The sequence below is a fragment of the Amycolatopsis heterodermiae genome, assembly GCF_034929455.1.
Taxonomy (GTDB): Bacteria; Actinomycetota; Actinomycetes; order Mycobacteriales; family Pseudonocardiaceae; genus Amycolatopsis; species Amycolatopsis heterodermiae.
This window is the reverse complement of sequence record NZ_JAYFSI010000006.1, coordinates 1-115,343: the sequence shown is the minus strand read 5'-3', so window position 1 is coordinate 115,343 and position 115,343 is coordinate 1. Positions and strand designations below refer to the sequence as shown.

Sequence of the window (115,343 nt, the reverse complement as noted above, 5' to 3'; positions counted from 1 at the left end):
GGTCGACGACCTTCCCGCCCTGCTTCACCTGCAGCTCGACGAAGTACACCTTCGCGGGAGCCGGCGCCTTCGTCTCGGCGGGCACCTTCGGCTTGAGGACACCGGTCTTGACACCCTGCGAGCCCAGCGCAATCCCGGACGCCGTCTGGTCGTCCAGCACCTTGCCCGCGGTGTCGAGCACGCGCGCCTGCACCGAAAGGCCGTTCTGGGTACCGGCGCCGAGGTTGTCGACGGTCACGGAACCGTTGTCGTAGCCGTAGATCGCGTGCAGCGGCTTGTTCGCCTTCTTGGCGCCGAAGAACGCGCCGGCCTGGTCGCCGTCGTCGTTGTAGAGCGACCACAGCAGGGTCGGCCAGCCCTTGTTCAGCTGCCAGTAGACGACGCCCGTCGCCGGGTTGGCCTTGTCCGTCGAGTGGTGCAGGAACGCCTCGAACTGCGAGCGGGTGTTCTCGTAGTTCGCGATGTTCGCGAGGTCCACATAGGACTTGAGCGAGTCCCACTTGCCGTAGCGCTGGGTGATGGACTGGTCCAGCGTGTAGAGCGTGCCGAACGCGTAACCGCCGTGGTCGGGCTCGAAGTTGGCGTGGTACTGGTTGTACGCCGGGTCCTGCCACAGCTTCGCCTGCTCGGTGGGCGAGAGGAACCGCTTGATCGAGTCGAGCGTCGGCACGGTGTGCCCGGCGCTCTGCTCGCTGGCGAAGCCCCACGAGCCGCCCGCATTGGTCCGCGAGGAGTCCTCGGCGTCGAAGTGCGAGGTGTCGTACCAGTAGGACGGCGGGACCCAGTCGTACGGGCCCTCCTTCTCCCCCGAGTTGCCCAGGGTCGGCGTGCTCTTGTACTCCGCCGAGGCGATCACCGGCACCTGGAAGTCGGCGTCCTTGAACGCCTTCAGCGTCTCGCTCTCCTGGCGCGGCACCGGCTCGTTGTCGCTCCAGCCGTAGTTGAAGACGCTCGGGTGGCTCCGCTCCATCTGCGCGATGGTGTAGGCCGAGTCGTGCAGGATCCGGTAGTCGCGCTCGGTCAGCGTCGAGGCGTCCTCGGGCTGCCAGGCGTCACAGCAGATGAACCCGCCGATCACGAGCAGCCCGGCGCGGTCGGCCTGGTCGTAGAAGTCCTGCGGCATGTCGTGACCCTCGAGCCGGACGCCGGACAGGCCCATGTTCTTGATCAGCGCGATCTGGTGCGCGGTGTCGGCCTTGTCGTAGCGCAGGAAGAGGTCCGGCGCGAAGCCGCCGCCGCGGAAGACGAAGTCCTTGCCGTTGATCGTGAACTGCCGCGCGCCGTCGGGCAGCGGCGCCGACTTCCCGACCAGGCGCGAGGTCACCGTGCGGATGCCGAAGGTGCTCTTCGACGACGTCGACAGCGTCCCGTTCTGCGAGACCGCCGTGGTCAGCGTGTACAGCGGCTGGTCGCCCATCGAATACGGCCACCAGACCTTCGGCTTGCTGATCTTGACCGGCGCGAACGTCACGGTCTGCTTGGTGTTCGCGGGGATCGTCGCGCGCTGCTTGACGACGATCGGCGCACCCGAGGGCGGGGTGATCGTCGCGGCGACGTCCCCGGTCTGGGCGGCGGCCGCGTTGTTGGTGACGTCGACCTTCACCGTCAGCGAGGAGCTGGACAGGTCGGGGGCGTTGTCCTGCACGACGTGCGCGTTGTCGCCGGTGAGCGCGTCGGAGACCTGCAGGGTCGGCGGGAACTGGATGCCGGTGTTGTTGTCCGGCGGGATCTGGCCCCAGTCGACCTGGTCGAGCGTGTACATCTTCGACGGGTCGTTCGGGTAGACCTTGATCGCCAGGGTGTTCTTGCCCGGCTTCACCAGCTTCGAGACGTCGAACGTGTGCCCGGCGTACGCGCCGCTGACGATGTCCTTCGACGCCACCAGCTTGCCGTTCACCCAGACGTCGCCCTCACCGACGATGCCGGGGATGGTCAGCTTCGCGCTCTGGCCGGCGTGGAAGTCCGGGGTGAAGTCGGTGCGGTACCACCACGGGTCGGAGAACGGCTTCGTGACGACCGGGCCCACCGAGGTGACGTACCCGAAGCACTTGCGCATGTTGTCCGAGACGAAGACGCCCGGGCACTTCCCGTTCTGCACCAGCGCGTTGATCTCGGTGCCGGGCGCGCCGGCGTCGTCCGGCTTCACCGGCAGCCAGCCGCGGGTGGTGTAGCCGGGCGTGGAGACCTTGTCCCCGCCGTCCTTGACGCTCGCGGTGGTCAGCACCTGCCAGCCCTGCGCGCCGATCGTGCTCAAGCCGTGCGGCCTGGCCGTTTCCTGCTGGGCGGGTTCTTGAGCCGAGGCCGGCGCGGCCACGCTCAGCACCCCGGGCACCAGGATCAGCGCCGCGACGGCGGCGATCCTGGCCTTGGGCGACTTCGTCATGCGTGAGCCCCTTCGGTGTCGGCGAACGCTTCCTTGATCTCCTTCGGCCCGAACGGCCAGGTGTGCTCGGCCCCGGCGTAGATCAGGTACGCGATGCCGCCGAGCACGAGCCAGCCCAGCGACAGCCCGATCGACAGCCAGGTCGCGGAGACGTAGATGTAGACCCAGCCGACGAGCGCGAGCAGCGTCGGGAACGGGTAGAGCCACTGCCGGTACGGGCGCTTCAGGTTCGGCTGACGCCGCCGCAGCACGACGATCGCGGCGACCTGGGCCAGCGACTGGATGATCACCAGGGTGGCGACCGCCGCGTTGATCACGTCGGTCAGGGTGAACAGCGAGCCGATGATCGTGATGGCGCCCATGGTGAGCACGCCCGCGGTCGGCAGGTTGAGCTTCGGGTGCAGCTTGGCGAACACCGAGAGGAACACCTTGTCGCGCGCGGCTTCGAACGGCACGCGCGAGCCGCCGAGCAGGCCGGCGAACACCGACCCGATGGCCGCGATGACGATGAAGACGGTGACGATCTTCGCCGTCACGCTGCCCCAAGCCTGCTCGAGGACGGTCGAGGCGACCGAGGTGGCCGTCTTCAGCTCCTCCAGCGGCACCGAGCCGAGCACGCCGACCTGCAGCAGGAAGTACAGGCTCATGATGCCGACGATCGAGAAGAGGATCGAGCGCGGCAGGGTGCGGCCCGGCGAGCGGACCTCGCCGCCGAGGTAGGCGGTGGTGTTGTAGCCCAGGTAGTCGTAGATGGCGATGATCAGGCCGGCGCCGAGACCGCCCCAGAACGTGCCCTCGCCGGCCGAGCTGAACGCGCCGGGCGTGAACGCGAACGCCTGCGAGGCGCTGAAGTGCGTCGCGGCCGCGACGATCGTGGCGAGCACCGCGACCAGCATGACCACGAACAGCCCCGTGGTGAGCTTGCCGATCTGGCCGATCTTGCGGAACAGCGCCAGCACGATGAGCAGCGTGACGCCGATGCCGATGATCTTGCCCAGTGCGGTCACGCCGGCGTCGTCGGTGACGCCCGGGATCAGGTAGCCGAGGTACTGGACGAGGCCGATGATGCCGGTCGACATGATCAGCGGGATGAACAGCACCGCACTCCAGACGAACAGGAACGGCATCAGCCGCCCGGTGCGGTACTGGAACGCTTCACGCAGGTAGATGTAGGTGCCGCCGGCGCCCGGCATGGCCGCGCCGAGTTCGGCCCAGATGAGCCCGTCGGCCAGTGCGACGATCGCCCCGATGATCCAGCCGAACATCGCCTGCGGGCCGCCCATGGTCGCGACCATGGCGGGAATCGTGACGAACGGGCCGATTCCGCACATCTGGGTCATGTTGATCGCGGTGGCCTGCAGCGGGCCGATCTTGCGCTCAAGGGCGGGCTGCGGGGAAACCGCGGCCCCGGAGTCCCCTGAACGAGTGGGTGAACTCACGACGTGCCTCCGTCCGATAGTTAGTAAAGTTTCTTAACATAAAACGTGCGGGGTCGAAAGGGTTCCGTAGGTAAACTTGCGGCAACGCGGACAGGAGATGGGGACGTCGTGGGCCAAAACGGGCCGCAGGTGGGGACTCCGGCCAGCATGCGGGCGCTGAACCAGCGCCTCGTGCTGGAAAGGCTTCGCGCGCACGGCGAAGCGACGCGGCCGCAGATCGCGGCCGACACCGGGTTGTCGAAACCCACGGTCGGGCAGGCTTTGCTCGACCTCGAACAGCACGGCCTGGTGCGGGCGACCGGGCGCAGCCTGGCCGGCCCCGGGCGCGCGGCCGTCGTGTACCAGGCCGCGCCGGACGCGGGGCACGTCGTCGGCGTCGACATCGGGCGGCGCGCGATCCGCATCGCCGTCGCCGACCTCGACGGCAGCATCGTCGCGCGGCTCGACGAGCCCAACCGGTGCCGCTCGGCGAGCGCGCTGGTGCGCACGGTGAGCGAATCCGTCGAACGCGCCGTCGCGTCGGCCGGGCTGAGCCCGCACGAGGTCGTCTCGACCGTCGTCGGCACCCCCGGCGTCCCGGACCCGGCCACCGGGACGGTGCACCGCGCGCCCAACCTGCCGGGCTGGGAACGGCGCGGGCTGCTGCACGAGCTCGTCGCCGCGCTGGCCGGCGCCGGGTCGGACGTCGTGGTCGAGAACGACGCGAACCTGTGCGCGGTCGGCGAGCACGCGCTCGGGGCCGCGCTCGGTGTCGACGTGCTGGTGTGCCTGACCGTCGGCACCGGCATCGGGATGGGGCTGCTGGTCAACGGCAGGCTGTTCCGCGGCGCGCACGGCGCGGCGGGCGAGATCGCCGACCTGCCGTTCGGGCCCCTGCCCACGGGGGCGGACGCCCACCGGCCCGGCCCGGTGGAGACGGCGGCCGCGGGTCAGGCCGTGGTCGCCGCGGCCCACGAGCACGGGCTCACCAAGGCGCGCTCGGCGAAGGACGTCTTCCGGCTGGCCCGCCAGGGTGACGAGCGGGCCATGCGGGTGGTCGAGGACGAGGCGGAGAAGCTGGCGTACGTCGTCTCGGCGGTGACGGCGGTCCTGGACCCCCGGCTGATCGTGCTGGGCGGCGGGATCGGCGGCAACGCGGACCTGCTGGCCGACCCGATGCGGCGGGCACTGGCCGCGACGGTGCCGGTGGTCCCGGAGATAGTGGCCGGCCAGCTGGGCGTGGACGCAGTCTTGGCGGGCGCGATCGCAACGGCATTGGGCACGGCCCGCGACCTGGTGTTCGACCGACGCGGCCTACGCCGCGCGGCGGGCGAGGCCTAGGGGCCCCACACGTCGGCGCGGCTTGCGCGGTGCGAGGCCTAGCGACCCCGCACGCCGGCGCCACCGGGCCTTCGACCTGCACGGCTGGCGAGGCCCAGGGTCCGCGGCGAGTGGTTGCGGGAGTTACCGGGTTACGCTTCCGGCCGCGGCTCGGGCATCCCCACCTCAACGCCACCTTCGACCTACACGGCTGGCGAGGCCCAGGGTCCGCGGCGAGCGGTTGCGGAAGTCACCGGGTTACGCTTCCGGCCGCGGCTCGGGCATCCCCACCTCAACGCCACCTTCGACCTACACGGCTGGCGAGGCCCAGGGTCCGCGGCGAGCGGTTGCGGAAGTCACCGGGTTACGCTTCCGGCCGCGGCTCGGGCATCCCCACCTCAACGCCACCTTCGACCTGCGCGGCCCGCGCCGCGCAGCAGGCGAGGCCTAGCGTCCACACCTCGGCGCCGCTGGGCTCCGCCTTCAACCGGCGCGGCCTGCGCCGCGCGACGGGAGAGATGCCTAGCGTCCCCACGCGTCGGCGCCACTGGGCCCTCGACCTGCGCGGCGAGCGAAGCCCGGACTCCACGGCACGCGGCCGCGGGAGTCACCAGGTCGCCGCTCCCGGTCGCGGCTCGGGCGTCACCACCTCAACGCCACATTCGACCCGCCCAGTGGGCAAGACCCTGGCTCCACGGCAAGCGGCCGCGGGAGTCACCAGGTCACCACGTTCCCGGCCGCGGCACGGGCATCCCCACGTCGACACAACCTTCGACCTGCGCAGGGAGCGAGACCCGGGTCGAGCGTCCACTTCGGACCCAAGCGTCAGTCCGAGCGCCCACGCAACGTCAGCACCACCCGCAGCACGTGCTCGACCGCAGCCGGGAACGCCGCCCCGCGCAGTTCGCCGCGGTCGGCCAGGTTGCGGGATGCGAACTCCAGCTCGCGCTCCGGGCCGCCCCGGCGCACCACGAGCGCGGCCAGCTCCTCGAGGTCGAGGTCCGGGTGGTCGAGGCGCGTCAGGGCGAACTCGACGATCAGTTCCTCCTGCGTCAACGTCCGCCTCCTTCCGGCTCTTTCCAGCCTACCCGCGCCGCGCGTGGCGGGACCCGATCACCGGCCCGGCGCGGTGTGACCGGTCTGACCTGGCTTACTGTACCGTCCAGACGGTACAGTAAAACGCATGACCACGTACGCACCCGCACCGTTGAGCCACCGCCGCCGCTGGGCCGCGCTGGGCGTGCTGGTCGGCGCCGTGCTGCTGCTCGCCGTCGACGGCACCGTCCTCTACCTCGCGGTGCCCTCCCTGACCCGCGAGCTCTCCCCCAGCGCCACCGAGATCCTCTGGATCGGGGACGTCTACTCGCTCGCCCTGGCCGGCCTGCTGGTCACGGCGGGCAACCTCGCCGACCGGTTCGGCCGCAAGAAGGTGCTGCTCATCGGCACCGCGGCGTTCGGGGTGGCCTCCACGCTGGCCGCCTTCTCCCCCACCGCGGGCGTTCTCGTCGCGGCGCGGCTGCTGCTCGGGATCGCCGCGGCGACGATCATGCCCTCGACGCTGTCGATCATCCGCACGCTGTTCACCGACCCCCGCGAGCGCACCCGCGCCATCGCGATCTGGTCGGCGGGCTCCGGTGGCGGCATCGCGCTGGGCCCGCTCGTCGGCGGCGCGCTGCTGGAGCACTACTGGTGGGGTTCGGTGTTCCTGATCAACGTGCCGATCGTCGTCGTCTTCCTCGTCGCCGGCGCGTGGCTGCTGCCGGAGTCGCGGGACCCGAACCCGGGCCGGTTCGACCTGCTCTCGGCCGCCCTGTCGATGGCGGCGATCGTGCCGCTGGTCTACGCGGTCAAGCACGCCATCGGCTCCGGCGTCGACACGCAGGTGGTGCTGACGGCGGCCGTCGGGCTGGTGTCGGGTTTCCTGTTCGTGCGCCGGCAGCGCCGGGCGGCCGACCCGCTGATCGACGTGACGCTGTTCCGCAACGGCGCGTTCAGCGGGGCCGTGGTGGCCAACTTCGTCGCCGTCTTCGCGTTGATGGGCCTGCTGTTCTTCTTCTCGCAGTACCTGCAGCTGGTCCGCGGCTTCAGCCCGCTGCAGGCCGGGCTGGCCGAGATGCCGGCGACGCTGGCCTCGATCGCGGTCGTGGCCGCGGTCGGCGTGGTCGTCACACGGCTCGGCCGGGGACGCGCGGTGGCCGTGAGCCTCGCCGTCTCGGCGGTGGGGCTGCTACTGGTCGCGGTCACCGAGCAGGCGCCTCAGTACATCTGGCTGGGCCTGACGCTGGTGCCGGTCGGGCTCGGTGTCGGCCTGGCGCTGACGCTGACGGTGGACTCGGTCCTGTCCGCCGTCCCGCGGGACAAGGCGGGCTCGGCGTCGGCGATCTCCGAAACCGCGTACGAACTGGGTGCCGCGCTCGGCATCGCGCTGCTCGGCTCGGTCGTCACGCTCGTCTACCGCGGCTTGCTGCCGTCCGACGCGGCGCCCGGGGTCCGGGAGTCGCTGGCGACGGCGGTGACCGTGCTCGACCCGGCGTCGCCGCAGGCCGAGACGGCCCGGCAGGCGTTCACCGGCGCCATGCAGGTCACGTCGGTCGCGGCGGCGGTCGTCACCGCCGCCGCCGCGGTGATCGCCTGGCGTACGATCCCGTCCGGAAAGGACTGAGCATGCCTCGCAAAGCCGGGCGCAGCCCGGAGGACACGCGCCGGGCCCTGCTCGACGCCGCCGGGACCACGATCCGGGCCCGCGGGGTGTCCGCGTCGCTGGACGACATCGCCCGGCAGGCCGGCGTCTCGAAGGGCGGGCTGCTCTACCACTTCCCAGCGAAGGACGCCCTGGTGCGCGCGCTCGCCCAGGACATCCTGGACGCCTTCCGGGCCGAGGTGTCCGCCGCGCTCGACCCGGCGGACACCGGGCCGGGGCGGCTGACCCGCGCGTACGTCCGGGCGTCGCTGGACACGTCGCAGGACGAGGTCGCGGTCCGCGAGAACATCGCGCTGATCGCCCAGCTGATCTCGATCCCGGAGATCGCCGAGCTGGCCCGCGCGGACGCGGAGCGCTGGGATAGCGAGCTCCATGCGGACGGCCTGCCCGCCGACGTGGTGACCCTGGTCGTCGCGGCGGCCGACGGCGCCAGCACGGCGCCGCTGTGGGGCGTCGGCATCAACGTCGGCGCGGCCCGGCGGCTGGAACGGCAATTGCTGGATCTGACCCGCGAAGCGTGACATTCGCCCATACTGGACACGTGAGCGAACTCGTGCCCGTCCCCGCCGCCTGGGAGCACCGGCGTCGCGGGCTGACCACCCGGGTCGCCGCGTGGATCCTCGCCGCCGGGCTCGTGCTCGCCCTCGCCGTCGCGCTCCAGGCCGTCGCGGTGCAGCGGACCGGGAGCCGGCTGAGCACGTCGGGGCAGGAAGCGCCGGCCACGGTCACGGAGGTCCTGCCGCACAAGTCCGGCTACAACGTGCGGATCCGGTTCACCACCGCGGACGGCCGGGAGGTTTCCGCCCGGCTCGTGGACTTCCCGCGTGACCCCGGTCTGGAGGTCGGCGACCGGCTCCGCGTCGGGTACGACCCCGAACGCCCGGACACCACCCTCTGGGACGTCCGGGATCCCTTGGACTTCACGGGCTCGGCGATCTTCCTCGCCGCGCTCTCCGCGGTGCTGGCCGCCGCGTCGTTCCTGTTCTTCTGGGTCGTCCGGCGGCGGCGCGGCTAGCGCACCGCGAACACCATCCCGATGTCCGCCGCTTCCTGGATCGGGTCCTGCTCCGCGGTGACCGTGAAACCCTTCGCCTCGAAGACTTCCCGGATCGAGTCCCGGTGGCGCCGCCAGCCTTCGACCTCGACGACCGCCTGCCGGACGAGCGGCCAGTGGCGGTCTTCGATGCCGTGCAGGACGTCGAGTTCCGCGCCCTCGACGTCGACCTTGAGCAGGTCGATGCGGTCGATGCCGTGCTCGTCGAGCACCGCCGACAGCGGCCGGACGCGGACGCGGTGGGTCTCCAGCTCCCGCATGACCCGCAGCTTGCGGCCGACGAGCCCCCGCAGGACCGGCGCGGGCACGCGGCGCGCGGCCGAGCCGAGGCCGCCCCGGCGGATCATCTCGACGATGCTCGCCGTGACGCGCTTGCGTTCGGCCTCGACGTTTCCCGCGTCCCGCAAGGAAGACGAGAAGATCGTGGCCGCCGGGAAGTAGCTGAAGTCGAGCTCGTCCTCAGCCGACGACAAGCCAAACGGCAGTGCGGTCAGGGCGCCGCCGAAGAACTCGCGGGCGTTGCGCTCCAGCGTCTCGTACAGCGGCGGCATCGGCTCGAACGCGAAGATCCGGACGTCCCCGTCCAGCCGTTCGTAGACGGCCGCCGAGAAGACGCCGACGTTGGCCCCGACGTCGAGGACGGTGGCGCCGGGCGCGAACTCGATGCCGTGGGCGAAGTAGCCACCCACCTCCTCGCGCAGGAACGACACTTCCCACGGGTTGATGCTGTGCAGGTCGATCGCGTCCATCGTCACGCGCAGAGGCTTATCAGCATCGGGTACCGGTGGTCCAGACCCGAACGTCGGGACCGCCCGGGGAATAGCCTTCGGCAGCTGGACCATCCAGCGGAGCTAGTCCTGCGCCCGAGTAGCCCACCCCCGTCCCCGGCGGGAGAGAAGTTGACCCTTCGACGGTCCAGTGCGAGCAGCCATGACGTGCCTCGTGATCAGCTGCGACAGCACATGGAGCACTGCCACGATCGACATGGCGACGGCCTCCATTCAGCGAAGGGGCGCGGTCAACGAGCTCACCGGCCGTGGCGTCCCATCGCCGACGCCGTATCTCCCAGACGGCGGTGTGGGCGCCGCGCAACTCGCCAACAACGCGACGATCGCCTCGGGTCTCGTCGACGGCGAGCGCTGGTCACTAGCGGGACGCCGAGTTCAAAGCATGGACCTTCTGCGCCAGCCGACGGACACGCATCCGACAGGTTCGACCATATTCCGAGATTTGAGCCGTCAGGAATCCACATTTCGCCCCTGTCGCCCGCTACCCATCGGAAAGCTCGTAAGCAGGCAACCAACCCGACGCTTCGCCGATAACAAACAGTCCCAACTCGCCGTCTCCCAGATGCTGCGGCACCGAGCCTGATCGATGATCAAACAGTGGGTCAGGACCTGTCCGGCAAGGATCGTCCACTCCGACAATGACCAAGGTGGCAACCTGCGCACCGGACGCCTGGCAGATCTGCACGCACAGCACTCCACGGTCAATCATCAGCGCACAGTCGAGCCTGCGCTAGTATGCACCAATGACCGGCCGCCGCGTTTCACCCCGACGAGTGTTTCTCAGTCACACGTCAGAACTCCGCAGACTGCCTGCAGAGAGATCATTTGTCGCGGCGGCAGAGTCAGCAGTGGCACGCGCCGAGGATGCGGTTGCAGACATGAAATATTTTCCGGCGATAGACCAGACCCCGGCGACAGTCTGCCGCACCGCGGTACAGAAAGCGGATGTCTATGTCCTGATTGCAGGATTTGTCTACGGATCACTGGTTCCCGGCTACCCAGATAAGTCCTACATCGAACTTGAGTTTGAGGCCGCCACGGAGAAGCGAATACCGCGTTTGATCTTCGTGATTGACAAAGACACGCAGGGTCCAGCCGAACTTTTCATAGACGCGATACACGGTCAACGTCAAGCCAACTTCCGGAAGCGCCTCAGTGACGCCGGCTTGGTCTCGGCGAACGTCAGGACGCCAGACAATCTTGAAGCCCTACTTCTGCATTCTTTGACCAGCTCACGAAGCGGCTCCGAAATGATCGGATCACGAAACTCCCCCAAAGCATCAAGACACACTTCAACTCTACCGAATACGACTCGAAAGCGAGATCCAGATACCTCAAAAACACCCAGGGAAGTACCCATAAACCGGCCCGTTGTCAACGTCGGTGCGACATCTAGCCTACTAGAGGGAAGACTTCGCAGCTTCTACGGCGAAGGCGCATGCGTGGTAGACGGCCAGAGCACCACGGACACCGAATGGGTCGCACTTGACCAGGACACCGGAAATATACGATTTGACAATCTTGTCCCACTTGGACGCAAGCACAGGCTCCGCCCAGCAGGGCACCGTTCGTGGCAGTGGAGCGGAAACCTTCGCTACAAGTTCAGTATCGATCTGACTGCCGAAAACTTGCTGCATCAGGCTCGAAAACATTTTCACCAAGGAACTCCGGCACTCGCTTTCGGATGTGCCCGTCTGGGCGAGACACTCTCCATGCGAGCTCCCAACGAGTTTGAGGCACAAGAGGACGACGGTTGGGCCTTCCTCTCTCAGGCAATGTTTTATCTCCCATACCGCATGGATCTCGAGCTTTTGGAGGGAATAATAGGAAGAATTTGCCAATGGATCGAAGCATCCCCCTTCTGCCCGCGTGCGCGACGATCTGACCTGCTTCTATCCATCGCCAACATATACCAGGATCTCGGCGAATGGAAGCGCGCCAACGATCTGTATGAAATCGTACTGCGAGACAACCTGCAAACCATGTCCGAAGCAGCCACTCTTCGCCGGAAGGTTATAGGCAGCTTCTTTGAGCGGACCGACTCGCAAGCAGTAAAGGGATCCTTTGAAATCATTGATGATCTTGCGACACCTGTAGATTTCCGACTGTCAGTCGCAATTGCAAGAAGCTGGTGGGATATCGAGAGAGGTGACTTTGGCCAAGCCTTACGACACTTGAATTCTTTTGATTTCGACGAAGATTCCCTCGAGATCGCCTCCGACTACAGTCCACACAACAGCCTGGAACTAAAGTTGACCCAGGCGGCAGCGCTATCGAATCTACAATTTGACTGCACACCGCAGGTGGACCTTGTTGGACGAATTGTTGAAGCAATGAGCGACATCAGACTGCGTCCTATATTTACCGACATGATAGCACCCGTAATCCTTACCCCCAGCCTAAATAGACTGATATCACCACTACGTTCACCTATGGGAACGTCGACTTCATTACTGAACTCACTTGACGCTGCTGCAAAGAAACTGATTAACTCACCAACCGGTAATCTTTCAGGTCGCCCCACCTGGGTCGATTGACAACGTGCAGCAAGTCGTGCGCGTCAGCGCCGCTGCACAACCTCGTAGATCCGGGTCGGCCTCGGCCTTCAACCACCAACCCATATGGGCCACGTCCCGCCGACGCGTTCACGCCCGGCACCTCCATCGCCAGCGAACGGTAACGCACGCATGTCCGGAACCGACTACCACAAGTGCCCGACAACTACCCCATGATGTCGCCTAGGCGCACCGCAGGAACGATCGAACACCTGAGACGGGGCGTCCGCGATGGCCTTGTCCTGCACAGCCCCGCGTTTCCCGGCCATCTCCCAGCGGCGCTTCAGCGTGATGCGTCGTGCCACGTGGCGCCGGAGTCAAGAGATCGTTTGATTCGATCATCTCGTGACGATGCCTACCCGAACTCGAATCCAAGGCTTGGGACCGTCGCGAACAGGCGCCTAAACGTCCGCCCGGCCAAGCGCCATGACCTTGATCGAAGCGCACAGCTATACTCGGTCGACTGCATGGCGATGGTTCCACATTGGTTCGACATGCCCACCAGAGAACCGACCGAATCGCATCATTCCAGTCCTGCATATTATTTCCGCGCTCGTGATCATGATCAACCACCCACGCCTGCCACCGAGGATGTCAGCATGAGTTCATCCGATAGCACGCCGCCTGGTTCGAATCGCGCGATCCCGGTACTCCGCGCCGCACGATCCTCGCCACCTTCGCTTCGGGTATATGTCTCCTCGACCTATCAGGACCTCAAGGATTGCCGTCACGCCATCCGGTTCGCCCTTCAACGGATGGGGCTGGACGACATCGCCATGGAGACGTACGTTGCCGACGAGGATCGGCCGGTCGACCGATGTTTGGATGATGTACGGTCGGCCGACCTCTACATTGGTGTTCTGGCTTGGCGGTACGGCTTCGTACCGAACGGTGAGGACCGCTCGATCACCGAACTCGAGTACCGCACTGCAGGAGAGGCAGGTATCCCGCGGCTCATCTTTGTGCTGGAACCTGATGCGCCGTGGCCACGCTCAGCCATGGACAAAGACTCCTCCCGGGTCGATGCATTCCGCGATCACGTCCTCGAAGCGCATGTGTGTGACACCTTTCTGTCCGCAGAGGATCTCCGGGCCAAGGTCGCCGAGGCGGTGAGTTTGCACTTGCAGGATCAGCATGGAATCACTGTGGGCGCGGACGCCGCCTGGGACGCGTATTGCGAGCGCTTGATACAGGAATATCGTCGCCTGGATCTCGAGGCCTTGACCCCACCCGACCGCGACGAGCATCTGCAGATCGCACTCCGGGACGTCTTCGTCGAACCGCTTGTCCGGGAAGACATGCCGGACACCGAGCTGCCCAAGGAATTGCTGCGCAAGCTCGCTGAAACGGCTGACTCGACCAGTTCGAAAGTGCCACGAGGGCTCGACCGCTACCTGGTGGAACAAACACGCGACTCGTACCGGCGCCAACCCGCCCGAGGCGCCTTCGATGCGCTGATTGCGCCGTTGGCCCGTACATGTGTACTGCTCGGTGACCCCGGTGCCGGAAAGTCGACGCTCGCCCGGTATCTGGCGCTGGCTTTGGCGGAGAAGCGCCCCGCGCCGGCTCTCGCCATACTGGATAATTGGCGGCCAATCCTCATCGAGCTGCGAGACTATGCGTTGAACTGCGAGGAGTACGAAACTTTCGGCGAGTATCTCAACTACCGCCAGCGCACCGACGGCATGGGAATAGAGCAGGACACGGTTGAATCCTATCTTCGCCAAGACGGGCGCGTGTTGGTGGTCTTCGACGGACTGGATGAGATCTTCGAGCCACGGTTGCGTGAGACCGTGTCTCGCCGTATCGCCGGATTCGCCGCCCAGTTCCCAGCCAGCAGGGTAGTGGTGACCTCACGGGTCGTCGGCTATCGACCGAGGGTCCTCCGGGATGCAGGCTTCGTGCAGTACACCGTCCAGGACCTCGACCCCGAAAAAATAGATACCTTTCTCCGCGGCTGGTATGAGCTGGCTCTGCACGATCGTCCGGCAGCAGTCGAAATACGCCGGGAGCGGCTCACCCGCGCGATCAAGGACTCCTCGCCGATCCGGGAGCTGGCCGGCAACCCTCTGCTGCTCACCATCCTCGCGATCATCGGCAAGCACCAGGAGTTGCCGCGGGAGCGCTGGAAGGTCTACGACCACGCGGCCAGTGTCCTCGTACAGCACTGGGATGTCAACAAGCACCTGGTCGACGAGAACATCGACGCGGACGTCATCCGGGAGGACGACAAGAAGGAGCTCCTGCGCAAGCTCGCCATCCGGATGCAGGAGGGAAGTCATGGATTCGCCGGCAACAGTTTAGCCGAGACCGATCTGTTCGAGGACATCGAGAACTACTTGATCGAACGTTTTCGGTACGAGCCACCGAAAGCAGCTGCGATCAGCACGGTCATGGTTAAACAGCTGCGCGAACGCAATTTTATCTTCGCCCGGTACGGTTCTGGGGTATATGGCTTCGTCCACCGGGCCCTGTTGGAGTTCTTCAGTGCCGGCGACATAGTCAACCGATTCGAGAAGACCCGTACCTTGTCCGAAAACGACTTGGTCGAAAAGGTCTTCCTAACACGCAGTGAAGACCCCGCCTGGGCGGAAGTACTTCGACTGATCGTCGGCATGGTGGATGCGGTAGTCGCCACCAGGCTGGTCGAGCATCTCCTCACCAGCACTGGCACCCATCGTTCCTCGGCCCTAGACCAGCGACCTCTTGCAGCGGTGGCACTAGCGGCACAATGCATCGCCGAGATCCGCAACGTGCATGCGGCGGCCACTGCGGCCGAACGCACTCTTGGCGCGGTCATCGAACTGATCGAGTCACCTGTCCGATCGTTCGGCGATGACAGGCGCGAGACGCACCTCCACGAGACCGTCCTTCCCGCTATGAACGCCGTCTCCGCGTGGCCGGGACGCTCCGCGTTTCGGGACTGGTTTGCCCGAAGCGGGCGATACGCCACCACTGCACCTGCGGCAAAACTCGGTGCGCAGTTCCTCGCCGCACTTTTCCCGAACGACGACCAAGTTCGGGAACAACTGCACCAGAACGCTCGAAGCGGTATTCCGCACCAGCGTGAAGCGGCACTGTTGGGGCTTGCGCAGTCCTGGAAAAGTGATTCGCAAACCATGCAACTCGTCGAGAAAGGCCTGTACGACGAGAAAGCCTTCGTCCGTCGTACCAGCCTCGACTTGTTGGTAACCCACTGGCCGGGCAACGACCGCGTGCGCGAGGTGATGATCCGTGCCTCCGAGGACCCTGACGCGAGCGTACGTCGCCGGGCGATCGAAGCTCTGGCACAGCACGCGACCCAAGTCCGAGATGCCTGGCCGACCGTAATCCGGGCACTGCGTGAAGACGGGGCTCACACTGTACGCGACGCTGCTGTAACGGCCCTGGCCTCCGACTCAGCAAACCCACAGGACACGTTAGCGCTCCTCCTCCAAGCGTGTTGCGACCCGGCGTGGCAAGTTCGTCGATCAGCCTTGCGCCTCGTGGTCGCCCGCTTCGCCACTGAGCCACCGGTACTTGAGCGAGTGCTCGCCGCTACCCGGGACGCCGATGAGGACGTCCGGCAGACTGCGGTCGAATCACTGGCCAGCCGATGGCCCGAAGCCCCCGAATCCGCAAGCACCGTCTGCAGGGCCGTCCGCGATGTCGACTCCAAAGTGCGGCGTGCCGCGGTCCGCGCGATCGCCCGACATTGGCGTGAAATTCCCGAGGCTGCCTCAGCTTTGAAACTCGCGCAGACCGATTATGACGGCGATATCAGGGTAACGGCGCTTACTGTATGGACCGATCCGATAAGCCAAGAAATGGAGTACATTGGCATCCTGAACTCGATCGTTACCGACGATCCGGTCGCCGACGCCCGACGAGCCGCACTTGAGGTACTTGTGTCGGAGGCCGCCGAATTCAGTGGCCCGGCGCTGGCCAATGGAATGGTCGACCCTGACTCGGAAGTCAGATCGGTCGCTTTGCGCAGACTGTCGGGCATAACCCCAGACCTGTCTCATTTTCGGCCTGCTGTGGTACGTCTGTGTGAGGACGCCATCGACAATGTCAGGCAGAAGGCCATCGAAGTCGCGGCACGGTTCTGGGGAGACAGGCCCGAAGTGGTAAGAATTCTGCTCCGGGCCACCCGGGCCGAGTCCTGGCAGTTGCGCCGGGTGGCGTTGGAATCGCTGGCCGCACGCTGGCCCGACACCATCGAAACCCGGCAGGCGTTGCGGAGGGGCCGGCGAGATCCGTCCGGTTCGGTGCGCCACACGGCGACGACTGTGATGGTGAGCCTCGGGCGAGACACCAGGGAGCGTGCCGCCATGGTCGAGGCAGCTACCACCGATCCGTACGTCTGGACGCGGCGGTGGGCTGCGTCGTTACTCTGCGCTCTGACGATGGACACGAACGGGCAACCCGGAGCAGACAAGGAAAGCAGCGAGCACCCGCCGATGAGCGAAGCGGCACTGGACGCCATTGCCAGGTCCGAATTCGACGAAACGGCGATATCGAACGTTTGTGCAGCCACGGACCATGCCGATGCCGACGTGCGCCTGACGGCCTACGAAATCATCAATGCCCGGCGCGGCACATTTCCCGGCGCGCTAAACCTGATTACCAGAGCGTCTCGCGACTTCGACCCGTCAATCCGCCTACTCGGACTGTCCGCGCTACTGGCGGCTTGGCCGGAACACAATCAGACAAGCGTTGCGCGTCGCCGCGGCCTCACTGACCCTTCGGACGAGATCCACCGGCTTGCGCTCGAGTCATCGATCCTTCGGGAACCGAACGCGCCCGCGACGCGCCTTGCCATGACCACGGCGATCACCGCCAATGACTGGGCTACCCGGCGGCTCGCTTTGGACACCCTCTGCCTTCGGTGGCGCGACCAGCCCCAGACTCTCTCCACCCTGCAGGCAGCGATGCACCATCCCGACGAGAGTATCCGCCAGGTGGTCATGGATGTCCTGCGAGGAGTCTGGCCGAACGACGAGTCGACGTTCGACACGGTGGCCAGTTGCGTGGGCGATCCGGCCCCCGGTCGCCGCACCCAGGCGTTGCGCAGCCTCGCCACTGGTTGGCCGCGTGACAACCGGGTCCGCGCCTTTCTGGAGACCTCCCGTCGCGACCACATTTCGGACGTGGCCACCGCGGCCTGGGAACTGCAACGTGGCGCGGACGACGACCAAGCCTTCGACGACACTTGTCGCACGGCTGATCTGCGGCACCCTGACGTCGTCTGCCGCTGGCTGGCCGCGGACAAGCTGGCGCGCAGATCGCCCGTCACGACCGATTCAACAGACTTGCTGCGTCTCGGCATTCGGGACACCAGTGAAGCCGTCTGGTCATCCATCCGATTCGCCTTACTGACGACGACCGATGATCAGCAGGTCCGTTCGGTCCTTCGGACTGCCCGCGTTCATCCGAGCTATCGGGCACGCATCATCAACCTTCAGGTTCAAGCAGGGAGGTGGCCGGCATCGACCGAATCGTGTGCTGTCCTGCGGGACGCCATGGACGACGTCGATTTTCTGGTTCGAATGACTGCGCTCAACCTACTCATCGAAGCCGACCCCGAAGCCGCGTCCTCCCTCGATATCGCCGTCCGGTCGTCGACTGATCCCGACTGGGAGATACGGGCTTCCGCTCTCCGGCTGCTTACGACGTGCTGGTCGGACGAGTCACTGACTCTTGATCGACTCGCCATGGCCAGCCGTGACTACATCCCGAACAACCGGAAGTCCGCGCTGGAAGCTCTGCTGGTGGGATGGCCCCGACACCCGAAGACACTGGCCGCTCTGACCGAGGCGAAGACCGATGTCTCCGTGTTCGTGCGGGATTTCGCCCGCCTTACGTCTACTCAGCTACATCCCGAGCCCCTGCCCTCGACGGAGTCCGTCGCAGACCCGCGGTCCGGGGCGCTCGAACAACTCAGGCAAGCGGACCTTCAACTGCCGGATGATTCTGCATCACCGCAGATCGTTCTGAACCTCACAAGATCGACGGACCGGCTGATCCGCGGAGAAGCATTGCAGGTCCTCACCCGGCGATGGCCGGACTGGACAGAAACACATCTGGCATTGTCTCGAGCATTGGACGATGACAACGTCCAAATTCGACAGAATGTGGCACGAGAACTGACATGCAGGCTGCCTGACTCGTCTTTCGCTGTCCCGATGCTTCGCCGTGCGACGAGGGACTCCAATTGGTTTGTCCGGTACAGCGCCGTTCAACTGCTGGTACTATGGCGCATCCCGGAGGCTCAAGCCGCGCTGTTCGAGGCCGCGAAAGATCAGGATCTCAGCGTCAATCTCGAAGCTGTCAAGGGACTTGTCGCCGGATGGCCCGCCGACGACAATACCTACGAGGCGCTCGGGTGGGCAGTCTGTTCCAGCTTCGACTGGCAGCACTACCTGGCCTGCGAGCGCTTGAGTGGACGCGATTCCAACGAGGTGCCGAATCGCTCGACTCTCCTTGCTTCGCGGCGTGTGCCCGAGCTTCTCCTCCTCGCGGCCCGATGGGGCGAGGACCCGGACGTGGCGGTAGTTCTCCGCGAACATCTTCCACACCACGACATCCTCCGGGCGATGACGCTCACAGCTATCCTGGCCCGATCAGGCGACGATCCCGGCAATCGGGATCTGCTTCTGTCGGTCATGCGAGACGAGTGTCCCGCCGTCCGGCGAATCGCGCTTGAGGGTCTCATCCGAATGAAAGACTCTGCTTGGACCTCTGCCGCTGTCAACGATCCAGATCCTGATCTCCGCTACCTGCTGACCACTTTCCGCAGCCTCAACGACAAGTCACCGATGTTCTCGACAGAGATCGTCGAAATATTGCGCGGTAACGCCGACAGCACCTTCTCCAGTTTGCTGTTCCAGCTTGCCAACACGCGGGCATCCACCGGGTTGCTCGACCCGGCGGCATTGGCGGAAGCAACGCGCGGCGCGCCCTACCTCACCGAGGTCGACGTAGAGTGGCTTCAGTGGCTAGTGGGAGCCGTCGCAGACTCACCGAGGCCCTAGATCCACTGCAGGGAAATTGCAGCCAAGCGACGGGAGAATCCGCACAAATGCCGTCAGGATGAGGTGGATCGGGTTGGTCCTGACGGCAATCGGGCCGACACTGCGACCCACAATTTGCACAAATCCACCGTAGCGATGCCGTGCATTGTCAGCTGTGCGACAGCAAGGCTCGATCTCGCTGTCCTGATACTTGGAGCTGAGCACTCCTCGAAGGTGCCTGCGACAGGGGGGCTCGACCGCTCCGAACGCGCCTCCGCCTCAATGGCGTGGATGTAGCATGACATGTCCGATGGTCGATTGCCGAACACACATCGCGCTGCGCGCCCGTGTCGCCTGCGCAGGTAGACCATCGGCATGTGCCCGAAGAGTCGTTGGAGGATGATGTCGATCATCGGAGTGACCGGGCATCGGGAGCTGACAGCCGCGATCACGACACATGTGCGGGCCCAGATCGTCGCGATGCTGCGCGAACAACCGAATCCACTGCTTGGCCTGGGCAGTCTGGCCGACGGTGCCGACCAGTTGTTCGCCGAGACGGTCCTACAGGAGGGTGGACGGCTGCATGTGGTCTTGCCGGCCGCCGGGTATGAGAACACCCTGCACGACGGCAAGACGTATCAGCGACTGCTGGCCGCCGCAGCCGAAGTCACCACGCTGGACTTCACCGAGCCCGGTCCGCCGGCGTATGAGGCCGCCGGCCGATACGTAGCCGAGCGCTGCGACCTCCTTGTCGCTGTGTGGGACGGTGATACACCTCGGGGGCCGGGTGGGACCTTCGCCGCGGTGAGCTATGCGAGGAGTATTGGCAAGCCCGTGCGGATCTGCTGGCCGGACGGAGCTGTCAGGCCCTGAGTCACGGCGGGGAAATGGCGAGCCGGAGGATCTGGAACCCGGCACCGACCAGAACCCTCGGCAAAGCGCGGACGAACATCCGGTTCTTCTCTCGAGCCGACTCCGGGAGTTCGTCCCAGTCCACGAGGTTCGGATGTCTTTGTTCTCCGCGATTTGGACCGTAAATGTATCCTCGTGCTCGGCGCTCCTCGGCCCACCGTTGATGCTCCATCCTGGCGAGCTGCGCCACCTCGTCGGGCGCGCTCCGGAAGGCGAAGGACATCGTGCTATCGAAAACGGGAACCGCTATACACCCGATCGCGCTCAGCTTCTCTCCGAGGTGCCTGGCCTGTGCGCGGTTGGCGTTCTTGAGATCCTCCGCAAGGGCTTCCCACGGGGCCATTGACGGGTTGGCCGACGGAGTATCGCCGTTCGCCGCACACTGCGCGACGTACTCGTCATGCAGTGAACGAGCGATCTCCTCGACGGCAGCTCCCGCTTGGATCGCGTCAGGGCGACACGCTTCGTCCAGCGCGCCGAAGATCCGCAGGGACCCCGAGACGTCGTCGAACAACCTGCCACTCGCGCCATGAAACGCTTCATTGAGTTCGGCGCCGCGCTCCCTCACGCGCACGGTGACCTGGACCTCGTGGTCACGCAGCGCGCGCAGAATCGACAATCCGATCTTGACGGCTACGACGTCGTCGTCGGCACACACGAATACCCGGTCCGCAGATTCCAGCAGGCCGGCGTGTTCGTTGGCCAGAGACGTGAGCTGCGCCGGCACGAACCTGACCTCGCAGACTGTGTCCAGCGCCGGAAACCGCTGGCGCAGTCGATCGCCGAAGGCCGCCGCGTACGGGCCCGCCACCGTGAGAATCAATCTGGCACGTCCGAGGTTGACATGTACTCGCCAGCGGCGGGCGAGTTCGAGCGCAAGCGTCTGCCCGAAGTCATCCAGCCCTGCGACGAGGATGTGCGGCGCAGCACCAGTCGATCTCGTCGTCAGGGGACTGTTCTGTGCGAGTACTCGTGCCGCGATCTCGTCTGTGCTGAACAGCACCAGCCGGAACTCATGGTTACCGGTGCGGCCCAGCCCGCGGGCCAACAGCGCTGCCCGCAGGTCTCGGTCAGGTACCGATGCGAAGCAGGTCAGTGGAATCTGCCTGCCAGCGTCGACCGCTCTGGCCGCCACCGCGATCGACGTGTTCGCCACGCTGCCGGATGACATCGCATACACGCTCTCGGCGTTTGCAGTACCCGCACTGCGCAGCACCGTCTCGTCCGTCGGATCCCCCACGACAACCGGAACCCTCACCCGCCGGCACGCATTCACCGCGTCATCCGACGGCCGCTGATCGACCAGCACGACACTCGATCCTTTCGCGCGCAACCGGCTGACGAGCAGCAGCGCGTCCCCGCCACTCCCACACACCACCACGTGGCGCCTGGACGACCTTGCCCGCCATTGCTGACGCTGGGCAGCGAAAACGGTGGCAAACACCTCTATCACAGCAGATGCCGTCACCATCGGTCCGAGGAACCGCGCGAGGTTCAGCACCGCCGGCATCGGTCCGCCGTTCTTGACCGGCTCCGCCGCGACGAAAAACAGCTGGATACTGTAAAACAACCGATCGAGGAAACCACGACCGAACTCCGGGCGCGACGGCAGGTATGCCGCGAAGCCGATGAGGCCGAGACTTGCTGTGACCACGGCAAGGATGCCGAACACTAGCAAGCGGACACTCATGGCGGATATCCGGCGGTCAGTGGACCTGCCCCTGATGCCGACCATGTCCCTCGTCTCTTCCCAGTCGGATGATTTATCTCATATCGAAATCCGGTGATTTACGTTACCCGGGAATGCTCCCAGCTACTCCGTTCAGGTGATGCTCGACCGTTGTGACGGCGTCTGCGGCCCGACCGATCTGGTATGTGGCCTCGGGCAACGAGGAATGACCGCTGCCGGACCGTGAGAGGAAGCACGCGTCACCCATAGCCACGGCAGGGACAGGATGCCCACTCCCGTGTCAAACATATGAAGCAAGGTGACAGCCTCACCCCGACGCGGAAACCTGTAGGCACGTTTCCCGGCAAAGACCACTCCGGCCGCAGCGGCCGGTTGCGCTGGGCAAAGTGCAGTGGCATCGTCGGAGCCTCCCGGGCAGTTTGAACAGTCCCAGCCACGGCAGGCCGACACACCGTCGGCGGGCTCTTGGGCACGCAAGGAGTCCGATAGTTGAGCAGCGCGGTCCCTGTAACTTGGGCGATCGCGCCCGGTCGGCCAACAGCAGGTCGCAAACAGGCGACCAACCGGCAAGCTTCACGAGCTCGAGTAGAGAGGCCGGAACATCGGCAACCGCGCCCCGCAGCATACACCAGACGCCGCGTTGCCCCGTTCCGAATTCGTCAGAGTGCCGGCAGACTAACGAGTCACATCACGGCGACGCCCAGGTCGGCTTCGAAACCCGGCGGAACCAGTACGTCCGAACGGCTCAGCTCGCCCACACTCTGCTTCCCCAACGCCAGCAACGTCGAGTCGATGCCGCCCCGCAGCACGTCCAGGACGTTCTCCACGCCCGCCTGCCCGTCCGCGGCCAGGCCCCACAGGTACGCGCGGCCGATCAGCACGGCGCGCGCGCCCAGCGCGAGTGCCTTGACGACGTCGCTGCCGCGGCGGATCCCGCCGTCCAGCAGGATCTCCACCCGGTCGCCGACGGCCTCGGCGATGGCCGGGAGGGCGCGGATCGTCGCCGGGGTGCCGTCGAGGTTGTTGCCGCCGTGGTTGGACACCGAGATCGCGCTGACGCCCGCGTCCACCGCGCGGCGGGCCTCGTCGACCCGGATGACGCCCTTGAGCAGGAACGGGCCGTCCCACTGCGCCCGCAGCCAGGCCACGTCCTCCCACGACGGCGGCGGCGTCTGCATCCACTGGCCGTAGGCCCCGAAGAACGTCGGTGCCGGTTCGCCGGGCGAGGCCATGTTCGGCACGCCGAGGTCCGGCAGCGCGCGCGTGCGCACGTAGTCCAGCAGCCACCGCGGGTGCGTCAGGCCCTCCGGCGCGAACCGCAGCAGCTCGCGGAAGGTCAGCCGTTCCGGGATGTGCGGGCTGCCCCAGTCGCGGCTGTGCGAGAACGACCAGTCCAGCGTCAGGATGATGCCGACGGCCCCGGCGGCGCGGGCGCGCTCGAGACGGCGCTGGATGTCCTCGCGGCTGCCCGTCCAGTAGACCTGGAAGTACGTGTTCGGGTTGGCCGCGACGACCTCCTCGATCGGCTTGCTGCCGAACGAGCTCAGCCCCATCGACGTCCCGCGCGCGGCCGCGGCCCGGGCCACGGCGACCTCGCCGTCCGGGTGCACCGCCTGCACCCCGGTCGGCGAAATCAGCACCGGCAGCGCGACGTCGCGGCCGAGCACGTGCGTGCTCAGGTCGCGCTCGCCGAAGTGCCCGGCCGTGCGCGGGGCGAAGCGCAGTTCGTCGAACGCGCCGACGTTGTCGGCCAGCGTCAGGCCCTTTTCGGAGCCGGCGATCAGGGCGGAGTAGACGGAGCCGGGGAGACGCTTCTTCGCTCGTCGCTGCGCTTCGGCGACCGATTCGAACCAGGTCATCGTTTTCCCTTCGGGTCGATCTCGAGCGGGCGCCGGACGAGCACCGGGCGCACCGGCACCGTGGTGCGGTGCGCCAGGCACCCGGCCCAGACGCCGGCGCCGTAGGCGATGTCGTCGGCGATCGCGGCCGCGGTGTAACGGACGGGACCCAGCTCCGGCCGCCGCCCCGCCCACGCGGTCAGCGGCGGGCCCAGCAGCAGCGAAGCGACGGCGGCGCGGCGGCCCCAGCGCCGCCGTCCGCCGGGGACCAGCAGCGCGGCCAGGAGCGGGGCCGCGAACTGCGTGCCGTAGCGGCCGCAGCCGAGCCAGGTCTGCCGGACGGCGGTGGCCATCGCGCGCACGACCCCGGCGTCCGGGACGTCGTGGGCGTGCAGGAGCTTGCGCATGCTGCCCACCGAGCCGCCGAACGCCAGCGCGGCGAGCACCGGACGGCGGGCCAGCAGCGCGCCGACGGTCACCGCGGGCCAGAGGTGCAAAGCCAAGGGCGCCAACGCTTTCGGGTGCCGCAACGCCAGTGGTGCGGCGGACGTGCCGTAGCGGGCCCGGCGCCCGAGCAGGGCGCGCCAGGTCTCCGGCTCGTGGTGGCCGACGGCGACGTCCGGGGCGTAGCGGACCCGGAACCCGGCCTCGTGCAGCCGCCAGACGAGGTCGACGTCCTCGCCGACGCGCAGCCGCGGGTCGAAGACCGCGCCGTCGGCCGCGACCGACGTCAAAGCGCTGCGGCGGGCGACGAGCGCGGCGGTCGGCACGTACGACGTCCGCGTGCCGGGCGCGACGCGCGCAGGCCGGTCGCCGAGGTCGAGGCTGCCCGCGGCGCGGGTGTAGCGGCCGGCCCAGTTGTCCGGCGCCAGCGCGCGCACGCGGGGCGCGACGGCGGCGAGCAGCGGGTCGGCGAAGTGCTTCGCGAGACCGTCGACCCAGCCGCTCGCCGCGACGCAGTCGCTGTCCAGGAAGGCGACCAGCTCGGTGCCGACGTGGTCCAGCGCGGTGTTGCGCGCGGCGCCGGGGCCGCCGTTGACGTCCCGTCGCACGAGCTTCGCGCCGTGCGCGGCGGCCACGGCCGCGATCGCGGCGGCGTCGTCGGAACCGTCGTCGACGACCAGGACGGGGTACGCCTTGCCGAGCCCGGCCAGGCACCGATCCAGCAGCTCCGCGCGGTCGCGGACCGGGACGGCGACGGTGACGTCCGCAGGCGCCTCGGGCTCCGGGGGCACGGGGTGCGCGAGACCGGCGTCGGTGAGCCGGCGGGCGAGCGTGCCCGTGACGGCCGAGGTGACCGGGCCGTCGCCGAGGTCCTGCCAGGCCTGGCGCCCCGCCCCGGTCAGCCGCAGCACGCGGGCCGGGGAGCCGCCGAACCAGAGGCCGTCGGCGAGTTCGCGGGTGTCCTGGTCCAGCGCGATGCGGAACCCGGGCGGCAACGGCGTCACAGGGCCAGTCCTCCGTCCACCGGCACGACCGCGCCGGTCATCCCGCCGCTTTCGGGACTGGCGAGGAACGCCAGCACAGCGGCGACTTCCGCCGGGTCGAGGAGCCGGCCAGCGGGCTGCTGATCGGCGAACGCGGCCGCCTCGGGCAGGTCGTAGAGCCGGGCGCTCTCGGCGAGGATCGGGGTGTCGGTCGAGCCGGGGCTGACGGCGTTGGCCGTGACGCCGGTGCGGCCCAGCTCGGCGCCGAGCGCGCGGACCAGCCCGGCGACCCCGGCCTTCGCGGCGCAGTAGGCGGCGAGCATCGGCAGGCCCCGGGTCGCGGCGGCCGAGGCGACGGCGAGAAACCGCCCGTCGCGTGGTTCGGTCCGACGAAGCAGCGCGGGAACGGCGGCCCGGGCGAGGTGGATGACACCGTTCAGATTCACTTCGAGGACGGCTTTTTCCTGTTCGGCCGGGACTTCCCAGAGCGGCACTCCCCCGGCGATCACGCCCGCGGCGGCGATCGCGACGTCGAGCCCGCCCCAGCGGCGCTCGGCCTCGGCGACCGCGGCGGCCATCGCGGCGGGATCCCGGACGTCGGCGACGAAGGCCGCGGTGTTCCCGCCCGCCTTCTCGACCACAGTGGACAGTTCGGCGGCGGTGCCCATGGGGTACGGGAGGGCCGGGTCGTCGGCGGTGACGTCAACGGCGAGAACGGCGTAACCCTGTTCGGCGAGCCGGAGAACGGTCGCGGCACCGATCCCGCGGGCCGCGCCGGTGACGAGAGCGGTGCGGATGCTCATCCGACTACCGCCAATGTGTCCACACGGGACAGACGGACCGCGGACCGCGGCGCCGATGCACCCACGGAATGCCGGTCGGCACCCTGCCATTCGGGCCCGGCGATCGCGGTCATCGCGCCACGACCGGGCGCCAGGAAGCCAGCGTTTCCAACGAAGGCAAGAACAGTCGCCGCCGTCGCGCCACCACCAGGCGCATGTCCACCGTGGACACAAGCAGTCGCGGTCACGCGACCACCACCGGTTGCCAAGCGTCCACATGGGACACCAGCGCCTCGACCAAGCGCGCCAGCAACTCCCGGCCCTCCTCCGCCGTCGCCGCTGTCGGGTCGCCCAGGACTCCGGTGACCGTCACCGCGCGGACGCCGCCCTCGCGCAGCAGCGGCAGCAGCTCCCCCAGCGGCCGGCGGTCACCTGGCTCCGCGCGGTCCATCCGCACCGCGCCCGGCCGCAACGCCAGCTGCAGCGCCGTTTCCGGCCGCCCGGCGTGCGGATCTCCCGGCCAGCGCGGCTGGAACACCTCGACCTCACGCGATTCGGCCCGCAGCCGGGCGACCGCTCGCGCGACCGGGCCCGCGTTGCCACCGTGGGCCGAGACGAACACCAGGCGGCCGAACGTCTCCGCGGCCGAGCGGCCCAGCTCCACCAGCAGCAGCTCGGTTGCCTCCTGGCCGATCGACAGCGTCCCGGCGAAGCCCGCGTGCTCGCCGCTGGAGCCGTACGCCACCGGGGGCGCCACCAGCACGTCCGGGCGGGCCGCGGCGAGGCCGAGGCACAGGGCCGCAGCGATGTCCGTGTCGGTCGTCAGCGGCAGGTGCGGGCCGTGCTGCTCGGTCGCGCCGACCGGGATCGCGAGGATCGCCCCGGCCGCCGCGCGCTCGGCGACGTCCGGCGAGGACAATTCCGCGAGTCGCATCACCAGCTCCTTTTCGGCACCCTGTGACGAATGTCAGGCAGAGTAATGTCACGCGGTGTCAGAAACAAGCCTCACGAAGGAACCGCACTCGGATGACCGAACCGTCCCCCGTCGCCCGCCGCGGCCGTCCACCGGGCACCAGCGCCCGTGAGCTGGAGGTCATCGCCCTGCGCCTGTTCACCGAACGGGGCTTCCACGAGACGACCGTCGACGAGATCGCGGCGACCGCCGGGGTCAGCCGCCGCACGTTCTTCCGCTACTACGACGCCAAGTCCGACGTGCTGTGGAACGAGTTCGACAACGAGGTCGGGACGATCCGCAAGCTGCTCGCCGACGCGCCCGCCGGCCTGCCGGTGATGGACGCCGTCCGCGAGGCGGTGCTGGCCGCGAACCACTACCACGCCGAGGACGTCCCCGAGCTGCGGATGCGGATGAGCCTGCTCAGCTCGGTGCCCGAGCTGGCCGCGAGCGCGACGATCCACTACGACGCCTGGGAACGCGCGGTCAGCGCCTACGTCGGCGCGCGCACCGGTCAGCCCGCGGACTCGCTGTACCCGCTGGCCGTGGGCCGGGCGGTGCTGGCGGCGTGCCGCGCGGCCTACGAACGCTGGTCGGCCCGGGCCGACGCGGACCTGACCGTCTACCTGGACGCGGCCCTGCGGGCGTTGACCGCGGGATTCGCCGACGCCGCGCTCACGGCCGAGCCGTCGCCATCCGAAAGTTGAGGCGTCACTTACCGGTCAGGATGTCGAACGCGTGCCGGCGGTGGGTGGCGAACAGCTCCAGCGCCGCCTCGCGGTCACCGGCGCGCAGCGCGGCGGCCAGCTGCCGGTGTTCCTCCGGGATCGCGGCGAGGTAGCCGTCGGCCTCGACCCCGACGCGGGTCAGCAGGAAGAGGTGCACCTGGGAGCGGATGGCCTGCCACGCCTCCAGGAGCCGCCGGTGGCCTGCGGCGGCGTACACGGCGTCGTGGAAGTCGATGTCGCAGCGGACCATCTCGTGCTCGTCCGCCGCACGCGCCATCCGGGCGACGGCCGCGTCGACGTCCGCGAGCCCCTCGGCCGGGGCCCGGTCGATCACCAGCGCGACGGCGAGCTGTTCGAGGGCCGCGCGCAGCGTGTCCAGCTCGGCGACGTCCTGCTCGGACAGGCTCGTCACGGTGGCGCCGCGGTGCCATTCACTGCGCGCCAGGCCTTCCCGCTCGAGCCGCAGCAGGGCCTCCCGCACCGGCCCGCGGCTGACGCCCAGCGCGGCGGACAGCTCCACCTCCCGCAGCTGGCTGCCGGGCGGATAGGCCCCGTCGAAGATGGCGTCCCGGATCCGGTCGGCGACCTCGTCGGCCAGCCCCCGGCGCCGCGCGGGCACCACCCGGCCGGGTTCGCTCATCGCTGTCCCTCCTCCGCGGTTTGTCGCGATGTTAACAACCACGGTGGCCGAGCCGTCACAGGTCCGAAGCGCGCCGGAACGCGCGGTCCAGCATCACGACGACGGTCAGGCCCAGCAGCCAGCCCAGGACGAAGCCGACGGCCACCGGCCACGGCGCCGGCGTCCGTGACCAGCGGTATCCCGCGGCCAGCGCCGCGGCGGCGAGGCCGAGGAAGCCGACCCCCTCGAACGCCAGCCGGGTCGGGTGCGCGAAGTTCCAGCCGGTGACGCTGAACCAGCCGCGCGTCGCGGGTGCCGCCAGCGCCGAGGTGCGCCACGACTCCCACCGGACGTGGCCGTCAAGCCGTTCGGCCAGCGACTCGCGCAGGTAACGGCGGATCAGCTTGATGTGGAAGTCGTGCAGCAGGTACCGGCTGCCGAGCAGGTACGAGGCGAACGGGATGAGCAGCACCAGCGCGAAGTTCGCCGTGGAGATCGCGACGCTGGCGATCGCGCCCGCGGAAGCCAGCTGCAGCGCGAACACGTTCCACTGGACGGTCGCGCGCCGCTCGACCTCCGTCCGGAGGGCGCCGTACTCGGCGAGCAGGATCTGCGTGCGGAGCGCCGGATCGTCGTCGCCGGGCTGGGCCATGCCACCAGGATCCCACGTGGGCCAGGATGAGCGGGTGTCCTCCGAAGACGATCGCGAAACGCGCTCACAGCTGCAGGTCCTGGCCACGTTCGTCCGGGCCGAGCTGGCCGCCGCCGGGCTGCCCGTCACCCCCGAAGACCACCCGCCCGGCACCGCGGGCGCCGTGGTCGGCATCGACCCGACGGAGCTGGACGGAGTGGAGGTGGGCTGGCGGACCCACGCCATCCTGCTGGACGCCGCGCAGGACGCCTGGGCCGACGACCCGCTCGCCGAGGGGGCCGAATACGCCGCCTTCTCCCGGCAGGGCACCGCGATCGCCGAGGCGATGAAGGACGCGCTCCGCCGGATCCTCACGGCTGCCGGCTTCGCGGTGGCCGACAGCGGCAACGACTACGCACCGCACGGCCTCCTGGTCACCGGCCGCCCGGAGGTCTCCCCGTGGGAGGCCCGGCGCAGCGCCGCTCTGCACCGTCGTCAGGAGAAGATGATCGCCGTCTGGAACAACCGGGGCTAGCGGCCGCGCGGCCCGGTCACGAGACGTGCCCGCAGCCGTCCCCCAGCCGGCTGCGGGCCGTCCCGCCCAGCAGAACGTGCCAGCGGCGCGCGAGCGGGGTCAACCGGCCCGAAAACGTTTCGCACCTGGCCGAAACGTCGTGTGACGCTCACCTCCGCCTCCCCCGCGGAAACCCGCTCCGACCAGCGCTAGTCTGCCTTCGAAAGGGGTGCGCCCGGCATGTTGGAAATTCACTTCACGGACGCGGACCTGGCGAAGCTGACCATCGCCGAGGACGCCGACCCGATGTGGGAGCTGCTGATGAGCAGCTACCGGATCCGGCGACCCGAGGGCGAGCCCTTCTTCGGCCGGTGGCGGCGGGGGTCACGCTCCGCGGTCCCCGAGTCGGGGCGCCTGCTCATGACCGCCGTCCCGCCGTACGGCTACTGCCCGGACTTCCTCACCCCGCCCGGCACCGCCACGGTCGGCGACGGGATCGCGGCCGTGCTCGAAACCCCGCAGCGGATCCTGGCCGCCGACGTCTCCGAGCTCGCCGCGCAGGGCACCCGCGTCCCGCCGTGGCTGCGCCGCGTCGGCGACGGCGACACGCGCGACCTGCGCCGGCTCGGCACGGCCCTGCACGACTACTACCGGCAGTGCCTCGCCCCCGACTGGCCGGTGATCCGCCGCACCGTGGCCCGCGACCGGCGGCGGCTGCAGTCGAGCCTCGAGCGCGGCGGCCCGCAGCTGCTGCTCTCGACGTTGCACCCGGACATCACGTGGAGCCCGCCGGTGCTGCGGGTGCGGTTCCCGGTCGAGCAGACGCTCCACCTCGGCGGCCGCGGGCTGCGGCTGCTCCCGACGTTCTTCGCCCACGGCATGCCGACGACGTACAAGAACCCCGGGCTGCCGCCGGTGCTCGTCTACTCGATCGGCCACACGAGCCTGGACAGCGACGCCGAACCCGGCCCGTCACTGGCCGCCCTGCTCGGCCAGACCCGCGCCCGCGTCCTCATGACGGTGGCGATCACCCCGTGCAACACGAGCGAGCTCGCGGAGCTGACGGACATCTCCCTGGCCACGGCGAGCCAGCACGCGTCGATCCTGCGCGCCAGCGGCCTGATCACCAGCGCGCGGGTCGGCAAGTCGCAGATCCACCGGATCACGCCGCTGGGGCTGGGCGTGATCCGCGCGAGCTGAGCCCTTACGCGTACCGCGGCGGGGGGAAGACGCGGGTGAAAGGTGTCCAGCAGCTCGTGGTGCTGCTCCGGCAGGTGGCGCGCGGCGCGGGCGCGCTCACCCGCGACGTCGCTTGAAGCTTTCTTGCATCCAGACCCCTTGACTTGACGTTTTCCTGCACGCAGGATGCGTTTTGTGCAGAACGAAGTCAAGACGACCGAGCTGGACCGGCGCATCGCCGGTGCCCTGCAGCTGAACGGGCGGGCCTCCTGGGGGGCCGTCGCGCGGCACGTGGGCGCCAGCGAATCCACCGTGCTGCGGCGCGCCGCGCAGCTCACCGAGACCCGGCAGCTGCGGGTCATCGCCGTGCTGGACGTGCTCCGGTGCGGCCTCGGCGTGCCCGTGCTCGCCCGGCTGCGGTGCCGGCCCGGCACGGCAGCCGGGGTCGCCGAAGCGCTCGCCGCGCGGCCCGAGGTGCGGTACGCGACCGTGCTGGCCGGCAGCGCCGACTGCTCCGCCGAGTTCGTGCTGCCCTCCTACCGCGACATCGCGCGGCTGCAGCGTGACGGGTTCCCGGCGGCCGGCGACGTCCACGACGTCGAGACGTTCGCCGTCATGCGCACCTTCACCTCCAACCACGACTGGGACTCCGGCGAGCTGAGCCCGGAGGCCGTCACCGACCTGCGCGGCGGTGACGTCCGGCCGTTCGAGGAGCAGCACTGGGAGCGCCCGCCCGAGCAGCTCGACGAGCTGGACCTGGCGATCTGCGCGGCGCTCGGCGAGGACGGCAGGCTGCCGTTCAAGGAGGTCTCCCGCCAGGTCGGCACCAGCGAGTCCACTGTGGCCCGCCGGGTCGACTCCCTCGTGCGCCGCGGCTGCCTGCGTTTCCGCACCCTGGCCGAGCCCGCGATGTTCGGGTACGCGCTGGAGTTCATGCTCTGGCTTTCGGTCGTCCCCGGCGAGCTGGACCGCGCCGGGCAGCAGCTCGCCGCGCACCCGGGCACCAAGTACCTCTCGGCCACCACCGGCCGGTTCAACCTGGTGGGCCAGATCGTGCTGCGCCACTACGGCGAGCTGTACCGCCACACCACCGACGTCGTCGGCGCGCTGCCCGGGCTCCGGGAGGCCGACGTGACCCTGCAGGTTTCGACGCTCAAGCGCGCGTGGGCCCCGACGCCCGCCGCCAGCTTGGAGGACGCATGACCGAACAACCCTGGCTGTGGGACGAAAAGACGTGGCGCGGGCACGTCGAGCACGTCCGGGCGGGCCGCCCGCTGCGCCCGGAATCGTGGCCCGGCGGCGCGAAGGTCGCCGTGGCGCTGTCGTTCGACTCCGACCACGAGACGCCCGCGCTGCGCGACGGCGACGTCCTGGCCGGCAAGATGGCGCAGGGCGAGTACGGCGCCCGCGTCGGCGTGCCGCGATTGCTGCGGCTGCTCGAACGGTACTCCGCGCCGTCGTCCTTCTTCGTGCCCGCCGTTTCGGCGTTGCTGCACGAGGGCGAGGTCAAGTCCTATGTGGACAACGGGCACGAAGTCGCGCTGCACGGCTGGATCCACGAACGCAACACCGCGCTGTCCGAGGCCGAAGAGCGTGACCTGGCCTTCCGCGCGGCCGACGTCCTGGAGCGGCTCGCGGGCACCCGGCCGGTCGGCATCCGGACGCCGTCGTGGGACTTCTCCGCGCACACGCTGGTCATCACCCGCGAACTCGGCCTGAGGTACGACTCGTCGCTGATGGCCGACGACGACTGCTACGAACTGCTCGAACACGGCGAGCCCACCGGCGTCGTCGAACTGCCCGTGGAGTGGATCCGAGACGACGCGCCGTACTTCATGATGGACCGCTTCGCGTCGCTGCGGCCGTACACGCCACCGCGCGGGGTGCTCTCGATCTGGCGTGACGAGTTCGACGCGGCCTACGCCGACGGCGGCCTGTTCCAGCTCACCATGCACCCGCACATCATCGGGCACCGCTCGCGGATCGCGATCCTCACCGAGCTGCTCGACCACATCAGCGGCCACGACGGCGTCTGGTTCGCCACGCACGCCCAAGTCGTCGACCACGTTCTCGGGGAGCGGCCATGACCACCGTCTCTTCCACTTCGGACGTTTCCCACCGGTTGACGGCCCAGCAGCGCAAGGCGATCGTCGCCGGTGCCGTCGGCAACACCGTGGAGTGGGTCGACTGGGCCGTCTATGCGACGTTCGCCCCGGTGTTCGCCGGCCAGTTCTTCGCCGGGGGCAACGACACCGCGGCGCTGCTGTCCACTTTGGCCGTGTTCGCCGTCGGGTTCGTCATGCGGCCGGTCGGCGGCGCGGTGCTCGGCGCGTACGCCGACCGGCGCGGCCGCAAGAAGGGCCTCACGCTCACCATCTCGCTGATGGCCGGGGCGTCGATCGTGATCGCGCTGTGCCCGACGTACACGCAGATCGGCGTGCTGGCACCGATCGTGCTGCTGCTGGCCCGGCTGGTGCAAGGCTTCTCCGCGGGCGGCGAGTTCGGCTCGTCGTCGGCGTTCCTCATCGAGTCGGCCGCGGCCGGGCGGCGCGCGTTCGCCGGGTCCTGGCAGCAGGTCTCGGTGGGCCTCGGCTCGCTGCTCGCGGCGTTGATGGGCACGATCCTCAATTCGACGCTGTCCGACGCCGACCTGCACGGCTGGGGCTGGCGGCTGGCGTTCGGCATCGCCGGGCTGCTCGGTCTCGTCGGCCTGTGGCTGCGGCAGTCGGTGCACGAGACGGAGGCGTTCACCAAGGTCGCCGCGCAGCCGCGGCGGCGCAACCCGGTGGTCGCGATGGTCCGCGACCATCCGGGTGCCGCGCTGCGCGTCGCCGGCGTGACCATCGCGGGCACGCTGATCTACTACGTGTGGGTCACGTACATGCCGACGTACGCGCACCTGTCGACCGGCATTCCGCTCAAGACGGCCTTGCTGGCCAACACGCTCGCGATGGTCGTGTTCATCGTGCTGCTGCCGTTCGGCGGCCTGCTGTCGGACCGGCTCGGGCGCAAGCCGACGATGACGGCGTTCGCCGCCGGGTTCGTGGTGTTCGCCTGGCCCGCGTTCCACTTCCTGGCCAACGGGTTCTGGAGCGTGTTCGTCATCGAGCTGATCGGGCTCGTGCTGATCGTCGGGTACTCCGCCAACTGCGCGGTGATCATGGCCGAGCAGTTCCCGGCCGAGGTGCGCACCACCGGGATCGGGCTGCCGTACGCGCTGGCCGTGGCGATCTTCGGCGGGACCGCGCCGTACGTGACGACCTGGCTCAACGCGAACCACCTCGGCAACCTGGTGTGGGTCTACGTCGCGGCGGCCGCCGTGGTCGGCGTCGCGGTGTACCTCACGATGCCCGAGACGAAGGGAAAGGAGCTGTAGTGCGCACCGTGCTCGTCACCGGCGCCGGCGGGGGCATCGGCGCCGCGATCGCCGACCGGTTCGCCGCCGCCGGTGATCGCTTGGTCCTGGCCGACCTGCGTCTGGTCGAACTGTCCACAGTGGCCGGACGGCTGCGGGCCGACCACGGCGCCGAGGTCGTCGAGCTGCCAGGGGACCTCGCGGACGCGGACCACGCGTCCGGGCTCGTGGCGCAGGCGGGCGCGATCGACGTCCTGGTCAACGCCGCGGGCATCTACCCCGCCACGCCGCTGCTGGAGATGACCGCGGCGACGTGGGACCGGGTCCAGGACGTGAACGTGCGCGCCGCCATGCTGACGACCGTCGCGTTCGGACGCGCCGGGCGGCCCGGCGCGGTGGTCAACATCTCCTCCGGGGCCGCCACCCGCGCCCGGCCGGGTGCGGCGCACTACGCGACGTCGAAGGCCGCGCTGGAGATGCTGACCAAGGCCTGCGCGGTCGAACTGGGCGGGCTCGGCATCCGCGTGAACGCCGTCAGCCCCGGCTTCGTCACCGTGGACAGCGACGCCAACCCGGTCACCGAGGAGTACGCGGCGGCGGTGTCGGTGAACCCGCTCGGGCGCCGCGGGGAACCGCGGGAGATCGCCGACGCGGTGTTCTGGCTCGCCGGGCCCGAGGCGGGCTGGATCACCGGCGCGATCCTGCGCGTCGACGGCGGTTCCACCGCGGGCGCGGCGGGGCTGCCCCTGCACTGGTCCGGCGGCACCACCGTCCAAAAAGGAGAGGAAGCACATGCCTGACCGGCGTTCGTACACCGTGGTCGGCGGCGGCGCGATCGGCGGGACGCTCGCCTTCCACCTCGCGCGGGCGGGTCACGCCGTGTCCGTTGTGGACGCGGATGCCGCGCACGTGGCCGCCATCGCGGACCGCGGCCTCACCCTGCGCCGTCCCGGCGGTGACGAGACGGTGGACCTGCCCGCCTTCGTGCCGGACGCCGCTCCCCCGGTGCTGGGCCGCGTGCTGCTCGCCGTCAAGGCGCAGGCGACCGAGACCGTTGTGCAGTGGCTGGAACCGCGGCTCGCGCGCGACGGGTTCGTCGTCTCCCTGCAGAACGGGCTGAACGAGGCGCTGATCGCGTCGTACGTCGGCGCCGAGCGGACGGTCGGCGCGTTCGTGAACCTGTTCGCCGACGTCGCCGAACCCGGCGTCGTGCGGGACGGCGGCCTGGGCGCGCTGGTCGTCGGCGAGCCGGACGGGCGGATCAGCGACCGCGTCGAGGAGGTCGTCGCCGACCTGCAGGCCTGGGGCCCGGCCAAGGCGACGGCGAACGTCGAGGGTTATCTGTGGGCGAAGCTCGGCTTCGGCGCGATGCTGACGACGACGGCCCTGGCCGACGCGCCGATGGCCGACCTGATCGACCGGCACCGCCCGCTGATGCACGCGCTCACCGCCGAGGTGCTCACGGCGGCGGGCGACCGGACGCTGGAGGCGTTCGACCAGTTCGACCCGGCCGCGTACCTGCCGGGCGCGTCCGGGCGCGAGGAGGCGACCGACCGGCTGGTCGCGTGGCTGCGCACCCAGCCGAAGGACCGCAGCGGCATCTGGCGCGACATCGCCGTCCGGCACCGGCCGGTCGAGGTGCACCACCACTACGCGCCCGTGCTGGCGGAAGCGGACGTACCGTTGCTGCGGGCGATGCTGGCGCGGCTGCGGGACGTCGAGGCCGGCGCCGCGGCGATGTCCGAAGACCACCTGAGCGAACTGGAGCGAAGCCTGTGATCCGGGAGTTGCACGAGTGGGTGCGGGCGCACCGCGACGAGCTGCTGGCCGACGTCAACGCGTACGTCAGCATCGAAACCCCCAGCGACGACAAGGAAAGCCTCGCGAGCGGACTGTCCTGGGTGGACGGCTGGCTGCACGAACGCCTGGGCGCGCCTGCGTCGGTCCGTGACGTCGACGGCGGCGTCCACGGCGACATCAAGGTCTACGACTTCGCCGGTGCCGGCACCCCGGTCCTGATCCTGGCCCACTACGACACGGTGTGGCCGCTCGGCACCCTCTCCGACTGGCCGTTCACGGTGGACGGCGACCGCGCGACCGGGCCGGGGATCTTCGACATGAAGTCGGGCCTGGTCCACGCGGTGTGGGCGCTGCGCGCGCTGGACGCGGCCGGCCTCCCCTGCCCGGCCGTCCGGCTGGTCCTCAACGGCGACGAGGAGATCGGCAGCCCGGCGTCCCGCCCGGTGATCGAGGAGGCGGCGGCGGGCACGAGCGCGACCCTGGTGTTCGAAGCCAGCGCCGACGGCGCGGTGAAGACCGCCCGCAAGGGCGTGGGCCTGTTCCGCGTGCGCGCCACCGGCGTCGAGTCCCACGCCGGCCTGGACCCGGCCAAGGGCGCGAGCGCGATCGACGAGCTGGCGCGGGCGATCCTGACCCTGCACGGCCTGTCCGACCCGGCCGCCGGCACGACGGTCAACGTCGGCGTGATCACGGGCGGGACCAGGCAGAACGTGATCGCGGGAGCGGCCTCGGGCGAGATCGACGTCCGCGTGTCGAGCGCGGCCGAGGCGTCCCGCATCGACGCGGGCCTGGCCGCGCTGACGGCCCACGACCCGCGGGCGACGGTCACCGTGGAAGGCGGCTGGAACCGCCCGGTGATGGAACGTTCGGACGCCATCGCCGAGCTGTACGGCTTGGCCCGGTCCTCGGCGGCGGAGCTGGGGGTGGCGCTGGAGGAGTGCTCGGTGGGCGGAGCGAGCGACGGCAACTTCGTGGCAGCACTGGGCCACCCGGTCCTGGACGGCTTCGGCGCCGTCGGCGACGGCGCACACGCGCGGCACGAGCACATCAGCGTGGCGGGCATGCTGGAACGCACGGCCCTGGCGGCCGCGGTGCTGCACAAGCTCGGGAGCGCTTGAAACCCGGTGGCCCCAGGCGGTCCGGCCGCCTAGGCTTCCCCCTGCGGGAACGGCATGGAGGAGATCGGCGGAAGATCGCCCGGCTCCGGAACGGGATGGCGCGGGTTCGAATCCCGCCTCCATGTCAAGTCCCGCACCTTGGAGTAGTTCAGCAGGCAGAACACCCGGCTGTCTCCGGGAGGGCGCAGGTTCGAACCCTGCCTCCAAGTCTTGGCTTCACAGGGGGACGACACATGGCGATGGGGTACGCCTACGGGCAGCTCGAGCGGGCGATGCGCAGCGCGGCGTCCACAACGGACGGTGCGGCGCGCGCCCGGGCGCAGGCGAAGGCCGGGCGGTGGCGGGAGGTCCTGTCCGGGATGGCCGACGGCACGCTGCGCATCGGCTCGCGGACGCCGGTCGCCGGTACCCCGGCGTGGGTGACCCTCGAGGTCGCGCACGGCGGGTTCGCCACCGGCCGCTACCTCGCCGAAGTTCCGCTGGACCCGGCCGAAGCGGCCCTGCCCGCCGACGGGCCGGGCACCACGGACCGCGAGCGGCTCAACCTCTGGTACCTCACCGACGACGGCCTCGCCACGCTGCGCGCGGCGCTGGCCACCGAGTCCTACCGGATCGAGGTCCCGGAGGACGCCGCACTGCCGGTCGTCGCGTGGCTGCTGGACCACGGCCACCCCGAGGCCGCGCTGGACCTGGTCGCCGAGCTGCGCCCGCTGCTGCACCGCCTGCGCCTGGCGCCCCTGCCCGGCGCGACGCCGCGGCCGGCGGGGTCGCTGGTGCGGCTGAGCACGGTCGGCGAGGTCCAGGCGTCCCTGCGCGCGACCGGCACGAAGCCCGCGATGGCGGCGATGCTCGAGACGTTGCGGGTGTGGCACCCGCTGTTCGACCGCCTGGTCGCGCTGTGGTGCGACACCGTCGACGGTGACCTGCCGCGGTTGACCGAGGGCGGCCCGGTGAGCGGCGGCTGGCCGTGCCGTGAGTGGCCGGCCGACTGGGCCGGCCGGCGTGCGCGGTGGCTGGCCGACTACGCGACCGCGAGCGCGCGACACACCGCGTCCACCGCCCACACGCACCCGAAGAGCAACTTCGCGCGGCTGCACCACGCGCTGCTGGCGTGCGAACACGACAGCACGGCGCTGACCGGCCGCGACGTCGGCTGGATCCGGCGCGCCCTGGCGAACACCGTCACCAAGCACGGTGCGCCGGGGTCGGAGGCGCGCGCGGCGTTGCGTGCGGTGCAGGCCTCGGTCGCAGCGCGGCCGACGTACCCCGAACTGGCGGCCGTGCTGGCCGAGCGGCTGGACCGCTATCCGGCCGAGGGCGGGCTCCCGCAGCTCGAACCGGTCGTCGAAGACGCGCCGCCGCACCTGGTCGCGAAGGTCACCCGGGCGTTGGAGGCGCCGATCGAGGAGCTGGTCGCGCGCGAGGTCATCACCTCGGGCGACGTGCTCGCGACGGTCCTGCCGCAGATCACCGCGCAGCTGCTGGCGGCGAACCTCGAAGACGACCGGCTCGCGGCGCTGTACGCGCAGGCGTACGCGGCGTTCCGGCGTCGCCGCGGGTTGCTGCTGCTCGACCTGGAGCACCAGGTCCGCATCGAGGAGCTGCCGTGGATCGGCGCGCTCGAACCGCTGCGTGAGCACCGCCCGGACACGAACCGCGCGGCGCGCCACACGCTGACGCAGACGGTGCTGCTGGCGCTCGGCTCGTTCCCGCAGGCGATCCTGCCGAACACCCTGGTCCGCGAGCTGGGCGCACTCGCGAAGCAGGCCGGGCTGCCGATGCCGCTGGTCGAGGAGGTCGCGGCCGACATCTTCACGGGCACGTTCACGGCGAAGTGGCACACGGCGGCGGAACTCACGAGCCGCGTCATGGCGGGAACGCTGTACGCGCGCTACTACGACCTGCCGTCGTGGACCGAGCCGGCACGCCGCCCGCGCTGGGCCCGAGGCCGGCGGACCGCGGACGACTTCGCGGCGGTGTGCCGGGCGCGCGCGGTCGCGGAACGGCCGCGCGGCGGGCTCGGCTGGGTGGCGGAGAACGGCACGGTCCTGGAGCAGAGCCAGATCCTCACGACGCAGAACCTCGCGGTCCTGGTGGAGACGCTGGGGCTGCACGCCCGGCTCCGGGAGCTGGCCCCCGAACTGGCCGGTGAGGCGTTCGCCTGGGTGATCCGCCGCCTGTCCCAGCGAACCGACAACCGCCACGCAGCCTTCCAGACGGTGAAGAACGCGGCCTACGCCTGGCGGCAGGCAGTGTTCTTCCTGAGCTTCTGCGACGTGCCAGCCCAGCGCGCGGCGGTGGACCGGCTCGGCGAGCAGGTGGCGCGAGCGGGCCTGGAGGACCGCTTCGGCCCGGCGGTGGCGGGTCTCGCGCAGGTCGTGGCGGATGGACGGTTCACCGGGTCCGGCACCACGGCCGACGGTGCGGGACGGCGGTTCCTCGGCTGGACGACCGGCACGCACTGGTGCCTGCCGACGCGCACCGCCGACGCCCCTCGGCGCTGAACCGCGCGTCCGCGGTCCGTGAAGGCCACATTGAGGGACTCTGAGTCCCTCAATGTGGCCTTCACGGCTTTCAGGTGCTCGCCAGCTCCCGGACCGTCTCCGCGGGCAGGCGGGTGCACCCCGCCGCGCCTGGGTTCAGCAGCAGGTCCGTGCCCGGGTTGGCCGCCAGCAGCGCCGCCAGCTCCCCGGCTCCGACTGCTCGCCAGCCCGCCGTGCGGACCCGGCCGCGGTGGGCCGGGGCCGTTGCCACCAGCAGGCACAGGACCCCGTCCGGGGATGGTGCCGTCAAGGGGGAGCCCGTCGCGTCCAGGGCCACCGCTGTGGTGGCCTGGCGGAACACCGCTGCCACCTGGTCGAACTCCGCGTCGCCCGTGGCCAGCAGCCGCAGGACCGCGTCCAGGGGGTCCGCCGGGCTGTCCGGGCTCGATGGCTCGTACTCCGGGTTCGGCTCGAACGCGCCGATCGAGCCGTCCTCCAGGGCGAGCCAGCCGCCGACCACGTGGGTCCGGTCGGGCGCCGACGGCCCCGGCTGCCGGGCCGGGTCCACCAGCAACACCCACTTCTCAGCCGTCATCACGCACCCCTCCCACCGCGGCCGTCAGCCGGGCCGATCGTTCCGACGCGGCCTTCTCCTGCTCCTGATAGCGTCGCACGCCCTCCGCGATCCGCCACCGGTAGAGCCACGCCAGGTTCGTGACGCGGAACCGCCGCATCAGCCACAGCGCCCGTCGCGTGGGCTCGGGATCGCCTGCCGCGCCACGCACCGCCTCGCGCATGACCGCCGGCGGCAGGTCCACATCGGACAGCTCCCGGAGCACCGCGGCGACCTCGCCGGCCCGCGCCTCGACGTCCGGACCGGCCAGCACCGCGTCCATCGCGACCGCGACCAGACCCGGTCGCAGCGCATCGTGCCTGGTCAGGGCGTCGATGGCGTCGGCAGCCGCGCCGACGTCCTGTCCGTCGGCCACCCGGGCCGCGATCTCCAGGACGTCGTCCCGGCCGGCGACGGTGTCCGTGACGCCGTGCAGCTGCAGCAGAGCGAACTCCTCCGCCAGCCCAACCGCGGCCGCGGCGTCGGCCGGACTCGACGACCCGTCGACCACAAAAGGAGCCGCACCCGGCGGAGTCAACGCAAGGAGTTCGGCTTGGACCTCACCCGCAAGAGCCTCGGGCACGACCGGCACCGGCAACCCGTCGCCAAGACGCTCCACAATGGACTCCGCGAGCGAACGGGCCGTGTCGCCAGAAGGAACGGCCACCAACGGCCGATAGACCAGACCGTCCCGCCAGTCACCCTTGCCCGCGCTCGGGAAGAAGTCCCGAATGGACGGACCGACCGGCCGCCACTTGCCCGTCACCGCATCGAACCGCCGGTCGACGACGTGCGTGACCCCGGTGAACGTCGCGACCTGCGCCAACACCGAGGTCCACAGTAGACCGGGGTTCTCGTGCGACTCCACGGAGTCCGCAACACTGTCCAAACGCACCACCGGCAGCCCCGTACGAAGCCGTCCGACGATCTCGGCGACCGCGGGGTCGATCCGCAGCCGCGTCGAGGCGAACGAGATCTCGACGTGCCCGCTGTCGCCGCCCCGGATCTTCACCGGGACACGCGCCAGGACGTCGTGCGCGAGCGCCGCACCCAGATGCCCGGCCAGCGCCTTCGCGACGGCACCGGCCCCGGACCCCGAAAGGCTGATGGCCGGCAGCGGACCGTCGCCGGTGTCGGCGACGAGCACCGCCTCCGCGAGTTCACGGGCCCCGGCGGCCAGATCCGCGTCCCGGTGCCCAAGATGCCGGTCGACGACCGCACGGACGAGATCCGGGTGCTCGTGCTGCGCCAGCACCGGAGCAGGATCACGCAGAGCCAGCCTCGTCGCGACAGCCTCGCGCACCACCTCGAGCGTCCGGGCACGATCGGCCAGCGGCACCAGCCCCGTGGCGGCCTCCGGCCGCGCGTACTGCCAGTCCTTGGCCAGGGCCTCGGCCAGTTCCGCGACGACCGCGCCGGTGTCGGCGGGCTTCCCGAACGTCGTCCAGTGCCCGCCGCGGACGACGGCCGTGAACGCGTCGTCGGTCGCGCCGAACAGCGGCGCCGACGGCTCGTCGTCGTCCCGGTGGTTGGCGAGCACCGAGTCGGTCGCCGCGTGCACCGGCAGACCGGAAGCCGCGTGGAAGTCGAACGCGACCCCGCCCGACCCCGGACGGCGGCCCGCCGCGCACGGGAACAGCGTCACCGATTCCGGTTGCGTGGCAACAAAAGACGACGTGACCAGACGCGCGAGCGTGGCACCGTCGACGAACACCGCGCGCGAGACACCGTCCACCTGGGCCAAGACCTTCACCCGGGTCTCCTCGCCGTGCCCGGTGACGAGGAACGTCTTGCCCTGCGCCAGTTCCTCCGCCCACGGTGCGCGCACCAGCACGCCGCCCTCCCCCGGCCCGCGGCCGCGCAACGACGGCTGCGCGCCGGACGCGAAGTCGCGCATCTCGTCCGGCGCGGCCTCGACGATGAGGTTCTCGCCCGTGGTCTGCGACAGCCAGGCCTGCACCTTCGCCGCCTCGTCCGGCTCGAGGAAGCTCACGCCGCGCACCTCACCGGACGCGTCCCGCAGCGGGGTCGCCGTGAGCGCGTCGAATTCGACGATCGTGCCCGGTTGGTCGGCCGGCTCCCCGGCGAACCGCTCTCCGAAGGTCGCGAAGTGCCCGCCGTCGGTCACCGTGGTGAAGCCGCGCGTGGCACCGGTCGCCCGCCCCAAGGCCGCCGACGGACGGCCGAACAGCGCGGGCTCGGTCGGCGCGTGCACTCGCAGCGGCCCGCCCAGCTCGGACAACGCGCGCTGGAAGTCGTGGGCGACACCCCCCGGCCCGTCGAGCTTGCCGGTGCTGCACGCGATGAGCGTGATCGACGGCCGCGCCGACCCGGCCGCCTGCGCGAACGGCTTCGACGCCGCGAGGATCTTCGCGAACGACGCGCCGTCGACCCGCACCGTGCGCCCGCCCAGCAGCGTGAGCTTCACCGACTGCGGCCGGCCGTGGGCCATGACGAACAGCGTCCCCGGGTCCCACGGCGCCGGGCTATTCGAAGCCCACTCGCCGAACGCGCGGCCGTCCAAGTCCGGTTTCGCGCCGTCCCGCAGCAGCGCCGTGGTCCGTTCCGGCGTCGCGCCTTCGGGCAGGGACCCGACGGTATCGGAGTGGTCGTCCGCCCAGTCGCGCTCGATGTCGGCGGTGTGCTCGGCGGCGGGCAGGAACGACACCGCGACGACCCGGCCGGACCGGTCGGTGACCGGGCGGGCCTCGATCTGGGAGACGTCGAAGTCGTACGGCAGGCCGGTCCCGGTGTCGACGCCGGTGACCGTGTCCTGCGCCAGCACGGCGTCCACAGTGGACGGATCGAACGCGTCGACCCGACGGTCCAGCTCCGCCTTGGCGTCCCACCACGCTTGCCGGGCATCATCGGCCTGGCGGCGAGCGACAGCGACCTCGTCAAGAGCGGCTTTACGACGGGAGATCTGATCGGCGCGGTTGTTGCGGTGGTCGTCGAGCACCGCGGCGAGACGCTCGGCGCGGTCCTGCGCGGCGCCACGTGCCCGGGTCAGCTCCGGCTGCGCCGCGCGGATCGCGGCGGCCTGCTCCAGCGCCGAACCCCGCGTCGCGAGGAACCCCTGCTGCTCGGCCGAGCCGGGTTCGGCGGCCGCGGCCAGGGTGAGGGCCTGGTCGGCGACGTCGTTCAGGCGCGAGATCTCGGCGTTGCCCGCACGCAGCCGCGCCCCGGCGTCGCGGGCGTCGGCCTCCGCCGAGGCCAGCGCGTCCCGCAGCGCCTGCACGGCGTCGCCCGACGTGTCGACGCCGAGCGCCGGACCGCCTTCGGTCAGCTGATGCGAGCCTTCGCGCTGGTCCAGCCACCGATCGTCGGCATCACGTTGCGCCTGGTCGACGGCCTCCTCGGCGGTGCGCCACGCCTCGGCGGCGTCCTTCACCGCGTCCTGGGCCTGGGTCAGCGTGTCCGGCAGCTTCGTCTTCAGGAACGCCTCGACGTCGGCGTCGGTCATCCGCACCAGCGCCGACGACGGCACCTTCACCTCGACCGCCGCGGTCCGCCCGCCGCCGAGGTCGGCGACCACGCGGTACTCGACGTCGAAGCCGACCAGCCCGGTGCGGCCCTTCGGCTTGCCGGTCACCGACCGGTCGCCGGCCGACGTCGACGACGTCGGGTCGGTGCTCGGGTCGGGCGAGCGGGTGTCGAGGCCGCCCCACGAGTGCGCGTTCTGCCCGGGGTCGGTCACCCCGCCACCGCCGAGGTTGTGCTGCTGCTCGGAACTCGACGTGGCCTTGGCCTCGCCGGTGAAGGTCGCCGTCTCGGTCGCCGAGTGCTCCAGTTTGACGCTGTCGCTCAGCCCGGCGAGCTTCGGGTTGACGACCCGCGCGTACACCTTGACCGTGCCGTGGCCGTTGCGCAGCACCGCGGCTTCGTGCAGGTCAGGGACGTTCAGTGGCCCCTTGACCAGGTCTGGCAGGCTCGCCTGGAGCAGCTCGTTGGTGACCGCCGACGCCAGCGTCGTGTTGCTGATCAGGCCGTCGCGCGCCCCGGCGGTCCGCAGCGCCTGCCGGGCCGCCGCGCGCACCTCGGCCGCGCCGCGCAGGCCCTCGGTGGTCGCCGACGGCGGGAGCGCGCCGTGCCCGCCGTCCTGCCAGGTCTTCAGGTCGGCGTCGGTGAATGCCTTGACGTTCGTCGCCGCCGCGTTGTGGTCCTTCAGCGCGGACCCCGTGGTGATCTTCTGATCGTCGGCGGCGGTGCGCACGACCAGGTCGGCCTCCTGCGACGTGACCGGGAACGTCTTGTCCCCGCGGGTGACGACCAGTTCGAACTCCACCTTCGCGCGGTACCGCGCCGAGGGGCCGCTCGAGGACGCCGTCTTCGAGGTGGTCTTGGTGCCGGCGGCCGTGGTCTGGTCGGTCTTCGTGCGGGTCCCGGACACTCCCTTGTAGACACCGTCGTAACCACTGACCTTGGCGTGGCTGTCGCTGAAGAGACCACGCCCGGCGCCGCGGACCTGGCCGCCGTAGGACGAACCGTGGCCCGCGGTCTCCTTGGCCGTCGCGGTCGAGCTGGTGGCGTGGTCGATCTCGGAGCCGTCGTGCGCGACGTCCAGGAACTCGGTCTCGGTGATCTTCGCCTTGAGCTGCACCTGATACGTGTCGGTGGTGACGACACCCGGGTCGTGCAGGACCAAGGGCACGCCGCCGTCGAGCGCACCATCCACAAGGGACGTGACGCTCTCCGGTGACGCCGTGTCCAGCATCCGCTGCAGATTGTTCATCGAATCGTCCAAAACGGACTTCGGCAGCAGCCGGTCGCCGGTCTTGCCGAGCGTCGCGCGCGCGTTCCGGATGAGTCCGCTGAGGTCCGGAGCGTCCTCGACGACAGCCGCCCCCAGCGCGCTCGACGTGCCACCGACCAGCGCGGGCGCGGTGAGCGTGCCGGGCGCCGGAGTGCGCGGCTCGAGCGGCGGGAGCAGGCCCTGTTCGCGGGCCTGGTCCTCGGACATCCGGACGAACACCGCCCCCGGCAGCTTCACGTCGGCGCCGGCACGCGACTTGCCGCCGTTGACGACGCTCTCCTGGCGCGTCTCGGCGACGAGCCGCACGTCGGCGTCGTACTGCACCAGCACCGTCCGGCTGTCCGACGGCGCGCGGCGGACGTGGTCGACACTCGCGCTCAGCTCCGACGACGTGCCCTTCGTACGGCTCCACGGGCTCCACTTCGCCGAGGTGTACAGCTGGCCCTGGCCGTGCGGGTCACCCCCGTCGGGACGCACGGTCATGCCGAACTGGACGTTGCCCTCGACCGCCTGCTTGCGCGACTTCTCGTACCCCGCCTTGGTGCCGCCCGCGAACGTCGTGTCACTGCCGCCCGCCTCGGACGTCATGACGAGCTTCGGGTTGCTCAGCCCGACGTTCATGCCGAGACCGCCGACGCGGTCCGCGACACGGCGTTCGTAGCGGAACCCACCCGAGCGCGCGCCTTGCCGCAGGAAGCGCGGCAGCCCGGAGCGGAACGTCTGGGGCGAGAACATCCGGTCGATCCGCTTCCGCGCCTCGCCGCCGGGCAGGCCGAGCACGCCGTCCCCGCCCGCGGCGCGTTCGAGCTGCCGCAGCGCCTCGTCGCGCAGGGCTTCGGTGTTCGCGACGGCTTCGACGTGCAGGAACTTCGGCGCGGGCGGCCGGTCGGCCCCGAGCAGCGCGTCCAGTTTGGGCGCGGTGTCCAGGTCGACGGCGGAAGGCTTGCCGGGGGCGAACCGCGCCGGGTCGGTCTTCGGCGCCGAGCCGTCGCTGACCCAGAGGTCGACCTGACCGGAGATCGTGGGCAGGCCGTCGCCGGTCTTGGCCACTGTGGACACTCGCGGCGTCTGGCGGAACGGTGAGCCCGGCGTCAGCTTCTTCACCCACGAGCGGTGGCGGGTGTGGCTGGTGATCTCGACCTCGAACTCGACGTCGTGCTCGAACACCTGCGCGTCGGGGCTGCCGCCGATGCCGGTGGTCGTGGTGGTGGTCGGGCCGCCGGAGTTCTTCCAGGTCGTGGTGTCGGAGTACTGCACCGGCGTGACGGTCGGGCTGATGCCGAGCGACGTCAGCGACGTCGTCTTCGGGATCATCATCCGGCCCTCGAGGCCGACGCTCCAGCCCTTCTCCGTGGTCGTGCTGCTGGTCAGCGTGGGTGACGTCACGGTGCTGCCCTTGACCGAGCGGCCGGTGGCCTGGCCGAGGTGGCGGCCCGGGGACAGCTTCGCCTTGACCGTGACGCTCAGGTACTCGTCGGTGAACAGGCCGCGCCGCTTGAGCTGCGTCGAAACGCCCGGCCCGAGCAGATCGTCCATCTTGGACCGCAGGGCGGCCGGTGAGAAGGTGGCGGTGATCTTCCGGAGGTTGCTCAGCCGTTCGGCGGTGTCGGCGCCGGAGCCCTTCGAGACGTCACGCTGGAACTTGTCGAAGCGGGGCAGGAACTTCGCGAATCCGGGGCGTTCGCGCAGCGTGTTCTCGATCTGGGCCTGGACCTTCGCCGCGGGGGTGAAGGTGCCCGCGCGGACGTGCCCGGCCGCCGCGGCCGCGGCGAGGTACGGCGGCTCGAACCGCTTCTCCCCCGGCGTGACCTTGTCGCGGGTCCCGTCCGGCACCGGGAGACCCTGCGCCTTCGCCTCCGGCAGTCCCATGCGGACATACGCGGTGGCCGGCACGGTGACGGTCTCCCCGCTCGACGTCGTCACCGCGAGATCGACGGTCACCTTGTACAACCCGATGTCACCCTTGGCGTTCAGGTTGGTCTTGGTGGTGACGCTCGTGCCGCTCTGCGACGTCTGCGTGACCTTGGCCGACGCGCTCGCGCTGACGCCCGCGACCCCGCCGACGGCCCCGGGGACGTAGGCGCCACCGCCGAAGAGCCCGTTGATGTCGCCGCCGGACTTGGACGCGGCCGACGTGCTCCCACCGGCGACGGAGGAGTCCGTGAGCTTCACCTCGGAGTCGCCGGGCACGGTGCCGAGCAGCTCGACGTTGGTCGGCTTCGCCCGCAGCTCGACGGCCTCGCGGTAGCTGCCGTGCGGGCTGAACAGGTCGTTCGACACCACGGGCGTGCCGGAAAGCGCGGTGCCGATGACCTGCCGCAGCCCACCGCCGCTGACGAACTCGCGCAGCGCCGTGCGGCCCGGCGCGCCGAACTTCGTCACCGACGGGTGCAGCTTGCCGCTGACCTGGTCGAAGAACACTTGCTCGTCAAGAAGCACGGCCTCCGGCGCAAGGAACTCGACCCGCTCGGCCCAGTCGTCCCGCGGGGTCGCATCCTGGGTCTCGTGCGGTTCCAGCCCGGCGAGGTCGGTCGGCACGAGGAGCCGGACGCTGCCGTCCACTTCGGACCCGGTCTGCCCGCCGGTCTGGGTGGTGACGGTGATCCGGTACTTCACCGGGACGTCGGCGTTGCGCAGGTCACCGGCCGAACGGATCACGCGCTGCTCGGTGCCGGTGTTCGTCGAGGTGTGCTCGATCGCGGGCGACGCGAGCTGCGCCGACACGCCGACCGAGGCGTAGGGCCCGGCCGGGAACAGCCAGAACGCGGACGTCGCAATGCTGCCGGTCGTGGTGTCGGCGTTCGGGTCGCCGTGCGTGGTCTCGTTCTTGTTCGTGACGTCGCCGCTGGCCGGTGCGGCGTCGGTGATCTGGTCCGCGGCGACCGAGGCCAGGTTCGGTTCGGCCTGGACGCGGACCTCGAACCACTTCTCCCCCACCCGTACCATCGACGCCTTGCCCGAGCCGAGGAACGACTCGAAACCGCCGCCCTTCAGGGATGCGGTGATGGCGTCGACGCCCTCGGGACGACCGTCGGCCAGCGGGCGCAGCAGCTGCTCGATCCGCGTGCCGACCTCCTCGGCCCCCCGGACGTCGACCGGGGCCAGAGCGCCGAGCGCACGGCCGTCGCGGGCGTACTCCGGCAACCGGGCCCGCAGCGGCCGCGTGTCGGGAGCGTCGTCGACCAGGACGTCGTCGCGGTGGCCCGGGTTCCAGCCGGCGATGAGCCGGTCGAAGAACTCGGCGCGGTGCGGTGCGTGCTGACGCAGGTGGTCCGGGTCCATGAAGTAGTACTTGGCGGTCTCGGCCATGTCCTCGTGGACGTTGGTCGCGCCGTACTTGCTGATCGGGCGTTCACCGTCGAACGCCGGGTAGCCGTCGGCGTCCCAGTGTCCGGTGTGGACGTTGAACGCGGCCTGGTTGTCCTTCAGCGCCTTGAAGATCCGCTCGGCGGCCTTACCGGACAGTTCGTTCTCGAGCCGGGTGAAGACGTCCGGGTTGTCCTGGGCCAGCTGCGTCACGAACTCGGAACGGCGCGGCGAGCGCGTCGCGAATCCGTCCGGGTCCAGCAGGTGGGACTTGAGGGCGGCCTTGAAGTCGGCGACGTCGTCGCGGATCTTCGGGTCGGCCGGCGGTTCGCCGCCGGGCTTGCGGTGCGGCGAGCCGTCGGGGTTCCAGCTGCCGACGTGCTTTCCGTAGTCGTCAAGGGCGTAGGAGAGCAGGCCGTGGGCGAGTTCGTGGGTGACGGTGCCCTCGATGCCGCGGTGGCCGCCGCCGAACTCCTTGTTGATCACGCCCATCGCGTAGAGGTTCACGGTCTCGTGCGAGGCGAGGTACTCCGCGCGGGCGGTCGGCGCGATCTGGCCGCGTTCGACGCCGAACGACACCGCGGCGAAGTGCTTGACCTCCTGCTCGGCGTGCGCGCGGCTGGAGTTCGCGCGGCGCTCGCCGAGGATCGGGGCGTAGTGCTTCAGGGCGTCGTCGATTGCACGGGTCTCGTCGGCGGTGAACTCGCGGGGCTTGACCCGGGCCAGGACGGTCGGCTTGGCCTGCGGGTTCGTCTCGTGGACGGCGCGGACGCCGTGGGCCGAGTCCTGGTCGACGCCCGGATCGGGGTCGTTGTCCCCGACCAGCACGGTCCCGTCGTGCACGGCGTCGTCGAAGAGCTTCGCGAGTTCCTGGTACTTCTGCTCGTACGGCGTCTTCCCGCCGTCGCGGGGCTCGTTCGAGTAGGCGAACCGGTGCTCACCCGGCACCTTCACGTGGTCGCCGTTTTCGACGGCCAGACCGGTCAGCTTGTCGTAACCGTCCTGGACCTCGCCGGTGGTGTCGTTGACGAACTTCGCCTGCGGGCTGTAGGACGAGAAATCCGCTTGGTAGTACTGGTGGAACTCACGGAACAGGTCCCGCACGTCGGATGCGCTCGGCGTGCGGCCGTCCGGCGTCTTCGCCTTGTGGGCAAGGTCCTTCACAAACGCGTGAACGTCCTTTGCGGACACGCCCATGTCGCGGAAGTAGAAGCCGAACGGGTCCGAGTCGACGAACTGGCGGGCGATCTCGAAGTCGCGCTTGTTCGCCCAGAGTCCTTCGTGGCGGTTCATCTGCCGGACCGCGCCACGGTGCTCCGGCTCGCGGTCGTGGCTGACCTGCGCGTCGCCGTACTGGCCCTTGGAGTTGACCTTGTCGGCGTCGTGGAACAGGATCGCCTTCGCGATCGCGTCCCGCGAGACGAACCGGCCGGCGTCCTGGTGGCCCTGGGTGAGCTTGAGGTACTGGTTGAGCACCATCTGGGCGTGCTCGCCGAAGGTGTTCGGCTTGCTCTGACCCGGTGCGCGGTCCGGGCGTCCGTCGGCCTGCGGCTTGACGGTTTCGGCGAACTTGCGTGCCGTCTGCTCGTCCACACTGGACACCAGGCGGTCGAGGATCTTCTTGGCGGACTCCGGGTTCGGTGCGGCCAGCTCGTCGTGGATGGCCGAGGTGAGCTCGCGGCCCGCGGCCTGGTGCCGGGTGAACACCGCCGGGTCGTTCTTCTGGGTGTAGCCGAGGGTGTGCTCGGCCTGCCAGCGGCCGAACTCGTTCGCGAACGGCGTGCCCTCGATGCCGTCGTCGGTCAGGTCCGTTTCGCGGGTGTCGAAGTCGGCCTTGATCCGGCGTTCGTCGGTGGCGATGGCCGAGCCGATCTCCGCCTGGGTCGCGAAGTCGGGCAGCCGGTCCATGAACGCGTCGGCGTCTTCGTGGGTGACGGGGTCGAACCGGGCGTTCCGCAGCAGGTCCGGGTTGCGGACCTCCGGGCCGACCGCGTTCACGAGGGTCTTCCGGAAGCCGGTGTCGGCGAGCTTGCCCGCGTTCTTGCGGCCGAGCTCCTTGGTCAGGGCGTCGGCGACATCCTTCTGCTTGGCCTGGAAGTGGGCGCGCAGGGCGTCGGCGTCGAGGCCGACCAGGGACGTCTTGGTGACCGGGTGCATCGCCTTCGGGACGACCTGGGCCTTGAGCTGCGCGGCGAAGACGTCCGGGGCGATGGTGACACTCGGCCTGGTGAGCAGGTTCTTCAGGTTCTTGGCGAGGTCGTCGGCGATCCCCTTGGTGAAGGCCTCGGCGCGCCGGCCGCTCAGGTAGCCGCGTTTGCCCTGCGGAACCTGGTCGAGCTGAGTGCCTCGGTCGCCCTTGAGCGCGTCGAAGTGCTCGCGGACCGTCTGGTGGACGATCTTCGCGACGTCCGGCCCGAACGTCCCGGTGTCACCGAGTTCGCTGGTCAGGCGGTCGGTGACGGCCTTGGTGACGACGTCCGCGGCCTTTGCCGAGACCTTCGGGTCGGCGGTCATCGCGGCACGGATGTTGTCGAGGGTGTCGCGCCGGGCGTTCGGCGTGGCCTCGGCCAGGACCTGGTTCGGGAGCTTGAGGCTGTCCTTGACCTCGCCGAGGATCGTGTCCTTCAGTTCCTGCGGGCCCACCGGGACACCGTCCGGGGCGTGCTGCCGGACGGCGGTGTCGATCGCGGCGCCGATCCCGTCGGAGAGCTGCCCGACGGTCGCGCGGCCGGGGCCATGGGTGTTGAGGAAGACGTTCATGCCCTCGGTGCGGCGCGCCTTGCTGTCCGCGGCTTCCTTGGTGACGACGTCGGGAATGCTGTCGCCCGCCGGGCCGAAGAACAGGTCCGGCGAGTTCTTCCAGGTGTGGTAGTGGTTTCCGAGCGTCTTGGCCAGGCCGCGCAGCGCGGCGGGGTCGTTGCGGAAGTACTTGCGGCCGTCCGGCGTCCAGCTGAACCACGGGTCGTTTTCGCGCCCGAGCGCGGCGGAGTCGAAGTCCGGGCTGATGCCGAGCCGGTGGTAGAGGTCGGCGAGATCCTCCTGCCGGCCCGCAACGTCCGGCATCTGGTGGTCGTGCCCGCCCGGGGTGTACGTGACGAGCGAGCCCTTGAGCGCTTGCCGCTGGAGCGCGTCGAAATCCTTGCCCCGCAAGCCGAACTGGTTCGTGTCGCCGTTTTGATCGACGTTCATCGAAAGGCTGTTGCCCTGCGACTGCGCCTCGACGGTGGCTTGCTCGCTGACCTTCGTGAAGGTGTCGAGCGGCACGAGGAACGACCGCAGGACGGGCTGCATGCCGGGCTTGCGGTTGATGTCGTGCTCGTACTTCGCGGTCCACTGCAGGGCCCGCAGCGGACGTCCGCCGCCGACCCAGAAGATCTTCGAGCCCTCCTTGCCGTCACCGCTGAACGGGTGGACGGTGCCGTCGGCGTCCTGGTGGACGTCCTTGAACTCCGAGCCCCGCGCGGCCGGCGTCAGGATCGCGGTGTAGAGGCGGACGTGGTGCTGCCCCTTGACCGTCTCGATCTCGAACTCGCCGCGGTGGACAACCTTGCGCCCCTCTTCGGTGCGCAGGACCGTGGAGCCGGGGTAACTCACTTGTGGACGTCCGATGTGGACGTTCTCTTTTGTACCCAGGTAGGTCGGTTTACCGTCGACTTCGGTCTGGACGATGTGGACCGGACGGCCGGTCTCCGGGCCGTGGCTGGTCCAGTTTCCCCGGGTGTCCAGGACGTGCACGTGGACGTTGGCGGCCTCGGCGAGCGCGTCGAGGTTCGTCTCGTGCTGGTTCGCGTCGAGCGCGCCGGTGATGCGGGCGTGCTCCCGGGGCGCGTTGTCGTCGAGGCTGGCGGCGACGGCCTCACGGAAGTTGTCGTGCGGCGTGTCCCCGCCGACGAGCACCGGATCCAGGCCGTGCACACCGAGGAGGGTGTGCTGCGGCGGCGGCAGGACGCTGCGGTCGAGGACCTGGCCGGGGTGCGGGTCTTCGACGGTCACCGTGTTGACCGTGATGGGCGCCTTGGCCGGGCTTTGGTGGCTCGACGGCGGTTGTGTGTGTCCCGACGGGGGTTCGGGACGCGGCGTGGGCGCGACGCCGGGGTCGCCGAGGTGGTGGTCCCGGATCGGCGCGGTGTCCGAGATCTCCTGGATCTGGGCGAGGTTCTGGTCGGTGAGCGTCGAGTCGGTCCAGGCGTCCGGGCCCATCACGCCGGGCTGGTCGACGCGGTGGAAGAGCAGGTGGTCGTCGTGGTAGCCCTCGCCGAGGCCGAGGTAGTGCATGACCTCGTGGGTGAGGCCGGTCTTGGCGTCGTGGACGTCCCAGTGGGTCTGGTCGGTCGGCCGGATCCCGTCCACTGTGGAGTCGTGGACGTCGACCGGGACACCGCGGCTGTGGTCGGTCTGCCAGTCTTCGTCGACCGTCCCCTGTGGAGTCCTGACGTCGACCGTGACGTGCAGCTTGTCGCCGCCGGGCAGGTGGTTGTCCTGGTTGACCGTGGCGTCGAGGTGCTTCTGCAGGTCTTGCGCGAGCTGGGCACGGGCCTCGGGTGTCACCGAGCCGGAGTTCGACGTCAGGTCGAGCGGGACGGTGAAGTCCCTGACCCAGTCGCCACTCTCGGTCTGGTACCGGCGGACGTCGTAGCGGATCTGGGTGATGGCGCCGTCGAGTTCGCCGTCCTTGAGGCCGTCACCCTCGAACTGCTGCGCGATGGACTTGGCGGGGTCGAAGCGTTCGGAGACCAGCCGCGCGGGTGGCGCGGTGTCGCGGCGACTGGTGTCCGTGGTCTTTGTAGTTTCCGGTGTGGACTGTCCGTTGTGGACCTTCGGTGGTGCTTGCGCCGAGTTCTGGTGCCGGTGGTCGATCAGCGCGTCCCGGGTCTTGACGGCGAGGTTGGCGAGCGCGCGGGCGTCCGGGTCGGCCTTGGCCGCGGCAGTGAAGGCGGCGCGTTCGTCCTTGGGGAGCGTCTTGAGCAGGTCGGGGCCGGACAGTTTGGGCGGGTTGGGGCCGTTCGGGGTGATGCCGTGGAAGGCCATCTTCGCGGCGGTGCGCGCGAGGTTCGGGTCGACGGCGGTGTGCGTCGCGAGGTGGTGGGTGACCTGGTCGGTCCAGGTGGTCGGGTGGGCGTGGCTCTGGGTGAGCGTCGCGGGATCCGGCCCGGCCTTCGCGGCGATGCGGCTGCCGTCGGTGCGGATCGCGAGGCCGGTGTCGAACTTGACAATGGCGGCAGGGTGCTCGCCGTACTTCCAGCCGGCGTTGCGCTGCGCGATGACGGAGTCGAGGAGGCCCTGGCCTTCCTTGGCGCCGTAGTCGAAGCGGCCGGTGTGGGGGTTCTTGGTGCCGAAGGTGGCGTCGTTCTCGAGCTTGGGTCCGGTGAGCCGGACGAAGGTGTTGGGCTCGGGGAAGTAGACGCTGCGGGGGTCGACGCCGGCCATGGCGTCGCGGACGTCGAGGTCGAGCTGGGCGGCGGCGTTGGCGTGCGGCCCGTCCTGGTCGCGAACGCGGTAACCACCGCTGAGGATCTCGGGCGGCCCGTCGGGGTTGTCCTTGACGGAGGCATCGACGGCGTCGAAGAGCGGGCCGCGGTCGGTGGTGAAGCTGTCGACGTCGGCGTCACCGATGTGGAGGTAGACGTCCCCGGTGATCCGGCTGGTGAGTTCGGTGGTGACGGGATGCCGGACGATGCTTTCGCGGATGGCGCCGTACGGAATGGTCTTCTGGTCGTTGACGTCGGAGGCCGGATGCCGCCAGGTGAACCCGACGACGGCGACGGGATACCGCCCGTCCCAGCTGTTCTGGAAGTTCCGCACGGCTTGGTCGACCTGCGCGGCATCGCGGCCGTTGACCCCGATGACCAACCCGAAGCGTCCACGGTGGCTGTCACCGTCGAAACCCTGCCCGTACTTGGCGGCAAGGGCGGTGAGGTCGACATCCGGAGTGGCGGCCACGGTGGCGACAACGCCGATCGAGTCCTGGTTGTTGTCGTTCCGGTGGCCGACGTCGCCGAGAATGCCGGTCTCGCGGACGGAGGTGAAGGCGAAGTCCTGGCGGGCTTGGTGGAAGTCGGCCTTCCCACCGTCGGCTTTGGGTGCGGTGGTGGTCTTCGCTTTCGGAGCGGCGGCGGGCGTGTGATGGGAGGGCTTCTTCGGCCCCGGGGTTTCGGTCCGGACCGGCTTGGGTTTCGCGTGGCTGGTGTCGCTCTTTGGTTTCGCATCGGCCGACCCCTGCCCCTTCGGGGGTACAGAGTTCTTCTTCGAACTCGAGTCGTCCTGCCTCCCGGGGCCCGGCTTGGCGCCGGTGTCCGCCTTCCCCGGTGCGGCAAAGCCGGGCGCCGAGTCGGTCTTGATCGGCCTGGATGGCGCGACGGGTCCAGCCTTCTGACCGGAAGGCCCGGTTTCGGCACCGGACTCGCTGCCCCCGGTCCCGGGCCGCGGACCTGCGTTGATCGACCCGGTGCCCGCGTTCGACTCAGGACCCGTCTTGGCGGTACCGAGCGCTGTGGCCGGCCCAGAGCCGGTCGATCCAGGGCCTGGCTTCGTCGACCCGGTATCCACGTTCGACTCGGGACCTGTCTTGGTGGCGCCAGACACCGAGGCCGGTCCCACACCAGCCGACTGCAGGCCTGCGTTGGCCGACCCGGACCCGGTACCTGCCTTGGCGGCACCAGGCACCGCGTCCGGTCCCACGCCGTTCGACTGCGGGCCAGCGGTAGCCGACCCCGTTCCCGTGTGCGATCCCGGACCCGCCTTGGCTGCACCAGACACCGTGACCGGTCCCACGCCAGCCGACTGCGGGCCAGCGTTGACCGACCCGGCCCCCGTATTCGCCCCGGGACCAGCCTTGGCGGCACCGGGCACCGTGACCGGTCGCACGCCAGCCGACTGCGGGCCAGCGTCGACCGACCCGGCCCCCGTACTCGACCCCGGACCAGCCTTGGCGGCACCAGACACCGTGACCGGTCGCACGCCAGCCGACTGCGAGCCAGCCTCGACCGACCCGGCCACCGTATTCGCCCCGCGACCAGCCTTGGCGGCACCGGGCACCGTGGCCGGTTCGATGCCAGTCGGTCCGGGGGCTGCCTTGGCATTTCCCATCGTCGTCGGGCTGACTTTCGCCGATCCAGGCCCCACCGTCGACTCTGGGCCTACCTTTGCCGTCCCTGGGGTCAGGTGGGGATCGCCCTTGGCCGGCTCCACCGCAGTGATTGCCCCAGGCTCACCCCTGACCGGTCCGGTGCCGGTCGATGGCGCGGAGCCGTCCTTGGCCGGCGGTCCGGCGCTGGTGTTCGACTCAGGGCCTGCCTTGGCGGCTCCGGTCTCCGGGGCCGTCGAGTTGCTGACGGTCGCCGGTCCCGTGTTCGGCTGCTGCGGAGCAGGGGTCGCTACGGAAGCCCCACTGACGCTTCCCGCCACAGGCGCGTTCGTGTCCGGCCGAGTGTGGTTCGCCTGCCCCTGCGGAGAGAAGCCCGGCAGGCCCTCGGTGGAGGTCTTGCCGGGACGACCGTCCGAGGGGTTGATTCCCGAGGTGTTGCTCGTCCCGCTCGCGGGTGGGTTCGTGCTGGTCGCGCTCACGCTCGAGTTGCCGCCGGCGGTCGGGTTCGTGCCTGTCGCGTTCGTGCCTTGGCCGGTACTCGGCGTGCTGGCCCCCGAGCTTCCGGCAGTGGTGCCGCTGGTACCGGGATTCGTGTTGGTCCCGGCGCCCGGCCCTGGGTGAGCGGTGACCTGTGGTCCATTCTGGTCCAGAGGGCCGGTACCCGGGGCTTCGACGGGTGTCACCGCGCTCGAGCCGTTCGGGCCCAGACTGGCCGAGGTACCCGGGTTCGCGCTCGGACCGTTCCCCGCGTTCTGGCCCGCCGATGCGGAACCGGTGCCGGGGCCTTGGCTCGCCGGGCCGGAGCCCGGGGAACCGGTGACTGGACTCTGAGTCCCGGCGGTGGATCCTGAGCCGGGGCTGGCGGCACCAGGGGAAGGTGCGGTCGCACCCTGCTCGACCGCACCTCCTCCCGGGCCTTGCGCCGACGGGCTGCCCGTGCCGGAACCCACCCCTCCGGTCGAACTCGTTCCCGTTCCGACGCTTGAACCGCTCGAGGCAACGCCCGCGCTGGAGCCACCCATGCCCTGCCCCGCTCCGGGTGAACCTGTGCCGGACGGCCCCGAACCCGTACCGGTCCCGGTGGAGCCGGACTGACCGGTACTGGCACCACCCGTACCGACTCCGGCGCCCGCTCCCCCGACGCCGGGCGCACCGTTTCCTGCGCCGGCGGTACCGGAAGCCGACGGGCCCGAGCCTGCTCCGGTCGAGCCCGGCAAGCCGGAACCAGCATTCGTTCCCCCCGGGACAGCGGCGACCGGACCTAGGCCGGAGCTGGGGTTGTTCGAACCAGAACCTGCCCCGATCGAGCCGGGTGCGCCGGAACTGGCCGTGCCTGTGCCGGCACTCGCGCCCGTCCCGGCTGAACCGGTTCCACCCGTGCCCGCCCCGTCTGGAGTCTGGTTGCCGGAGCCGGGCGCACCGGAATCCGTGCCGCCCGAGCCGGGCCCTCCGGTGTCCGTACCAATCCCGCCTGAAGCAGGTCCAACGGAACCTGTTCCGGCACCGGAGTCCGTCCCCGACCCCGAACCACCGCCGGCCCCAGCGCCCATACCGGCCCCGTTCGGGCCTGGACCACCGGTTCCAGTGCCCGCACCAGAACCCGCGCCATTCGAACCAGGACCACCGGTCCCCGCCCCCGAAGCTGACCCGTTCGAGCTTGGACCACCGGCTCCGGCGCCCACACCAGCACCCGCCCCGTTCGAACCGGAACCGCCACCGGTCCCAGCGCCCGTAGCAGCCCCAGTCGAGCCCGTACCGCCGGACCCGGTGCCAGCACCAGCACCGGAACTACCGGCTCCCGAACCCGCACCGTTCGAACCATCGCCTGTCCCAGCGCCCGTGGCAGCCCCATTTGAGCTTGCGCCACCGGACCCGGTGCCGGTGCCAGCAGCGGAGCTACCGGCCCCGTTCGAGCCTGCACCACCAGCACCTGACCCGAAACTACCGCTGGTCCCGGCCCCCGAACCTGCCCCGTTCGAGCCTGCACTACCCGTTCCGGCCCCCGCACCAGCACCAGAACCCGTCCCGTTCGACCCCGAACCGCCGCCGGTCCCAAAGCCCGTGGCAGCCCCGTTCGATCCTGCGCCACCGGTTCCAGCGCCAGAGCCCGCGCCATTCGAACGGTGGCCGCCAGAGCCGGACCCGCCGGAAGCCGGCGCCGGGGGTGCGTCGATCGGGCCGATGTTCGCCTTGTCGAACCCCACGTCGCCAACGTCCTTCGGGCCTGCGTCCGAGGGCCCCGGGCCTCCGCCGGTCAGCTTGTCGTGCAGAGACTCTCCCGCGTGGTGGGCTCCGTGCGTTGCCGCGCCGCTCAAGCCACCGTTCAACGCTCCCCAGCCCAGGCTGTCCAAGTCTCCGCCGAAGGCTGCGGCTCCCGTGAGGCCTACCACCACCTCCGTTGCGGCCTCGTTTCCCGCCTCGCCCCAGACGTTCTTCGAAAAATTCGTGCCGTACTTTCCGTCGACCTTGCCCAGGCCCTTGCCCGCCACGTGGGCGAACGCGCCGCCGACCGCGCCCAGGGCGGCCGACTGGCCGATGGACTTCCAGTCGAAGCCGTGGCGATTGCCCTGGGCGATCTGGATGAACTGCGCCAGCATGTCTTCCGCGACCTCTTCGGCCGCCTCCTGCGCCGCCTCGCGCGCAATGCGAGCGAGCAAGCTTGTCAGGCGCTGGACCAGCGTGCGCTGGACCGTCACCACCGCGGTCCGGCCGGCGGCCATGATCTCCGGGACCAGCGGCGCCGTGAACGGATTCGTCAGTGCCCACAACACTTCCGCGGCCGTCACCGCGATCGAGATCAACATGCCGTACTTGGCGTTCTCGACGTTCAGCGCCTGCTCCCGCAGCGACGCCGCCTGCGCCCGTGCGCGCTGGACGTAGTCCGCGCCCAGGGTGCTCAGGTTGCGCGAGAAGTCCGTGAAATTGTGCTGGACGTCGCCGCCGACGTTCGCCGTCACGTGCTGGGACAGCTGGTTGAAGCCCTGGCCCGCCGCCGCGATGTCGCGCGCGACCTGGTCCCACTCCGCGGCCAGCTCGCGCAGCTTGTCCTCGTCGCCCTGCGGCCAGGCGTCACCCGCGATGATGTAGAAGATCCAGTTCAGGCTGGGATCCACCATCAGGCTCATCGCGGGCTCCGGAACCTAGGCCGTCGGCGGCTTCGAGACGTCTTCCTGCAGCTGCAGGAAGTTCTTCTGCAGGTCGCGCGCCATGTCGAACGCGCCCTGGTCGGCGTCGCGGAACGAGCCGGCCATGTCGCCGATCGCGTCGGACGTACCGTCGACGGCCTTCGCCCACAGCCGGACGCCGTCGCGGATCTCGGCCACCGCCTTGATGTGCGTCTGAGCGAACGCGTTGCCGTTCTTGTCGTTGCCCGCCGCCTCGGAGACACGCCCGGAGCTGCCGAGCGCCTGGATCCGCTGCACCAGCGCCTCCAGCTCCGTCGCCTTCTCGCGGTAGCCGTTGCGGCCGGTGTCCAGCCCGTCGGCGTCCACAAAGAACTGATCAGTCATTCTCCTGCCCTCCCTCGAAACCCGGCACGCGGGCAGCGAACAACGCTTCGACGTCGACCTTCCCGGCCATCAGATCGTGCGCGGAGAACCCCGGCGGCAGCATCGGCGCGAGCTGTTCGGCCGACGCGTCGATCGCCTGCTGCCGCGCCTGCGCGATGGTCCGGACGATCACCCCGGCCAGCTCGGCCGGCGCCATCCGCTTGTACGCGCTCGTCGGGAACGTCAGCTCGGTGACCTCACCGGTCCGGCCGACGGTCGCGGTCACCTCGCGGCGCGCCGAGGTCGCCGTGCCCGTGGCCTCGTCGATCCGTTCCTTGGCCGCGGTCAGGTTTTCGCGCTGCCGCTGGTACGCGCCGAGCGCGTCCTCCAGCATCTTCTCGTAGGGCGATGCCATGACTCCTCCTTCAGCCGACCGAAGCCAGTCCCTGCCCGAGGGCGAGGGGTTCGACGTCCGGCGGGCGGACGCCGCGCAGGTCCGCCGCGGCCAGCGTGCGGGACGCCGCCGTGGCCGACAGCGTGCGGGCCAGTTCGTGCGCGGCGTGCACCGTCCGTTCCGACGCCGCCGCCAGCTCGTGCGCCAGCGCGTCGCGGACGTCGTCCGGGACCTCGTGACCGCCGCGGACCAGCAGCCGCACGGCGATCTCGCCGAGTTCGTCCACTGTGTACTCCCCCAGTTCCCACACCGCCGGGAACCGGTCACGCAGCGACGGCACCAGCCCGGCGAGTGTCCGAACGCGACGCGGTTCGCCCGTCAGCACGACGACCGGGTCCGCGGGACAGCGCCCGACTGCTTCCGCCAGCGCCTCAAGGACTTCGTGACCAGGAGTGTGCACTGTGGACTCCCACTCACCGTCCAAATCGAGCACGAGCACACCGCCGCTCGCGTCTTCCAGCGCTGTGCGGACCAAATGCTCGGCCTGTCCCGGCCAGCGCGGCATCAGATCCTCGGCGACCGACCGCCGGACGAGCTGGCCGACGCCGACCAGGCCCAGTTCGGCGAGCCCCCGCGCGTACAGCCGCGCGAACTCCGCCCGGCCCGAGCCGCGCTCGCCGCTGAGCACGACGTTCGCCTCCTGGCCGAGCGGCTGACGTCCGTGCTTGAGCCCGCCGAGCCGGACCAGCAGGCGTTCGGCGTGCTCCCGCACCGTCTTCTGGCCGACAAGCTTGCGCAGCCGGTGCACGCTGTTCGCCGCGCCGACGGCCGCGGCCGGATCGGTGCCCACCGACACCGCCGCCTGGGCCGCCGCGGGCAGGTTCGCCAGCTCGGCGCGCAGGTCCTCGGCCGTCAGGCGGTTCAGCTCGGAGTCCTTCGACGGCGGCTGCAGCGCGAGGCGCGACGCCTGGTTGTTCACCATGGCCTCGAACAACTTCCGCGCGACGCGGCCGTTGCCGAACGTCGAGTTCTTCGGGACCCGCTCGAAGTACTCGCGCAGCGCCGTCAGCGCGTCGTCGGTCAGCTCGTAGTAGTGCTTGCGGGTCAGGCCGAGGGTGATGGTGACCAGCTCGTCGACGCTGTAGTTCGGGAACTCGATGGTCCGCGTGAACCGCGACGCCAGGCCGGGGTTGGACTCGAGGAAGACGTCCATCTGCTCGGAGTAGCCCGCGACGATCACGACGAGCGAATCGCGCTGGTCCTCCATGATCTTCATCAGCGCGTCGATGGCCTCCTGGCCGAAGTCCGGCCCGGAGCCGCCGGAACCGGCCGAAAGCGTGTACGCCTCGTCGATGAACAGCACGCCGCCGATGGCTTTTTCGACGACCTCGGTCGTCTTGATCGCCGTCGAGCCGATGTACTGGCCGACGAGGTCCTGCCGCGCGACCTCGACCATGTGCCCCTTCGACAGGATGCCGAGCTCGGCCAGGACGGTGCCGTAGAGGCGCGCGACCGTCGTCTTGCCGGTGCCGGGAGGGCCCGCGAAGACGAGGTGACGGCTCATCGGCGGCATCGGCAGCCCCATCCGCTCCCGCATCTGGGACATCCGGATGAGGTTGATCAGGCCGGTGACCTCCTTCTTCACCCCGGCCAGGCCGACCAGCGACTCCAGTTCGCCGAGCGGGCCGTCGAGCACCTCACCCGAAGCCTCGCTGACGCTGGGCTCGGCCGGCGGCGGCACCTCCGGCTCGGCGCTCACCGCACCGTCGCCTTCGCACTCGGTGAGCGTCACGTTCGCGCCGTCGTCGGCCGAGATGCCGTCACGCACGCGGCAGCGCGACGCCGTGAGCGTGGCGCCGGGCGCGACCACGACCTCGTCGGCGATCTCGCAGTCCTGCAGCTCGGCCGTGCCGGTGATCCGGAAGCCGCTGCCCCGCACGTGGAGGTCGGTGCCGGTCAGCCACGAGGACTCGGTGACCTCGACGGCGGCGTCCCGGCCGGTCTCGATCGACGCGTCCATGACGTCCAAACGCGACTGTCCGGAAAGGACGATGCCCTTGCCGGCGAGCCGCAGCCCCGCGATCCGGGCCTTCGCGTCGCCTGTGACGAGCACGCCGGTCTGCGTCGCGCGCCGCACGGTCGCGCGTTCGAAGTTCGGCGTCGCTTCGCCGTCGGCGAGGATCGCGACCGGCGAATCCTCGAAGGTGCAGTCGACGAAGTGCGGTGACGCGTTGCCGGTGACCTGCACGGCGTTGCGTTCCGCGCCAGAGAAAGCGCATTCGCGCAGCACCGGCGCGGCCGACGCGGCGACGTGCACCGCCTGCATCGGCGCGGACAGGAACCGGGAGTCCACAACGGACACCCGGCCTTCGCTGGTCAGGTAGAGGTCGACGTTCGCGCTTTCGCGCACGGTCAGACCGGTGATGGTGGCGCGGCCCTGCTGCTCGACGACCATCGCGGGCTTCTCGGCGCCGGTGATCTCGCACTGCTCGACCACCGCGACGGCCTCGCCGTTCACGCACACGCCGTTGCCCTTCGGCTGCCGTACCGCGCACCGGCGCAGCACGACCGAGCCGACCTCGGCGACGACGACGCCCGACGACGCCGTGCCGGTGATTTCGGTGTCCTCGATGGTGCTCTGCGACGGCGACGCGACGACGATCCCGGCGCCGGCGGTGCTGGTCACGGCGCAGCCGCGCAGGGCGAGGGAGCCCTGGAGGCGCGCGAGGAGCGTCGCCCAGGAGGCGCCGGTGACGCGGCAGCCGTCGAGGGCGGCCTCGCCGCGGACGACGTCGACCGCGACGAGCTTGTCGTCCTGGCCGGTGAGGGTGAAGCCGCGCAGCTGGACGGCTTCGGCGTTGGCGACGAGGACGCTGCCCTCGCGGGCGACGATCTCGACGTCCCCTTCCGCGACCAGTGAGACCATGCGGTCCACGACGAGGTTCTCCTCGTAGCGTCCGGAGTGGACACTGATCGTGGCGCCCGGCTGGGCCTGCGCGAGCGCGGCGCCGATCGTGGGGTAGGCGCCTTCGCCGCCGACCGTGAGCACCTGTCGGTTCATCAGTTCCGCCTCTCCCTCACACCAGGCCCGGCACGACGCCGAACCGCCCGGCGGCCGCCGCGGCGATCGGTGCGCGGCCGTCCGTCTCGGCCCACATCTCGAGTTCGCGCCGCAGCGACTCGAGGGCCAGTTCGTCGAGCGAGATCCGGTCGGCGGCGACCTTGCCGGTCTCGTCGACCTCGCTCACGGTCAGTTCCCGCAGCAGCACGAGCCCACGCTTCGTGTCAGCCGGCTCGGTGATTTCGAGGACCTTGAAGCTGGTGCCGGGGACGAAGAGCGCGCGGTTGACGACGCCTTCGGCCGGCTCCAGCAGCTTCGTCCGGCGGGCGGTGACCGACCAGACGAGGATGTCCGTATCACCGTCCGATGTGGACATCGGGGTGGTCTGGGTGTGCAGGAAACCCCACTCGGTGAGGACTTTGCGGGTTCGGTAGAGCGCCCACTGGTCGGCGGTCGGGCTGGTCGCGAACGACGCGGGCCCCCGGTGCGACGGCAGCCGCCCGAGCCCGGCGACGACGCAGCGGGCGATCGGCACGTGCGGCCCGTTGCGCCCGGCGCGCAGGCCGGCGTCGATGGTGGTGCCCTTGGCCGAGAGGTAGAGCTGCACGGCGACGGCATCGGTGAGCACATCGGCCGCCGACGCGGCGAGCGCGCCCTGGAAGCCGGGGTGCTCGGAGAGGATCCGCGCGGCGGCGTTGGACATGAGGCCGTATTCCGCACCGAGTGACTTGCGTAGCCACTCACGTTCTTTATCGACTCCACGTTTGGGGAGAAGAGCGCTCGCCTCGGCGGCGGGGGTGGGCTGGAGCCGGGCGGAGGTGGTACCGCCGCCCGCGACCTCGAGGGGCGAAGCCGCGGACGGCGGGGTCTGGGGAAGAGTCGATGCTTGGCTGAGCGGGGCTTCGGCGGCCGGGCCGCTGAGGACGCCTGCGGGCGGGACTGCGGGAGGCGGGGTTGTGGGGGTGATCGGGCCACCGGCGACCCCGGCAGGCGGGACCGCGGGAGACGGGGTCGCTGGAGCGGCTGGTCCGCTGATGGAACCGGCGGGCGGAACCGCAGGAGACGGGGTCGCGGGGGTGGCCGGGCCACCGGCGACCCCGGCAGGCGGGACCGCGGGAGGCGGAGTCGCGGGGGCGGACGACCCACCCATGGCCCCGGCAGGCGGAACCGCCGAAGGCGGAGCCGCGGGAGCGGCTGGACCGCTGATGGAACCGGCGGGCGGAACCGCAGTAGCGACCGGTCCACCGGCAACCCCGGCGGGCGGAACCGCAGGAGGAGGAGTCGCAGGAGCGGTCGACCCACCCCCGGGCCCGGCAGGCGGGGTCGCAGGAGCGGCTGGTCCGCTGACGGTTCCGGCGGGCGGAGGTGCGGGAGGCTCAGCAGCGGGCGCCGGCGGCGGAACCGCGGAGGCCGGACTGGCGGGCAGGTCCGTGGCCACGCCGGGCGAGGGTGCCGCGGACCCGGCTGAGAGCACCGAACCGGCTACCGCCTCGCGAATACCGGCGAGGGGAACGGCCGGTGGGGGCAGGGGTGCGGGGGTAATCATCGCCGGGGCTTCGGGCTGCGGGGTGGCAGGCGGGCCCGCCGGAGGCGGGGTCGCCGAACTGCGGGAAGCAAACCGCGCGTCGGGCTCGGCGCCATTGACGCTGGCGCCGGTCGCCGGGCCATCTGTATCGGTGCCGGAGGCCAGAGCATCGATGCCGCCGCGAGTCGTCGCGCCATTGACGCCGGCGCCGGTCGCCGGGTCATCCGCATCGGTGCCGGAGGCCAGAGCATCGATGCCGGAGGTGGGCGCCGGGCTGTCCACGCCGGTCGGCGACTGGGCGCTCTCGGCCGACTCCTGAGTGACCGCGGCGTCCAAGCGGGTTTCCGGGGCGTTCGTGATCATCGGACCGCCGACGCCCGCGGGCGGGGTTGCCGGTGGCGGTAGCGTGATCGGTCCGCCGGGGATCGGCGAGCCCGTGGGGGGTGCGCTGATCGCCGGGCCCGAGACGACCGACTCCGTGGGGCGCTCCTCCGTACCGAGCGCCGGCAGCCGGGGTGGGGCGGCTGTGGTGATCGTTGCCGCTATCACCGCTCCCGGGTCCAGGCGCTCCGAGATGGTCATCAGCGGGGCCTCCGCCGGGGCCGTTCCGCCTACCCGGGTCGGGGGCGCCGCCGGCGGGGCGACCGGCAAAGGCGTAAGCGAAGGAGACGCGGCCTCGATCTCCGCCAATGCCCGGCGCGGGATCGTCACCCGGGCCCGCTCGGCCAGCAGCGCCGCCGCAGGCAGGATTCTGCTGATCCTGCGGGTGTGCTCGTCCAGCCTCGCCAGGACGTCCTCCGCCAGCAGGCGCATGCGCTCCACCGCGTCCGCGCCCTCCTCCGGGACGTCGTACGTCAGGTTGTGCAGCGACGTGTCCAGCGTGACCTCGCGCAGCGCCTCGACCGTCGGGCCGGCCGTCGGCGGGCGCAGCAGCAGGCCCGACTGGACGACCTCCAGCACCGCGTCCGGCGAGTACCAGTACACCGCCGGCTCGATCTCCTTCAGGCCGTCGATCGGCGCGCGGTGGTCCAGCAGCCGGGGCAGCGGCTGCCGCGGGACGTACGCCAGCTCTCGGGCGAACGTCGCCCAGCCGAGGCCGCCGTCGTAGAGGACCGTCCAGACGTCGAGGTCGTGCGGGGCGCCGATCGGGAGTCCACTGTAGAACCCGACTTCGCGGCCCAGCAGGTCCGCGAGGGCCTGCCCCAGGGTCGTCCCGGCGGGCACCGACATCGGGCCGTACTGGACGAAGCGGGCCTTGTGGCGCACCGGCTCCGGCAGGCGCATCCACAGCCGGGCCGCGTCGTCCATCGTCAGGGGCGGGCAGCCCGGGCAACCCAGGACGATCGTCATCGTGTCCGGCAGCGCGGGCAGGCCGCGGATCAGCGCCGAACGGTGGTAGCCGAGCTGACGGTCGAAGCCCACCGGGCGGATCCACAGGCCGCCCGGCAGCGGCTCGGCCACGCCGCGGGAGCTCGTCGACGTCAGTTCGGCCGTGACGCCGGAATCCCAGGAAGGACGCGGGAAGCGCTTCGCCTCCCACTTCGGCGGACGCCCGGGCTGGAACCGGACCCAGCCGCTGCCGCGTCCACTGTGGACGAACAGGGCACCGCCCGCGCTCGGGATCACCGAGCCGTCCGGGGCCAGTACCGGGCGGCCGATCCGTTCGGCCAGCCACTGCCCGGCCAGCGCCGACGTCTCCCGCGAACGCCCGCCGATGACCAGGCGCACTCCGCGACGTCGCCGCGGCAGCGCCTTGGCCACCGATTCCCACAGCGAGATCGGCGAGTCGACCGGCAGGTCGACGACGACGAGGTCGTGTTCGTCGTCGGCCGCGACGCCCAGCGCGAGCGCCTGCGCCTCCTCCGTCATCCCGGCGGCCGGGTGGACGACGAGGGCGTTGCCGACCGTCTGCTTGCCCAGATCGGTGTCCGGGCCGCCGCGGCGGCGCGTCAGCGAGAGATCCATGGTGACCCTCCCTTTCAGGCTCGACGGACCGGGGGTGGCGCCTGGACGGCGTGCCCGGTGTGGTGGGCGATCAGGCCGAACACGAAGAACCCCAGCACGATCAGCACCGCCAGCGCCGCGCCGACCAGCAGGCCGGTCCACGTGCGCTTGGCGGGTACGTCGAGGTGGCTCGCGTCGCCGAGCACGAGGGCCGAGGTCATCCGTCCAATGAGGAACGAATACGCCTCGACGTGGTCCTTCTGCGTCTGCACCATGGTTTCAGCCCGTCAGTCCGATGGCCCACGCGTACGTCCCGAACAGCTGCAGCAGGATCGGGAGGATCGCGACGGCGCTCAACGTCTCCAGCCAGTTGGCCAGGTGGCCCCAGATCGGCAGCAGCCGCCGCGGCGGGGGCCGCAGCATCGCCAGCACCAGCAGGAAGAACACCAGCACCACCCCGGCCGCCGACGCGCCGCGCCAGTCCGGGGTGAGCGGTTCGATCAGCGAGAACGCCAGCAGCACCAGGCCGAGCGCGCCGGCGACCGACAGCGGCACCCGCTGCCACGCGCCGAGCAGGCTGCGCGAGCGCATCAGCACGGCCGCCGCAAGCAGCCCGGCCAGGATGCCCGGGAACAGCCCCTGGCCGACCAGGAACGGGAACGAGCAGGCGAACACCACGGCCGAGGCGACGCAGGCGATCGTCAGGTAGCCGTCGGCGTACGCGGTCTGCGCGACCATCTTCTCCGCCGGCGCCGGCTCGATGTCGTACTGCAGCTCGTCGGCCGTGCGCGGCAGCTGCGGGCCGCGGATGCGGGCGAACCGGATGCCGATCCGCGGCGCGAACACCAGCAGTCCGATGAGGACGGCCGAGACGAGCGCGGCCGACTGCACCGGCGAGAACTCCGGGCCGTAGTGCAGCCACAGCGTGATCGCGCCGGCGGCTGCGATGGCCACGACCGTGCCGAACGGCACGAACGGCGTGACCGGCGCCCACGCGGCCCGCCCGCCGAGCATGAGCCCGCCCGCCAGGCCGAAGGAGAGGCAGCCGGACAGCATCGGCGCGGTCTGCAGGTCGAACGCCGGCCCGATGCCCGCCACGGCGACCGAGCCCGCCACGAACGCGAACCCGCAGCCGCCCAGGCCGAGCAGCGTGATCAGCGCCTCGTCGTCGGACCGGACGCCCGAGCCGACGGCCGCGACCAGCAGTCCCAGCGCGACGACGGCGCAGCCGATCGCGGAAAGTCCTTGTGTGCCCGGGTAAAGCAGCACCCGGGCCAGCACCAGCAGGGCCGCGATGGAGAAGCCGAGGAACAGGAACCGGTTGAACTCGGGCTTCCAGCGGCCGGCCTGGCGGCTGACGGCGGTGGCCATGCCGTCGGCGATGTCGTCGAAGTCCAGCTCCGGCAACGGGTCCAGCCGGGGCCGGAGGTGGAACTCCTCCCCCTCCTGCCAGTCGAGCGACTCCGGCGTGCCCGCCGGGTCGAGCGGCGCCTCGCCGAGGCGCTGCAGGACCCAGGAGTCGCCGAGCTCCTCATGGCCACCGGTGTGCCGCAGCAGCACCGGCAGCAGGCTCGTCACCGGGATGCCCATCGGCACGGCCAGGTCGGCGCGGCCCTGCGGCCCGTGCACGGTGATCCGGCACAGCTCGCCCTGCTGCATGGCGGTCAACGTCCGCTCCCTTCGAGAGTGCCGAATGTGCTGCCGACGAGCTGCTGGTCGGGACCGGGCACGAACCCGGTCTGGACGAGCTTCACGCCGCGGCGGGTGACGACCTGGGCGCGCCCGGCCGGCAGCTTGCGCGGCGCGGCCTCGCCGAGGAACTTGCCTTCCTCCTTGGGGTAGGAGAAGACGACGCCGGGGCTGCCCAGCTCCCACAGCCGTCGGATCACCGGGTCGCTCAGCGCCCGCATCGCGCCGGACGTGCTGCGCGCGACGATCAGGTGCATGCCGATGTAGGCGCCCTGCGCGAGCAGCGACAGCAGCGGTTCCAGCGGCGAGCCCATGCCGCCGGTGAGCAGCTGGTAGTCGTCGACGACGAGGAACAGCCGGGGGCCGGTCCACCAGTCGCGGCGCTTGAGCCGGTCGGCGGTGACGCTCTGGTCCGGCACCCGCGGCGACAGCGAAACGCCGGTCTGGGTCGCCAGTTCCTGCAGCGCCTCGGTCGTCGTCGCGTAGCCGACGCGGTAGGCCTCGGGGACCTCGGCGTCGAGCTGGCGACTCGGGTCGGCAAGGACGATCTTGGCCTCGCCCGGCCCGTACCGCGCCAGCACCGAGCGCAGCACCAGCCGGAGCATGTTGGTCTTGCCGGTCTCGTTGTCGCCGAACACCAGCAGGTGCGGGGTGGCGCGGAAGTCGTGCCACACGGGCAGCAGCCGCTGCTCGTCCTGGCCCAGCGCCAGCCGCAGGTCGCCGTCGGGGCGGGGCAGCTCGGACAGCGGGAGCGTCGAGGGCAGCAGCCGCACGGCCGGGGCGCGGCGGCCCGGCCAGAACGTGTGCACCTCTTCGGCGACGGCCTTGGTCGCCGCGGCGAGGTCGTCGGTGGCCGCGCTGCCGTCCATCCGGGGCAGGCCGGCCAGGAAGTGCAGGCCGTCCGGGGTGAGGCCGCGGCCCGGCTGGCTCGGCACGGTCTTGGCCTTGCGCGAGCCGATCTCGGACTCCATCGGATCGCCCAGGCGCAGCTCGAACCGGGTCTGCAGCAGATCGCGCAGGTACGGCCGGATCTCCGACCAGCGCGTCGACGCGATCACGACGTGGATCCCGAACGACAGCCCGCGCGAGGCGAGCTCGCCGATCTTCTGCTCCAGCTCGGAGTAGTCGTTCTTCAGCGAGAACCAGCCGTCGACGACCAGGAAGACGTCGCCGAACGGGTCCTCGACCTGGCCGCGGCGGCGCAGCTGCCGGTAGACGTCCATCGATTCGACGCCACGCTCGGAGAAGACGTTCTCGCGGTGCTCCATGACCTGCGAGATCTCTTCGATCGTCCGCACGACGCGGTCGCGCTCGAGGCGGGTGGCGACCGAGCCGACGTGCGGCAGGCCGCTGATCGACATGATCCCGCCGCCGCCGAAGTCCAGCCCGTAGAACTGGACCTCCTCCGGCGTGTGCGTCATGGCCAGGGCCAGCACGAGGGTGCGCAGCAGGGTCGACTTGCCGGTCTGGGGGCCGCCGACGACGGCGACGTGCCCGGCCGCGCCGGACAGGTCTGCCGTCAGCAGCTCGCGGACCTGCTCGAACGGCCGGTCGATCATGCCCAGCGGCACGCGCAGGCGGCCCAGCTGGGCCGGGTCCTGCACGGTCATGCCGCGCACGGCGTCCGGCAGCACGCCCGGCAGGAGCGCGTCGAGGCTGGGCGACTCGGCCAGCGGCGGCAGCCACACCTGGCGCGCCGCCGGGCCCGCGCCGGTGAGCCGCTCGACGAACGCGTCGGCCAGGGTCGGCCCGCTCGGCGCGGTTTCGAGGACCTCCTGGGCGGTCTTCTCGGTCGTGGTGTCCGGTTCGTCGTCGCGGACGATGAACCGGGTCGGGCGGACCTGGGTGAAGAACGGGACGACCTCGGCGCCGGCGCGGGCGACGTCGCTGACGCCGTCGCCGCTGCCCGCGGGGACCGGCCCGGAGACGTAGGCGGCCTTGAAGCGCACCAGGTTCGTGGTGTCGATCTTGAGGTAGCCGTTGCCGGGTTCGGACGGCAGCTCGTACGCGCTGCCGACGCCGATGACGCTGCGGGACTCCATCGAGGAGAACGTCCGCAGCGCGATCCGGTACGACAGGTGGCCTTCGACGCGGTGGATGCGGCCCTCGTCCAGCCGCTGTGAGGCGAGCAGCAGGTGGACGCCGAGGCTGCGGCCCAGCCGGCCGACCGAGACGAACAGCTCCATGAACTCCGGCTTGGCGCTCAGCAGCTCGGAGAACTCGTCGACGACCAGGAAGAGCGTCGGCATCGGCGGCAGCTGCTCGCCGGCCGCGCGGGCCTTCTCGTACTCGAACAGCGACGGGTGGCCGCTCGCGCGCAGCTGCTCCTGGCGGCGCACCATCTCGCCGTTGAGCGAGTCCTGCATGCGGTCGACCAGTGGCAGCTCGTCGGCGAGGTTGGTGATCATCGCCGAGGTGTGCGGCAGCCGGTCCATGCCGAGGAACGTCGCGCCGCCCTTGAAGTCGACGAGGACGAAGTTGAGGATCTCCGACGAGTGCGTCGCCGCGAGGCCGAGGACCAGCGTGCGCAGCAGCTCGGACTTGCCCGAGCCGGTGGCGCCGATGAGCATGCCGTGCGGGCCCATGCCGCCCTGCGCGGACTCCTTGAGGTCCAGCTCGACGATCTCGCCGTCTTCGGTGACGCCGATCGGCACCGACATCCGCGCCCGCTGCACGGCGCGTGGGCGCCACTGGCCGGTGATGTCGAAGGTGTGGACGTCCCGGATGCCCAGCAGCGCCGTCAGCCCGAAGTCGCTCTCCAGCGGCTGCTCGGTGATCTCCAGCGTGCCGCTCGTGCGCTTCGGCGCGAGCAGCCGCGCGAGGCCCTCGATCTGCGTCACCGACAGCTCGTCGCGGACCGCCGAGCCGACGCCGGTGCCGGCCGGGAACTCGACCCGGTCGTCCTTTGTGGTCAGTCGCAACACCTTGGGGCCGCCGGGAAGCGCGCCGGTGACGTCCAGCAGGACGACGTTGCGCAGGCCCGCGCCCAGCAGCCGTGACGACTCGGGGATGGTGGCCAGGTGCGCGACGATCACGACGAACGGCTCGGTCGTCGTCGGGCCGACGGCCTTGTCGTGGTCGTCGCGGTCGGCGACGTCCGGGCCGAGGACGTCCATCAGCTCGTCGTGGTCGGCGGCCAGCAGCCGCAGCGGGCCCGCCGGGTCGCGCAGGGTGGCGTGCTGATTGTGCGGCAGCCACTTCACCCAGTCCCACTGCGACTGCGCGGCTTCGGTGGTGAGCACGGCGACGCGCAGTTCGTCCGGCGAGTGGAACACGACCAGCTGCGCGAGCATCGCCCGCACCAGGCTCACGGCGGCCTCGGGGTCGCCGTCGAACTCGACGCTGGTGAAGCTGCGCAGGCCGACCGCCGTCGGGATGCCCGACAGCGACCGGTAGGTCTCGGTGAAGCGGCGCAGGGAGATCGCCGACAGCGGCTCGAGGTCCTCGATCGGCTTGGTGACCGGCGGGACCAGCTCGAGGGCCGACTGCTGCGAGCCCAGGCCGATGCGGACGCGGCCGAAGTCGTCGTGGCTGACGCGGCGTTCCCACAGGCGACGGCCCAGCGACAGCGACCACAGCGAGTCCGGCGACGGGTTGTTCCACGCGACGGCGCGGCGCTGCTGCTCGGCGGTCGCGCGGGCCCGGGTGCGGACCTGCGCGATGTAGCGCAGGTAGTCGCGGCGCTCGGCGCGCATCTTGCGCTTGCGCTCCCCCACCGCGCGGGTCAGCTGGCCGACGCTCATGGCCATCATGGACAGTCCCATGCCGCCGCCGAGCACGTACGTCATCGGCGAACTGCCGCCGACGCCGGAGAACGACAGCACCATCACCATCGACCCGATGCCCATCGGCAGCATCATGAGCAGCGAGTTGAAGTCCCGCGCCGCCGGTTCGGCGAGCACGGGCGGCTCCTGCAGCTCTTCCTGGCCTTCGGGCATTTCGGGGCCGGACGCGCGCGGCCCGCGCTTGACGGTTTCCGTGCTCACTCCAGCACCCCCGACGGCCGGCTCGCGGACCGGCCCCAGGCGGAGTCGTCCTGGCTCAGGAGGTCAGCCATGGTGCGTTCCTCCTCTTCGGACTCTTCTTCCGGTTCCGGTTCGGGGGCCTCGGTTTCGGTCTCCATCGCCGGGCCGTCACCGCAGGTCGGCAGCTCGTCCGGGATGAACTCGCCGTCGCCGACCCTGATCCGCTGGTAGGTCCCGCGCGGCTCGTCTTCGGCCGGTCGCCACGGCTCGTCACTGCGCTCGACGAGATCCGTGCCGACGTCCGGCTCCTCTTCGGCGGGCGGCGCGAACGGCAGGAGGCCCGGCAGGAACTCGGCGGTGCCGACGTCCCAGGCGGAGGTGTCCTCGTGCGTGTCGACGGGCCGCACGACCTCGACGCGCACGTCGTCGTCCTTCTCGACGAGGGCGGATCCCCAGCCGCTGACCGGGACGGCGGTCGCCCAGCCGCGCGGGGTGCCGGTGCCCGGGTCGGGTTCGCCCGGGGTGCCGTCGGTGGCGGCCCACGCTTCGGCTTGGCCGCCGAGGAGACCGGCGGAGTCCGGACGCTCGGCGGCGGCGCCGTTGTCGGGCGGGGTCATCGGCGGCGGCATCATCGGCATGGCACCGGCGGTGACCGGATCGCCGGCCGCGGTGGCGTTCGGGGTCCACAGGGTGTCGACGCCGCCGAGGAGACCGGCGGAGTCGGGACGGTCGTTGGTGGTCGGGACGCCGCCGCCCACGCCACCGGGCGGGGTCAGGGGCGTTCCGGCGGACGGGGTCCCGGGTGTACCGGCAGCCGGTGACGACCACGAAGCCGCACCCAAGGCCGGTGTCTCGCCGATGCCGATCGCTGGGGTGACCGGTGTTCCGGCGGACGGGGGCTCGCCGACACCGCCGAGCGGGGTCACCGGCGAACCGGGTGCCGGCCACGAGGACGGAGTTCCGCCGGTGGGGGCAGACCACGATGCCGCTCCCAGGTCCGGGGCCTCGCCGACGCCATTACCCGGGGTCACCGGCGAGCCGAGCGCTGGCGCCGACCAGGAGGCCGGAGTCTCGCCAGCCGGGGAAGACCACGAGGCCGCCCCAAGGTCCGGGGTCTCGCCAACGCCGCTGGCCGAGGTGACCGGCGACGACCACGAAGCCGCGTCGAGCGCCGGGGGCTCGCCTGCCGGTACCGACCACGAGGCCGCACTCAAAGCCGGAGTCTCGCCGGCCGAGGTGGGGTCGCCGACGCCGCTGGGCGCGTCCGGCGTCCAGGGTGCGTCGATGCCTCCGAGCAGACCGGCCGAATCCGGGCGCTCCGCACTCGGCGAGTTCATGCCGCTGCCCATGCCGCCCGGCGGCATCATCGGCATGCCCGCGCCCGGGATCGCCTGCTGGCCGCCGTTCGAAGACGGTGCCTGCAGCTGGTTCGCATCCAGGCCCTTGATGCCACCCGGGTCGACCGCGTCCGCGCCGCCGATCCCTCCGAGGTCACCGGCGCCGCCGAGGTCACCCGGGGATGACCAGGATGCCGACTGCAGCGCGGGGGTCTCGCCGAACGAACTCGGGTCGCCCAGACCATCCGGGACGTCCGCCGTCCACGGTGTGTCCACGCCGCCCAGCAGACCCGCCGAGTCCGGACGTTCCGCGGCGGTGGGGTTCATCCCGCCGCCCATGCCACCCGGCGGCATCATCGGCATCCCCGCACCCGGGGTTGCCTGCTGACCACCATTCGACGAAAGACCACCCGGCGCCTGCAGCTGGCTCGGGTCCAAGCCCTTGATCCCACCCGGGTCGACGGAGCCGCCGCCGACGTCACCGGGCGGGGCCGACCAGGAGGCCGACTCCAGCGCGGGGGTCTCGCCGAACGAACTCGGGTCGCCCAGACCATCCGGCAACGCCGAATCCCACGGCGCGTCCACCCCGCCGAGGAGCCCCGCCGAATCCGGACGCTCCGCGCTGGTGGGGTTCATCCCACCGCCCATGCCACCCGGCGGCATCATCGGCATCCCCGCACCCGGGGTTGCCTGCTGGCCACCGTTCGAGGACGACGACAGGTCACCCGGCCCCTGCAGCTGACTCGGGTCCAGGCCCTTGATCCCACCCGGATCGACCGAGCCCGCGCCGCCAACATCGCCGACGCCACCCGCGCCGCCGACGTCACCCGGGGGCGCCGACCACGAGGCCGACTTCAACGCCGGGGCGTCGGTCAGGGCGCTGGGGTCGCCGAGGCCGTCCGGGAGGCTGCTGGTCCACGGCTTGTCGACGCCGCCGAGCAGGCCGGCCGAGTCCGGGCGCTCCGAGCCGGCGGGGTTCATCCCGCCGCCCATGCCACCCGGCGGCATCATCGGCATGCCGCCCATCGGCGAGGTGAAACCACCACCCGCCTTCGGGTCCTGCAGCGACGACGGCACGTCGGCCGGGTTGAGGGCGTTCGCGCCCAGCCCGTTGAGGCCACCGGCACCAGGCGGGTTGCCCAGCGCGGGCGACTTGATATCGCCGAGGCCGTTGACGCCACCGGCGCCACCACCCGCGCCGACGTCACCCGGCGCCGAGTCGAACGACGGCGACTTGATGCTGCCCAGGCCGCCGGCGCCGGTGTCCCCGGGCGGGCCGTCCAGCGCGGGCGGCTTGATGTCCCCGAGGCCACCGGCCTTCGGGTCGTCCTTGCCCCCGGCACCCGACGGCGGCGGGGTCAGGCTCGGCGAGGTCAGCGGCGGCAGGGCGCCCCCGCCCGCGCCGACGTCCCCGGGCGGGCCGTCGAGCGAAGGCGGGGTGACGTCCCCGAGGCCACCCGGGCCGCCGGGGCCGTCCGCACCACCGGGAGGCGGCGGCACGGCGGCGAGGCTCTGGAACGGCGGGGGTGTGCCCCCGCCGCCCCCGCCCAGGCCGGAGTCCCCACCGGGTGGCGGCGGGATTTCGGCGCTGGACAACGGCGGAGGCGTGCCTCCGCCACCGGCCCCACCCGTGTCGCCGGGCGGGGGCGGGAGTTCGGGAGGCGGCACGTCGCCACCACCGCCGCCGCCACCGGAACCGCCGGGCGGCGGCGGGATGGCGGGCGGGGGCGGCGCGTCCGCGGGCGGCGGGATGTCCGGGGGCGGCGGGGCCTCGGGCGGCGGCGGGGGCGGCGGCACGTCCGCGCCGGGCGGCGGGGCCGCCGGCGGCGGCGCGGTGTAGCTGGCGACGGAGAACGAGTGGTACTTGCCGGACAGCTGGTTGCCGACCTGGCGCATGTCGTTCGTCATCATCTCGACGGCGTCGGGAAACTGCGAGATGTACGCGCGCCCGTCGTTGAGCACCTTGCCGCGCGCGATGACCTGCTGGGCGTAGTAGGAATCGATGTAGCGCAACGTGTTCTGCGCCCACTGCAGGTACGCGGCCGAGTTCGCCAGCTGGTTCGGGATGTTGCGCCCGCCGCTGCTGCCGTCGGTGATCTGGTGCACCAGGCCGCTGAACTTCGCGGCCATGTCGTTCATCATGCCCTTGAAGTTCGTCGCCGCGGTGCCCTTCCACGGGCCGTCGTCCCCGGCGAGGGCCTGGACCTGTTTCTGGATCGCTTCGGCGACGACCGACAGGCTCATCTGCGTCGTCTGGAACACGCCGGCGGCGGCTTGCAGGGACTGCCAGTTCACGTTGGAGTAGGCCTGGTCGGCCTGGTCCTGGCCCGGCGCCATCGACCCGCCACCGAGGATCGCGGCCTCGATCTGCTTCCAGGTCAGGCCGTCGAAGTCCTTGCCGGGGTCACCGGTGGAGTTCGTCGGCGTGTTGCCGGAATCCGGCCAGACGCCGTTGTCGTCCTGGGTGAACCCGTGGGTGTTGTTGTCGTCGCCCATCGTCCCTCGCTCGCGTCAGCCCGCCGAAAACCCGTCCGCGATCAGTGCTGTTTGGACCCCGCGCCGGTGATCTCCGAGCTCAGCTGCCCGAAGTACTGGTTGTAGGCGTCGGTGGTCATCTTGTTGGCCTCGTCGGCGGAGTCGTAGGCGTTGGCCGCCTTGTCGACCGCGTCGGCGGCGTCGTGCATCGCCGTGATGAGGTCCTGCACGGTGGTGCGGGTCGAGTCGCGCAGCCCGCCCTCGCCGACGATCGGCTGGAGCAGCTTGTCGTGCGCCGTGGCGAACACGCCCGGCTTGATGTTGACGGTGTCGAGCTGGCCGGGCAGCTTCGCCAGCGGGCCGTCGGCCAGCGTGCGCAGGTTCTGCGCGAACGTGTGCATCGCCTGGGTGTTCACCGCGGTGACGCCCTTGCCGGGGTGGTCCGCGCCGCCCGGGACCGGCGGCGCGGTGGAGACGTCACCGACCGGGATGTAGACGTTGCCCTGGTCACCCGGGTCCTGGTGGCCGGGGCTGTTGAAGGCGCCTTCGGTCGACGGCGGGGTGTCGCTGTGCTGGTTGTTCGGGTTCGCGATCGAGGCGGTTTCGAAGACCACGGGGTCGAAAGCCATGGCGGGAGGAGTCCTTTCCGGTCTGTCGCGTTCGGACGAACCGGCCGGGGCTCGGCGGCTGACTGCCGGGCCCCGGCCGGAGCGCGGGGTTCCTCAGCGCTGCGCGAACCGCGTCGCGTTGGCGCTCTCGGTGCTGGACGTGCCCTCGTTGACGGTCGCCAGCGTGCGGCCGGCGGCGTCGAGCGACTGCGGCAGCGTCTGCGCCTGCTGGCGGCACCACTCGTAGGTCGACTGGAACTCGTCGGCCGCGGAGCCGAGCCAGTGCTCGCGCTGCGCGGTGATGGTGCGGTTCATCTGGTCGAGCAGCTCGGTGATCTGCTGCGACTGCTGCTGCGCGCGCCCGACCGTGGCTTCCATCTGCGCGAAGCTGATGGTGAACTGGCCCAGAGCCATGGGGTTTTCCTTTCCTGAGTGGGAGTCCGGTCAGAAGCCGGGGAGGCCGCCGATGGTCGCGGCCTGCTGGCGCACGTTCGAGGTGTTGTCCTCGTCCTGGCGGTCGTAGTCGTTCGCGCCGGTCGTGACGTGCTGGGAAAGCGTGTTCAGCCGCTCGACGATCGTCTGCACGGTGCGGTCGAACGTGCCCATCGCCTCCTGGAACACCACGGCCGCGTCCGAGCGCCAGGTGCCCAGCAGCTCCTGCATCGTGGAGTCCACCTGGCGGTTCACGCCCGTGATGCCCTGGCCGGTGTCGGTGATGGTGCTCGCGCCTTGGCGCATGATCCCGGTGTCTACCTTGGCGCCGTTCTGAGCCGCCATTTCGCCTCCTCGAATCCGTGTGTTCTGCCCTGCCGGAACGGGGTGGGGCCCCGTCCGTCCACAAAGGATTTCCGAGAGCCCCGGCATCGCCCCGCCCGGCACTCTCGACGCCGGAAGACGTGAAAGCCTGACGGAGACAGCACGGTCATCGTATGGAGGGATTCGCGGGTTCGCGCGCCTCGGTTCCCTTATGGACACAGCGGTGCGAACGCTCGGGCAGAACCGGACATTGCCGGTCATCACCCGCCGCGAGCGCCCCGGGGGATACGGGTCGCGCACGCCCGCTGCCCCTCCAGCCACGAAGGTCTGCCCCGGAACGCCCGGCGCCGCGGGCGGGCAACCCTACGAAAGTCGCGGATTTCGGCTGGGGCCCGGGAAAGTCGACACGGGCGTCCCGCTCAGATGAGCAGCTTTCCGGAGTTGTCCGATATGGACATCCTTATTTCTTCGGTACCGCACCGGATTCGGTGCGGTACCGCATCACTCATCCGGGGGATGCCGCACGCACGAAACCGCCCCGGTCTCCGAGGGAGACCGGGGCGGCTGCACGAGGTCAGCGGCGGCCGAACCGCTTCCGGCGGCGCGCGGGCAGGCGTCCGGCGACGGCGTCCTCGATCAGGGCGCCGACCGTCTCGCGGGCGCACGTCCGGTTCGCCCCGATCCCGCCGGACGGGCCGCGCTTGATCCAGCCCGTGACGTACGTGCCCGGGAGGCCGTCGACGCGGCCCGCGGTGTTCGGAACGCGCCCGGTCCGCTCGTCGAAGGGCAGGCCTGGCACCGGGGCACCGCGGAACCCGGCGGCCCGCACGACCCGGCCCGCGAGGATCTCGACGTCGCCGCCGGGGCCGGTGACGCGCACGCCCCGGACCTCGGTGTCGCCGGTGAACGCGACCGGCGCCGAGTGGAACCGCAGCACGATCCGGCGGTGGTCGTCCGGCGGGGGCGCGGACCAGTCCACGGCCTCCCGCGGCAGCCCGCGCAGCCACGCCGCCTGGCCCTCCCCCTGGTCGACGGCCGCCGCGACCCGCGGGTCGTGCGTGTCCACCACGAGGTCGGCGCCGGCGCGTCCGGCGAGGGCCAGCAGCTCCGAGCGGGTGTACGCGGCGGTCTCCGGGCCCCGGCGGGCCAGCAGCACGACCTCGCGCACCTTGCTCGACCGCAGCCGGGCCAGCGCGGCCGGCGCGATCTCGGTGCCGGCCAGGGTCTCGGGGTCGGCGGTGAGGATGCGGGCGACGTCGAGGGCGACGTTGCCGGTGCCGACGACGGCCACCCGCTCCGCCGAGAGGTCGACTGCGCCGGGCTTGATGTCCGGGTGGCCGTTGTACCAGCCCACGACGGTCGTCGCGGCGAGGCTGCCGGGCAGGTCCTCCCCCGGGACGCCGAGGGGGCGGGCCGCCGTGGCGCCGACCGCGTAGACCACCGCGTCGTGGCGCCGGGCCAGCTCGGCCGCGGTGACGTCGCGGCCGACCTCGGTCCCGAGCCGCAGCCGCAGCCGCGGGTGGTCGTGGAAGCGCGCGAACGTCTCGCCGATCTTCTTGGTCGACGGGTGGTCGGGCGCGACGCCGTAGCGGATCAGGCCGCCGGCCACCGGCAGGCGGTCGACCAGGGTGACCCGGGCGTTGGTGTGCAGCAGCAGGTCCTCGACGGCGTACATGCCCGCCGGGCCGGTGCCGACGACGGCGACGTCCAGCGGCGCGAAGTCGCTCGGGAGCACCCGGGTGAACGCCGGGGGCGCCCACCGGTGGAAGTTCGGCGCCGTGGTCGCCTCGGCCAGCACGTCGCGCCCGGCGTAGTACTCGGCGTTGATCTCCTCGTAAACCCGCAGCGACCCGGTCAGGTCGCCGGCCGGGAAGATCGCGTCGACCGGGCACGCGTCGGCGCAGGCCCCGCAGTCGATGCAGGTGCCCGGGTCGACGTAGAGCATCTCGGTGCGGCCGAAGTCCGGCTCGTCCGGTGTCGGGTGGATGCAGTTGACCGGGCAGACCGACACGCAGGAGGCGTCGGCGCAGCAGGTCTGCGTGATCGCGAAGGCCATGACTCAGATCAGGTTCGCGCGCTTGTAGAACCACAGCGCCGGCTTGGTCAGCAGCCCGGCGGAGTGCAGGAACTCCATCAGCCCGGAGCAGCTCGAGCGCAGCATCGACTTGTGGTGCTGATTGGCCTTGGCCTCGCGCCGCGCGCGCTTGCCGTCGAGCCCGGCGTTCTCGTAGACCTTGGCGTTCACCATGCTCGTGACGATGAAGAAGGACGCGATCGAGACGACCAGGGCGTTGATCTGCCGCCGCACCCAGCCGGCGCCCTCGAGCCGCTCGCGGGTCTCCTCGCGGGCGAACTTCATGTGGCGCGACTCCTCGACCACGTGGATGTTGTTGATGGTCCGGACGAACGGGACGACCCGCTCGTCGCGCATCCAGTCGCGCTGCATGACGTCGAGGACCTCTTCGGCGACGAGGATCGCCGCGTAGGCGGCCTCACCGGTCGCGGTCGCCTTGAAGACGCGGCCCATCTCGACGACGAACCGGGTCGGCCGGTAGGCGGGCGCGCCCAGCTTGGCCGCGCCGCGGGCGAACATGATCGAGTGACGGCACTCGTCGGCGATCTCGGTCAGCGCCCACTGGAACGCCGGGTCGGTCGGGTCCTTGGCGTAGAAGTCCCGCAGGATCATCTGCTGCAGGATCATCTCGAACCAGATCCCGGTGCTGGCCACCGACGCCGCCTCGTGACGGGTCAGCTCGCGCTGCTGCTCGGGGGTCATCTCGTCCCAGTAGGACGTCCCGTAGAGCGTGCTCCACTCGGGGCTGGCGCCGTGGAAGCCCTTGTCGAGCGGCGTCTCCCAGTCGACCTCCGTGACGGGGTCGTACGAGAGCTGCTCCGACGAGTCCAGCAGCCGCCGCGCGATGGTCTCGCGGTCCGTCACTTCCGGTTCGCGCTCGCCGATGCTCGTCATGGCCGACCTCCTCGTCAGGTGTTACCACGGTTTACTGTTACCAACCGTAACACATACCGGTTCCAGTGCACACCCGTCCTCGGAGTCAGCGGTACTCGCTCGGCGGCGCGCCGAGCAGGCGGCAGAACATCGTGGTGAACGCGCCCGGCCCGGAGTAGCCGAGGCCGGCGGCCACTTCGGCCACCGGCGCGCCCGCTGCCAGCAGCGGCAGCGCGTGCAGTACGCAGGCCCGGCGCCGCCACGGGGCGAGGCCGAGCCCGGTCTCGGCGCGGAACCGGCGGTGCAGCGTCCGCTCCGCGACGTGCAGCCGCGCCGCCCAGGCCGCCGGGCGGACGTCGATGCGGGGCGCCACCAGGAAGTCCTGGCACAGCCGGCGCAACTCCGGGTCGGCGGGCAGCGGCAGGTCGAGCGGCAGCGGAGCGGCCCGGCGCAGCTCGTGCAGCGCGAGGTGCAGCAGCGCCGCGTCGCGCCCGCGCAGGGTGTACCGCGGCTCGACGTCGACGGCTTCTCGCAGCAGTTCCCGCAGCAGCGGCGTCACCTCGACGACCCGGCAGCGGCCCGGAAACCACGGCACCGCACGGGGTTCCACGTAGAGGCTGCGGGTGCTGACCCCGTCCATCCGCACCGCGTGCGGGGTGCCGGCGGGGATCAGCACGGCCCGGTGCGGCGGCACGATCCACGCCCCGTCGGCCGTCTCGACCCGCATCGAGCCGGTGACGCCGTAGAGCACCTGGGCCCGCCGGTGCCGGTGTTCGGCGAGCACGTGGCCGGGCGGGTAGTCGGTGCCGATGGCGACGACGTCCCGCTCGAGGCCGTCGACGGTGTCGATGTGGATGTTGCGCACGAGCCCGAGCCTAGGTGGCCGGAACTCGGAAGAAGGTGGCCGATCATCGAATGCCCGCCAGGCTCGTCCGCCGTAGCGTTCCGGGACGTGCTCCTTTTCGGACTGGGCGTCCTCAGCGGCGTCACCACGGCGCTCTTCGGTTTCGGCGGCGGCTTCGTGACGGTCCCGGTGGTCTACGCCGTGGCCGCGGCGGGCCCGGGCGCGATGCACGTCGCGGTCGGGACGTCCGCCGCGGTGATGCTCGTCAACTCGCTCGGCGCGACGGTCACCGTGGCGCGGGCGGGCCGGCTGCACCGGGAGTACGTGTGGCCGCTGGCCGCGTTCGTCGCCGCCGGCGCGAGCCTGGGCGCGCTGGCCGCGACGAGCGTCCCGGACGGCGTGCTGCACGCGCTGTTCGCGGCGTACCTGGCAGCGACGATCCTCGACAGCCTCCTGCGACGCGGCTTCGTCCACGGCAGCGAGCGGCGGCCGCTGAGCCGGGCCACGGTCACCGCCGGCGGCCTCGGAATCGGTGCGGTGGCGGCGTTCCTGGGGGTCGGCGGCAGCGTCCTGACCGTCCCGCTGCTCCGGCGGCGAGGCCTGCCGATGAGCGACGCGACGGCGCTGGCCAACCCGCTGAGCCTCCCGGTGGCCGCAGTGGCGACGGCCGTCTACCTGACCGCGCCCGGGCCCGCAGCGATCGACCCGGCCGCGGCAGGCCTGCTGCTCGCGGGCTCGCTGCCGACGATCGCCCTGCTGCGGCGGTGGTCACCGGCCATCCCGGACCGCGCACACGCGGTCGCGTACCTGGGTTTGCTGGGCGCGGCACTGGTCACCGTTCTGGCGTGAGCCCGGCGCTCCGGACCGCGCGCACGCCGCCGCCTATCTCGGGTTGCTGGGCGCGGCACCGACCACCATCCTGACGTGAACCCGCGCACGCCGCACCCGGTCCCGGCGGCCCTCCGGACCGCGCGCACACCGCCGCCTACCTCGGGTTGCTGGGCGCAGCACTGGCCACCATCCTGACGTGAACCACCCGTCGGCGTGAACCCCGGCGCGCCGCACCCCGGCTCATCGGCGCTTCGGTGTACAGTCGTTCACTCAATCGTGTGTCGATCGGCGGGAACCGGTGCACTCATCCACTGAATCACCAGCCGGGCCCTTCGGCTCCGGGTTGCTCGGGCCGCTCGACCAGGACGTCTCCGTGCTGCGGCGGCGCGTTCAGCGGCTGCTCACCCTCACCCTGGTCGCCACCAACGTCATCGGGGCGCTGGTCGTCGTCGGGCTCGCGGCTCTGCTCATGCCGGCGCCGGGCCTGTCCGGCGACCTCGTGCACGCCACGGCGGTCGCGGTCCCGGCCTACGTCGTGTCCGCGGTGGTCATCGGCGCTCTCTGGGGAACCCGGGGCGCCCTGCGGACCCTCCGCTGGGCGGCCGAGGGACGCCGTCCCAGCGACGCCGAGCGCGCCGCCAGCCTGCGTGTCCCGCTGCGCCTGACGCTCATGCAGGCGGTGCTGTGGGGCGTGGCGACCGTGGTGTTCGCCGGGCTGGCCGTGCTCCTGCAGCCCGGTGTCGCGCTGACCGTGTTCCTCGTCGTCGCGTTCGCGAGCGTCGTCGTCTGCGCGATCGCCTACCTCTTCGGCGAGTTCGCCCTGCGGCCGTACGCCGCGCGGGCGCTGGCGGGCACCACCCCGGCGCGGCCGCTCAGCGGCGGCGTCAACCTGCGGATGCTGCTGTTCTGGTGCCTGGGCACCGGCGTCCCGGTCGCCGGCCTGGTCGTCACCGCGGTGCTGGCCTGGGTGCGCGGTGACGTGTCGACGACGAAGCTCGCCGTGTCGGTGATCGCCCTCGGGCTGGTGGTGCTGTGCTTCGGCCTCCTGGTCACGGTGTTCACCGCCCGCGCCGTCGTGAACCCGATCCGGTCGGTCCAGGACGCGCTGGCCCGGGTGCGGGCCGGCGACTTCGGCGGCGAGATCCCGGTCTACGACGGCACCGAGCTCGGCCTGCTGCAGGCCGGGTTCAACGGGATGGCCGCCGGGCTGCGGGAGCGCGAGCGAATGCGGGACCTGTTCGGCAGGCACGTCGGCCGGGAGGTCGCGGTCGAGGCGATGCGGACGTCCGCCGAGCTGGGCGGCACCGTCCGCACGGTCTCGGTGCTGTTCGTCGACGTCGTCGGCTCGACGGCGCTGGCCGCGAGCCGCCCGCCGGAGGAGGTGGTCGGGCTGCTCAACCGGTTCTTCGCGGTGGTCGTCGACGAGGTCGACCGCCACCACGGGCTGGTGAACAAGTTCGTCGGCGACGCCGTCCTGGCGATCTTCGGCGCGCCGACACCCCTGGACGACCACGCGACGTGCGCGCTGGCCGCCGGCCGCGCGATCGCCGCCCGGCTGGCCGCCGAGGTCCCGGACTGCCCGGCGGGCATCGGCGTCGCGACGGGCGACGCGGTGGCGGGCAACGTCGGCGACCCGCGCCGCTTCGAGTACACGGTGATCGGCGACCCGGTCAACGAGGCGGCCCGCCTGACGGAGCTGGCGAAGAACGCCGACGGCCACCTGCTGGCGTCGTGGACGGCGGTCGAGTCGGCGACGGCCGACGAAGCCGCGTGCTGGCAGGCCACCGAGGAAGTCACCCTGCGCGGCCGCACCCGCCCCACGACCCTGGCCACCCTGCGCACGGCCGATGTCCGTGAAGGCCACCTTGAGGGACTCTGAGTCCCTCAAGGTGGCCTTCACGGATTTCCTTGCACCGGCGGGAAACCCGGGTCAGGCGGGCGGGCCTAGCCAGGTGGTCAGGGCCTCGTGGAGGCCGGGGACCTCGCCGCCGACGGCGGCCCAGGCCATGTGGCCGTCCGGGCGGACCAGCGCCGCCAGTTTTTGGTCCGGGAAGGCCAGCGGGCTCGCCGTCACCAGCTCGATCCGGTCGCCCCACGCCGCCGCCACCTCGGCGGCGCCCGTGCCCGTGTCGAGCAGGACCGCGCGGCCGGCGCGGAAGCGGGGTGCCAGCGTCGTCCCGTCGTCCAGCGGCAGGTCCGGCACGCGGTGGCCGATCAGCGGGAAGTCGCCCGGCAGGTCGTAGTGCTGCCACGCGCCGCCGACCTTCGACACGACGTACGTGGCGCCGTCGGGGGTGTCGAGCAGGTCGGCCATGACTTCGCGCAGCGCGTCGGCGCGCGGACCCCGCCCCGCGCTCAGCGCCGTCTGCGCCAGGCTCCAGCGCTGCACCCACGCGCCGATCGGGTGCCGCTCGGCGGTGTAGGTGTCCAGCAGCGCGTCCGGCGCGGCGCCCCGCGTGACGAGCGCGAGCTTCCACCCCAGGTTGACCGCGTCGCCGAGCCCCAGGTTGAGTCCCTGCCCGCCGGCCGGCGAGTGCACGTGGGCCGTGTCCCCACACAGCAGCACCCGGCCCCGCCGGTACGTCGTGGCCTGCCGGGTCGTGTCGGCGTAGCGGGTGGCGACGTGCACCCGCGTGACGCTCACGTCGGTGCCGCTGACCCGCCGCAGGCTGTCCTGGATCTCCTCCGCCGTCACCGGCGCGTCCCGGTCGGGCGGCGGGGTGTACTCGACGGTGTGCACCCGGGGCGGTCCGTCGCCGTCGGCCCAGCCACCGACCACGTAGGCCCCGTTTTCGCTGCCCTGCCAGCCGTCCGCGACGAGCTTGCCCGGGTCGTCGAGGTCGACGACCGCCTGGCGGCCGGTGAAGACCGGGTCCACGCCGGGAAAGTCGAACCCGGCCAGCCGCCGTACGGTGCTGCGCCCGCCGTCGGCGCCCACCAGCCACCCGGTACGGACCGTTTCCTGTCCGATGTGGACGTTCACACCGTCCTCATCGGACTCGAACGCGGTCACGGCAACCCCGCGCCGCACCTCGACGTCCAGTTCGGCCGCCCGGCGCGCGAAGATCGCCTCCAGATCGGCCTGGGCGATCACGCCGGCCCCGAGGAACTCCTCCCCCGGGCCGGGCGGGCGCAGCCGGTCGGCGCGGATGCCGATCCCGGCGAAGTGCCCGACGAAGACGTCCGGCCGCTCCCCCGTTTCCCCCGGTTCGAACTCGGGCAGCCCAGCACCGGCGCCCAGCCACATCGCCGCCGCGCGCTCGACGGCGGGCAGCAGGCCGCGCAGGTGCAGCGCATGCACCGACGGCGAGTTGAGCGCGCGGGCCCCCATCGACCCGAACCGCGAGCGCGGCGTCCCGGCCTCGCGCTCGACGACCAGCACCCGCGCCCCGCCCAGCCTGAGTTCGCAGGCCAGCATCAGGCCGACCGGGCCCGCACCCGCGATCACCACGTCGTAGTCCATGACTCCCCCAGAAACCCGGCAACACTGTTCTCGGTATCGCCACCGTAGCGAACTGGGTACAGTGTTCGCAATATCCGAGGAGGTCCTGTGCCGGCGAACGACCGCCCGCCGCTCTGGCTGCGTCCCGAACACGGGACACGCGGGCCGAAACCGGCCCACACCCGCCACGCCGTCGCGGTGGCCGGCATCAAGATCGCCGACACCGAGGGGCTCGACGCCGTCTCGATGCGGCGGATCGCCGCCGAGCTGGGCACCGGCACGACGTCGCTCTACCGGTACGTGTCCAAGAAGGACGAGATCCTGCAGCTGATGGGCGACGAGGTCGTCGGCGAGCTGCGCGGCACCGTGCTGCCCGCGGACTGGCGGGACGCGCTGCGCACGATCGCCCGCCTGATGCGGGAGACCGCGCTGCGGCACCCGTGGTTCCCCGCGCTGGCCTCGGGCCGGCCGAACCACGGACCGAACAGCCTGTGGTGGACGGAACTGACGTTGTCCCCCTTCGACGGCCTCGACCTCGGCACCGACGAGCTGCTCGCCAACCTCGGCACGCTCTCGTCGTTCGTCCTCGGGCACGTGCAGAGCGAGATGGCCGACCAGGAAGCGGCGCGGCTCTCGGGACTCAGCCACGAGCAGTGGATGGACCGCGAGGGCGAGTACGGGCCGATGATCATGGGCAGCGGCCGGTACCCGCGGCTGACCCGGGTGATGGTCGAAGCCGAGACGCCGCACGCGGCCGACCGGCGCGACCGGTGGTTCGAAGCCGGGCTGGAACGGGTGCTGGCGGGCATCGCCGCCCACCTGCCCTGACGCTCAGATCTTGACCACGCTCAGCGGTGCGGGCGGCGGCAGCGGCGTGCCGGCGTGCTCGGCCCGGAACGAGTTCAGCAGGTAGGCGACCAGCCGCCGCGACGCCACCCGGGACGCCTCCGTGGTGTCCTTCGCGACGCCGTCGTTGGCCATCAGCACCAGCTCCAGGTCGCTGAGCGCGAAGTCGGCCCGCAGCTTCCCCGCCGCCTTGGCGCGCTCGACCAGCTCGGCGAAGCGGCGCACCGCCCGGTCGCGTTCCGCGGAGACGTCCGTCGCGGCCGGGAACGCGGCGGCGACGGCGGCGCTGAAGCCGCGGTCGCACGCCTGCATCTCCCCCACCTTCTCCACGACCGTGACGAACCCGCGCCACGGGTCCGGATCGTCCAGCGCGTCGTCCACGACGGCGACGCAGGTGTCGAACTGGTGCGAGAAAACCTCGCCGACCAGCGCCTCCTTCGTCGGGAAACGGCGGTACAGCGTGGCCATCCCGACGCCGGCGTGCCGGGCGACGGCGGCCATCGGCACGTCGAGGCCCCGGCGGGCGAACAGGTCGTGGGCCACCTCGACGATGCGCTCGCGGTTGAGCCGGGCGTCCCGCCGCAGCGGCGCCGGGTGAGAAGGGTCCACGCTCATCCTTCTCACTTTACGTCAAGTGGACAGCCCTGTCCGATTGTCCGGCTACGTTGGGGGACAAGGAAAAGGAGGTCCGATGAGGACGAACGGCCAGCTGGTCGACCGCGCGGTCGAGGGGTTCAACCGCCGGGTGGTGGCCCTGCGCTCGTCACGCCGCTGGGGCGCGGCCGTGCGGCGGCACCTGACGATCGTGACCTACACCGGACGGCGCTCGGGCCGCACGTTCAGCATCCCGGTGGGCTACCGGCGCACGGGCGACACGGTCGTGATCGGCGTCCGCATCCCCGGCAAGAAGAACTGGTGGCGCAACTTCACCGGCGAAGGCGGCCCGATCACCGTCGAGCTGGACGGCGGCGACCGCACCGGGCACGCGATCGCCCGCGAGGACCCGAAGACGGGCGTGACGGTCACGGTGCAGCTGACTCCGTGAATTCGGTTGCCCGGCCGGTGACCATGGACTCATGAGAGGACGACCGGGTCCGCACGGCGCCGGCCGCCCGGAGCTGCTCACGACCTGGTCCGGCTCCCGCTGAGGCTCGAGTTGTGCGGCGACCGCGCGGTGTTCGGCGGCACCTCGGCGGACGGTGCCCGCCGCACACCCGCGACCGCTCGGCCGCCGCCATCCTTGCCCCGAAAGACCGACCGCTGCGGGCCGAGCTGCCGGCCGGTCTCACGGAGTTCCTGGCGGCGAGCGGGACCACCGATCAACGCCGGTTGACCCTGGCGGCTCGGCAGCACCTCAGCACACCCCGGACGCCACGGCCGTGCTCTCCGCGGCCCCGGAGTCACGGGCGCGTGGTCCCCGCCTCGCCCGGCGACAAGGTCGTCGTGCGCAGCCGAGGAAACTCGGCCTCCGGTGACCGGCGCCACTTCCGCGCCCTCGTGCAACCTTCCCGGCGCCACGCGGCATCAGAGGGGTGTCAGACCGCAGCGAGGCCGAGAAGAAGTGAGGTGGCGCCGATGGGCGCGGTGCCCGTGGACACGGGGTTCACCGACTACGTGACGGAACGGGCCCCCTGGCTGCGCAAGGTCGCCTTCCTGCTCTGCGGGGACTGGCACCGGGCCGACGACCTGGTCCAGACCGCCGCCACCTTGCTCTACACGAACTGGCACCGCGCCGCCCGGGCCGGCAACCTGGACGGCTACGCGCGCCGGACGCTGGTGAACACCTTCCTGGCCGAGCAGCGGACGTCGTGGTGGCGGCTGGTCGACCTGCGCCCGGCCGACCACGACCCGCCGCCCGCGTCGCGCTCCGACCTCGAGTCGGCGCTCGACCTGCGGGCCGCGATCGACCTGCTGCCGCCGCGGCAGCGGGCGACCGTCGTGCTCCGGTACTTCTGCGACCTGCCGGTCGAGGAGGTCGCGAAGACCCTCGGCTGTTCCGCGGGCACCGTCAAGAGCCAGACATCCCGGGCCGTGGAAACGCTGCGTGGCCTGCTGCCCACCGAGTCCCTCAGCACCCCGGAGGCATCCGCGTGACCGTCGACGACCTGGCCGTGCGCCTGAAGGAACTGACCGAAGAACCCGCTCCGCCGATGGCGCTCGACCTCGACCGGGCCCGCCGGGTCGGCGGCCGCCGCCGCCGGCTGCGCACGGCCGCGACGGTCGCGGGGTGCGCCGCGGTCGTGATCGCCGGCGGCCTGACCGCCGTGACGCTCACCCGCTCACCCGCCACCCCGGACGCGCCCGCCGCCCAGCCGCCGCAGCCGCCGGTGGTCTCGGTCGCGCCCGCGCCGGCCGACGACCCCCTGGTGGCGAAGGCGAGCTTCGGCTGGCTGCCCGCCGCGTTCACCGGCGTCGAGTACGGCGTCGGCGAGCACGGCGACTACTCGCTGGCCATCGGCCGGGGCGACCTGGCGCCGATGATCTGGCTGACCGTCTACGACAAGGAACCGCCGCTCGACCGCCTGAACCAGCTGGGCGGGCGCGCGGTGAGCGTCCCGGCGCGGATCGGCGACCGGACCGGCTACTGGGTCACGGCCAACGCCGAGGACCCGATCAACGGCGGTGACGCCTACCTGCGCTGGCTGACCGCGGACGGCCGCTGGGCCGAGCTGCACGGGTACTACCTCGACTTCCCGGACGTGCAGCAGGCGCTGCTGCGCGTCGCGGGCGAAGTCACCATCGGGACCAAGGCCGTGCCGCTGCCCCTGCACGTCAGCAGCCTGCCGCCGGGGTTCCGCCTCGCCGACGGGCAGCTGTGGCGGCGGCCCGACCAGGACCGCGTGCCGTGGAAGCTGCAGCTGTACTACTCGGTGAACGGCGCGAACGTGGTGATCGAGGTCGCGCCGCCCGGCGGTTACCCGCCGAAGATGGGCAACCCGAAGTGCACCACGAAGAACGGGCTGAAGGCGTGCGTCACCGTCGACCTCCCGGCGGCCGCGGGCCTGGACGCGATCGGCGGCCTCCAGGGCCTGCTCGACCGGATCACGCTGCTCGGGCCCGACGAGAAGAACTGGACCACGCACGTGATCGGCTGAGGATCAGGGCTCGGGATCCGAGCCCCGCAGGGATCCCGGGTGCGCCTTCGCATCCGGGTCCCGGCGGGTCTTGAGCAGGCTGGCCACCGTGACCACGGCGAGGATGCCGAGGATCACGCCGAGGCTGAGCGGGGTGGGGATCTCCGGGAAGCCGTCGTCGATGTCGACGTGGGCCCAGTGCAGGATCAGCTTCACGCCGATGAACGCGAGGATCACCGCGAGCCCGGTGGAGAGGTAGACGAGCCGGTCGAGCAGCCCCTTGACGAGGAAGTACAGCGCGCGCAGGCCCAGCAGCGCGAAGGCGTTGGCGGCGAACACGATGTACGGCTCGTCGGTGACGCCGAAGACGGCCGGGATCGAGTCCAGGGCGAACAGCAGGTCGACGCCGCCGATCGCGACGAGCACCACCACGAGCGGCGTCACCAGCCGCCGTCCCGCCACCTTCGTCGTCAGCCGGCCGCCGTCGTAGTCCTCCGACAGCGGCAGCACCCGGCGGGCCGTGCGGACCACGATGTTGTTCTCGACGTCGGGATCCTCGTCGCGGTGGCGGAACAGCTGGACGCCGGTGTAGATCAGCAGCAGGCCGAACAGCAGGAACATGAACGAGAACAGGGAAAGCAGCGTCGCGCCGACCGCGATGAAGATCCCGCGCATCACCAGGGCCAGCACGATCCCGAAGGTGAGCACCTTGTGCTGGTGCTCCTCCGGGACGGCGAACGTGGTCATGATGATGACGAACACGAACAGGTTGTCGACCGACAGGCTCTTCTCGACGATGTAGCCGGCGAAGTACTCGGTGCCGAACTCGCCGCCGTGCGCCAGCGTCAGCCACACCCCGAAGACCACCGCGACGAGGATGTAGCCCACCGACCACGCGACCGCCTCGCGGAAGCCGACCCTGTGCGGCCGGACCGCGGCGAGCACCAGGTCGAGGGCGAGCAGGCCGAGGATCACGGCCAGGGTGACCAGCCAGGTGCCGGCGCCGATGTCCATTCCGCTCCCCCGCTCGGGCGTCCTTTGCCGCGATCGTAGGGGGAAGCGCGCCACCGCGCACCCGGGCTCCACTGTGGACGGTGCCGGTCAGGCGCGCCGGGCGTCGTACTCCTCGTTCGCGGCGAGCACTTCCGGCATCTGGCCCTCGACGTCCTGGATCAGGGCGACGAGCAGCTCCGCGGTGCGGCGGCCGCGCGCGGTGAGGCTGTACTCGACCTTCGGCGGGATGGTCGGCTGCGCCTCGCGCAGCACGAAACCGTCGCGTTCCAGGGCCTGCAGGGTCTGCGCCAGCATCTTCTCGCTGACGCCCGAGACGCGGCGGCGCAGCGCGTTGAACCGGAACGTGCCGTCGTAGAGGGCGGCCATCGCGAGGATCCCCCACCGCCCGGTGATGTGCTCGAGCGTGGAGCGGGACGTGCACGCCTGCGCGAAGACGTCGAACAGCACCCGTCCGTGCTCGTCGACCCACTCCGGCGCTTCCGTCATGCCTCCCACGGTACCGGGCGCACCGCACAATCCCCAGTGACGGTACTCACCATCAGTTTGCACTTTCTCAAAGTTAGTACACTCTCAAGGTAAGCAACCGACTTGAGGAGCTACGCATGATCGTGGTCACCGGCGCCACCGGACACCTCGGCCGACTGGTCGTGGACGGCCTGCTCGCCCGCACCAGCCAGGTCGCCGCCGCCGTGCGCGACCCCCGCAGGGCCGACGACCTCGCGGCCCGGGGCGCGCAGGTCCGCGAGGCCGACTACGACCGGCCCGAAACCCTCGCGGCCGCCTTCGCGGGCGCGGAGAAGGTGCTGCTGATCTCCAGCAGCACCCCCGGCCAGCGGCTCGCCCAGCACGAAGCGGTCGTCAAGGCCGCCCAGGCGGCGGGCGTGCGCCACCTCGTCTACACCAGCGTCCTGGCCGCCGACACGACGAAGCTGTTCGTCGCGCCCGACCACAAGGCGACCGAGCAGCTGATCCGCGACGCCGGCATCCCGTTCACCTTCCTGCGCAACGGCTGGTACACCGAGAACTACGGCCAGACGGTGCAGCAGGCGCTGGCCACCGGATCGTTCGCCGGCAGCGCCGGCGACGCCCGCCTGGGCGCGGCCCCGCGAGCCGACTTCGCCGAAGCGGCCGTCGCCGTCCTGACCGGCGACGGGCACGCCGGGAAGACCTACGAGCTCGCCGGCGACACCGCCTTCAACTACGCCGAGTTCGCTTCGGCGATCGCCGAAGCCGCCGGGAAGCCGGTGACCTACCAGGACGTTTCCCCGGCGCGGCACCGGGAACTGTTCGTCGCGGCGGGCCTGCCCGAGCCGGTGGCCGACATGCTGGTCGACGCCGACCGCGGCATTCGCGACGGCGAACTGGCCACCACCAGCGGCGACCTGAGCACCCTGATCGGGCGTCCGACGACCCCGCTGGCCGACGCCGTCGCCGCGCTCGTCAAGAACTGAAGGCCCCTGACGGCGTGCCCCCTGGGTCACGCCGTCAGGGAACGCTTTCACTGCACCGAATACGCGCCCGCGTCGAGGTCCTCGATCAGGGTCGGGCCGGCCGGCGCCCAGCCGAGCAGCTCGCGCGTCTGAACGCTGGTCGCGGCGAGATCCATGGCGAAGAAGCCGCCGATCCAGCCGTAGTGGTCCTGGACGTCGTCGGGCGCGATGGAGGCGACGGGCAAGTCGAACGCGCGGCCGATGGCCTCCGCGATCTCGCGCGTCGGCACGCCTTCCTCAGTGACGGCGTGCAACCGGCTGCCCGCGGGCGCCTTCTCGAGGCCGAGGGTGACGAGGCGGGCGGCGTCGGCCACGTGCACGGCGGCCCAGCGGTTGGTCCCGTCGCCGGGGTACCCGGAAACGCCCTTCTCGCGGGCGATCGCCGAGAGGACCGCGATGAACCCGTGGTCGCGGGTGCCGTGGACGGTCGGCGAGAACCGCAGGCTCACCGGGTGCACGCCCTTTCCGGCGAACTCGAGCGCGAGGTTCTCGCTGCCGCCGCGCGGGGAATCCGGGCCGTGGAACGGGGACGCGTCGTCCTCGGTGGCCGGCCGGCCCTGGGTGAGCGCGGCGATCCCGGAGGCCAGCAGGAACGGGCGTCCGGTTCCTTCGAGGGTTTCGCCGATGGCCTGGACCGCGCCCCGTTCGGCCGCGTTCGACACGGCCTGGTTGGCGAAGTCGTGCTTGTTGGCGAGGTGGATGACGGCGTCGGCGTCCGCCGCGCCGGCGCGGATGCCGTCCAGGTCGTCGAGGTCGCCGCGGCGGACGCGGGCGCCCTTCGCCTCGACGGCCGCGGCCGACGCGTCGGACCTGGCCAGCCCGGTGACCTCGTGGCCGCCGGCGAGCAGGTCGTCGACGACGGCGGAGCCGATCCAGCCCGAGGCTCCGGTGACGAAAACGCGCATGAGGTGAGCTCCTTCGATGATGTCAGTGACTGATGTCGGTCACTGACATCGACCATACGCCATGAAGTCAGCCGCTGTCATCACTAGACTCGGCCTCATGGTGCGTTGGGAACCGGGAACCCCGGAACGGCTGCAGCGGGCCGCGCTCGAGCTGTACGCCGAGCGCGGCTTCGAAGAGACGACCGCCGCGGAGATCGCGCAGTCGGTCGGCCTGACCGAGCGCACCTTCTTCCGCCACTTCAGCGACAAGCGCGAGGTCCTCTTCCACGGGCAGGAGCTCTTCGCCCGGGCGTTCCTCGACGGCGTCGACGCCGTGCCGCCGGACGCGTCCCCGCTCGAGGTCGTCGCGGCCGCCCTGCGCGCCGCGACGGTGTTTTTCCCCGACGAGCGCCGCCCGTACTCCCGCACCCGCCAGTCCGTGATCGACCGGAACCCGGCGCTGCAGGAACGCGAACTGCACAAGCTGGCCAGCCTCGCCACGACGCTCGCCGAGGCGCTCCGAGCCCGCGGCGTCACCGAACCGGCGGCCACCCTCGCGGCCCAGTCGGCGGTGACGGTGTTCGGGATCGCCTTCGGGCAGTGGATCGCCGAGGGCGAGGAGCGCTCGCTGGCCGACATCGCGGACAGCGTGCTGGGCGAGCTGCGCACGGTGACGGCCGGTCCGCCGACGGCCTGACCGCGCGGAACCAGGCCGGCTCCGGGTCCACTTCGGACTCAGCGAGCCCCCACCACGACCGGCCGGGCGGGTCAGCTGCTTCGCGCGACAGCTCCCGCGATCAGCGTCGCGAGACCGTGCTCCAAAGCCGGCGCCAGCTCCACGCGGAACGCGGCCAATGCCGGGTCCTGCTCATAAGCGGCGAGCATGCTGGCCGACGGCCGGCACTGCGTCCAAAGCCCGCCCGTCAGGACCATCGCCAGGAAGCACACCGACTTGGCTTCGTCGCCCGTCTCGGGTACGTACCGGCGAATGAGGTCGGCCATCTCGTCGAGCCCCGCGAGCGCGGAGCGCTTGAAGCGCACCGCGACGTCGACGGACACGTTGCGCTCCAGGACGCCGGCCTGGGCGCCGATGAGGTCGCACAGCACCGCGTGCTTGGCCAGCGACTGCGCCACGACCGCCGAGAACCGGTCGCCCCGGTCCCGCACGGGCAGGCTCGGGTCGACGCCGCCGGCCAGCTCCACGGCCACCTCGGCGAGCCAGCTGCCGAGGGCGCGGTCCAGCAGTTCGAGCAGCACGGCCTCGCGGGATTCGAAGTAGCGCAGCACGTTCGACTTGGCCAGCCCGACCCGGCGGCTGAGCTCGTTGAGGGTCACCTCGGCCACCGGCATCTCGTCGAGCATCCCGAGCGCCGTGTCGAGGATCGTGCGGCGCCGCTCCTCCCGCTGCTCCGCGCTGCGCGCCCGCTGGAACGTCATGCCACACAGGGTAACCGCCGGACGCCCAAAGTTAAAGACTGGCGGTCTCTTGACAACAGACCGACGGTTCCTTAACGTCGGTGACATAACAGACCGCCGGTCCGCAAGGGCCGAACCCGACCAAGGGGAACGACATGGGCAAGAACTGGACCGACCGCGACGTCCCGGACCAGACGGGCCGGGTGGCCGTCGTCACCGGCGCGAACACCGGCCTGGGGTTCGAGACCGCCCGGGTGCTCGCCGAGCACGGGGCGTCGGTAGTACTGGCCGTGCGTGACGTCGAGAAGGGCAAGCAGGCCGCGAGCCGCTTCGGCTCGGGCGCCGACGTCACCGTGCAGGAGCTGGACCTGTCGTCGCTCGACTCGGTCCGTGCCGCCGCGGCCGACCTGCACGCCACGCTGCCGAAGATCGACCTGCTGGTCAACAACGCCGGCGTGATGTACCCGCCGCGCCAGACCACCCGCGAGGGCTTCGAGCTGCAGTTCGGCACCAACCACCTCGGGCACTTCGCGCTCACCGGCCTGCTGCTGGACCTGCTGCTGCCGGTCCCCGGCTCGCGGGTGGTGGCGGTCGCCAGCCAGGGCCACCGCATCCGCGCCTCGATCCACTTCGACGACCTGCAGTGGGAGAACTCCTACGACCGGGTCGCGGCCTACGGGCAGTCGAAGCTGGCCAACCTGATGTTCGGCTACGAGCTGCAGCGCCGGCTCGCGCCGCACGGCACCACCGTCGCCCTCGCCGCCCACCCCGGCGTGGCCCGCACCGAGCTGATGCGCCACACCCCCGGCGTCCTGCGCGGGCTCTTCTCCGTGGCCGCTCCCCTGTTCACCCACGACTCGGCGCACGGCGCGCTGCCGCTCCTGCGCGCCGCCACCGACCCCGGCGCCCTCGGCGGCCAGTACTACGGCCCGGACGGACTCGGCGAGTCCCGCGGGTACCCGGAGGTGGTCGCCTCCAGCCGGCAGTCCTACGACGTCGCGATCCAGCGGCGGCTGTGGACCGTCTCGGAGGAGCTGACCGGGGTGAAGTTCCCCGTCGGCTGATACACCACGAACCCGATCCGGGTGAGGGCATTTCGACCGTCATCGGTGTAACGGCACCCGGCCTTCCCGCGACTTTCCAGTATCGCGCGGAGAAGGCTGGGGTGCCGATGACCGAACGTCGAGCTCGGCGGGTCGAAGTGGCCGCCCAGCCCCGTCACGTCAGCCTAGGGGACGCCCCGGGCGACGACACCGCCGAACAGGCCCCCGCTGAGAAAGCGGAGGAATTCGAATACCTCGGGATCCTCGTCGAGCGCAAGCACGACGGGGCGCCGGCCGGCGAGACCTGGCTGCCGATGGGCGACGACCCCTCCGAGGAGGACGACGAGCGGCTCATCGCGGCCCTGCACGAGGCCTGGCTGTGGACGACCGAAGCGGACCGCGTGAGCGGTACCTCCTGGTGAGCGACGCCGGAACCCGGGCCCGGATCGCGGAGCACTGGACGGCGTCCGAGCGCGGGGACATCGACACCGAGCACGCGATCTACGCCGAGGACGCGATCCTCGACTACCCCCAGTCCGGGGAGCGCTTCCGGGGCCGGGCAAAGATCCGGGCGCAACGCGGCGGGCACCCGGCCGAGCGGCACTTCGCGATCTCCCGCATCTCGGGCAGCGGTGACTTCTGGGTCAGCGAGTGCGTCATCACCTACGACGGCGCGGCCACGCACTCGGTGAGCGTCATGGAGTTCACCGGCGGGTTCGTGACGCACGAGACGCAGTACTTCGCCGACCCCTTCCCGGCTTCGCCCGACCGCGCCGCGCTGGCCGAGCCGATCCCGCCCGCTTAGCCGGGCTTGCGCGCGACCAGCCGCTCCACCAGGCCCAGCTTGAACCGCTCGCGCCGCTCGACCGGCAGCCCGCGGGCCTCGACCTCCTTCGACGGCCGGCGCCGGAAGTGCTCGCCGGCCAGCGGCACGCTGGCCAGCTCCACCAGCCACTGCATCACCCGCACCACCCACGGCGAAGCCGCGACGTGGTCCACCAGGATCAGCCGCCCGCCGGGCCGCAGGACCCGGACCATCTCCCCCACCGCCGTCACGTGGTCCGGGATCGCGCAGAGCCCGAACGTGCACACCACCGTGTCGAAGGACGCGTCGGCGAACGGCATCCCGTCCGCGCTGCCCTGGCGCAGCGTCACCTCACGGCCGAGCCCGCGCGCCCGTTCCCGGGCGATGTCGAGCATCCCGGCGCTCAGGTCGAGGCCGGTCAGCACGACGTCCGCGGGATAGCAGGGCAGGTTCAGCCCGGTCCCGACGGCGACCTCGAGCACCTCGCCCGCCGCCTGCCCGCAGGCCCACTCCCGCGAGTCGCCGAAGAGGCGGCGGTCCCAGATCCCCATTTCCGCGTCGTACGTCGCGGACTTGCGGTCCCAGTACCGAGTCCACCGCTCCGCCTTCGTCATGCCCTCAGGGAACCACGAAACGTCAGCCTTCGGTGTCCGTGTCCAGCTGCCAGCCCGCTAGGGCCGGGGTCCGGCGGGCGCGTTCGAGGCACGCCAGGTGCGTGTCGTCGGCGGGTTCGGGACCGCGCTCGCCGTCCACGGCCTGGTGGACCTCCTGCATGGTGTCCGGCATCCGGCACCCCCGTTCTCCTTGTGCGGCAAGGCTTCCCCGGCTCCTGTGAGCACAGCACACGCCGGCGCGGTGCCGGGGTCTCAATCTGAGACAAGACCCCCTAGCCCGGCAGGGCTCTGTTTAGCTATAGTACTAGTCACCTAGTTAAATGGAGTTGCCGATGATCGAATTCCACCTGGACGCCCGGTCGGGCCTGTCGCCGTACCAGCAGCTCGTCCAGCAGGTGCGGCACGCGCTGCGGCTGGGCCTGCTGGACGAGGGGGACCAGCTCCCGAAGGTCAAGGACGTGGTCGCGAACCTCGCGATCAACCCGAACACCGTGCTCAAGGCCTACCGCGAGCTGGAGCACGACGGCCTCGTCTCGGCCCGGCCCGGCGTCGGCACGTTCGTGACCGCGACGCTCGGGAACGTGTCGTTCGCGGCGCTCGGGCCGCTGCGCCGCGACCTGAACCGCTGGCTTTCCCAGGCTCGCAAGGCCGGTCTCGACGAAGAGAGCATCGAGGCCCTGCTGATGTCCACGTTTCGCGACTCCGCAAGATCCGCAAGAGAGGACATAGCGTGACCGTCCTGCGCGCCCAGGGACTGGGCAAGAAGTACAAGCGCGACTGGGCGTTGACCGGCTGCACCCTCGAGATCGAAGCCGGTCACGTCACCGGGCTCGTCGGCCCCAACGGCGCCGGCAAGTCGACCCTGCTGAACATCGCGTCCGGCATGCTCGAGCCGACCACCGGCACGATCGAGGTGTGCGGCGGGGTGCCCGGCTCGGGGCCGGATCAGCTGGCCAAGGTCGGGTACGTCGCCCAGAACACGCCGGTCTACCCGGGCCTGACGATCGACGAGCACCTGCGGTTCGGCGCCCACCTCAACCCGCGCTGGGACGCCGCGCTCGCCAAGAAGCGGATCGAACGCCTCGGCCTGGACCCGAAACAGCCCGCCGGCAAGCTGTCCGGCGGGCAGCGCGCCCAGCTGGCGCTGACCCTCGGCATCGCGAAGCGGCCCGAACTGCTGCTGCTCGACGAACCGGTCGCGGCGCTCGATCCGCTGGCACGCCGGGAGTTCCTGCAGGACCTCATGGAGGCCGTCGCAGAGGACGGGCTGTCCGTCGTGATGTCCTCGCACCTGGTCAACGACCTCGAGCGGGTCTGCGACCACCTCGTCGTGCTGGTGGACTCCCAGGTCCGGGTGATGGGCGAGGTCGACGAGCTGCTCGCCACGCACCACCGCCTGTCCGGGCCGCTGCGCGACGTCGAAACCCTGCCGTCGGACCAGCACGTCGTCTCCGCGAAGCACACCGACCGCCAGACCACGGTGCTCGTCCGCACCGAGGCACCGATCCTCGATCCCGTGTGGACGGTCGGCCAGATCGGCCTGGAGGACCTCGTTCTCGAGTACATGAGCAACCCGTCCGCCGCCCGCCCCGCCCTGGAGGTGCTCCGATGACCTGGTTGGCCTGGCGCCAGCTCCGCGTCCCCGCCCTGGCGGTGTACGCCGCGCTGGCCGTGATCGGCGTGATCCTCGCGATCACCGGCCCGGAGCTGGTGGGCCGCACGAACTTCTCCGACCAGGACGTGCTCTACGGCGGCACGATCCTCGTGCTCTACCTGCTGCCCGCGGCCATCGGCCTCTTCTGGGGCGCGCCGATGATCACCCGCGAGCTGGAGCACGGCACGCACAGCCTGGTCTGGAACCAGACCGTCACCCGCCGGCGGTGGCTCACGACCAAGCTCGCGGTCGGCGTGCCGGCCGCGGCGCTGGCGGCCGGCCTGCTGAGCCTGGCGGTCACGTGGTGGGCGTCCCCGATCGACACGCTCTCGGCCACGGCGACCGACGGCGAAACGCTGTCCCGCATTTCGCCGGTGGTGTTCGCCGCGCGCGGCATCGTCCCGATCGGCTACGCGGTCTTCGCGTTCGTGCTCGGGGTCGCCGTCGGGATGGTGCTGCGGCGAACCGTGGCCGCCATGGCCGTCACCCTCGTCGCGCTCGCCGCCGTGCTGATCGCGATCCCGTTGTTCGTGCGCCCGTACCTGCTGCCCGCGGTGCAGGAGGACGTCACGATCGCGAACTCGTCGATCACGAACATCACCGGGAACGGCTCCGGGGTCGAGACGATCGGCGTGGCGAGCCCGCCCGGGGTGTGGTTGCTGGCGAACGAAACCGTGGACCCGGCGGGCAACGCGGTCTCGCCGCTGCCCGACTTCGTGCAGAGCTGCATGCCGCGCCCGGGCCGGGATGCGGGACCGCCGGACCCGCGGGGGGTCAACGCCTGCATGGCGCAGCTGGACACACACGGCTACCACCAGCGCCTGACCTACCAGCCGGGCTCCCGGTTCTGGCCGCTGCAGTGGCTCGAACTCGCGCTGCTGCTCGCCGTGTCCGCGCTGCTCACCTGGTTCGCCTACCGCCGCATCCGCCACCTGTCCTGATCCCGTCACACTGGGGGAAACCATGCGCACTCTCGCCGTCGCCACCGCACTGGCCGTCTCGGCCCTGACCGTGACACCCGCGGTGGCGGACACGACGCCCTACCTGCCCAGACCGACCGGCTCGCACCCGGTCGGTGTCACCTCACTGTCTCTTAAGGACACTTCACGCCCGGACCCGTGGGTGCCTTCGGTGCCCTACCGGGAGCTGATGGTCTCCGTCTTCTACCCGGCAACCTCGGCGCACGGGCCGGCCAAGCCGTACATGACGCCGCTGGAGTCCGAGCGCAACCTCGAGCGGGAGGGCATTCCCGGCCTGTCGCTGGACGTCCTGAGCACCGTGCGGACCAACGCCGTCGTCGACGCGCCGGCGGCCGGACGGCGCCACAGCCTGCCGATGGTCGTGCTGTCACCGGGCTGGACGCAGCCCCGGGCCGTGCTCAGCGGCCTGGCCGAAGACCTGGCGAGCCACGGCTACGTCGTGACCGTCGTCGACCACACCTACGAGAACCGGGCCACCACCTTCCCCGACGGCCACGTCACCGGCTGCGCCGCCTGCGAGGTCGACGACCAGCCGGGGTTCTGGGAAAAGCTGGCGGGGACCCGGGCGGCCGACACGTCGTTCGTGCTCGACGAGCTGACCGGGCCGCACGCGAAGTGGCGCGGCAGCACGCTGATCGACCCCGCGCGCGTCGGCATGGCCGGGCACAGCGCGGGCGGCGCGAACACCCTGCAGGCGATGCTCGCCGACCCCCGGATCCGCGCCGGGATCGACATCGACGGCTCGACCCACGTGCCGCTGCCCGCGTCCGGGCTGTCGCGGCCCTTCCTGTTCCTGGGCAGCAAGGACTTCTACACCCCGGGCACGCCGAACCCGTACGACGACTGGGAAACGGACTGGACGCACCTGACCGGCTGGAAGCGCTGGCTCATGGTGTCCGGCACGGTGCACAGCTCGTTCACCGACCTCGGCCCGCTCGCCGGCCAGCTGGGGGTGGACGTCGGCGCGTCGCTCGGCGGTGACCGCGCGCTGGCCGTCACGCGGGCCTACGTCCGGGCGTTCTTCGACCAGCACCTGCGGTGCCGGCCGCAGCCGCTGCTGGCCGCGCCGTCGCCGGCCTATCCCGAAGTGAGCTTCATCCGGTAAGGGGGATCCGGCGGCGGGGGAAGCGGGCCGCTCCCCCGTCGCCGCCTCTTGTCCCACTTCCTGGACGTCCGGGGCGCGTGCTGTCCAAGAAGCGTTCCGGCGCCTACAGTCCTGCAGTCATGAGTCCCGATTCAGACCGTGAACCGGCGCCCCGGATCAGCGCCGACTGGGCCGCCGTGGCGGTCGCGGCCGTGCTGGTGCTGCTGGCCGCGCTCGGCCTGCTGCCGACGATCACCTTCCTCGTCAAATGACCACGCCAGCCGACACGACCACCACCGGCCGCGGTGGCCTGACGTCGATCCCGGTCCTGCGCTACCTGCCCGGTCTCCTGCTGCTCGTCGCCGTCGGCGTCGTCGGAACGCTGGCGCAGAACGGGATCCGCAGCATCGGCAAGGCGACCGGGACCGCGCTGCCCGACCTCGAGTACGTGCTGTGGGCGATCATCCTCGGGCTGCTCATCCGCAACACGATCGGCGTCCCGGCGCCGTTCCGGCCGGGTGTGGCCACCTACGAGTTCTGGTTGAAGACCGGCATCGTGCTGCTCGGCGCCCGGTTCGTGCTGGGTGACCTGGCCAAGCTCGGCGGCCTGAGCCTCGGCCTGATCCTCGTCGACATGGCCGTCGCCACCACCGTGATCCTGGTGGTGGGCAAGCTTTTCGGGCTCGGCGGGAAGCTGTCGTCCCTGCTGGCCATCGGGACGTCGATCTGCGGGGTCTCGGCGATCATCGCGGGCAAGGGCTCCATCGACGCCGACGACGAGGACTCCGGCTACGCCATCGCCGCGATCCTCGCGCTGGGTGCCCTGGCGCTGTTCACCTTCCCGCTGATCGGGCACGCGCTGAACCTGTCCGACACGCAGTTCGGCCTGTGGGCCGGGCTGGCCGTGGACAACACCGCGGAGACGACGGCGACCGGCGCGGCCTACTCCCCGCACGCCCAGGACGTCGCGGTCGCGGTGAAGAGCACCCGCAACGCGCTGATCGGCCTCGTCGTCCTGGGGTACGCGGCGTACTGGTCCACCCGCGGCGGCAAGGCTGTCGCAAGTGGACCGAAGGAGCGCGTCGCCTTCGTGTGGCGCACGTTCCCCAAGTTCGTGCTCGGCTTCATCGCCGTGTCCGCGCTGGCCACCGCGCACGTGTTCGGCAAGGCCGAGGTCACCAGCCTGGGCAACCTGTCGAAGTGGGCGTTCCTGCTGTGCTTCGCCGGTGTCGGGCTGAACTTCGACCTCCGGGAGATGGCCCGCAGCGGCTTCCGCCCGCTGGTCGTCGCGGCGCTGGGCCTGGTCGTCGTGGCGGCCTGCTCGCTCGGCCTGGTGCTGCTGACGTCCCAGTGGCTCACGTTCTGACCGCTACTCCGCGCCGGCGCCCGGCGGCAGGAAACCGTGCTCCGACAGGTCGAACCAGTTGCCCTCCGGGTCGATCGCGCGGTATTCGGCGAACGGGCGGTCGCCGCCGCGCAGGGCCGGGCGGGGCACGCCGGCCTCGGCGAGGCGGTCGGCGATCGGCGGGACGTCCGTGACCTGGAAGCCGAAGTGGTTGAAGCCGGTCGCGACGTCGCCGTCCAGCCGCTGCTGGATGAGGGCCAGGTTGAGGTACCCGTCGGTGACGAAGCGGCTGCCGTCGGGATCGGTGTGGAACAGCTCCATGCCGAACTGCGCGCAGTAGAACGCGGCCATCCGCTCGGCGTCCCGCACGACGAACGCGAGGTGCCGCAGCCGGGGACGGGTCATGGGGTGGGTCCTTTCGGGATCATGTTGTGGAACGCGGTGATCTCGGGCGGGCCGTCGTGGCGCACGAGCGCCTGGGCGTGCGTCACGACGCCGGCGGGCGCGATCTCCGACGTCGCGTGCACCAGCGAGAGGTCCGGGGCGAGCCGGCGGATCAGCACCACCGAGGCCGACAGGGTCGTGCCGCGGTAGGCCGTGGCGAACAGGCGCGCGTGGCCCGATTCGACGGCGGCCCGGCCGGACACGAACTCACCGCGGACGTTCACGAAGTCGACGTCGGCGGCGAAGACCGAGGCGAACCGCGCGGCGTCACCCTCGGCCCAGCCCGCCGCCATCGTGTCCCACAGGGCGCGGATCCGGTCGTCGGTCATGCGCTCACCGCCGCCGAGGCGTGCACGCGCAGCGAGAGCGGGGCGCAGTCGCCGTCCCACGCGGCCAGCGAGTAGTAGAACCCGCCGTGCTGCCGTTCGAGGTAGCAGACGACGTTGAGCGGCCAGCCCGCGCTGCGGAACACGTACTCGTCCATCGGGGTCGGGCGGTCGGTCAGGGGACGGTCGCGCTCGCACGCCGGCCCGAGCCGGTGCCAGTCCGGGTGCAGGTGGATGGACCCGAGGATGTCGAGGCCGCGTTCGTCGGCCGCCCGCGAGACGCGGAGCAGGTCCTCGGGCGCGAACCACCACGCGCGGACGGCGTTCTCGTAGGCGGAGCCGAACCGCGGGACGATCGTCGTCGCGAACTCCGCCCGGGCGCTGGGATCCGTCGTGCGGGCGTTGCGGCCGAAGGCGACGTCCGAGACCAGCAGCGCGTCGTCGGCGACCGTGCCGAGCAGCACGCCGAAGCAGGGTCTCGGCGCGTCGGGGGTGATGAAGACGTACTCCGCGGCGGCCGCGTCCAGGAACCGGCGCAGCACGTCGTCGGAGAACAGGGCCGGTAGAGCCCTCTTCCCGGTCATCGGAACACATCCCAGAGCTGTCACGCGGAGGAACGTAACCGGGCCGCGGCCGCCCGACCATGATCGTCACGGGAACGGCCCTATTGCATCGGGCGATAATGTTTCGGGATGCGACTGGAGATCCGGCACCTGGAGCTCGTCGTCGAGGTCGCGGCCGCCGGCAGCCTGCGACGCGCGGCGGCGCGGCTGCACCTGAGCCAGCCCGCCGTGACCACGCAGCTCAAGCGCATCGAGCAGTACGTCGGCGGCGCGCTGTTCGTCCGCTCGGCCGACGGCGTCGTGCCGACCCACACCGGCGCCGAGCTGATCCGGGACGCGCGCAACCTGCTGCGCCAGTTCGGTGCGCTGCAGCGCACCGCGCGGGTGAACGCCCAGGCCGAGGCGGGCGCGCCGGTGAAGGTGGGCGGGATCCCGGCGCAGCAGTTCAGCCTGCTGGTCAACGCGCTGACGGCGATGCTGCCCCGTCGCGAGGTGACCAGCCGCACGATCCGCGAGACGGGCACGCTCACCGCGCTGCTGCGCACCGGGGAACTGGACGTCGCGGTGATGCGCGAGTTCCCCGGATTCCCGTTGCGCCCGCCCGAAGGCGTGACGCACCGGCTGCTGCTGCGGGAGCCGTTCTTCATCGGCGTCTCGGAGCGGCACCGGCTGGCCGGCCGCGGGGAGATCGAGCTGGCCGACCTGGCCGAGGAGAAGTGGGTCATGCCGGACCCCGACGACAGCGGGATGAACGAGTACTTCGCCCGGGTCTGCGCGTCGGCGGGGTTCGACCAGCACATCGCGCACCTCACCACCGAGGCGCACGTCGCCTTCGCCCTCACCGCCGAGAACCGCGGCATCTGCCTGCTCTACCCCATCGGCACCGCGCGCGACGGCCTCGCGACGCTGTCCCTGAACGGCACCCCGCTGCACCGCAACGTGGTCCTCGCCTGGCGCACGGACTCACCGCTGGCCGCGCTCGCGGACGAGGTGTGTGCCAAGGTCGAGGAGGACTACCTGGCGCTGGTCGAGGGGTCGCCGTTCTACCGGAAGTGGTGGCACGGCGGCGGTTCCGCGTTCGCCCTCCCCTGACGCTCGGTCCACTTCGGACACCAGGGAAGCTTCAGCCCCGGGTCCGCTGTAGCTGACCAGGCGGCAGGCCGGTGGGGCGCCGGATCAGTCGCGGCCGGCCGCCGCGCGGGGCGTGACCGGCTCCAGCAGCCGCCGGGGGGTGTTGATCGCGAACGACACCCGGTCCGGCTCGGAGTCGGCCGCCACGAAGCCCGGGCCGGGCTCGATCCGGATGTCCGGGACCGGGACCAGCACTCCGCAGTCCTGGCAACGGCCGTCCGGGTCGAGCGGGCCGCCGTCCTGGTCGTGCCGGGTGGCGCGCTTCACCCCGGCCGGGGAGTAGTGCGCGTCACCCCAGCCCATCAGCGCGCGCACGACCGGCCACAGCTCGACGCCCTTGTCCGTGAGCCGGTACTCGACGTTCCCGGAGCCGTCGTCGTCGCGGACCAGCACGCCCTCCTGCACGAGGGCCTTCAGCCGGCTGGTCAGGACCGCGCGCGGGATCCCGAGCTGCGCGGCGAAGTCCCCGAACCGCCGCACCCCGAAGAACGCGTCGCGGACGATCATGAGCGTCCACCGCTCCCCGACGACCTCCAGCGCCCGCGCCAGCGAGCAGTTGCGGTCCGCGTAAGTGCTGGGAAGTGCCATATCCACAGCTTACACCAGCAGTTCGCTCAATGAACTGCCTCGTGCTACGGTGAGGTAGTTCAATGAACGAACTACCCGTCGGAGGCCGTCCCGTGTACCAGTTCGTCGTTTCCTTCACCGTCCCGCCGTCCCACCACGAGGACTTCGTCCGGCTGGCCGCGAAGACCGGGCAGAACTCCCTCGCGCACGAGCCAGGCTCGCACCGGTTCGAGGTGGTCGCGGACGAGGAGAACCCGGATCTCTTCTACCTCAACGAGGTCTACGCGGACGTCGACGCGTTCAACGCCCACGCGGGCGGCCCCTACTTCACCGCGTTCTTCGCCGAGGCGAGCCAGTACGCCGAAGGCCCGACCTGGCTCATGCGGGGCACGCTCGTCGGCGCGCCGGCGTGAGCACCGGGTTGCTGAGCCAGGTGCTCGAAGCCCACGGCGGCCTCGAACGCTGGCGCGCGGTGCAGACGATCCGCGCCCGGGTCGCCATGGGCGGCCCGAGCTGGGCGGCCCGCGGGGTGGAGGGCCTTCTCGCCGACCTCGACGTCACCGTCGACCTGCGCGAGCAGCGCACGGTGTTCACCGGGTTCACCGGTCCCGGCCGGCGCGGGGTCTACACCCCGGACCGGGTCGCGATCGAGGACGCCGACGACGTCGTGCTGCAAGAACGTCATGCGCCGCGGGCGTCCTTCGGCGGCGAGCAGTGGGATCCATTGCACGCCTTGTACTTCGCCGGGTACGGGCTGTGGAACTACCTCACCACGCCGTACCTGCTGACGCTGCCCGGCGTCCGCACCGAGGAACTGCCGGACGACGGCCCGTGGCGGCGGCTGCGGGTGACCTTCCCGCCGCGGATCACCACCCACTGCGCCGAGCAGACCTTCCACTTCGACGAGTCCGGACTGCAGCGCCGGGTCGACTACGCGCCCCACGTGATGGGGAACCGCCCTGTGGCGCATATGACCGAAGTGCACAAGGCGGTGTCCGGGCTCGTGTTCCCCACGCACCGCTTCGTGCTCCCTCTTCGTGACGGCCGCCCGGCGGTCACGCCGATCATCACCGTCGACCTCGCGGACCTCTCCGTCGAAGGAGGCCCGGCGTGAATTCCCTTCCCTACGGCGAAAAGAAGTTCGCCGACGTCGGCGGGGTCCGCATGGCCTACCTCGACGAGGGCGAGGGTGCGCCGATCGTGTTCCAGCACGGCAACCCGACGTCGGCCTACCTGTGGCGCAACGTCATGCCGCACCTGGCGGGCCTCGGCCGGCTGATCGCCTGCGACCTCGCCGGCATGGGCGACTCCGGGAAGCTGCCGGGCTCCGGCCCGGAGCAGCTCGATCTCGGTGACGACGTCGTGTTCGTCCTGCACGACTGGGGTTCCGCGCTCGGCTTCGACTGGGCGTCGCACCACCCGGACCGGGTCGCCGGGATCGCCTACATGGAAGCGATCGTGGCCCCGATGACCTGGGACGACTGGCGGGGACGACCCCGGCGGACGTTCCAGGGCTTCCGCTCCCCCAACGGCGAATCCCTGGTACTGCAGGACAACCAGTTCGTCGAAGGGGTGCTGCCGAACGCGATCCTGCGTGAGCTGAGCGCCGAGGAGATGGCCGTCTACCGGGCGCCCTACCTCGACCCGGGCGAGAGCCGCCGTCCCACGCTCAGCTGGCCGCGGCAGCTCCCGATCGAGGGCGAACCCGCGGACGTCGTGCGGATCGTCGAGGACTACGGCCGGTGGCTGGCCGGGTCGCCGGTGCCGAAGCTGTTCGTCAACGCCGAACCCGGCGCGATCCTGCGCGATCGCCTGCGCGAGCTCTGCCGGACCTGGCCGAACCAGGCCGAAGTGACCGTGCCGGGCGCGCACTTCGTGCAGGAGGACAGCCCGGATCTCATCGGCACGGCCGTGGCGGACTTCGTCCGCGGCCTTCGTTCCCGTTAGAAAGGTGTCCGGATGTCCCACGACGACCGGCTGTTCCTCGTCACCGCCGCGGCGGGCAAGACCGGGGGCGCCACGATCGATCTGCTGCTGGAGCGCGGTCACCGCGTCCGGGCCATGGTGCACCGCGACGACGACCGGTCGCGCGTGCTCGCCGCGGCCGGCGCCGAGGTGGTCCGGGCGGACCTGCTCGACCTCGACGGCGTGACCGCGGCCCTGCAGGGCGTCAGCGGCGCCTACTTCTGCTACCCGATCCGCGAGGGCCTGCTCGAAGCGAGCGTCAACTTCGCCCAGGCGGCCACGGAAACGGGGGTGCGCTCGGTGGTCTCGATGTCGCAGATCTCGGCCCGCCGGGAGGCGCGCAGCAACGCCGCGCGGCAGCACTGGCTCGCCGAGCGCCTGCTGGACCGGACCGGCCTGCTCACCACCCACCTGCGCCCGACGTTCTTCGCCGAGTGGCTCACCGGGTGGTGGGAGCTGCGCGGCGGCGAGGGCCACCTCCGGCTCCCGTTCGGGCAGGGACGGCACGCGCCGATCGCGTCCGCCGACCAGGCCCGCGTGATCGCCGCCGTGCTGGCCGACCCCGAGCCGCACGACGGCGCCGCCTACACGTTGCACGGCCCGGTGGAGCTGGACCACCACGAGATCGCCGCGGTCATGGCCACGACGCTCGGTTTTCCCGTGCACTACGAGCCGATCAGCGTCGAGGAGTTCACCACGGCGATGACCGATCGCGGGCTGCCCGCGCACCTGGTCCAGCACCTGGGCAACGTCGCCGTCGACTACCAAGACGGCGTGTTCTCGGGCACCAACGACAACGTCGAGAGAATCGGCGGCCGCGCCCCGATGTCCGTCGAGCAGTTCGTCCTCGCGAACAAGCCGGCCTTCGACACCAACGGCCCTCGTTTCGTCCCAGCCCCCTGAGGAGATCCACCATGTCGTCCGTACTCGTCACCGGTGCGTCGAAGGGCATCGGCCGGGCCATCACCCTCGAACTGGCCCGCCGGGGCCACCGGGTGATCGCCACCGCCCGCCGCCCGGAGGCCCTGGCCGACCTGCCCGTCGCCGAGCGGCTGCGCCTCGACGTCACCGACCAGGACAGCGTCGACCAGGCCATCCAAGCCGCCGGCGAGATCGACGTGCTGGTCAGCAACGCCGGCGAAACCGTCCGCTCGCCGCTGGAGACCGTCCCGCTCGACGAGGTCGAGCGGCTCTTCCGGCTCAACACGATCGGCGCGCTGCGGGTGGCGCAGGGGGTGCTGCCCGCGATGCGCGAACGCGGGTCGGGGCACCTCGTGTTCGTCTCGAGCATCCAGGGACGGCTGGTCCTGCCGCTGATCGGCCCGTACGCGGCCAGCAAGTGGGCGCTGGAGGCACTGGCCGAGACGCTCGCCATCGAGGCCGGTCACTTCGGCGTCGGCGTCAGCATCGTGCAGCCGGGCGCGGTGTCCTCGGGCGGCGCGGCACGCGCGGGCGTCTTCGGGGCGGACGACGGCCCGTACGCCGAGCTGTACCGGCAGATCCCGGCCCTGCGCGGCGAAACCGTCACGCCCGAGACCGTCGCGGCCACGGTGGCCGACACGATCGAGCGGCCGGAACCGCCGTTGCGCGTGCCCGCCGGCGCACCCGCCGAGCGCGTGCTGCGGGCCCGCAAGGCGGCGCCGGAGACCGAGCCGTTCCGGGCCGCGGAGATCGACTGGTAGCCGGTGGTGTAACCGACCGCTTGCCTCGAGCGACTCAGTACGCACCCCGGCTTGAGGAGGCTCCTGGTGCACCATCAGGCCACACGGCGAGCCCTCGCCGCCACGTACGCGATCGTCGCGGCCATCCAGCTGTACCTCGCCGTCACGACGGGAGCCGGCTGGGCGTGGACGCTCACGGCGCTCTGCGCGACCGTGGCGGCGGGCTTCGGCGCCGCATTCCTGCACGGCAGGCGGGCGGCACGAGCCGCGGCAGCCGACCCGGACCTCGTCCGCGAATTCGACCATGCGTAACGGATCGGGCGGCCGCGCGACCCAGTCGGTGTGCCTGTGACCGAGCTCAGCGAGCTTTCCCCGCCGGAGTGGGCGGTGCCGTCCCTGCCCCGCCGGACGGCCGTGGAAGAACACCGCATCGCCGTCCCGTGGCAGTGGTGGCGGGAGGCGATCACCCGGCGGGCGCTGCCCGGCACCCCGCCGTCGACGCCGTCGCTGACCCGCGCCGACGTGTGGGCCCCGGCCGAAGACGTGTTCACGCTGCTGTGGCGCACGCTGGCGTGGGGTTCCGGCTATTCCCTGCGCCTGAACCACAAGCGGCTCGACAGCGTCGCAGCCGACGTGGCGAGCGCGGAGGCCCTGCTCACCGAAGCCGCCGCCGAGTCCCGGCGGGATCCGGAGCGGGCCTACGCCCTGTTCCGGCCGGACGGCCGCACCCGGATCCGGGACCTCGGGCCGTCGTTCTTCACGAAGTTCCTGTACTTCGCGGGCGGTGGCGCTCCCGGGCACCCGTGCCTGATCCTGGACCGCGTGGTCGCCACCGCCCTGCGTGAGCACTGCAACTGGGAGTCGTTGCACCGTAAGGGTTACTGGCCGCCGGAAACCTACCAGCGCTACTGCGACCTGCTCGCCCGCTGGGCCGAGGAGCACGGCTGCGCGGCCGACGAGCTGGAGCGCACCCTTTTCGCCGGCGAACCGAAGGCGTCCTCGTGATCCTCACCTGTCCCAAGTGCTTCAGCGCCGACGACGTCCGGCCGCCGCGGCGGCTGCCCGATCAGGTGCTGCATCACCGCTGTACCAACGAAAAGCACGGCGACCACGAGTGGTTCACCACCGCCGGCCCGGCGGCACCACCGCCGGCGCACCACCTCGTGACCGACGACCTGCTCGAGCCGCTCAAGAAGTGCGTGCGCGACGGTGAGCCGTTCGTCGAGTTCGGGATCGTCGAGCACCGGCTGCGCGGGATGTTCCCCGACCTGTTCGCCGCGCACGTCGCCGCGCAGGGGCACTCCATGTTCGGCTCCCGGCCCTACACCGCTTCCAGCGTCCGCTTCGGCGTCGCTCTCGGGCGGCTCGAGCAGGCCGGCGAGCTCGTCAGCGAATACGGGCCCGCGACCGGCGCCTGGCACTACAACGGGCAGGTCACCTACTGGGCGAAGACCGCCGCACCGGGCCGCCGGTCGTGGGCCGAGTACTGCGCGGAAAACGGGCGTTCCCCGGAGTGGACCGACCAGGACCGGCTCGGCCTGGCGCACCCCTGACGTCAGTCCGGGCGGCAGTGGTCCGAGCACGACGAGCCGGCGTTCGCGATGACCGTGTCGAGCCGGTCCCGGGCCGCCGACAGCTCGGACATCTGGCGGTCGATGCGCTCCCGTTCGGCGACGAGCAGGTCGAGCACCTCCGGGGTCGCCTCGCCCGTCTCGACGCACGGCAGGATCTCGAGGATCGACCGGCTGGACAGCCCCGCCGCGTAGAACTGCTGGATCAGCCACACCAGGTCCACGCTGCGGTCGCCGTAGTGCCGGTGCCCGCCGGTGCTGCGTTCGGGCACCAGCATGCCCTTCTCCTCGTAGTACCGCAGCGCCCGCACGCTGACGCCCGCCTTCAGGGCCAGTTCCCCGATCCGCATCGCCGCTCCCGACGTGATCTGCCGCACTCCGAGTGGAATCTGACGTCCACGTGAGGTTTTAGCGTAGCAGGGAATCCCACGAAGGAGAGCGATTCCCGTGACCACCCGCGAAGACCACGTCCTGTCCCGCCCCCTCACGCTCGGCGGCCTCACCGTCCCGAACCGGATCGCCATGGCGCCGATGACCCGCGGGCAGTCGCCCGGCGGCGTACCCGGCGAGCCGGTCGCCGCCTACTACGCCCGGCGCGCGGCCGGCGGCACCGGGCTGATCATCACCGAAGGCACCTACGTCGGGCACCCGTCCTCCGGCGAGCACGACCAGGTGTCACGCCTGTACGGCGACGCCGCCCTGGCCGGCTGGTCCCGGGTCGTCGAGGCCGTCCACGAGGCCGACGGCGTGATCTTCCCCCAGCTCCAGCACGTCGGCATGACCCGCAAGGGCGACGTGGTGCCGCACCCCGGCGCCCCCGCCATCGGCCCCTCCGGCGTCCCCGTGTCCGCGGACGGCAGCCCCGGCGAGCCGGGCCGGACGATGACGCGGCAGGACATCGACGACGTCGTCCGGGCCTTCGCCGACGCCGCCACCACCGCCGAACGGCTCGGCTTCGACGGCGTCGAGCTGCACGGCGCCCACGGCTACCTCATCGACCAGTTCCTCTGGGCGGGCACCAACCACCGCACCGACGCCTACGGCGGCGACCTCCGCTCCCGGACCCGGTTCGCCGCCGAGGTCGTCGCCGGGATCCGCCGCGTCGTCGCCCCCGGCTTCCCGATCGTCGTGCGGCTGTCCCAGTGGAAGATGAACGACTACACCGCGCGGATCGCGGACACCCCGGAGGAGTTCGGCGTCATCCTCGGTGAGCTGGCCGACGCGGGCGCCGACGCCTTCCACATCTCCACCCGCCGCTACTGGCAGCCCGCGTTCGACGGCTCCGACCTCACCCTCGCGGGCTGGGCCAAGAAGCTGTCCGGCAAGCCGGTCATCGCCGTCGGGTCGATCGGCCTCGACACCGAGTTCACGTCCAGCATGACCGGCGCGACGGCGGCCACGACCGGCATCGGCGACGTCCTGGACCGCCTGGAGTCCGACGAGTTCGACATGATCGCGCTCGGACGTCCCCTGCTGGCCGACCCCGCCTGGGCCGCGAAGATCCGTAGCGGCCGCGAGGTCACGCCCTTCACGCCGGCGGCGCTGGGCGTCCTGCACTAGCGGTGAAACGCGGGTCGGCGCGCCGAGGGGGAGGGAGCGCGCCGACCCGCGGGGCTGACGGTACCGAGTGCGGCGGCGGTTCGCGCGCTGTTCGCGCGCATCCGCCGGACGCGGCCGTCAGCGCAACGGCTCGAGGGCCTTCGCCAGCGGCTCCAGCACGGCCGGGGTGTGCGGCGGCGGCAGGTACACGATCGCCAGGTCGAGGCCCACTTCGCCGAGTGCCTCGGCCTCCGCGGCGACCTTGGCGTAGTCGGCGTCCGGGCCGAGGCGGACGTGCGAGGAGAGGGTGATCTCACCCGGGTCGCGGCCGATGTCCGCGCAGTGGCGGTGCAGCACGTCACGCTTGTGGGCGAACTCCTCGGGCGTGCCGCCGACGAAGTTCCAGTGCTGGGCGTACTTCGCGGCGGTGCGCAGGGTGCGCTTCTCGCCGCTGCCGCCGATGCAGATGGGCGGGTGCGGCTTCTGCACGCCCTTCGGCTCGTTGTGCGCGTCGGTCAGCTGGTAGTACTTGCCCTGGAAGTTCGTGGTCTCCTGGGTCAGCAGCCCGACGAGCGCTTCACAGCCTTCCTCGAACCGGTCGCTGCGCTCCTTGACCGTGCCGAGCTCCATGCCGTACGCGCCGGACTCCTCTTCGTTCCAGCCGGCGCCGATGCCGATCTCCAGCCGTCCGCCCGAGACGATGTCGAGCGTCGCGGCCATGTTCGCGAGCAGCGCCGGGTGGCGGTAGTGGATCCCGCTGACCAGCGTGCCCAGCCGGAGCCGTTTCGTGGCCTGCGCGAGGGCGGTGAGCGTGACCCACCCTTCCAGGCACGGACCGGTCGAATCGGAGAAGATCGGGTAGAAGTGGTCGAAGGTCCAGCCGGACTCGAACAGCTCGATCTCGTCGGCGGCCTGCCACGCGGCGAGCATGTCCGCCCACTCGGTGTTCTGGGGCGAGGTCTTGATGGCGAATCGCATGATCACGAGCGTAACCCTGGAGTTCCTCCAGCGCGGCCGGCCGGTTTCCGTCGGACCCCGTCGCTAGGCTCGCCCGCGTGAACACGGGGGACGCCGGATACGGCGACATCGCCAGGGCCATGGCCGAAGCGCTGCGCGCGGGCGCGGGCGAGTGGTGGACGTCCGCCACCCTGCAGCTGCGCCACACCGGGGGTTCCGTTTCGTGCACCGCCTGGAGTGACGTGCGGGAGAACCTGCGCGTCGACTACGGGGGAATCGCCCGGACTCTGTTCGAACGGCCACCGGTGGCGCTCGAAGTCCGGCTCCGCGCCGGAGGCGAATACACGTTCACCGCCCGGGAGGACGTCGCGGCCGTGTCACCCGGGCGGCTGGTGTTCGACGAGGAGTTCCGCTATCCCGGGCACCCGCGGCCCGGCCTGCCCCGGCCCGCGGCCGCCGAGCCGACGGCGGCGCCCACCGACCCGGCCGTGCTCGCCGAGGTCACCCGGCTCACCGCGGAGTTCGCCGCGCTCTACGCCGGGATCAAGGGCGGTCCCCCGCCGTTGCCGCCCGGCCGCACCGAGGCCGACCTGGCCGCCGCCGAGGCCCGGATCGGCGTACGGCTGCCCGAAGACCTGCGCGCGCTGTACCTGCTGGCGGACGGCGACCCGGACGACGCCGGCCTGCTCGGCCCCTACTCCCCCGAGCCCCTTGGCCGGCTGGTCGCCAACTACACGGAGGGCGAACCCGGTTCGTACGGCTGGGAAGACGCGCCGGACGACGACGGCGTCGTGTTCGAGCCCGTGCCGTTCGGGCACGTGAAACGCCTGTCCCGCAACGACTGGTGGGTCACCTTCGGCAGCGACCGCGGCGGCAACTACCTCGCGGTGGACCTCGACCCGGCGGCGCGGGGCCGGGCCGGCCAGGTCTTCGAGTACGGCCGGGACGTCTACGGCCCGCTGCGGTACGTCGCGGGCTCGGTCACCGCCATGCTCACCGAGGTCGTCGAGGCCCTGCGGGCCGGGAAGTACGAAGACCCCGGCGAGCAGTACCTGTTCGCCGAGACCGGCTTGCGCGACGCCGAAGAACGTTCGTACAGCGAGGTGATCTCGCACGCGGCCGATCTCGACCTGCCTGCCGTGGTGGCCGGGCTGCCCGGGCGGGAGCTGGTCCAGGAGGTCTACCTCAACGACCCCGCCGACGTCGACCTGGCGCTGTTCGAGCCGCTGACCGCGTTGCGGCTGCTCAAGGTCAACCGCGCGGCGGTGGTGACCCCGTCGGTCGGCGGGCTCGAGGTGCTGGAGTCGCTGCAGATCAGCGCCCGGCGCGTCGAGCTCGGCGCGCTCGCCGGGCACCCCGCGCTGTGGGACCTGCAGCTCGAGGACGTCGGCGAGCCGCTCGACCTCGCCGTGCTGGGCACCCTGCCCCGCCTGACCCGGCTGAACCTCGCCGGCTCGGCGGTCCCGGACCTGGGCCGGGTCTGCGACCTGCCCGGCCTGCGCGTGCTCGAGCTGGACGGCGACCAGGTGCGCCGCCTGCTCGGCACCGGCCGCCTGCTGCCGCCGCTCGCCGCGCTCTTCGTCACCGGGCGGACGACCCTGCGGGAGATGGCCGGCCTGCGGGACGCCTTCACCGGCGGCGCCCCGCAGGACACGGTCGTCGAGTTCTCCGCTGTCCTGCAATGAAAAACAGGCTCAGCTGTGCGACACGGTCAGGCCGTAGAACGCGACGCGCGCACCCTTCGTCGTGCTGTCCGAAGAGGACTGGTTGTACGAGCCGGCCTTGAAGTACTGCTTGTACTGGTTGAACGACGAAGGAATGCCGTAGTGCGTGGTGGTGCCGTTCACCGTGAGGTTGATGGTGTTGCCGCCGGAGATCCCGATCGTGTAGGTCCAGGTCTTCCCGATCGCGACGTGGCCGACCGTGTGCGGGGTCTGGCCGCCGTCGGGCGAGTTTTCGGTGCCCAGCACGATGTCGCCGTTGCTGTGGTAGTACAGCTCCAGCAGCGGCTTCGTCGACGAGCCGCCGGTGCCGAGGTGGACCTGGCCGACGCAGACGTTGGACGTCACCGACACCACGCGCAGGGTCGCGCTCAGCTTGTGCGTCCCGCTCAACGACCAATTCGCCGCGGAGCCGCTCTTGTTCATCTCGCGCAGTTCGGAGCGCGCGTAATTGGAGTTGGGCGTGGTGACGCCTTTCTCCGGCGCCCAGAATGTCATCGCGCCGTCACGCGTGTCGGTGTAGAAGTACGAGTCCTGGAATCCGTTGGCGCCCTGCAGCCGCGACGACGAGATCGTCGTCGGCGAGCCCGGTGATCCCACCGGTTCCTGCAGCTGCCAGACCGAGAGGTCGAAGTTGCCACCGGGAGCGACTCCCGGATCGGCCAGGGGGGCCATGGCGATTCCGCCGACTTCGGCACTGGGGAATGCCTCGGCGGAAATCGCGGTCCCGGTCAGCAATGCCGGGATCGCGAGAAAGGTGAGCAGTGCGCGCACACGCATGGTGGCGTCCTTTCACGGCGAGAAGCGAAGCGGGGAGAGGACTTCGCTCACTCATCGGTTTCACACAGGTGTTTGTTCACGTATGTGAATAAATGAGTTTCCGAAAAGCGAGTAACGATGAAGGAGATTAAGTTCGGTGTTGCTCGCTGTCAAGGTGGGGTTCACATTGAGTGGGACACTCACTTCCCGCGGTGGACGCAGAGCGGGCCGGTGCGCGGCAGGGCGACGCGGGCGCGGAAGGCCCGCGCCACCGGGCCGTCCGGCGCCGGCGCGCTCCAGGCGTATCCCGGGGCGCGCACGAGGGTCGCGCTGACGAGAGTGCGGCCGTACCCGAGACGGCGGTACCCGGCGTCGACGTGGACGTAGTCCAGTGTGGCCGTCCGGCAGGCCGCGCAGGACGTGAGTGACGCGGTGCCGGTGGTCAGCCCGTCCAGCCGCAGCTCGATCTTCCCCGTCGCCGACCCCGCGGACGGCGGGACCGCGACGAGGACCAGGCCGTCCGGCGGCACCGCGCCCGGCGGGTGCTGGACCTGGACGTCGAGGTGCGCCCACTCGGCCAGCCGCCGCTCAGCCGCGTCGCCCGCCTCCTGCCTGCGGCAGGTCTCGCAGAGCGTGGTGTGCAGCCGGTAGCGGGGACTGTGGCTCTTGATCATCCCGAACAGCGCGAGGTAGTGGCCGCGCAGGCACACCACCGGAGGCGCCTCGGCCGCCGCGCGGACCGGGAGGAGGTCGCCGTACTCCCCGCGCGCTCCCGACGCCGGGCCGCCGACGGTCGCCCGGCTCACCGGAAGTCACGCGACGGCCCGGTCGCCATCGACAGGTCGAGCCGCTCCAGCCGGTCCGCGACGAGCGTGACGACCCCTTCGGCCGCCTGCACCTGGCCGCGCACCAGCAGCGCGGCGCTCGTGCGGGCGACGAAGCGCTGCCGGTTCCAGAGTCCGGGTGAGACGAGGACGTTGGCCATGCCGGTCTCGTCTTCGACGTTGAAGAACGTGATCCCGCCCGCCGTCGCCGGCCGCTGCCGGTGGGTCACCGCTCCCCCGATCCACACGCGCGTCCCGTCCGCCGCCCGCATCAGGTCGGCGACCGTCAGCGCACCCCGCTTTTCGAGGTATTCACGCAGGTACTGCACGGGATGGCTGTCCGGCGAGACGCCGGCGGCCCACAGGTCGGCCGCGGTCACCTCGAACCGGGTCATCCCGGGCAGGGCGGGCGCGTCCAGGCCGGGCGCGAGGCCGGGCAGGTGCCCGGGCCGGGTCGCGGCGGCGGCCCCGGCGGCCCACAGGGCCCGGCGCCGGTCGGGGCCGAACGCGCCGGCCGTGGCCAGGGCTTCGACGGCGACCTTCTTCAGCGGGACGCGGCGGGTGAGGTCACCGACGTCCGCGTACGGCCCGTGCGCGTCGCGCTCGGCGACGATCGCCGCGGCCGGGTCGTCGCCGAGGTGCCGGACCGCGGCGAGGCCGAGGCGCAGCGCGACCCCGCCGGGACTGGCGGGGGCGGGGGTGGGGGGGGGGGGCCTCTGGCTGATTGGGAGAGGGGGGGGGGGGGGAAGGGGGGTAAGATTA

General features: G+C 71.2%; 91 protein-coding genes, 2 tRNA genes and 1 pseudogene (1 of these 94 running past the window's edge). 49 read left to right on the top strand and 45 right to left on the bottom strand.

Features of this window, described 5'->3' with window-relative positions; all coding sequences use genetic code 11:
• Both VA596_RS25395 and VA596_RS25390 read right to left on the bottom strand, forming a co-directional pair.
• Positions 1-2,383 carry the 5' portion of a glycosyl hydrolase 2 galactose-binding domain-containing protein gene (locus VA596_RS25395; RefSeq protein ID WP_323330651.1) on the bottom strand. 521 nt of this gene lie to the left of the window's left edge, so 2,383 of the gene's 2,904 nt are visible here — the first part of the coding sequence; its start codon is at positions 2,381-2,383; its stop codon lies beyond the left edge, outside the window.
• A complete protein-coding gene (locus VA596_RS25390) occupies positions 2,380-3,822 on the bottom strand; it encodes an APC family permease (protein WP_323330650.1) in 1,443 nt (480 codons plus the stop codon). Before VA596_RS25390 ends, VA596_RS25395 begins: the two co-directional genes overlap by 4 nt.
• 147 nt (positions 3,823-3,969) lie before the next feature.
• Here VA596_RS25390 and VA596_RS25385 point away from each other — a divergent pair, with 147 nt between their 5' ends.
• Positions 3,970-5,142, top strand: coding sequence for an ROK family transcriptional regulator (locus tag VA596_RS25385; protein ID WP_323331119.1), 1,173 nt, complete (start codon positions 3,970-3,972; stop codon positions 5,140-5,142).
• An 804-nt stretch (positions 5,143-5,946) separates the two neighbouring features.
• Here VA596_RS25385 and VA596_RS25380 read toward each other — a convergent pair.
• Positions 5,947-6,177 carry a hypothetical protein gene (locus VA596_RS25380; RefSeq protein WP_247050471.1) on the bottom strand — a complete coding sequence of 77 codons (231 nt, stop codon included), beginning with the start codon at positions 6,175-6,177 and terminating at the stop codon, positions 5,947-5,949.
• A 127-nt stretch (positions 6,178-6,304) separates the two neighbouring features.
• On the opposite strand from VA596_RS25380, the gene VA596_RS25375 reads away from it, so the two are divergent.
• Genes VA596_RS25375 through VA596_RS25365 form a run of 3 tightly spaced genes read left to right on the top strand, consistent with a single transcriptional unit; the run spans position 6,305 to position 8,837 of the window.
• Positions 6,305-7,783 (top strand): MFS transporter, encoded by a 1,479-nt coding sequence (locus VA596_RS25375; protein WP_323330649.1) that lies wholly within the window; start codon positions 6,305-6,307, stop codon positions 7,781-7,783.
• A gap of 2 nt (positions 7,784-7,785) precedes the next feature.
• Positions 7,786-8,343, top strand: a complete 558-nt coding sequence (locus VA596_RS25370) for a TetR/AcrR family transcriptional regulator (protein ID WP_323330648.1) — start codon at positions 7,786-7,788, stop codon at positions 8,341-8,343.
• Between the two features lie 20 nt (positions 8,344-8,363).
• Positions 8,364-8,837, top strand: a complete 474-nt coding sequence (locus VA596_RS25365; RefSeq protein WP_323330647.1) for a DUF3592 domain-containing protein — start codon at positions 8,364-8,366, stop codon at positions 8,835-8,837.
• On the opposite strand, the gene VA596_RS25360 is transcribed toward VA596_RS25365, so the two are convergent.
• On the bottom strand, positions 8,834-9,625 hold the full coding sequence (locus VA596_RS25360) for an FkbM family methyltransferase (protein WP_323331118.1): 792 nt from the start codon (positions 9,623-9,625) through the stop codon (positions 8,834-8,836). The two genes, VA596_RS25365 and VA596_RS25360, sit on opposite strands and share 4 nt — an antisense overlap.
• 782 nt (positions 9,626-10,407) lie before the next feature.
• Between VA596_RS25360 and VA596_RS25355 the strand changes: the two genes are divergently transcribed.
• From VA596_RS25355 to VA596_RS25345, 3 genes are all read left to right on the top strand, one after another.
• Entirely contained in the window at positions 10,408-12,201 is a 1,794-nt protein-coding gene (locus VA596_RS25355; RefSeq protein WP_323330646.1) for a DUF4062 domain-containing protein, read from the top strand.
• Between the two features lie 512 nt (positions 12,202-12,713).
• Entirely contained in the window at positions 12,714-19,235 is a 6,522-nt protein-coding gene (locus tag VA596_RS25350) for a HEAT repeat domain-containing protein (protein ID WP_323330645.1), read from the top strand.
• A 378-nt stretch (positions 19,236-19,613) separates the two neighbouring features.
• Positions 19,614-20,087, top strand: a complete 474-nt coding sequence (locus VA596_RS25345; protein ID WP_323330644.1) for a hypothetical protein — start codon at positions 19,614-19,616, stop codon at positions 20,085-20,087.
• Between the two features lies 1 nt (position 20,088).
• Here the strand turns inward: VA596_RS25345 and VA596_RS25340 are convergent, their stop codons facing one another.
• From VA596_RS25340 to mftE, 5 genes are all read right to left on the bottom strand, one after another.
• Entirely contained in the window at positions 20,089-21,816 is a 1,728-nt protein-coding gene (locus tag VA596_RS25340; RefSeq protein ID WP_323330643.1) for an NAD-binding protein, read from the bottom strand.
• 683 nt (positions 21,817-22,499) lie between these two features.
• Positions 22,500-23,675 (bottom strand): pre-mycofactocin synthase MftD, encoded by a 1,176-nt coding sequence (gene mftD, locus VA596_RS25335; protein ID WP_323330642.1) that lies wholly within the window; start codon positions 23,673-23,675, stop codon positions 22,500-22,502.
• Positions 23,672-25,102: a mycofactocin biosynthesis glycosyltransferase MftF gene (gene mftF / locus VA596_RS25330; protein ID WP_323330641.1), complete on the bottom strand. Its 1,431-nt coding sequence runs from the start codon at positions 25,100-25,102 to the stop codon at positions 23,672-23,674. The genes mftD and mftF overlap by 4 nt, the downstream gene beginning before the upstream one ends.
• The gene (locus VA596_RS25325; protein ID WP_323330640.1) at positions 25,099-25,884 is read right to left on the bottom strand and encodes a mycofactocin-coupled SDR family oxidoreductase; all 786 of its coding nucleotides are present in this window, start codon (positions 25,882-25,884) and stop codon (positions 25,099-25,101) included. The genes mftF and VA596_RS25325 overlap by 4 nt, the downstream gene beginning before the upstream one ends.
• Positions 25,885-26,107: 223 nt before the next feature.
• Positions 26,108-26,797 carry a mycofactocin biosynthesis peptidyl-dipeptidase MftE gene (mftE, locus tag VA596_RS25320; RefSeq protein ID WP_323330639.1) on the bottom strand — a complete coding sequence of 230 codons (690 nt, stop codon included), beginning with the start codon at positions 26,795-26,797 and terminating at the stop codon, positions 26,108-26,110.
• A 92-nt stretch (positions 26,798-26,889) separates the two neighbouring features.
• Between mftE and mftR the strand changes: the two genes are divergently transcribed.
• Positions 26,890-27,522, top strand: coding sequence for a mycofactocin system transcriptional regulator (gene mftR / locus VA596_RS25315; protein WP_323330638.1), 633 nt, complete (start codon positions 26,890-26,892; stop codon positions 27,520-27,522).
• 4 nt (positions 27,523-27,526) lie between these two features.
• Here the strand turns inward: mftR and VA596_RS25310 are convergent, their stop codons facing one another.
• Both VA596_RS25310 and VA596_RS25305 read right to left on the bottom strand, forming a co-directional pair.
• Entirely contained in the window at positions 27,527-28,183 is a 657-nt protein-coding gene (locus VA596_RS25310) for a GntR family transcriptional regulator (protein ID WP_323330637.1), read from the bottom strand.
• A gap of 55 nt (positions 28,184-28,238) precedes the next feature.
• Entirely contained in the window at positions 28,239-28,814 is a 576-nt protein-coding gene (locus tag VA596_RS25305; RefSeq protein WP_323330636.1) for a hypothetical protein, read from the bottom strand.
• Between the two features lie 34 nt (positions 28,815-28,848).
• Here VA596_RS25305 and VA596_RS25300 point away from each other — a divergent pair, with 34 nt between their 5' ends.
• The 11 genes from VA596_RS25300 to VA596_RS25250 all read left to right on the top strand — a co-directional run bounded on the left by VA596_RS25300 (position 28,849) and on the right by VA596_RS25250 (position 39,263).
• Complete coding sequence (locus tag VA596_RS25300) at positions 28,849-29,328, top strand: hypothetical protein (RefSeq protein ID WP_323330635.1); 480 nt, start codon at positions 28,849-28,851, stop codon at positions 29,326-29,328.
• 219 nt (positions 29,329-29,547) lie between these two features.
• Positions 29,548-30,507, top strand: a complete 960-nt coding sequence (locus VA596_RS25295; protein WP_323330634.1) for an ArsR/SmtB family transcription factor — start codon at positions 29,548-29,550, stop codon at positions 30,505-30,507.
• Positions 30,508-30,681: 174 nt separating this feature from the next.
• Positions 30,682-31,689 (top strand): Lrp/AsnC family transcriptional regulator, encoded by a 1,008-nt coding sequence (locus tag VA596_RS25290; protein ID WP_323330633.1) that lies wholly within the window; start codon positions 30,682-30,684, stop codon positions 31,687-31,689.
• A complete protein-coding gene (locus tag VA596_RS25285; protein WP_323330632.1) occupies positions 31,686-32,573 on the top strand; it encodes a polysaccharide deacetylase family protein in 888 nt (295 codons plus the stop codon). Before VA596_RS25290 ends, VA596_RS25285 begins: the two co-directional genes overlap by 4 nt.
• Positions 32,570-33,862, top strand: coding sequence for an MFS transporter (locus VA596_RS25280; protein WP_323330631.1), 1,293 nt, complete (start codon positions 32,570-32,572; stop codon positions 33,860-33,862). The genes VA596_RS25285 and VA596_RS25280 overlap by 4 nt, the downstream gene beginning before the upstream one ends.
• Positions 33,862-34,641 (top strand): SDR family NAD(P)-dependent oxidoreductase, encoded by a 780-nt coding sequence (locus VA596_RS25275; protein ID WP_323330630.1) that lies wholly within the window; start codon positions 33,862-33,864, stop codon positions 34,639-34,641. The genes VA596_RS25280 and VA596_RS25275 overlap by 1 nt, the downstream gene beginning before the upstream one ends.
• Entirely contained in the window at positions 34,634-35,620 is a 987-nt protein-coding gene (locus VA596_RS25270; RefSeq protein WP_323330629.1) for a ketopantoate reductase family protein, read from the top strand. The genes VA596_RS25275 and VA596_RS25270 overlap by 8 nt, the downstream gene beginning before the upstream one ends.
• Positions 35,617-36,759, top strand: coding sequence for a M20 family metallopeptidase (locus VA596_RS25265; protein WP_323330628.1), 1,143 nt, complete (start codon positions 35,617-35,619; stop codon positions 36,757-36,759). The genes VA596_RS25270 and VA596_RS25265 overlap by 4 nt, the downstream gene beginning before the upstream one ends.
• 53 nt (positions 36,760-36,812) lie before the next feature.
• A tRNA-Arg gene (locus VA596_RS25260) sits at positions 36,813-36,884 on the top strand.
• Between the two features lie 12 nt (positions 36,885-36,896).
• Positions 36,897-36,968 (top strand) — tRNA-OTHER (locus VA596_RS25255).
• A 24-nt stretch (positions 36,969-36,992) separates the two neighbouring features.
• On the top strand, positions 36,993-39,263 hold the full coding sequence (locus VA596_RS25250; protein ID WP_323330627.1) for a hypothetical protein: 2,271 nt from the start codon (positions 36,993-36,995) through the stop codon (positions 39,261-39,263).
• Between the two features lie 70 nt (positions 39,264-39,333).
• Here the strand turns inward: VA596_RS25250 and VA596_RS25245 are convergent, their stop codons facing one another.
• Both VA596_RS25245 and VA596_RS25240 read right to left on the bottom strand, forming a co-directional pair.
• Positions 39,334-39,837: a type VII secretion system-associated protein gene (locus VA596_RS25245; RefSeq protein ID WP_323330626.1), complete on the bottom strand. Its 504-nt coding sequence runs from the start codon at positions 39,835-39,837 to the stop codon at positions 39,334-39,336.
• A complete protein-coding gene (locus tag VA596_RS25240) occupies positions 39,827-53,854 on the bottom strand; it encodes a hypothetical protein (protein ID WP_323330625.1) in 14,028 nt (4,675 codons plus the stop codon). Before VA596_RS25240 ends, VA596_RS25245 begins: the two co-directional genes overlap by 11 nt.
• 1,234 nt (positions 53,855-55,088) lie before the next feature.
• On the opposite strand from VA596_RS25240, the gene VA596_RS25235 reads away from it, so the two are divergent.
• Both VA596_RS25235 and VA596_RS25230 read left to right on the top strand, forming a co-directional pair.
• Positions 55,089-55,619, top strand: coding sequence for a hypothetical protein (locus VA596_RS25235; RefSeq protein ID WP_323330624.1), 531 nt, complete (start codon positions 55,089-55,091; stop codon positions 55,617-55,619).
• Positions 55,620-57,374: 1,755 nt separating this feature from the next.
• Positions 57,375-57,878, top strand: coding sequence for a hypothetical protein (locus VA596_RS25230; RefSeq protein WP_323330623.1), 504 nt, complete (start codon positions 57,375-57,377; stop codon positions 57,876-57,878).
• On the opposite strand, the pseudogene VA596_RS50825 reads toward VA596_RS25230, so the two are convergent.
• The 15 genes and pseudogenes from VA596_RS50825 to VA596_RS25160 all read right to left on the bottom strand — a co-directional run.
• Positions 57,785-58,114, bottom strand: a pseudogene (locus tag VA596_RS50825) (WXG100-like domain-containing protein); the annotation flags it as partial. The gene VA596_RS25230 and the pseudogene VA596_RS50825 sit on opposite strands and share 94 nt — an antisense overlap.
• A gap of 24 nt (positions 58,115-58,138) precedes the next feature.
• The gene (locus VA596_RS25225; RefSeq protein ID WP_323330622.1) at positions 58,139-58,507 is read right to left on the bottom strand and encodes a hypothetical protein; all 369 of its coding nucleotides are present in this window, start codon (positions 58,505-58,507) and stop codon (positions 58,139-58,141) included.
• Entirely contained in the window at positions 58,500-58,901 is a 402-nt protein-coding gene (locus VA596_RS25220) for a YbaB/EbfC family nucleoid-associated protein (protein WP_323330621.1), read from the bottom strand. The genes VA596_RS25225 and VA596_RS25220 overlap by 8 nt, the downstream gene beginning before the upstream one ends.
• Before the next feature lie 10 nt (positions 58,902-58,911).
• The gene (locus tag VA596_RS25215; protein ID WP_323330620.1) at positions 58,912-61,941 is read right to left on the bottom strand and encodes a right-handed parallel beta-helix repeat-containing protein; all 3,030 of its coding nucleotides are present in this window, start codon (positions 61,939-61,941) and stop codon (positions 58,912-58,914) included.
• Positions 61,942-61,957: 16 nt separating this feature from the next.
• Positions 61,958-65,431 carry a hypothetical protein gene (locus VA596_RS25210; protein ID WP_323330619.1) on the bottom strand — a complete coding sequence of 1,158 codons (3,474 nt, stop codon included), beginning with the start codon at positions 65,429-65,431 and terminating at the stop codon, positions 61,958-61,960.
• Positions 65,432-65,445: 14 nt separating this feature from the next.
• Positions 65,446-65,685 (bottom strand): type VII secretion protein EccB, encoded by a 240-nt coding sequence (locus tag VA596_RS25205; protein WP_323330618.1) that lies wholly within the window; start codon positions 65,683-65,685, stop codon positions 65,446-65,448.
• 4 nt (positions 65,686-65,689) lie between these two features.
• The gene (eccD, locus tag VA596_RS25200; protein ID WP_323331117.1) at positions 65,690-67,069 is read right to left on the bottom strand and encodes a type VII secretion integral membrane protein EccD; all 1,380 of its coding nucleotides are present in this window, start codon (positions 67,067-67,069) and stop codon (positions 65,690-65,692) included.
• A 5-nt stretch (positions 67,070-67,074) separates the two neighbouring features.
• Positions 67,075-71,085 (bottom strand): type VII secretion protein EccCa, encoded by a 4,011-nt coding sequence (gene eccCa, locus VA596_RS25195; protein WP_323330617.1) that lies wholly within the window; start codon positions 71,083-71,085, stop codon positions 67,075-67,077.
• Positions 71,082-74,897 carry a hypothetical protein gene (locus VA596_RS25190; protein ID WP_323330616.1) on the bottom strand — a complete coding sequence of 1,272 codons (3,816 nt, stop codon included), beginning with the start codon at positions 74,895-74,897 and terminating at the stop codon, positions 71,082-71,084. Before VA596_RS25190 ends, eccCa begins: the two co-directional genes overlap by 4 nt.
• 41 nt (positions 74,898-74,938) lie before the next feature.
• A complete protein-coding gene (locus VA596_RS25185; protein WP_323330615.1) occupies positions 74,939-75,505 on the bottom strand; it encodes a hypothetical protein in 567 nt (188 codons plus the stop codon).
• A gap of 93 nt (positions 75,506-75,598) precedes the next feature.
• The gene (locus tag VA596_RS25180; RefSeq protein ID WP_323330614.1) at positions 75,599-75,898 is read right to left on the bottom strand and encodes a WXG100 family type VII secretion target; all 300 of its coding nucleotides are present in this window, start codon (positions 75,896-75,898) and stop codon (positions 75,599-75,601) included.
• Positions 75,899-75,928: 30 nt separating this feature from the next.
• Positions 75,929-76,261, bottom strand: a complete 333-nt coding sequence (locus VA596_RS25175) for a WXG100 family type VII secretion target (protein WP_323330613.1) — start codon at positions 76,259-76,261, stop codon at positions 75,929-75,931.
• 553 nt (positions 76,262-76,814) lie between these two features.
• Positions 76,815-78,296 carry an FAD-dependent oxidoreductase gene (locus VA596_RS25170; RefSeq protein ID WP_323330612.1) on the bottom strand — a complete coding sequence of 494 codons (1,482 nt, stop codon included), beginning with the start codon at positions 78,294-78,296 and terminating at the stop codon, positions 76,815-76,817.
• A gap of 3 nt (positions 78,297-78,299) precedes the next feature.
• Positions 78,300-79,208, bottom strand: coding sequence for an AurF N-oxygenase family protein (locus tag VA596_RS25165; RefSeq protein ID WP_323330611.1), 909 nt, complete (start codon positions 79,206-79,208; stop codon positions 78,300-78,302).
• Positions 79,209-79,293: 85 nt separating this feature from the next.
• Positions 79,294-80,052, bottom strand: coding sequence for an AraC family transcriptional regulator (locus VA596_RS25160; RefSeq protein WP_323330610.1), 759 nt, complete (start codon positions 80,050-80,052; stop codon positions 79,294-79,296).
• Between the two features lie 87 nt (positions 80,053-80,139).
• On the opposite strand from VA596_RS25160, the gene VA596_RS25155 reads away from it, so the two are divergent.
• Together VA596_RS25155 and VA596_RS25150 are read left to right on the top strand one after the other, a co-directional pair.
• Complete coding sequence (locus VA596_RS25155; RefSeq protein WP_323330609.1) at positions 80,140-80,880, top strand: sulfite exporter TauE/SafE family protein; 741 nt, start codon at positions 80,140-80,142, stop codon at positions 80,878-80,880.
• A gap of 280 nt (positions 80,881-81,160) precedes the next feature.
• Positions 81,161-82,741, top strand: coding sequence for an adenylate/guanylate cyclase domain-containing protein (locus tag VA596_RS25150; RefSeq protein ID WP_323330608.1), 1,581 nt, complete (start codon positions 81,161-81,163; stop codon positions 82,739-82,741).
• A gap of 51 nt (positions 82,742-82,792) precedes the next feature.
• Here the strand turns inward: VA596_RS25150 and VA596_RS25145 are convergent, their stop codons facing one another.
• The gene (locus VA596_RS25145; RefSeq protein ID WP_323330607.1) at positions 82,793-84,325 is read right to left on the bottom strand and encodes an FAD-dependent monooxygenase; all 1,533 of its coding nucleotides are present in this window, start codon (positions 84,323-84,325) and stop codon (positions 82,793-82,795) included.
• A gap of 87 nt (positions 84,326-84,412) precedes the next feature.
• On the opposite strand from VA596_RS25145, the gene VA596_RS25140 reads away from it, so the two are divergent.
• A complete protein-coding gene (locus tag VA596_RS25140) occupies positions 84,413-85,132 on the top strand; it encodes a TetR/AcrR family transcriptional regulator (RefSeq protein ID WP_323330606.1) in 720 nt (239 codons plus the stop codon).
• A gap of 3 nt (positions 85,133-85,135) precedes the next feature.
• Here VA596_RS25140 and VA596_RS25135 read toward each other — a convergent pair whose 3' ends face one another.
• A complete protein-coding gene (locus tag VA596_RS25135) occupies positions 85,136-85,765 on the bottom strand; it encodes a TetR/AcrR family transcriptional regulator (RefSeq protein ID WP_323330605.1) in 630 nt (209 codons plus the stop codon).
• Positions 85,766-85,841: 76 nt separating this feature from the next.
• Here VA596_RS25135 and VA596_RS25130 point away from each other — a divergent pair, with 76 nt between their 5' ends.
• The 3 genes from VA596_RS25130 to VA596_RS25120 all read left to right on the top strand — a co-directional run bounded on the left by VA596_RS25130 (position 85,842) and on the right by VA596_RS25120 (position 88,245).
• Entirely contained in the window at positions 85,842-86,195 is a 354-nt protein-coding gene (locus VA596_RS25130) for a hypothetical protein (RefSeq protein ID WP_323330604.1), read from the top strand.
• A 545-nt stretch (positions 86,196-86,740) separates the two neighbouring features.
• A complete protein-coding gene (locus tag VA596_RS25125) occupies positions 86,741-87,244 on the top strand; it encodes a SigE family RNA polymerase sigma factor (protein WP_410171931.1) in 504 nt (167 codons plus the stop codon).
• Positions 87,241-88,245 carry a hypothetical protein gene (locus VA596_RS25120; RefSeq protein WP_323330602.1) on the top strand — a complete coding sequence of 335 codons (1,005 nt, stop codon included), beginning with the start codon at positions 87,241-87,243 and terminating at the stop codon, positions 88,243-88,245. Before VA596_RS25125 ends, VA596_RS25120 begins: the two co-directional genes overlap by 4 nt.
• 3 nt (positions 88,246-88,248) lie before the next feature.
• Here VA596_RS25120 and VA596_RS25115 read toward each other — a convergent pair whose 3' ends face one another.
• Both VA596_RS25115 and VA596_RS25110 read right to left on the bottom strand, forming a co-directional pair.
• Positions 88,249-89,238, bottom strand: a complete 990-nt coding sequence (locus VA596_RS25115) for a TerC/Alx family metal homeostasis membrane protein (protein WP_323330601.1) — start codon at positions 89,236-89,238, stop codon at positions 88,249-88,251.
• A gap of 87 nt (positions 89,239-89,325) precedes the next feature.
• Entirely contained in the window at positions 89,326-89,724 is a 399-nt protein-coding gene (locus VA596_RS25110; RefSeq protein WP_323330600.1) for a winged helix-turn-helix transcriptional regulator, read from the bottom strand.
• 116 nt (positions 89,725-89,840) lie between these two features.
• On the opposite strand from VA596_RS25110, the gene VA596_RS25105 reads away from it, so the two are divergent.
• On the top strand, positions 89,841-90,689 hold the full coding sequence (locus VA596_RS25105; protein ID WP_323330599.1) for an SDR family oxidoreductase: 849 nt from the start codon (positions 89,841-89,843) through the stop codon (positions 90,687-90,689).
• Positions 90,690-90,736: 47 nt separating this feature from the next.
• Here VA596_RS25105 and VA596_RS25100 read toward each other — a convergent pair whose 3' ends face one another.
• Positions 90,737-91,633 (bottom strand): SDR family oxidoreductase, encoded by an 897-nt coding sequence (locus VA596_RS25100; protein ID WP_323330598.1) that lies wholly within the window; start codon positions 91,631-91,633, stop codon positions 90,737-90,739.
• Between the two features lie 97 nt (positions 91,634-91,730).
• Between VA596_RS25100 and VA596_RS25095 the strand changes: the two genes are divergently transcribed.
• Complete coding sequence (locus tag VA596_RS25095) at positions 91,731-92,309, top strand: TetR family transcriptional regulator (RefSeq protein WP_323330597.1); 579 nt, start codon at positions 91,731-91,733, stop codon at positions 92,307-92,309.
• Positions 92,310-92,380: 71 nt separating this feature from the next.
• On the opposite strand, the gene VA596_RS25090 is transcribed toward VA596_RS25095, so the two are convergent.
• A complete protein-coding gene (locus VA596_RS25090; RefSeq protein WP_323330596.1) occupies positions 92,381-93,049 on the bottom strand; it encodes a TetR/AcrR family transcriptional regulator in 669 nt (222 codons plus the stop codon).
• A gap of 134 nt (positions 93,050-93,183) precedes the next feature.
• Between VA596_RS25090 and VA596_RS25085 the strand changes: the two genes are divergently transcribed.
• The 3 genes from VA596_RS25085 to VA596_RS25075 all read left to right on the top strand — a co-directional run bounded on the left by VA596_RS25085 (position 93,184) and on the right by VA596_RS25075 (position 94,876).
• Positions 93,184-94,092 (top strand): SDR family NAD(P)-dependent oxidoreductase, encoded by a 909-nt coding sequence (locus VA596_RS25085; protein WP_323330595.1) that lies wholly within the window; start codon positions 93,184-93,186, stop codon positions 94,090-94,092.
• A 107-nt stretch (positions 94,093-94,199) separates the two neighbouring features.
• On the top strand, positions 94,200-94,493 hold the full coding sequence (locus tag VA596_RS25080) for a hypothetical protein (protein WP_323330594.1): 294 nt from the start codon (positions 94,200-94,202) through the stop codon (positions 94,491-94,493).
• Positions 94,490-94,876 (top strand): nuclear transport factor 2 family protein, encoded by a 387-nt coding sequence (locus VA596_RS25075; protein ID WP_323330593.1) that lies wholly within the window; start codon positions 94,490-94,492, stop codon positions 94,874-94,876. Before VA596_RS25080 ends, VA596_RS25075 begins: the two co-directional genes overlap by 4 nt.
• Here VA596_RS25075 and VA596_RS25070 read toward each other — a convergent pair.
• On the bottom strand, positions 94,873-95,490 hold the full coding sequence (locus VA596_RS25070; RefSeq protein ID WP_323330592.1) for a class I SAM-dependent methyltransferase: 618 nt from the start codon (positions 95,488-95,490) through the stop codon (positions 94,873-94,875). The genes VA596_RS25075 and VA596_RS25070 overlap by 4 nt on opposite strands.
• Before the next feature lie 22 nt (positions 95,491-95,512).
• The gene (locus VA596_RS25065; protein ID WP_323330591.1) at positions 95,513-95,662 is read right to left on the bottom strand and encodes a hypothetical protein; all 150 of its coding nucleotides are present in this window, start codon (positions 95,660-95,662) and stop codon (positions 95,513-95,515) included.
• Between the two features lie 160 nt (positions 95,663-95,822).
• Here VA596_RS25065 and VA596_RS25060 point away from each other — a divergent pair, with 160 nt between their 5' ends.
• The 6 genes from VA596_RS25060 (at position 95,823) to VA596_RS25035 (ending at position 100,574) form a co-directional block, all read left to right on the top strand.
• On the top strand, positions 95,823-96,224 hold the full coding sequence (locus tag VA596_RS25060) for a GntR family transcriptional regulator (protein ID WP_323330590.1): 402 nt from the start codon (positions 95,823-95,825) through the stop codon (positions 96,222-96,224).
• A complete protein-coding gene (locus VA596_RS25055) occupies positions 96,221-97,102 on the top strand; it encodes an ABC transporter ATP-binding protein (protein ID WP_323330589.1) in 882 nt (293 codons plus the stop codon). Before VA596_RS25060 ends, VA596_RS25055 begins: the two co-directional genes overlap by 4 nt.
• Positions 97,099-98,085 carry a transporter gene (locus tag VA596_RS25050; protein ID WP_323330588.1) on the top strand — a complete coding sequence of 329 codons (987 nt, stop codon included), beginning with the start codon at positions 97,099-97,101 and terminating at the stop codon, positions 98,083-98,085. The genes VA596_RS25055 and VA596_RS25050 overlap by 4 nt, the downstream gene beginning before the upstream one ends.
• 22 nt (positions 98,086-98,107) lie before the next feature.
• On the top strand, positions 98,108-99,229 hold the full coding sequence (locus tag VA596_RS25045; RefSeq protein ID WP_323330587.1) for an alpha/beta hydrolase family protein: 1,122 nt from the start codon (positions 98,108-98,110) through the stop codon (positions 99,227-99,229).
• Between the two features lie 119 nt (positions 99,230-99,348).
• Entirely contained in the window at positions 99,349-99,480 is a 132-nt protein-coding gene (locus VA596_RS25040; RefSeq protein WP_323330586.1) for a hypothetical protein, read from the top strand.
• Positions 99,477-100,574 (top strand): YeiH family protein, encoded by a 1,098-nt coding sequence (locus VA596_RS25035; RefSeq protein ID WP_323330585.1) that lies wholly within the window; start codon positions 99,477-99,479, stop codon positions 100,572-100,574. Before VA596_RS25040 ends, VA596_RS25035 begins: the two co-directional genes overlap by 4 nt.
• A gap of 3 nt (positions 100,575-100,577) precedes the next feature.
• On the opposite strand, the gene VA596_RS25030 is transcribed toward VA596_RS25035, so the two are convergent.
• Genes VA596_RS25030 through VA596_RS25020 form a run of 3 tightly spaced genes read right to left on the bottom strand, consistent with a single transcriptional unit; the run spans position 100,578 to position 101,907 of the window.
• On the bottom strand, positions 100,578-100,958 hold the full coding sequence (locus VA596_RS25030; RefSeq protein WP_323330584.1) for a VOC family protein: 381 nt from the start codon (positions 100,956-100,958) through the stop codon (positions 100,578-100,580).
• On the bottom strand, positions 100,955-101,326 hold the full coding sequence (locus VA596_RS25025; protein WP_323330583.1) for an SgcJ/EcaC family oxidoreductase: 372 nt from the start codon (positions 101,324-101,326) through the stop codon (positions 100,955-100,957). Before VA596_RS25025 ends, VA596_RS25030 begins: the two co-directional genes overlap by 4 nt.
• Positions 101,323-101,907, bottom strand: a complete 585-nt coding sequence (locus VA596_RS25020) for a M67 family metallopeptidase (RefSeq protein WP_323330582.1) — start codon at positions 101,905-101,907, stop codon at positions 101,323-101,325. Before VA596_RS25020 ends, VA596_RS25025 begins: the two co-directional genes overlap by 4 nt.
• 108 nt (positions 101,908-102,015) lie before the next feature.
• Between VA596_RS25020 and VA596_RS25015 the strand changes: the two genes are divergently transcribed.
• Positions 102,016-102,978, top strand: coding sequence for a LysR family transcriptional regulator (locus VA596_RS25015; protein WP_323330581.1), 963 nt, complete (start codon positions 102,016-102,018; stop codon positions 102,976-102,978).
• 84 nt (positions 102,979-103,062) lie between these two features.
• On the opposite strand, the gene VA596_RS25010 is transcribed toward VA596_RS25015, so the two are convergent.
• Positions 103,063-103,605: a winged helix-turn-helix transcriptional regulator gene (locus VA596_RS25010; protein ID WP_323330580.1), complete on the bottom strand. Its 543-nt coding sequence runs from the start codon at positions 103,603-103,605 to the stop codon at positions 103,063-103,065.
• 62 nt (positions 103,606-103,667) lie between these two features.
• Here VA596_RS25010 and VA596_RS25005 point away from each other — a divergent pair, with 62 nt between their 5' ends.
• From VA596_RS25005 to VA596_RS24970, 8 genes are all read left to right on the top strand, one after another.
• A complete protein-coding gene (locus tag VA596_RS25005; protein ID WP_323330579.1) occupies positions 103,668-103,997 on the top strand; it encodes a putative quinol monooxygenase in 330 nt (109 codons plus the stop codon).
• On the top strand, positions 103,994-104,698 hold the full coding sequence (locus VA596_RS25000; protein ID WP_323330578.1) for a hypothetical protein: 705 nt from the start codon (positions 103,994-103,996) through the stop codon (positions 104,696-104,698). Before VA596_RS25005 ends, VA596_RS25000 begins: the two co-directional genes overlap by 4 nt.
• Positions 104,695-105,531, top strand: coding sequence for a haloalkane dehalogenase (locus VA596_RS24995; RefSeq protein ID WP_323330577.1), 837 nt, complete (start codon positions 104,695-104,697; stop codon positions 105,529-105,531). Before VA596_RS25000 ends, VA596_RS24995 begins: the two co-directional genes overlap by 4 nt.
• Before the next feature lie 12 nt (positions 105,532-105,543).
• Positions 105,544-106,452 (top strand): NmrA family NAD(P)-binding protein, encoded by a 909-nt coding sequence (locus tag VA596_RS24990; protein ID WP_323330576.1) that lies wholly within the window; start codon positions 105,544-105,546, stop codon positions 106,450-106,452.
• 11 nt (positions 106,453-106,463) lie between these two features.
• A complete protein-coding gene (locus tag VA596_RS24985; protein WP_323330575.1) occupies positions 106,464-107,231 on the top strand; it encodes an SDR family oxidoreductase in 768 nt (255 codons plus the stop codon).
• A 66-nt stretch (positions 107,232-107,297) separates the two neighbouring features.
• Positions 107,298-107,522 (top strand): hypothetical protein, encoded by a 225-nt coding sequence (locus tag VA596_RS24980; protein ID WP_323330574.1) that lies wholly within the window; start codon positions 107,298-107,300, stop codon positions 107,520-107,522.
• A gap of 36 nt (positions 107,523-107,558) precedes the next feature.
• Positions 107,559-108,215, top strand: a complete 657-nt coding sequence (locus VA596_RS24975) for an 8-oxoguanine DNA glycosylase OGG fold protein (protein WP_323330573.1) — start codon at positions 107,559-107,561, stop codon at positions 108,213-108,215.
• Positions 108,212-108,763: a hypothetical protein gene (locus VA596_RS24970; RefSeq protein ID WP_323330572.1), complete on the top strand. Its 552-nt coding sequence runs from the start codon at positions 108,212-108,214 to the stop codon at positions 108,761-108,763. Before VA596_RS24975 ends, VA596_RS24970 begins: the two co-directional genes overlap by 4 nt.
• Before the next feature lie 2 nt (positions 108,764-108,765).
• On the opposite strand, the gene VA596_RS24965 is transcribed toward VA596_RS24970, so the two are convergent.
• Positions 108,766-109,131 carry a MerR family transcriptional regulator gene (locus tag VA596_RS24965; RefSeq protein ID WP_323330571.1) on the bottom strand — a complete coding sequence of 122 codons (366 nt, stop codon included), beginning with the start codon at positions 109,129-109,131 and terminating at the stop codon, positions 108,766-108,768.
• 97 nt (positions 109,132-109,228) lie between these two features.
• On the opposite strand from VA596_RS24965, the gene VA596_RS24960 reads away from it, so the two are divergent.
• Positions 109,229-110,341, top strand: a complete 1,113-nt coding sequence (locus tag VA596_RS24960; protein WP_323330570.1) for an NADH:flavin oxidoreductase — start codon at positions 109,229-109,231, stop codon at positions 110,339-110,341.
• Between the two features lie 117 nt (positions 110,342-110,458).
• Here VA596_RS24960 and VA596_RS24955 read toward each other — a convergent pair whose 3' ends face one another.
• On the bottom strand, positions 110,459-111,298 hold the full coding sequence (locus tag VA596_RS24955; RefSeq protein ID WP_323330569.1) for an LLM class F420-dependent oxidoreductase: 840 nt from the start codon (positions 111,296-111,298) through the stop codon (positions 110,459-110,461).
• Between the two features lie 77 nt (positions 111,299-111,375).
• Here VA596_RS24955 and VA596_RS24950 point away from each other — a divergent pair, with 77 nt between their 5' ends.
• A complete protein-coding gene (locus tag VA596_RS24950; RefSeq protein WP_323330568.1) occupies positions 111,376-112,962 on the top strand; it encodes an SMI1/KNR4 family protein in 1,587 nt (528 codons plus the stop codon).
• Between the two features lie 9 nt (positions 112,963-112,971).
• Here VA596_RS24950 and VA596_RS24945 read toward each other — a convergent pair whose 3' ends face one another.
• The 3 genes from VA596_RS24945 to VA596_RS24935 form a co-directional block, all read right to left on the bottom strand.
• Entirely contained in the window at positions 112,972-113,778 is an 807-nt protein-coding gene (locus VA596_RS24945; RefSeq protein ID WP_323330567.1) for a polysaccharide lyase family 7 protein, read from the bottom strand.
• 179 nt (positions 113,779-113,957) lie between these two features.
• A complete protein-coding gene (locus tag VA596_RS24940; RefSeq protein WP_323330566.1) occupies positions 113,958-114,563 on the bottom strand; it encodes a GNAT family N-acetyltransferase in 606 nt (201 codons plus the stop codon).
• Positions 114,560-115,343 (bottom strand): helix-hairpin-helix domain-containing protein (locus tag VA596_RS24935; protein ID WP_323330565.1); only part of this gene is annotated, 784 nt, incomplete at its 5' end. The genes VA596_RS24940 and VA596_RS24935, both read right to left, overlap by 4 nt.

Coding starts and splice junctions, on each gene's coding strand:
- VA596_RS25385 (WP_323331119.1), top strand. CDS start 3,970: ATGCGGGCGCTGAACCAGCGCCTCGTGCTGGAAAGGCTTCGCGCGCAC.
- VA596_RS25375 (WP_323330649.1), top strand. CDS start 6,305: ATGACCACGTACGCACCCGCACCGTTGAGCCACCGCCGCCGCTGGGCC.
- VA596_RS25370 (WP_323330648.1), top strand. CDS start 7,786: ATGCCTCGCAAAGCCGGGCGCAGCCCGGAGGACACGCGCCGGGCCCTG.
- VA596_RS25360 (WP_323331118.1), bottom strand. CDS start 9,625: ATGGACGCGATCGACCTGCACAGCATCAACCCGTGGGAAGTGTCGTTC.
- VA596_RS25355 (WP_323330646.1), top strand. CDS start 10,408: ATGACCGGCCGCCGCGTTTCACCCCGACGAGTGTTTCTCAGTCACACG.
- VA596_RS25350 (WP_323330645.1), top strand. CDS start 12,714: ATGCCCACCAGAGAACCGACCGAATCGCATCATTCCAGTCCTGCATAT.
- VA596_RS25345 (WP_323330644.1), top strand. CDS start 19,614: ATGATGTCGATCATCGGAGTGACCGGGCATCGGGAGCTGACAGCCGCG.
- VA596_RS25340 (WP_323330643.1), bottom strand. CDS start 21,816: ATGAGTGTCCGCTTGCTAGTGTTCGGCATCCTTGCCGTGGTCACAGCA.
- mftD (WP_323330642.1), bottom strand. CDS start 23,675: ATGACCTGGTTCGAATCGGTCGCCGAAGCGCAGCGACGAGCGAAGAAG.
- VA596_RS25325 (WP_323330640.1), bottom strand. CDS start 25,884: ATGAGCATCCGCACCGCTCTCGTCACCGGCGCGGCCCGCGGGATCGGT.
- mftE (WP_323330639.1), bottom strand. CDS start 26,797: ATGCGACTCGCGGAATTGTCCTCGCCGGACGTCGCCGAGCGCGCGGCG.
- mftR (WP_323330638.1), top strand. CDS start 26,890: ATGACCGAACCGTCCCCCGTCGCCCGCCGCGGCCGTCCACCGGGCACC.
- VA596_RS25310 (WP_323330637.1), bottom strand. CDS start 28,183: ATGAGCGAACCCGGCCGGGTGGTGCCCGCGCGGCGCCGGGGGCTGGCC.
- VA596_RS25305 (WP_323330636.1), bottom strand. CDS start 28,814: ATGGCCCAGCCCGGCGACGACGATCCGGCGCTCCGCACGCAGATCCTG.
- VA596_RS25295 (WP_323330634.1), top strand. CDS start 29,548: ATGTTGGAAATTCACTTCACGGACGCGGACCTGGCGAAGCTGACCATC.
- VA596_RS25285 (WP_323330632.1), top strand. CDS start 31,686: ATGACCGAACAACCCTGGCTGTGGGACGAAAAGACGTGGCGCGGGCAC.
- VA596_RS25280 (WP_323330631.1), top strand. CDS start 32,570: ATGACCACCGTCTCTTCCACTTCGGACGTTTCCCACCGGTTGACGGCC.
- VA596_RS25270 (WP_323330629.1), top strand. CDS start 34,634: ATGCCTGACCGGCGTTCGTACACCGTGGTCGGCGGCGGCGCGATCGGC.
- VA596_RS25250 (WP_323330627.1), top strand. CDS start 36,993: ATGGCGATGGGGTACGCCTACGGGCAGCTCGAGCGGGCGATGCGCAGC.
- VA596_RS25245 (WP_323330626.1), bottom strand. CDS start 39,837: ATGACGGCTGAGAAGTGGGTGTTGCTGGTGGACCCGGCCCGGCAGCCG.
- VA596_RS25225 (WP_323330622.1), bottom strand. CDS start 58,507: ATGACTGATCAGTTCTTTGTGGACGCCGACGGGCTGGACACCGGCCGC.
- VA596_RS25220 (WP_323330621.1), bottom strand. CDS start 58,901: ATGGCATCGCCCTACGAGAAGATGCTGGAGGACGCGCTCGGCGCGTAC.
- VA596_RS25215 (WP_323330620.1), bottom strand. CDS start 61,941: ATGAACCGACAGGTGCTCACGGTCGGCGGCGAAGGCGCCTACCCCACG.
- VA596_RS25210 (WP_323330619.1), bottom strand. CDS start 65,431: ATGGATCTCTCGCTGACGCGCCGCCGCGGCGGCCCGGACACCGATCTG.
- VA596_RS25205 (WP_323330618.1), bottom strand. CDS start 65,685: ATGGTGCAGACGCAGAAGGACCACGTCGAGGCGTATTCGTTCCTCATT.
- eccD (WP_323331117.1), bottom strand. CDS start 67,069: ATGCAGCAGGGCGAGCTGTGCCGGATCACCGTGCACGGGCCGCAGGGC.
- VA596_RS25190 (WP_323330616.1), bottom strand. CDS start 74,897: ATGGGCGACGACAACAACACCCACGGGTTCACCCAGGACGACAACGGC.
- VA596_RS25185 (WP_323330615.1), bottom strand. CDS start 75,505: ATGGCTTTCGACCCCGTGGTCTTCGAAACCGCCTCGATCGCGAACCCG.
- VA596_RS25180 (WP_323330614.1), bottom strand. CDS start 75,898: ATGGCTCTGGGCCAGTTCACCATCAGCTTCGCGCAGATGGAAGCCACG.
- VA596_RS25175 (WP_323330613.1), bottom strand. CDS start 76,261: ATGGCGGCTCAGAACGGCGCCAAGGTAGACACCGGGATCATGCGCCAA.
- VA596_RS25170 (WP_323330612.1), bottom strand. CDS start 78,296: ATGGCCTTCGCGATCACGCAGACCTGCTGCGCCGACGCCTCCTGCGTG.
- VA596_RS25165 (WP_323330611.1), bottom strand. CDS start 79,208: ATGACGAGCATCGGCGAGCGCGAACCGGAAGTGACGGACCGCGAGACC.
- VA596_RS25145 (WP_323330607.1), bottom strand. CDS start 84,325: ATGGACTACGACGTGGTGATCGCGGGTGCGGGCCCGGTCGGCCTGATG.
- VA596_RS25135 (WP_323330605.1), bottom strand. CDS start 85,765: ATGAGCGTGGACCCTTCTCACCCGGCGCCGCTGCGGCGGGACGCCCGG.
- VA596_RS25130 (WP_323330604.1), top strand. CDS start 85,842: ATGAGGACGAACGGCCAGCTGGTCGACCGCGCGGTCGAGGGGTTCAAC.
- VA596_RS25115 (WP_323330601.1), bottom strand. CDS start 89,238: ATGGACATCGGCGCCGGCACCTGGCTGGTCACCCTGGCCGTGATCCTC.
- VA596_RS25110 (WP_323330600.1), bottom strand. CDS start 89,724: ATGACGGAAGCGCCGGAGTGGGTCGACGAGCACGGACGGGTGCTGTTC.
- VA596_RS25105 (WP_323330599.1), top strand. CDS start 89,841: ATGATCGTGGTCACCGGCGCCACCGGACACCTCGGCCGACTGGTCGTG.
- VA596_RS25100 (WP_323330598.1), bottom strand. CDS start 91,633: ATGCGCGTTTTCGTCACCGGAGCCTCGGGCTGGATCGGCTCCGCCGTC.
- VA596_RS25095 (WP_323330597.1), top strand. CDS start 91,731: ATGGTGCGTTGGGAACCGGGAACCCCGGAACGGCTGCAGCGGGCCGCG.
- VA596_RS25090 (WP_323330596.1), bottom strand. CDS start 93,049: ATGACGTTCCAGCGGGCGCGCAGCGCGGAGCAGCGGGAGGAGCGGCGC.
- VA596_RS25085 (WP_323330595.1), top strand. CDS start 93,184: ATGGGCAAGAACTGGACCGACCGCGACGTCCCGGACCAGACGGGCCGG.
- VA596_RS25080 (WP_323330594.1), top strand. CDS start 94,200: ATGACCGAACGTCGAGCTCGGCGGGTCGAAGTGGCCGCCCAGCCCCGT.
- VA596_RS25070 (WP_323330592.1), bottom strand. CDS start 95,490: ATGACGAAGGCGGAGCGGTGGACTCGGTACTGGGACCGCAAGTCCGCG.
- VA596_RS25065 (WP_323330591.1), bottom strand. CDS start 95,662: ATGCCGGACACCATGCAGGAGGTCCACCAGGCCGTGGACGGCGAGCGC.
- VA596_RS25060 (WP_323330590.1), top strand. CDS start 95,823: ATGATCGAATTCCACCTGGACGCCCGGTCGGGCCTGTCGCCGTACCAG.
- VA596_RS25050 (WP_323330588.1), top strand. CDS start 97,099: ATGACCTGGTTGGCCTGGCGCCAGCTCCGCGTCCCCGCCCTGGCGGTG.
- VA596_RS25045 (WP_323330587.1), top strand. CDS start 98,108: ATGCGCACTCTCGCCGTCGCCACCGCACTGGCCGTCTCGGCCCTGACC.
- VA596_RS25040 (WP_323330586.1), top strand. CDS start 99,349: ATGAGTCCCGATTCAGACCGTGAACCGGCGCCCCGGATCAGCGCCGAC.
- VA596_RS25035 (WP_323330585.1), top strand. CDS start 99,477: ATGACCACGCCAGCCGACACGACCACCACCGGCCGCGGTGGCCTGACG.
- VA596_RS25030 (WP_323330584.1), bottom strand. CDS start 100,958: ATGACCCGTCCCCGGCTGCGGCACCTCGCGTTCGTCGTGCGGGACGCC.
- VA596_RS25025 (WP_323330583.1), bottom strand. CDS start 101,326: ATGACCGACGACCGGATCCGCGCCCTGTGGGACACGATGGCGGCGGGC.
- VA596_RS25020 (WP_323330582.1), bottom strand. CDS start 101,907: ATGACCGGGAAGAGGGCTCTACCGGCCCTGTTCTCCGACGACGTGCTG.
- VA596_RS25015 (WP_323330581.1), top strand. CDS start 102,016: ATGCGACTGGAGATCCGGCACCTGGAGCTCGTCGTCGAGGTCGCGGCC.
- VA596_RS25010 (WP_323330580.1), bottom strand. CDS start 103,605: ATGGCACTTCCCAGCACTTACGCGGACCGCAACTGCTCGCTGGCGCGG.
- VA596_RS25005 (WP_323330579.1), top strand. CDS start 103,668: ATGAACGAACTACCCGTCGGAGGCCGTCCCGTGTACCAGTTCGTCGTT.
- VA596_RS24990 (WP_323330576.1), top strand. CDS start 105,544: ATGTCCCACGACGACCGGCTGTTCCTCGTCACCGCCGCGGCGGGCAAG.
- VA596_RS24985 (WP_323330575.1), top strand. CDS start 106,464: ATGTCGTCCGTACTCGTCACCGGTGCGTCGAAGGGCATCGGCCGGGCC.
- VA596_RS24965 (WP_323330571.1), bottom strand. CDS start 109,131: ATGCGGATCGGGGAACTGGCCCTGAAGGCGGGCGTCAGCGTGCGGGCG.
- VA596_RS24955 (WP_323330569.1), bottom strand. CDS start 111,298: ATGCGATTCGCCATCAAGACCTCGCCCCAGAACACCGAGTGGGCGGAC.
- VA596_RS24945 (WP_323330567.1), bottom strand. CDS start 113,778: ATGCGTGTGCGCGCACTGCTCACCTTTCTCGCGATCCCGGCATTGCTG.